Origin of the sequence: Enterobacter sp. DC4 (genome assembly GCF_000568095.1) — a bacterium.
Classification (GTDB): Bacteria; Pseudomonadota; Gammaproteobacteria; order Enterobacterales; family Enterobacteriaceae; genus Enterobacter; species Enterobacter pseudoroggenkampii.
The window spans coordinates 461,373-553,993 of the sequence record NZ_AZUB01000004.1 but is presented as its reverse complement, the minus strand read 5'-3'; the positions used below and the strand labels follow the sequence as shown (position 1 = coordinate 553,993).

The following is a 92,621-nucleotide window of genomic DNA, read 5'->3' as shown; positions in this document are numbered from 1 at the left end:
ACGACGTTGATAGGTCGGGTGTGTAAGCGCAGCGATGCGTTGAGCTAACCGATACTAATGAACCGTGAGGCTTAACCTTACAACGCCGAAGGTGTTTTGGCGAAGAGACAGACACGATTTTCAGCCTGATACAGATTAACAGAATTTGCCTGGCGGCTTTAGCGCGGTGGTCCCACCTGACCCCATGCCGAACTCAGAAGTGAAACGCCGTAGCGCCGATGGTAGTGTGGGGTCTCCCCATGTGAGAGTAGGGAACTGCCAGGCATCAATTAAGAAGAACCCCGTACCGTAAGGTGCGGGGTTTTTTGCTTTGTGCTTTCCCACTCTGGCCTTTCTCCTAATCCCTTATCCTGCTAATGGAATGTGTGATCTCTGTCTCAATGTAATTTATAACAAAATTATAACATTTCATTTACGAGGTTGTTGAGTCTTCTGGCTCAATACGCCGCAGTTTATGGCAGGAGCATAATCACAATGACAGAAAGCATGACATCAAACGGGACGCTGGCTCACAGTGATACCCGAAGAAGGGTATGGGCAATCATCAGCGCCTCTTCAGGGAATCTGGTTGAATGGTTCGACTTTTACGTCTACTCATTCTGTTCACTCTACTTCGCACATATTTTCTTCCCATCCGGCAACACCACAACGCAACTGCTGCAAACGGCAGGAGTTTTCGCCGCAGGCTTCTTAATGCGGCCTATCGGGGGCTGGCTGTTCGGCCGCATAGCGGATCGTCGCGGACGAAAGGCCTCCATGCTGATCTCGGTCTGTATGATGTGCTTTGGCTCGCTGGTGATCGCCTGCTTACCGGGATATGAATCAATTGGTACCTGGGCACCGGCGCTACTTTTACTGGCCCGCTTGTTCCAGGGATTATCGGTGGGTGGTGAATACGGTACCAGTGCGACCTACATGAGTGAGATTGCACTGGAAGGCCGTAAAGGTTTTTACGCCTCATTCCAGTATGTCACGCTGATTGGTGGTCAGCTGCTGGCCATTCTTGTGGTGGTGATCCTGCAGCAGATTCTGACGGACGAACAACTTCATGCCTGGGGATGGCGAATTCCTTTCGCGATGGGCGCTGTACTGGCGGTCGTTGCACTTTGGCTACGCCGTCAGCTAGATGAAACCTCTCAGAAAGAGGTCAGGATGCTGAAGGAGGCGGGAACATTCAAAGGGTTATGGCGTAACCGCAAAGCTTTCCTTATGGTGCTCGGCTTTACGGCGGGCGGCTCTCTCAGTTTCTACACGTTCACCACCTATATGCAGAAGTACCTGGTGAACACTACCGGCATGCACGCAAATGTCGCCAGCGTAGTCATGACCGTTGCGCTGTTTGTCTTTATGCTCATACAACCCGTTATCGGTGCGCTCTCGGATAAAATCGGTCGACGTACGTCGATGCTGATTTTTGGCGGGCTGTCGGCATTATGTACCGTACCTATTCTGTCTGCCCTTCAGCATGTGACTTCGCCCTATGCCGCGTTTGCACTGGTGATGCTGGCGATGGTGATAGTCAGTTTCTATACCTCTATCAGCGGGATACTGAAAGCTGAAATGTTCCCGGCGCAGGTACGTGCTTTAGGGGTAGGGCTCTCTTATGCGGTGGCTAATGCGCTATTTGGCGGATCGGCGGAGTACGTTGCGTTGTCGCTTAAATCATGGGGAAGTGAAACGACATTCTTCTGGTACGTAACGATAATGGGTGCACTGGCCTTTGTTGTTTCCCTGATGCTGCATCGCAAAGGGAAAGGTATTCGACTTTAATAGCGCGCCATCTGCCACACGGCATAGCCGGTCGTTGCGCCGGCGACATCCCAGGCGAAATCTTTCCAGCTCCAGCCGCTCCCTGCGGGGCGGCTATCCCACAGTTCTTTTGATGCCCCAAGACCCACTGAGAACATCAGCCCTATCGCCGCGCTACGATCCCGGCTGTATCCCTGATGCTGCGCATATTCATTACCGGCTGCGGACAACATCGCAGAAGCGAGGAAATGCTGTGCTTTATCCTGTCCGGACCAGTTATCGTTGGCCATATGGCTACAGCCACTCAGGAAGAAGACGCTCAGTAACAGAGGAATACGCATCAACGGGCCCCATAAAAAAGCCCTGCGGGTGGCAGGGCCTGGATATTACAGAATACGACTGATAAGTCGGTCGATACGGATACGACGTAAGCGGCGGATAAGCTTGCGGACTTTCACCGGGTAATCGGCAATGCTCTGCAGTTCTCGGTAATGATTAACCACTGTCGTGTGGGTGCGAATCAGCTCCAGCTCACGTTCACGTTTTGCGGCTAACTCATGCTGCGGGTCATGGATCAGGATAGCGTTTTCCAGATCCAGTCGCCACGCGCGTGGGTTCAGGTTATTACCGGTCAGCAGCATCCACTCATCGTCGACCCACATTCCTTTCAGATGGTATGTGTTGTCTTCATCTTTCCAGAGACGCACAACCAGCTGGTCAGTATTGACGTAATACTGTAAACGGCTCAGGAAACGGCGCAGGTTAATCTCATAGAGATAAGGCAGCGCACCGATGATTTTGAACGGCTGATCTTCAGGAATGAAGAAGTCGTTTGCCGTTTTATCACCCACGATGATTTCCACTTTTTTACCGTCGCGCAGCAACTGAATGATATTACGCACCAGCACGGCAGGAAGGTTGAAGTACGGCGTACAGATGGTGAGTTTCTGTTCTGCGCACGGCATCAGATGGAAAATCGTTTTGTTCAGCAGGCTTGATTTGCCGAGCCCTACCAGCGGGGTAACGGATAACTCTTCGTTGTTCGCATCACCCTGGAAATGATAGACCGCATCACGCAGCTCCTGGCGGAAGGCGCGAACATCGTTTTTGATTTCCGGGCTTTTAGGACGCTCGGGATCGTCAAGGCGATTAACGCCGCGGCCATGGACCAGATTTTTATCAACCCAGTTGAACATGATATCGGCCATCTGCGGATTACGGATCAGATGGTAGCGGTCGTAGCGATATTTATCGAGCTGATGAAGGTAAACATCATTCAGACTTGCGCCGCTGTAAAGCACGCTGTCATCAATGATGAACCCCTTAAAATGAAGAACGCCGAGTGCTTCACGGGTATTCACCGGGACGCCATAAACAGGCACATCAACGCCAGGATTTTCCTGCGCCGTGCGGCAATACCAGTCGGCATTGGTGTTTGACGCGGCAGCGCCAATACGGCCACGCTGAGCGCGATGCCAGTCTACCAGTACGCGAATATCAAGTTCCGGCCGCTGACGTTTGGCTTCATAGAGCGCGTTCAGGATCGCGCGCCCGCCTTCATCCTGTTCAAGATAAAGCGCCACAATGCAAATGCGTCGCGTGGCGCTGGCAATCTTTTCCAGAAGCGTCTCCCGAAAATGAGCGGGAGCGTAAAAGAACTCTACATCATCAACTGACTGAGAAATCTTCGGTAGTTGAGCAAGGTGTTGTTGATGTTTATTACGCTTAAATTTTGACAACATCACAGTGCGTTTCTTCTCTGTTCATTGAAGGGTTGTCTGTACCATGCAAACAACATAAGCGGACAATGATACCACCAGTCCCGTCCAAAGTGGGTAACATTTCCAGTAGCTTACTCGCGTTTGTCTGCTGATGTCAGACTGAGGGACAAAGCCACAATACCTTCGTCCAGCTGAATATCAACGTCAAACCCAAGTTTTCGCGCCAGGGTCACCATACCGCGATTGTTAGGCATAGTAATGCCATTGAGGCGTAACAATCCGTGATCTCGCGTATAACTGATGAGTTTTTCCAGCAGCCGTCTTCCCAGACCCAGGCCTTTAAGATCGGAGCGCACCAGCACCGCAAACTCCGCATCGACGTTATCCGGGTCAGAAATCGCACGCGTGACGCCGAGGATCTCATCTCCCTTTTCGGAGCGGCGAACGGCAACAAACGCCATTTCTCGATCGTAGTCGATCTGGGTCATATTGGCTAAATCATCGTGGGTAAATTCGTTGATTTCGCTAAAATAGCGATAGTAAAGATCCTCTTTCGTGACCTGAGAGATAAAAGCCCGCAGCTGGGGCTCATCTTCCGGTAGGATAGGGCGGAACAAGGCGCGTTCCCCATTCTTCATCTCAACCCACTCCTCCAGCTGCAGGGGATACGGGCGGATCGCCAGACGGCTCTCTCTGTCTCCTTCGAAGGGTGCGATATCCAGGGTTACGTCCAGCGCCGTAAACTCATTGCCGGAGGCGAGCAGCGGATGAATGTCCAGCCGCTGGATCTCGGCACAATCCACAATCAGGTTAGAGACCTGCACCAGGAACTGACTTAGCCCGGCAATATCAAGCGGACGCAGCGCGCTCCGGCCACGGATCTTTTTACTTTTAATCGCCTGGATGATCAGATAACGCGCCAGGTTCATGTTCAGCGGCGGTAATGCGACCACGGCCTGCTCCTCCGGACGCCACTCCACGCCACCTTCTCCCAGCATGATGAGCGGGCCGAAGACGGGATCGTGTTCGACCACCACCCGTAATTCCTGAGCCCCAGCTCGGTTGGCCATGCTTTGCACCAGCAATCCGTGGATCCTTGCCTGCGGCCAGGCCATTTTGACCCGATCGAAAATGGCATCGGCGGCCTGCTGCACCTCAGTCGCCGTTCGCAGGTACAACATCACCCCCTGCACATCAGACTTATGCGGGATATCCGGAGAGCGCAGCTTCAGGGCAACCGGATAGCCAATTTGCTCGGCAATATGCACGGCCTCAGCGCTGTCGCTGGCGATCCAGGTCGGCAGGGTTTGCATCCCGTAGCTGCCCAGAATGGGCTGGACCTCATGCGTATCCAGCGACGTCGCGCCTTCTTCAATGGCTTGCTGCAAAAGCCGGTGAACGTCGACGGTGTTCGCCGTCAGATTCCCGGGCAAAGCCGGCGTCTCACGCAGCTGTTTCTGGTTGCGGCGATATTCCACCATATGCATAAAGGCGGTGATGGTGCCTTCCGGCGTGCGGTAGGTTGGCAGCCCGGCCTCGCTGAACAAGCGCCGAGCCTCCTGCGAAGAAAACTCACCGCACCAGTTGGTCAGCAGGGTGACATATTTGCCTCGTGGATGATTGTGCACGGCGTCAATGAGCGCGCGCGCGCTTTCGCTGCCAGGCGCGACCGCGCTGGGGGAGTGGATAATCATCAGCGCATCGAAATCCTGGCTATCCAGCAAAATGGAAATTGCCTTGATATAGCGCTCGCTGCTGGCATCATCGCGCAAATCAAGCGGATTGCCGGGCGTCACGCTGGTCGGAAGCGCGTCTTTCAGGCGCTGCAGCGTCTCTTCACTCAGCGTTGCCAGCTTGCCGAAGCGCCGCCACAGCTCATCCAGGGCGAGTGCCGCAGGGGCTGCACCGTTACTGACAATCATTAACTTCTCGCCGCGCAACGGGCGCATATGGCTTAAGGTCTCAACGGCGGAAAAAAGCTCGTGCGTATCCTGTACCCGCAGCAACCCCGCGCGCTGGATGGCGGCGTCCCAGGCGGGATCCATGCCGGAATGCGAATGCAGCAGACGCTGTGCCGCAGGGCTGCGTCCGCTTTTGATCACCAGGATCGGCTTATTGCGCGACGCGCTTCGCGAAGCCGAGACAAAACGACGCGCGTCGCTGAGGTGCTCAAGATAAAGCAGGATCGCACTGGTTTTACCGTCGCGCGCCAGAAAATCCAGGAGCTCATCAACGTCGATATCCAGACTGTCGCCAAGGGCAATGAAGTAGGAAAATCCCATTTCGCGCTGCTGCGCCCAGTCAAGGATGGTGTTCGATACCGCAGCCGACTGCGAGATAAACGCGAGTTTGCCTTTGCGGATCGGAACCGGAGAGAAACTGGCGTTCAGCCCCTGCCAGGGGGCGAGCAGGCCAAGACTGTTTGGCCCAAGAATGCGCATTTGATAGCGGCTGGCGCAGGCCAGAAGCTCGGCTTTCTGTTCAGGCGGAGACGAGAGAATAATGCAGGTTTTACAGCCTTTCTTGCCGAGCGATTCCAGCAGTTCCGGATTACGCTTCGCGTTTGTACAGAGTACGGCAAGATCCGGTACGAAAGGCAGGCTCTGTACATCGGGCCATGCAAGCACTCCCTGAACCGCCTTATACGCCGGCGTGACGGGCATGACGGGGCCATTAAACCCCCCGGCCAGCAGGTTACGCATCATCAGATAGCCAGCACGATCCGGTTTCATTGATGCGCCGATGACGGCAATGGATTTAGGACGAAGTAGCGCTTCTAACCCTCGCTGGCTCATGCAGGCCTCCTGTGAATGCAAGCGACCTGATGATTTTAAACGCTTTCCGTCTCGGCTGCTGTGACGCTGCCCTTATGAACGGTTTTTCCCGCCAGATAGCGCTCCCGGAAGCATGAGAAATGGTTGCCAAGAGCCCCAGCCGCAGCGGTATCTCCCGCTAAATCCAGAAGCGCAATGGCTACTTCAGCGGTGCAGTATTGCCCGTCAGCATGCGCTTCACGCAGGCGGTAGGCGGAGACGCGGGAAAGATCGACAGAAATCACCGGCAGTGCGTCGAGATACGGGCTTTTGCGAAACATTTTTCGCGCTTCGGTCCAGGTGCCGTCCAGCATAATAAACAGCGGTGGTTTACCGGATGGCGGCACTGAAAGCACCTGGCGATCCGCACCTGCGTACGACGCGGGGAAAACGACCATCGGCTGATAGTCCTTGCTTGCCACTAAATCGAGCAGGGCCTGAGGCGGCTCCGTGCGGGACCACTGAAACGCGGCGGTATCCGGCAGAATATCGGCGATAAGACGCCCCGTATTGCTGGGTTTCATCGGCTCGGTATCGAACATTACCAGACAAAAACGACTCTCCGCCGTACTCGGGGCCAGCGTCTCGCACAGACAAACCTTCAGCGGCAGCAGGCAGCGCTGACAGCGGCGAATACGGTTGCCTCGGGCGAGGAACGGTCGGGTAGCGCGCGCAAGGCGTTCGGCGCGTAATTGAAGAACAGCGTTATCAGTCATGGGCGAAATGCAGGAAAAACACTATTTTCGCAGAGGCGGGAGCGGGGCACAAGATGTGCCCCGTGAATGTTAAAGCGACTCGTTTAACCAGCTTTCAAAAGGTGCTTTTGGAACCGCACCGTTAAGCATATCGATCACTTCACCATTTTTGAAAATCATGATGGTCGGGATGCTGCGAATACGAAAACGGGCGCTCAGTTCGGGTTCGGCTTCGGTATTGACCTTCACGAAGCGTATTTTTCCGCTGCGCTCTTCGGCCACGTCTTCGAAGATTGGCGCGAAGCTACGGCATGGGCCGCACCATGGCGCCCAGAAATCGATCACGACAGGAAGATCGTCCTTGAGGAGTTTGTCCAGCGTAGCACCCGTCGCGTTAATGACCTCGCCATCAAATAATTCATGGCCACAACGTCCGCATTTCGCACCATCTTCCATCCGATCGTCCGGAATGCGGTTAAGAGCCTGACAGTTGGCACATACGGTATTCATAACTAACCTCTGATAGAGCCGTGGGACAGCGGCAGAACGCCGATAATGTTTCTAATATGTTACATATTATCAATGAGCCTGTTTGAAACAACAATGCGTTTTATTCAATGAGAACAATAGTCACAGGCTTTTGTACGAAATTATGGCTATGCGCTGGCACATCGGGTAATCTGCGCGCTTCGCGCAGCGCTGGTGGAGAAAAGCATGAACGACGAAATGAAAAACAAAAGCGGCAAGGTCAAAGTGATGTATGTCCGCAGTGATGATGACTCTGATAAACGCACCCAAAATCCGCGTACCGGAAAAGGTGGCGGGCGTCCGGCGTCTTCTCGTGCAGACGGTGGCCGTCGCCCCGCCCGCGATGACAGAAATTCCCGCGGTGATGACCGCAAACGTGACGATCGCAAACGCGATGACCGTCCGCGTTCCGACCGCCCACGTAGTGACCGTCCACGCGACGATCGTCCGCGTGATGACTTCTCACGCGATAACGGCTCCCCGTGGCGCACCGTTTCTCGCGCCCCTGGCGATGAGACGCCGGAAAAAGCCGATCACGGCGGTATCAGCGGTAAAAGCTTTATCGATCCGGAAGTGCTGCGCCGTCAGCGTGCGGAAGAGACCCGCGTGTACGGCGAGAATGCTTGCCAGGCGCTGTTCCAGAGCCGTCCTGAGTGTATCGTCCGCGCCTGGTTCATCCAGAGCGTGACTCCGCGCTTTAAAGAAGCGCTGCGCTGGATGGCCGCGAACCGTAAAGCCTACCACGTTGTGGATGATGCCGAGCTGACCAAAGCCTCCGGTACTGAACACCACGGCGGCGTCTGCTTCCTGATCAAAAAACGTAACGGCACGACCGTACAGCAGTGGGTCAGCCAGGCGGATGCCGATGACTGCGTGCTGGCGCTGGAAGATGTGGGTAACCCGCACAACCTGGGCGCAATGATGCGCAGCTGCGCGCACTTTGGCGTGAAAGGCGTGCTGTTGCAGGATGCCGCGCTGCTGGAGTCCGGCGCCGCGATCCGTACTGCGGAAGGCGGAGCCGAGCACGTACAGCCGATCACCGGCGACAGCGTGCTGGATGCTCTTGAGCAGTTCCGTAAAGCGGGTTATTCCATCGTGACCACCTCGAGCCATGCCGGTACGCCGCTGTTTAAAGCGACGCTGCCGCGTAAAATGGTGCTGGTATTAGGTCAGGAACGTGATGGTCTGTCTGACGCGGCGCTCTCGAGTGCGGATTTGAGCGTCTCTATCGACGGAACAGGCAACGTGGAAAGTCTGAACGTATCCGTTGCGACCGGCGTGCTGCTGGCCGAGTGGTGGCGTCAGAACAAAGCGTAAGCCTCTTATTGTGCCGGGTCTGACCCGGCACATTCAAATACTACTCGCTCTCTGCCGGTAACACAGGCATCCAGTCAATCGGCGTTTCGCCACGTTTTTCCAGCCATTCATTCGCCAGAACAAAATGATTACTGCCAAAGAAACCGCGATGTGCAGACAGCGGTGACGGGTGCGGTGCTTTCAACACGTGATGACGCTGACGGTCAATAATCGCCCCTTTCTTCTGCGCATGCGATCCCCAGAGTAAAAACACAACCCCTTCACGATGCTCGTTGATAAGGCTGATGACTTTATCGGTAAAGGTCTCCCACCCAAGGCTGGCGTGCGAGTGCGCCTGGCCCGCCCGTACGGTAAGCACCGTATTCAGTAACAGCACGCCCTGACGCGCCCAGCTTTCCAGGTAGCCGTGGTTTGGCCGGGTAAAACCGGGCACGGTTCCCTCAAGCTCTTTATACATGTTGAGCAGAGAAGGGGGGATAGCCACGCCCGGACGGACGGAAAACGCCAGCCCATGCGCCTGGCCCGGGCCGTGATAGGGATCCTGGCCCAGAATGACCACTTTCACATCGCTCAGTTCGGTGTAGCGAAAGGCGTTGAACACATCTTTCTGCGGCGGGTAAATCGTCTGTCCGGACTGACGCTCAGCGGCAACGGTGCTGAGCGTATTGATAAAATAAGGCTGCTGTTTTTCTTCTGCCAGCACGTCATGCCAGGTTAAAGGTGTTGTCATCTCGCTCTCCTGCGAATCTCAATCTGTGACTAGCTTACCTGTTTAACCCCGGTGAGCAAAATTACACGCTGAAATGTGCGCTAAGTGGCTAAATTTATTTTGAAAAGATGCAGTACAAGTTGAATTGGTAAGGTTGTGAAATTGATCTAAAACAATAAATTTAAACCACACTCTTTATATGGTTGGTGTTTTTGTTGATTTAAATCAATAAATCACCGGAGTGTGAATGATATATATACACACAAGAAACAATGGTTTTACCAATTGGCCGCGAGAGGCCGACATCAGTTAATGTAGCCTAGGGAGGCAACACATGATTACAGGTATCCAGATTACTAAAGCTGCAAATGACGATCTGCTCAATTCTTTCTGGCTGCTGGACAGCGAGAAAAACGAAGCGCGCTGTGTCGTTGCGAAAGCGGGTTTTGCTGAAGATGAAATCGTGCCGGTGAGCAAACTGGGCGAAATCGAGTACCGTGAAATTCCAATGGAAGTGAAACCGGAAGTGCGCGTCGAAGGTGGTCAGCACCTGAACGTAAACGTACTGCGCCGCGAAACGCTGATGGATGCGGTTGAGCACCCTGAAAAATACCCACAGCTGACTATCCGCGTGTCCGGCTATGCGGTTCGCTTTAACTCACTGACTCCAGAACAGCAGCGCGACGTTATCGCCCGTACCTTTACTGAAAGCCTGTAACGGCTTCAGCAGGGGGGAATAAAAAAGCCGGGGATTTCCCCGGCTTTTTTTACTCTTCAGTTTTCGTCTCTGGTGCGGCAGAGCTTGGCTTACGGCGCTTACCAATATTTTTGGTATCGCGGTGGCGCTGCTTCACGCGCGGTTTCTCTTTTTCTTTCTCTTTTCTCTCAGCGCGTTTCGCGAGCGCTTTCTTGGACGGTTTACCCGTCATTTTTTCACTCGGCGCACGTGTGGTTGGGCGCAAGCCGTCAATAACGCGCGCTTTCAGCGGCTCGTCAACATAGCGGCCAATTTTCTGCAGCAGCAGGTAGTCATGTGCTTCAACCAGTGAGATAGCAATACCTTTGCGGCCCGCGCGGCCGGTACGCCCAATACGGTGCAGGTAGGTATCGCCGCTGCGCGGCATATCGAAGTTAATGACGTGGCTGACGTCCGGGATGTCGATCCCGCGAGCGGCAACGTCTGTGGCAACCAGCACGTTAACGCGGCCATCGGTCAGGCGCTTGATGCCTTCGGTACGCTTGATCTGCGCCATCTCGCCTTCAAGATAGCAGTTGTTGATCCCGGCGTTACGCAGCATTTCAGCCAGCTCGTGCACGCGCTCGCGCTTACGCACAAATACGATTGTGCGCAGCGCATCTTCCTGCTTCAGCAGGTGTTTCAGCAATTCGACCTTGTGTTCAAGGTTGTCCGCGCGGTAGTACCACTGGTGGATCTTCTTACGCTCACGGGTGGACGGCGTAGCCGACACTTCCACCGGATCTTCCAGCAGACGCTCTGCGAAGTCTTTGATTGCTTCCCCTTCGAGGGTGGCAGAGAACAGCATCGTCTGGTTACGCCAGCGTGTTTCCCCGGCAATGTGCTCGATATCCTGTGCGAAGCCCATGTCCAGCATGCGGTCGGCTTCGTCGAGGATCAGCGTTTCAACCGCGCGGCAGTCGAAGTTCTCTTCTTTAATGTACTGCAGCAGGCGGCCCGTCGTCGCAACGACGATGTCCTGGTTTTCGCTGAACACTTCGGCGTGGTTCATGTACGCGACGCCGCCGGTAATGGTGGCGATATCCAGATGGGTATTTGCCGCAAGTTCACGCGCGTGATCGGCAACCTGCATGGCCAGTTCGCGCGTAGGCGTCAGGATTAAAATACGCGGCGGGCCAGATTTTTTACGTGGAAAGTCGAGCAGATGCTGCAACACAGGCAGCAAATAGGCTGCTGTCTTCCCCGTGCCGGTTGGCGCAGAACCGAGTACATCGCGGCCCTCAAGCGCAGGCGGAATGGCCGCTGCCTGAATGGCGGTCGGGCGTGTAAAGCCTTTGCTCTCAAGTGCATTGAGCAGGCTTTCATCGAGTTCAAGTTCGGAAAAAGTCGTTACAGTCATGTTCTACCTCTGTGTGGGGCGCTGATTATAGACGTTACGGCTGTAATCTTCATCTGTTTGTATGGATATCGCTTTTCGGCCACTTCGCTTTCCCCTATGCTACTCCAGTTTCACTTAGAAGGTTGCCCTGACATGTCTCAACTCAAAGCGCAGCTGCGCCGCGATGGTTTTACGTTTAAACAATTTTTTGTCGCTCACGATCGCTGTGCCATGAAGGTCGGTACAGACGGTATTTTACTGGGAGCGTGGGCGCCTGTCGCAGGTGTTAAGCGTATTCTTGATATCGGTACCGGCAGCGGGCTGGTGGCGTTGATGCTGGCGCAGCGTACGGAAGAACATGTCACCATCGATGCCGTCGAACTGGATGCTCAGGCCGCAGAGCAGGCGAGTGACAATATGGCCGAATCTCCCTGGGCAGCCCGAATGAAGGTGGAATGCGCAGATGTGCTGGCCTGGGCACCTGAACAAACCGCGCGTTACGATCTGATCGTCAGTAACCCTCCCTACTACGAGCCCGGCGTTGAGTGCGGGACACCCGAGCGTGAACAGGCGCGTTATACCGGCTCCCTCGATCATAAAGCGCTGCTCATCAGTGCGGCGGAACTCATCTCCGAAGAAGGTTTTTTCTGCGTGGTCCTGCCTGAGAGTACCGGCAACACGTTCATCGGTATCGCGCAGGAGATCGGCTGGACGTTACGGCTGCGTACCGATATTTCGGATACGGAAGGACGACTGCCGCACCGCGTGCTGCTGGCGCTCTCGCCAAAAGAGGGTGAATGCTTTAATGACCGAATGGTGATCCGTGGGCCAGACCAGCGTTATTCCGAAGATTACACTGCTCTGACCCAGGCGTTTTATCTGTTTATGTAAACCTGAGGGGCGAGGATCGAGGGGCCGGATTCAGCAAGCTGATCCGGGTAGTCCAGCGTAAAGTGCAGTCCACGGCTCTCTTTACGCATCATCGCGCAGCGAACGATCAGCTCGGCAACCTGCACCAGATTGCGCAGCTCCAGCAGGTTATTGGATACGCGGAAATTGGCATAATACTCATCAATTTCCTGCTGCAGCATGGTGATGCGGCGCAAGGCGCGCTCCAGGCGTTTCGTGGTGCGCACAATCCCCACGTAGTCCCACATAAACAGCCGTAGCTCATGCCAGTTGTGCTGGATCACGACCAGCTCGTCCGGATTATCCACGCGGCTTTCATCCCAGGCAGGCAGATGCTCTGTTTCACGGGCATAAGGCATGCGCTTCGCGATGTCTTCCGCTGCTGACCAGCCGTACACCAGGCACTCAAGCAGTGAGTTAGAGGCCATACGGTTCGCGCCGTGAAGCCCGGTATAGCTGACCTCACCGATAGCATATAGACCATCGACATCGGTACGCCCATGATCGTCAACCATTACGCCACCGCAGGTATAGTGGGCGGCTGGCACAATCGGCACCGGATCGCGCGTTAAATCAATGCCAAGATTTAGTAGCTTTTCGTAGATCATCGGGAAATGCTGACGAATGAACGCTGCTGGCTTATGGCTGATATCGAGATACATGCAGTCCACGCCAAGACGCTTCATTTCATGATCGATGGCGCGGGCAACGATATCGCGCGGGGCCAGTTCACCCCGGGCGTCAAAGTCCGGCATAAAGCGGGAGCCGTCAGGGCGTTTCAGATAAGCACCTTCACCGCGCAGGGCTTCCGTCAGCAGGAAGTTGCGCGCCTGAGGGTGGAACAGGGCGGTTGGGTGAAACTGATTAAACTCGAGGTTCGCCACTCGGCAGCCGGCGCGCCAGGCCATCGCGATACCGTCTCCGGAGGCAATGTCCGGGTTCGTGGTGTACTGATACACTTTAGAGGCGCCGCCCGTGGCCAGCACCACAGCCTTCGCCTGGCAGGTTTCCACCTTCTCTTTATTGCGGTTCCAGACCCAGGCGCCCACCACGCGACGCGTGCCCGGTAGGCCAATCTTGTCTGAGATAATCAGATCAACGGCGTTACTTCGCTCGAGCACCCGAATATTAGGATGGTTCAGCGCTTTACTGACCAGCGTCGTTTCCACTTCTTTACCGGTGGCATCCGCTGCGTGCAGGATGCGGCGGTGGCTATGGCCGCCTTCGCGCGTCAGGTGGTAGCTCTCTTCACCATTGGGTTGAACCTGCGTATCGAACAATACGCCCTGGTCGATGAGCCACTGCACGCAGTGGCGGGCATTGCTGGCGACAAACTCTGCGGCATGCGCATCCACGATCCCGGCCCCGGCAATCAGCGTATCGTCGACGTGGGAAGCAATGCTGTCTGTCTCATCAAACACGGCGGCAATGCCACCCTGGGCATAAAACGTGGAACCTTCACTTATCGGTCCTTTACTCAGAACGATAACGTTTTGATGCTCGGCCAGGCGCAGCGCCAGAGAGAGACCGGCAGCGCCGCTGCCGATGATCAGTACATCACAATGGAGTTCAGGTGTTGTGTTCATGATTGTTGTTTAATTTACTAAACAGTGTTGGGTCAGAATAGCACTCGAATGCGATATATCGCACGTTTTTTTTAGAGGCTGTTGCAATGGCTAAACGCGTAAGCGGAGGTAAACGGAGGGTAAATGAGTGAAATTATTTTGCGAAGCAGATCGTTAGCGTCAGATTTTGTGATGAAATAAAGCCTGTGTTGCGTTACTCTTCTGGCGGGAAAAAGATGTTTCTTGTCAGAAAGTGGTGCGTATCGTGAACAGACTTATAATGAGAGAAAATGAACAGTCTGCGGCGCGATGAACAAAAACAAAGGCGTTACGGAACTTATTGAAGATCAGACACTCTAATTCGGTGCTTGCTCAAAGTGCGGTATTTTTAGAGTGGCGTTTCGATAACGCGTGGAATTTAGGTTTGGGGAGACATTACCTCGGATGAGCGAGCAGTTAACGGACCAGGTCCTGGTTGAACGGGTCCAGAAGGGAGATCAGAAAGCCTTTAACTTACTGGTGGTGCGCTACCAGCATAAGGTGGCGAGCCTGGTTTCCCGCTATGTACCGTCAGGCGATGTGCCTGATGTGGTGCAAGAGTCTTTTATTAAGGCCTATCGCGCGCTGGATTCTTTCCGGGGAGATAGTGCTTTTTATACCTGGCTGTACCGTATTGCGGTCAATACGGCAAAGAATTATCTGGTCGCTCAGGGCCGTCGTCCGCCTTCAAGTGATGTGGACGCAATCGACGCCGAAAACTTCGAAAGTGGCGGCGCATTGAAAGAAATTTCGAACCCTGAGAACTTAATGTTGTCAGAAGAACTGAGACAAATCGTTTTTCGCACAATCGAGTCGCTCCCGGAAGATTTACGCATGGCAATTACGTTACGGGAGCTTGATGGTCTGAGCTATGAAGAGATAGCCGCTATCATGGATTGTCCGGTCGGCACGGTACGTTCACGAATTTTCCGTGCGCGAGAAGCTATTGATAATAAAGTTCAACCGCTTATCAGGCGTTGACGATAGCGGGATACTGGAAAAGGTATTAGGCATGCAGAAAGAAAAACTTTCCGCTTTAATGGATGGTGAAACGGTTGATAGTGAGCTGCTCAACGAGCTGTCTCATTCTCCCGAAATGCAAGAGACCTGGGAGAGTTACCATCTCATCCGTGACACCCTTCGCGGTGACACCGGCGAGGTTCTCCATTTCGATATCTCAGCCCGCGTCATGGCGGCGATTGAGAATGAGCCTGTTCATCAGACCACTCCGCTGATTCCTGAAGCTCAACCCGCACCTCACCAGTGGCAGAAAATGCCGTTCTGGCAAAAGGTGCGTCCGTGGGCCAGCCAGCTTACCCAAATGGGTGTGGCTGCATGCGTATCGCTTGCAGTTATCGTTGGCGTCCAGCACTATAATACTCAGTCTGAAACTAATCAGCAGCCAGAAGCGCCAGTGTTTAACACACTGCCGATGATGGGCAAAGCCAGCCCGGTAAGCCTGGGCGTACCGGCTGATGCTTCCGCCAGCGGCGGCCAGCAACAGCAGGTTCAGGAGCAGCGCCGTCGCATTAATGCGATGTTGCAGGATTACGAGTTGCAGCGTCGTCTGCACTCTGAACAGCTTCAGTTTGAGCAGGCCCAGACACAGCAAGCTGCTGTGCAGGTGCCCGGAAACCAAACTTTAGGAACGCAATCGCAGTAATGAAGCAACTTTGGTTCGCCATGTCTCTGATGGCGGGTAGCCTGTTCTTCTCTGCCAACGCCTCGGCTGATGTATCATCCGGGGCGTTGTTGCAGCAAATGAATCTGGCCAGCCAGTCACTCAATTACGAGTTGGCATTTATCAGTATCAATAAGCAGGGCGTCGAGTCGTTACGCTATCGTCATGCCCGTCTTGATAACCAGCCGCTCGCCCAGCTTTTACAGATGGATGGCCCGCGTCGGGAAGTTGTCCAGCGTGGTAATGAAATCAGCTATTTCGAGCCAGGCCTGGAACCTTTCACGCTGAATGGCGATTATATCGTTGATTCTCTGCCGTCACTCATTTACACCGATTTCAAACGGCTTGCCCCTTACTACGATTTTATTTCGGTAGGGCGTACCCGTATCGCGGACAGACTGTGCGAGGTGATTCGCGTTGTTGCCCGGGACGGAACGCGTTACAGCTATATCGTCTGGATTGATGCGGAAACCAAACTCCCCATGCGTGTTGACCTCCTCGACCGTGACGGTGAAACGCTGGAACAGTTCCGGGTGATCTCCTTCAGCGTGAACAATCAGGTTGGTAACAGCATGCAGAACCTGGCTAAGGCCAGCCTGCCGCCGCTGCTTTCTGTTCCGGCAGGAGATTCCGTTAATTTCAACTGGGTACCTGCCTGGATCCCGCAAGGGTTTAGCGAAGTGTCCAGCAGCCGTCGTCAGCTGCCAACGATTGAAACGCCGGTGGAATCGCGCCTCTATTCCGATGGTTTGTTCAGTTTCTCGGTGAATATCAATCGCGCAACGGCAAACAGCGCCGAACAAATGCTGCGTACCGGGCGCCGTACGGTGAGTACAACGGTACGCGATAACGCAGAGATCACCATTGTGGGTGAACTTCCTCCGCAAACGGCGAAGCGCATCTCCGACAGCATTAAATTCAGGGCCGCACAATGATCAAAGAGTGGGCGACGGTTGTCTCGTGGCAGAACGGCATTGCGCTGGTGAGCTGCGATGTAAAAGCCTCATGTAATAGCTGTGCATCCCGCACCGGCTGCGGTAGCCGCGTGCTGAATAAGCTCGGGCCGCAGACATCGCACACGATTTCTGTGCCAAGTGAACAGCCGCTGATGGCGGGGCAAAAGGTAGAGCTGGGCATCGCGGAAGGCAGTCTGCTCAGCTCCGCCATGCTGGTCTATCTCTCTCCGCTGATCGGGCTGTTTATTATGGGCGGCGTTTTCCAGATGCTGTTTGGCACCGACGGAGCCGCCATGTGCGGTGCCGCATTAGGTGGTCTGGGGGGATTCTGGCTCGCCAAAGGCCTCTCACCGACGCTCGCCGCACGCGAGGAGTGGCAGCCTGTCATTCTCAGTGTTGGGCTGGCGCCAGACCAGCTTCGTGTTGAAACACTCTCTTCTGAGGCCCGGTGATCCATCGGGCTTTATCATTTTTTACGTTCCAAAACAGAAAACGTCCTTTCTTCACGCTATAGCTGCCTCTAAGTGCATTTCCAGGTAGCGTGGATGTAGTGTAGAATGCTGCGTTTTCGCACTGAAAAACGTCAGGCTAAGAACAGCGGCCTCCAGGAATTCGTAAGGCATAATTATTTAACTATATGAAGAACATACGTAACTTTTCGATCATTGCTCACATTGACCACGGTAAGTCGACGCTGTCTGACCGTATTATCCAGATTTGCGGTGGCCTGTCTGATCGTGAAATGGAAGCCCAGGTTCTGGACTCCATGGACCTGGAACGCGAACGCGGTATCACCATCAAAGCGCAGAGCGTTACGCTTGATTATAAAGCGGCTGATGGTGAAACCTATCAACTGAACTTTATCGACACCCCAGGCCACGTTGACTTCTCCTATGAGGTTTCACGTTCGCTCGCGGCCTGTGAAGGCGCGCTGCTGGTAGTGGATGCCGGGCAGGGCGTAGAAGCCCAGACCCTGGCAAACTGCTACACCGCGATGGAAATGGATCTCGAAGTTGTGCCGGTTTTGAACAAGATCGACCTGCCAGCCGCCGATCCTGAGCGCGTTGCGGAAGAGATTGAAGATATTGTCGGCATTGACGCGACCGATGCCGTGCGCTGCTCCGCGAAAACCGGTGTGGGCGTGACCGACGTGCTGGAACGCCTGGTGCGTGACATTCCGGCCCCGGAAGGCGATCCGGATGCGCCGCTGCAGGCGCTGATTATCGACTCCTGGTTCGATAACTATCTGGGTGTTGTCTCCCTGGTGCGTATTAAAAACGGCACCATGCGCAAAGGCGACAAAATCAAGGTCATGAGTACCGGACAGGTCTACAACGCCGACCGTCTGGGCATCTTCACGCCAAAACAGGTTGACCGTACCGAGCTGACATGCGGCGAGGTAGGCTGGCTGGTATGCGCCATCAAAGACATCCTCGGTGCGCCAGTGGGCGATACCCTGACCGGTGCGCGTAACCCGGCAGATAAAGCACTGCCAGGCTTTAAAAAGGTAAAACCGCAGGTTTACGCGGGTCTGTTCCCGGTTAGCTCTGACGACTACGAAAACTTCCGTGATGCGCTCGGTAAACTGAGCCTGAACGATGCGTCCCTGTTCTACGAGCCAGAAAGCTCAACGGCGCTGGGCTTCGGCTTCCGCTGTGGCTTCCTCGGTCTGCTGCACATGGAGATCATTCAGGAGCGTCTGGAGCGTGAATACGATCTGGACCTGATCACCACGGCACCGACCGTAGTCTATGAAGTTGAAACCACCTCGAAAGAAGTGATCTACGTCGATAGCCCGTCCAAGCTGCCGCCGCTGAACAACATTCAGGAACTGCGTGAGCCTATTGCAGAGTGTCACATGCTGCTGCCGCAGGAATTCCTGGGTAACGTTATTACGCTGTGTATTGAGAAGCGTGGCGTGCAGACCAACATGGTTTACCACGGTAACCAGGTGGCGCTGACCTATGAGATCCCGATGGCGGAAGTGGTACTCGACTTCTTCGATCGTCTGAAGTCCACCTCCCGTGGCTATGCGTCGCTGGATTACAACTTCAAACGCTTCCAGGCCTCCAACATGGTGCGTGTGGACGTGCTGATCAACGGCGAGCGTGTGGATGCGCTGGCGCTGATCACCCACAACGACAATGCGCCGTACCGTGGCCGCGAGCTGGTTGAGAAGATGAAAGATCTGATCCCGCGTCAGCAGTTCGATATCGCGATTCAGGCGGCCATTGGCAACCATATTATCGCGCGTTCCACCGTGAAACAGCTGCGTAAAAACGTTCTGGCGAAGTGCTATGGCGGTGACGTCAGCCGTAAGAAAAAGCTGCTGCAGAAGCAGAAAGAAGGTAAGAAGCGTATGAAGCAGGTCGGTAACGTCGAGCTGCCGCAGGAAGCATTCCTTGCCATCCTTCATGTTGGTAAAGACGGCAAATAACCCTAAGGAGTTGGCATGGCGAACATGTTTGCCCTGATCCTGGTCATTGCTACCCTGGTGACAGGTCTGCTGTGGTGTCTGGATAAGTTTATCTTCGCCCCAAAACGTCGTGAACGTCAGGCTGCCGCACAGGCAGCCACTGGCGATGGGATTGACGCGAAAACCCTGAAGAAAGTCGGCCCGAAACCGGGCTGGCTGGAAACGGGTGCCTCGGTATTTCCGGTGCTGGCGATTGTGCTGGTGGTACGTTCGTTTATTTACGAGCCGTTCCAGATCCCATCAGGTTCAATGATGCCAACGCTGCTGATTGGTGATTTTATTCTGGTAGAGAAGTTTGCCTACGGCATTAAAGACCCGATCTACCAGAAAACGCTGATCGAAACCGGTCATCCGAAACGTGGCGACATCGTGGTGTTCAAATATCCGGAAGATCCTCGCCTGGACTACATCAAGCGCGCAGTAGGTCTGCCGGGTGATAAAGTGACTTACGATCCGGTTGCGAAAGAAGTTACCGTTCAGCCGGGCTGCAGCTCCGGTACCGCATGTGAAAACGCGCTGCCAATCACCTACTCAAACGTTGAGCCAAGTGATTTTGTGCAGACCTTCGCCCGTCGTAACGGCGGCGAAGCGACCAGCGGATTCTTCCAGGTACCGAAAGGTGAAACCAAAGAGGACGGCATCCGTCTGGTTGAGCGCAAAGAGACGCTGGGCGATGTGACGCACCGGATCCTCACCGTGCCAATCGCGCAGGATCAGCTGGGTATGTACTATCGCCAGCCGGGCCAGCAGCTGGCGAGCTGGATTGTACCGCCAGGACATTACTTCATGATGGGTGACAACCGCGATAACTCTGCGGACAGCCGTTACTGGGGCTTTGTGCCGGAAGCGAATCTGGTCGGTAAAGCCACCGCGATCTGGATGAGTTTTGAGAAGCAGGAAGGCGAATGGCCGACCGGTGTTCGCCTGAGTCGTATCGGCGGAATCCATTAATTCTCACTAAATGAACGTGTAGCCGCTAATTAAAGCGGCTACACGAATTATTTCACCGATAAATCTCTTCGAACTAACGACATCCCCTGTCGTTGTGTATAGAATATTCCCCCGAAGTTTAAGGTTGGCCCTGCAAGGGTGCCACGGCACACGAAACCGCGTTGGTTTTCTCAGGTCGGTTTCGTGTGCTGCATTTTTGACGCATTCATTTATTGGTATCGCATGAACCCCATCGTAATTAATCGGCTTCAACGGAAGCTGGGCTACACTTTTCATCATCAGGAGTTGTTGCAACAGGCATTAACCCACCGCAGTGCCAGCAGCAAACATAATGAGCGTCTCGAGTTTTTAGGCGACTCTATTTTAAGTTTCGTGATTGCGAATGCGCTTTATCATCGTTTCCCGCGTGTGGATGAAGGTGATATGAGCCGCATGCGTGCCACGCTGGTTCGGGGTAATACCCTTGCGGAAATCGCGCGCGAATTTGAACTGGGCGAATGTCTGCGTCTTGGACCGGGTGAACTGAAAAGCGGCGGCTTCCGTCGTGAATCTATTCTTGCCGATACGGTCGAAGCATTAATTGGTGGTGTGTTCCTGGACAGCGATATCCAGACCGTAGAAAAGCTGATCCTGAACTGGTATCAGACCCGTCTGGACGAAATCAGCCCGGGCGATAAACAAAAAGATCCGAAAACGCGTCTGCAGGAATATTTGCAGGGTCGTCATCTGCCGCTGCCATCTTATCTGGTGGTGCAGGTTCGTGGCGAAGCGCACGATCAGGAATTTACCATCCATTGCCAGGTCAGTGGCCTGAGTGAACCGGTGGTAGGCACAGGTTCAAGCCGTCGTAAGGCTGAACAGGCTGCCGCCGAACAGGCGTTAAAAATGCTGGAGCTGGAATGAGCGAAGAAAAGACCTATTGCGGATTTATTGCCATCGTCGGGCGCCCGAACGTCGGCAAATCCACCCTGCTGAATAATCTGCTTGGGCAGAAGATTTCCATCACCTCGCGTAAGGCGCAGACCACGCGTCACCGCATCGTCGGCATCCATACTGAAGGCGCGTATCAGGCGATCTACGTCGATACCCCTGGCCTGCACATGGAAGAGAAGCGTGCCATCAACCGCCTGATGAACAAGGCGGCGAGCAGCTCGATTGGCGACGTGGAGCTGGTGATTTTCGTTGTGGAAGGCACCCGCTGGACGCCGGACGACGAGATGGTGCTGAACAAGCTGCGTGACGGCAAAACGCCGGTCATCCTCGCGGTCAACAAAGTTGATAACGTGCAGGAAAAGGCCGACCTGCTGCCGCATCTGCAGTGGCTCGGTAGCCAGATGAACTTCCTCGACATCGTTCCGCTGTCCGCTGAGACCGGCCTGAACGTGGATACCATCGCGGGCATCGTTCGTAAGCATCTGCCGGAAGCGATTCATCACTTCCCGGAAGACTACATCACCGATCGCTCTCAGCGCTTTATGGCGTCTGAAATCATCCGTGAAAAGCTGATGCGTTTCCTGGGCGCTGAACTGCCGTACTCTGTGACGGTGGAGATCGAGCGTTTCCAGAGCAACGAGCGCGGTGGCTACGACATCAACGGCCTGATCCTCGTTGAGCGCGAAGGGCAGAAGAAGATGGTGATCGGCAACAAAGGCGCCAAGATCAAAACCATCGGTATCGAAGCCCGTAAGGACATGCAGGAGATGTTCGAAGCGCCGGTTCACCTCGAACTGTGGGTGAAAGTGAAATCTGGCTGGGCCGATGATGAGCGTGCTCTGCGCAGCCTCGGTTACGGCGAAGACCAGTAACTTAAGACGACGAGCATATGGATGGATGGCAGCGCGCTTTCGTCCTGCATAGTCGCCCCTGGAGCGAAACCAGCCTGATGCTGGACGTCTTCACGGAAGAGTCGGGTCGCGTGCGCCTGGTTGCGAAAGGCGCACGTTCCAAACGTTCTAATCTGAAAGGTGCCCTACAGCCTTTCACACCTCTGCTGGTTCGCTTTGGCGGGCGAGGGGAAGTCAAAACCCTGCGCAGTGCCGAAGCCGTCTCTCTGGCGCTTCCTCTTTCTGGTATCACGCTCTACAGCGGCCTGTATATCAACGAACTCATCTCACGGGTTCTTGAGCATGAGACTCGCTTCTCTGAACTTTTCTTCGATTATCTGCACTGTATCCAGGCGCTGGCTGGCGCAACCGGCACGCCCGAACCCGCCTTGCGTCGTTTTGAACTGGCGCTACTGGGCCATCTTGGGTACGGGGTCGATTTTTTGCACTGTGCGGGCAGCGGTGACGAAGTGGAAGACACCATGACCTACCGCTACCGCGAAGAAAAGGGCTTCATTGCCAGTATCGTGATAGACAACAGCACCTTTACCGGGCGCCAGCTCCGGGCGCTGTATGAGCGCGAGTTTCCCGATCAGGATACCCTGCGCGCAGCAAAACGCTTTACCCGGATTGCCCTCAAGCCGTATCTTGGCGGCAAGCCCTTAAAGAGCCGCGAATTATTCAGGCAGTTTGTACCGAAACGTTAGACCACAGAATCGAAAAGAAAACCGAGGATTGTCATGGCTGAATTACTGTTAGGCGTCAATATCGATCACATCGCCACGCTGCGTAATGCGCGCGGCACGGCGTATCCCGATCCGGTTCAGGCGGCGTTTATCGCTGAACAGGCTGGCGCCGACGGCATTACCGTTCACCTGCGTGAAGACCGTCGCCACATTACTGACCGCGACGTGCGCATTCTGCGTCAGACGCTGGACACCCGTATGAATCTGGAGATGGCGGTCACCGAAGAGATGCTGGCGATTGCCTGTGAGACTCAGCCGCACTTCTGCTGCCTGGTGCCGGAAAAACGCCAGGAAGTGACGACCGAAGGCGGTCTGGATGTGGCCGGTCAGCTCGACAAAATGCGCGATGCCTGCAAGCGCCTGGCGGATGCCGGTATCCTGGTTTCGCTGTTTATTGACGCCGATTTCACCCAGATTAAAGCGGCAGCCGACGTGGGCGCACCGTATATCGAAATCCACACCGGCTGCTATGCCGATGCCAAAAATGATGCCGAGCAGGCCAAAGAGCTGGAGCGTATTGCTAAAGCGGCTACGTATGCCTCAAGCCTGGGTCTGAAGGTTAACGCCGGTCACGGCCTGACCTACCACAACGTGAAAGCCATTGCCGCCCTGCCTGAAATGCACGAGCTGAACATCGGCCACGCCATCATTGGCCGCGCGGTGATGAGCGGCCTGAAAGAGGCGGTCTCAGAAATGAAACGCCTGATGCAGGAAGCGCGTCAGTAATGGCCATTCTGGGCTTAGGCACCGATATCGTTGAAATAGCCCGCATAGAAGCGGTGATCGCCCGTAGCGGCGATCGCCTGGCGAGACGCGTGCTGAGCGATAACGAATGGGCCATCTGGGAAGCGCATCAGCAGCCGGTGCGCTTTCTGGCAAAGCGCTTTGCGGTAAAAGAGGCGGCCGCTAAAGCCTTCGGAACCGGCATTCGTAACGGTCTGGCGTTCAACCAGTTTGAAGTGTTTAACGATGAGCTGGGTAAGCCAAGCCTGCGCTTATGGGGTGAGGCGCAAAAGCTGGCAGAAAAGCTGGGGGTGAATCACGTGCACGTGACGATCGCCGATGAGCGCCACTATGCCAGCGCGACGGTGATCATCGAAAGTTAAAGCTTGTCCGCGTGGTGCATCAGGACAAACTTATCCCACAGCTGCTCTTCGCTCTCGACGTGTGCCGGATCCTTCAGGATGGTATTCGGGATCGGGCACACTTTTTGACAGGTCGGCGTTTCATAGTGGCCGATGCATTCCGTGCAGCGGTCGCTGTTAATCTCATAAATGCTGTCGCCCATCGAAATCGCCTGGTTCGGGCATTCGGGCTCGCACATATCGCAATTAATGCATTTTTTGGTAATTAACAGCGCCATCAGGAAATTCTCAGAAACAACACAAACTGGGCGGGCATTATACGCGTCAAACCAGTTTCTTTACCAGTTCTTCGCTGTGACGAATGCGTTCGGGCGCACGCTCCAGATCCTGCTGCACCAGCGCCATAAACAGCAGGTCCGTCAGCATCATCTGTGCGCTGGTGGACGAGATAGCCGCGCTGCGCGTGGCCTGCTCCTCGGCAATGGTATATAAACAGCGCGTGGCCCGCTGCTGCAGGGCATTCGGCGTAAAACCGGTGATCGCCAGAATTTTACCGCCGACGCGCAGCGCTTCATCGGTGGCCATGTTGATCTCGCGGCGCTCGCCGGAATAGGAGATCGCCAGCAGCAGATCGTCAGGATCCATCGCCTGTACGGTCGCCAGCAGGGCGTGCATATCCTGCTCGACGATGGCGTTAAGCCCAATTTTTGTCAGCTTCCAGCCAAAGTTACGCGCCACAAGCCCGGACGCGCCGATGCCGGTCAGAATGATCCGCCGCGCGCCGCGCAGCATCGCCACGCTCTCCAGCAGCTTCTCTTCCGTATTCACATCCAGCGTCGCATGCATGGCCGCCACGTTCTCTTTGATCAGCTTTTCGCCGACCAGCCGCATCGGATCGTCTCCGCGGATCTGATTATGCACCGGCATGGACTGCGGGTTGGGGTTACTGACCAGCGCTTCACTGATCGCCAGCTTGAGGGCGGGGAACCCTTTAAAGCCAATCTTCTGCGCAAATTTCACTACGCTGGACTGGCTCACGCCGGCCTCACTCGCCAGCTGCTGCGAGCTGAGATGGCGTGCGCGATCGGGTTGAGAAAGCAGAAAATCCGCCAGCTTCTTGTCGCTTTGGGCAAAGCCTGCGTAGCGCTGGCGAATGCGAATTAAACAGTTCATACGGTCTCCTGGCGAAAATGTGATTATCTGCGCAAATACGGATTTTGCTCGCCTGAATGAATTTTATATTCCATTATAGTGTGATTATTATGAATTAAAAATTCTTGAGGTACAAAAATGAATCTTGGCTCACTTGTTTCTGAAACGCGTAACCCGCAAACCATGGATCTGGATGCGCTCTCCACCCTGGAGCTGGTTCACCGCTTTAATCAACAGGATACGCTGGTCGCGCAGGCTGTGAAAGAGACATTACCCGAGGTGGCGAAAGCGGTCGATGCGGCGGCGAAATCCCTCAAGGCCGGTGGACGCATTATTTACATGGGCGCGGGCACCAGCGGGCGTCTTGGGGTCCTGGACGCGTCAGAATGCCCGCCAACCTTTGGGGTGCCGCATGGTCTGGTAGTTGGGCTGATTGCCGGTGGACCCGGTGCGCTGCTGAAAGCCGTTGAAGGGGCGGAAGATAACAAACAGCTCGGTGAAGATGATCTCAAAGCGCTGAACCTAACCGCGCAGGATCTGGTGGTTGGGCTGGCAGCATCCGGGCGCACGCCGTACGTCATTGGCGGGCTGGAATACGCTAACCAGACCGGCTGCACGACGGTCGCCATCTCCTGTAACCCAGGATCACCGATTGCACAGGTGGCCGCTATCGCTATCTCTCCGGTGGTTGGGCCGGAAGCGCTCACCGGCTCCACGCGCCTGAAATCCGGGACCGCGCAAAAGCTGGTGCTCAATATGATCTCCACCGGCGCGATGGTGAAGTTTGGGAAGGTGTATCAGAACCTGATGGTGGATATGCAGGCCACCAACGTCAAGCTGGTGGACAGAGCCTGCCGCATGGTGATGGAGGCAACGGGCGCAGGACGTGAAGAGGCAGAAGTCGTACTCAAGCAGACCGATCACGATGTTAAACCGGCCATTCTGATGATCTTAAGCGGGCTGGATGCGGCAAGCGCCAGAGCCAAACTCGATGCGCATAACGGCTTCTTACGGGCGGCATTAGAAAACTAACAGAGGCGTGTATGGACAAAACAGCAGCGCTCGCCAGCGATATCCTGCAGGGGATCGGTGGGGAACAAAATATTCAGCGTCTCGAAAACTGCATGACGCGCGTGCGCGTCGAGGTGCATAACGACGACCAGCTTGACGTGCCGCGCCTGAAGCAACTGTCCGGCGTCAGCGGCTACGTGAAACAGGGCCAGCAGCATCAGCTGATCGTCGGGCCGGGGAAAGCGGCGCAGGTTGTCGATGCCATGCGGGCGCTGATGGGCGTTAGCGCGAGCGTGTCGATTGACGATGCGGAGCGCACCAAAGCGCAGGCGAAGGCCAAATACAAAGCCCCGATGAGCGATGCGCTGCGTCAGCTGGCAAACGTCTTCATTCCGCTGATCCCGGCGTTTATTGCCTCAGGCCTGATCACCGGGATCATCAATATTCTCAAGCGGCCGGATATTGTGGGGGATTTCGCCACGCAGTATCCAAACCTGCTGGGGATTCTGGGGATCTTCGGTAGCGCTGTTTTCGCCATCATGAACATTCTCGTCGGGGTCAATACCGCGAAGGTGTTTGGCGGATCGCTGGCCATGGGCGGCGTGATGGCGGGCATCTTGTCCAGCCCGCAGCTGGCGCAGATCACGCTGTTTGGTGAGGCGCTCCAGCCGGGCCGCGGTGGGGTGATCGCCGTGCTGCTGGTGGTCATCCTGATGTGCTGGATCGAGAAAAGGCTGCGCGCGGTTCTGCCCGGCTCGATTGAGCTTATCCTCAACCCGCTGCTGACTACGCTGATTACCGGTAGCGTAGCGATTGTGGCCCTCCAGCCGTTAGGCGGTTGGATCTCTGAAGCCATCGCCCACGGCGCGTCGCTGGCGATTGATCGCGGCGGCCTGTTAGTGGGCGCGGTGCTGTCGGGTACCTTCCTGCCCCTGGTGCTGACCGGCCTGCACCAGGGGCTGGTGCCGATCCACGTCGAGCTGGTGCAGTCGCACGGCTATAACGCGCTGCTGCCTATCCTGTCGATGGCGGGCGTGGGGCAGGTGGGCGCGGCGATTGCCGTACTGATGAAAACCCGCAACGCGCGACTGAAGAAAGTGATCAAAGGCGCACTCCCGGTCGGATTGCTCGGCATTGGCGAGCCGCTGATTTTCGGCGTTACCCTGCCGTTGGGTAAACCGTTCCTCGCCGCCTGTCTGGGCGGCGCGGTAGGCGGGGCGCTCATTAGCTACTGGAAGGTCGCCACCGTGATCACCTTTGGGCTTTCCGGTTTACCGCTGGCATTAACCATCGTGACCGGAAAAGTGATGCTCTATCTGTTAGGCTATTTAGTAGCGGTGATAGCCGGGTTCCTGTTTACCTGGCTGTTAGGTTTCAACGATCCAGAGGAGTAAGGTTTGGCAAATCACGCGCGTCGCGTTGTCTTTTTCGACCTGGATGGAACGCTGCATCAGCAGGATATGTTTGGTACGTTTATGCGTTACCTGCTGCGGCGTCAGCCCCTGAATGCGTTGCTCGTGCTACCGCTCTTACCGGTTATCGGTATCGCGCTGCTGGTGAAAGGCCGGGCGGCGCGATGGCCGATGAGTCTGCTGCTGTGGGGATGTACCTTTGGGCACAGCGAAGCGCGCCTCAAACAGCTCGAAAAGGATTTTGCGCACTGGTTCCGTGGCCACGTCGCCGCCTTTCCGGTGGTGCAGGCGCGCCTGACCGGCTACCTCGACGCGAACGATGCCGACATCTGGCTGATTACCGGCTCCCCGCAGACGCTGGTGGAGCAGGTCTATTTTGATACCCCCTGGCTTCCGCGCGTGAATCTTATTGCCACGCAAGTTGCCCGCGGTTACGGCGGTTGGGTGCTGACCCTGCGCTGCCTGGGGCATGAAAAAGTGGTCCAGCTGGAGAAACGCATCGGTACGCCGCTGCGCCTGTACAGCGGCTACAGCGACAGTAAACAGGACAACCCGCTGCTCTATTTTTGCCAGCATCGCTGGCGCGTCACGCCATCAGGTGAACTCCAGCAACTCGAATAGTCTTATCCATAATGGGCGTGTATAATGCCGCCCGCTTTTCGACTGGAGTATCAACCGTTGTCCAACCCTGAACTCGACCATGAATACTGGATGCGCCATGCGCTGACGCTGGCTCAGCGTGCCTGGGACGAGGGCGAAGTGCCCGTAGGCGCCGTGCTGGTCCACAATAACCAGGTGATTGGTGAAGGGTGGAACCGTCCGATTGGCCGCCACGATCCTACTGCACATGCCGAAATCATGGCGCTTCGCCAGGGCGGTCTGGTGCTGCAAAATTATCGCCTGCTTGATACTACGTTGTATGTGACGCTGGAGCCGTGCGTGATGTGCTCCGGCGCGATGGTGCACAGCCGGATCGGGACTCTGGTCTTCGGTGCGCGGGATGAAAAAACCGGTGCGGCCGGTTCGCTGATGGACGTGCTGGGTCACCCGGGGATGAACCACCAGGTGAAGACTATCGGCGGGGTGCTTGCACCAGAGTGTTCGGGGCTATTAAGCGATTTCTTTCGAATGCGCCGTCAGCAGAAAAAGCAGCAAAAGGCAGAATTGAAGCTGTCGGACGATTAAGCTCGTCCGGCGCCACGACCGGGTAACTTTGGGCCAGCTGTTTGGCCTCCGTTGCCTCTTTCTCTTTCTCCAGCAGATACCCGACCAGGCTAATTTGATATTTACGGATATTTTCCACGTAGGCGTAGGCTTCATGTCCGCGCGCGTAGCCGTATGTCAGCTTGTTATACCATGGCTTCTGGCTCAGCAGCGGCAGGCGCTGCTTAACGTCTGACCAGCTGTCCGGGTTACCTTTCGTTTTGGCCGTCAGCGCTCTCGCATCCAGCATATGCGCATAGCCCATATTGTAGGCCGCCAGCGCGAACCAGATCCGCTCCTCTTCCGGCACCGTTTCCGGGACTTTGGCCATCATATCCTGCAGGTAGCGCGCGCCGCCGCTGATGCTCTGTTCCGCATCGGTACGGTCATTGACGCCCAGGCTCAGCGCGGTATTTTTGGTTAACATCATCAAACCACGTACGCCCGTGGGAGACGTGGCCTGGGTATCCCAGTGGGATTCCTGATACGAAATAGCCGCCAGCAATTTCCAGTCAATCTCCTGGGCGTATTTTTCGAACAGCGGCTGCAGATCTGGCAGGACGCTGTCTACCGCGCGCAGGAAGCTGCGGGTGTCAACGTAGTCAAAGTCGTCACCGTGACCGAGGTACTTCTCCTCCAGGCGCGCCAGGGTACCGTCTTCATTGATGGTGTTGAAGAAATCAAGCATCGCGGCAGAGAAGGTCTGATCGTCATCAAGCTGGCTAAACCAGGTCACAGGCTGCTCGTCGGTGACGTCCAGCGCCACGGCGATTTCAGGATGCACCCGCTGGAACAGGCTGATCGCGACCGAATCGGCGATGGTGTAGGGCACTTTCTGGTCTTTTACCTGCTCCAGCAGCTCCGTCGTGCCGAGTTTCGGATCCACCGTCCAGCTCAGGTCGGGATATTTCTTCTCCTTGAGCTCACGCAGATCGTCAATCACCACGTGGCCAGGCGCAATCGTCAACTGCCGATCGTCAATCGAGGCCAGCGAACGCGGGCGCAGGCCCCCGACGCGGTAAACCAGCTGCTGCGAAACGGAGTAGTAGGTCGGGCCTGGCTGGTAGTTTTTGCTGCGCTCGCTGTTATACACCAGCCCGGCGGCAAGCATATCGGCATCGTCGTTATCGAGGTCGTCAAACAGCTGGTTGATATTCTGGCGGACGGTGATTTTAAGCTTCACGCCAAGATAATCGGCGAACTGTTGTGCCAGCTCGTAATCCAGACCAATGATTTTACCGTTGATGTCGCTGTAAATCAGCGGAGAGTTGAGGGTACTGACGCGCAATTCCCCCCGCTCCTGAATGGCGGCGATACGGTTTTCGGCTTTGCCGAACCAGGGGATGGAAGGCCAGAGGGCCACTGCCAGCAGCAACGTTACAATGCCGATGAGCAGATAATTAATCTTTAATTTTTTCAATTAGTTAATTCTCTGCGACGCCGGTTGCCTCAGTCTGCTGTAGCCATGTTAATCATAAGGTTTGCCATTGAATGAGCGGCATTTTGCGTAAACTTGCGCCACTTGGCAACCAATTAGAGAGACTGGTCACATCTATTGTTAAATCTCTGTGCAAATTTTATTTCGACGCAAACGGTTTCGTCGGCGCTCAGGATTCTCTATAATGACGCCCGTTTTCCCCCCTTGCGCACACTGTAAGCGCCCCGGCGCTTCGAAGACGAGAGACTTATGATGGAAATTCTGCGTGGTTCGCCTGCACTGTCTGCCTTCCGTATCACTAAACTGCTGGCACGTTTTCAGGCGGCCGACCTTCCGGTAAGCAATATTTACGCTGAGTATGTCCATTTTGCTGACCTGAATGCCCCCCTGAATGCAGAGGAGCGCGTACAGCTGGAACGCCTGCTCAAGTATGGCCCAAGCCTGAGCAGCCATACGCCAACCGGCAAACTGATCCTTGCGACGCCTCGTCCGGGCACCATCTCCCCCTGGTCTTCCAAAGCCACCGACATCGCCCACAACTGTGGCCTGAGCCAGATTAACCGTCTGGAACGCGGCGTGGCGTACTACGTGGAAGCCTCTACCCTGAGCGAAGCACAGTGGCAGGCGGTTGCGGCTGAACTGCACGACCGCATGATGGAGAGCGTATTTGCCTCTCTCGATGACGCGCAGAAGCTTTTCTCTCACCATCAGCCTGCGCCGGTACAGAGCGTAGACCTGCTGGGGCAGGGCCGTCAGGCGCTGATTGACGCCAACCTGCGTCTTGGCCTGGCGCTGGCAGAAGACGAAATCGACTACCTGCAGGATGCGTTCGTTAAGCTCAACCGTAACCCGAACGACATCGAACTCTATATGTTCGCGCAGGCAAACTCTGAGCACTGCCGCCACAAGATTTTCAACGCCGACTGGATTATTGACGGCGAACAGCAGCCAAAGTCGCTGTTCAAAATGATCAAAAACACCATGGAGCAAACTCCTGACCACGTGCTGTCTGCCTATAAAGACAACGCCGCGGTGATGGAAGGTTCCGAGGTGGGCCGCTTCTTCGCCGATCGCGAAGCAGGGCGCTATGACTTCCATCAGGAGCCCGCGCATATCCTGATGAAGGTTGAAACCCACAACCACCCGACCGCGATCTCCCCGTGGCCGGGTGCGGCGACCGGCTCCGGCGGTGAAATCCGTGATGAAGGTGCGACCGGTCGTGGTGCAAAACCAAAAGCGGGTCTGGTCGGTTTCTCCGTTTCCAACCTGCGTATCCCGGGCTTTGAACAGCCGTGGGAAGAAGATTTCGGCAAGCCAGAGCGCATTGTGACCGCGCTGGATATCATGACCGAAGGCCCGCTGGGCGGCGCGGCGTTTAACAACGAATTTGGTCGTCCGGCGCTGAACGGTTACTTCCGTACCTATGAAGAGAAAGTGGACAGCCACAACGGCGAAGAGCTGCGCGGCTACCACAAACCGATCATGCTGGCGGGCGGGATCGGCAACATCCGTGCCGATCACGTGCAGAAAGGCGAGATCGTCGTCGGCGCGAAGCTGATCGTGCTCGGCGGCCCGGCGATGAACATCGGTCTGGGCGGCGGAGCGGCCTCTTCTATGGCCTCCGGCCAGTCTGACGCGGATCTCGATTTCGCCTCCGTGCAGCGTGACAACCCTGAGATGGAGCGTCGCTGCCAGGAAGTGATCGACCGCTGCTGGCAGCTGGGCGACGCTAACCCGATCCTCTTCATCCACGACGTGGGCGCGGGCGGTCTGTCTAACGCCATGCCGGAGCTGGTGAGCGACGGCGGCCGCGGTGGTCGTTTCAACCTGCGCGATATCCTGAGCGATGAGCCGGGCATGAGCCCACTGGAAATCTGGTGTAACGAATCCCAGGAGCGCTACGTGCTGGCGGTTGCGGCGGATCAGCTACCGCTGTTTGACGAGCTGTGCCGCCGCGAGCGCGCGCCGTATGCCGTCATCGGTGAAGCGACCGAAGAGCAGCACCTGACTCTGAGCGACACCCATTTCGACAACCAGCCGATCGATCTGCCGCTCGACGTTCTGCTCGGTAAAACGCCGAAGATGACCCGCGACGTAACAACCCGTAAAGCGGCGGGCAAAGCGCTGGATCGCCAGGGCATTACCGTAGCTGAAGCAGTTAATCGCGTGCTGCACCTGCCGGCTGTTGCTGAGAAAACCTTCCTGGTGACCATCGGCGACCGTACCGTGACCGGTATGGTATCGCGCGATCAGATGGTTGGCCCGTGGCAGATCCCGGTGGCGAACTGCGCCGTGACCACCGCGAGCCTCGACAGCTACTACGGCGAAGCGATGGCCCTGGGCGAACGCACCCCGGTGGCGCTGCTGGACTTCGCGGCCTCTGCCCGTCTGGCGGTCGGTGAAGCGCTGACCAACATCGCCGCAACGCAGATTGGCGATATCAAACGTATCAAGCTTTCCGCAAACTGGATGGCCGCTGCCGGTCACCCTGGCGAAGACGCAGGCCTGTATGAAGCCGTGAAGGCGGTGGGCGAGGAACTGTGTCCTGCTCTCGGCCTGACCATTCCGGTGGGTAAAGACTCCATGTCGATGAAAACCCGCTGGCAGGAAGGTAACGAGCAGCGCGAGATGACCTCTCCGCTGTCGCTGGTGATTACCGCGTTTGCCCGCGTGGAAGACGTGCGTCATACCGTTACGCCGCAGCTTTCCACCGAAGACAACGCCCTGCTGCTGATTGACCTGGGTAAAGGCAACAGCGCGCTGGGTGCCACCGCACTGGCGCAGGTTTACCGTCAGCTCGGCGACAAGCCAGCCGACGTGCGCGACGTGGCGCAGCTGAAAGGCTTCTACGACGCGATTCAGGCGCTGGTAGCGCAGCGTAAGCTGCTGGCCTACCACGACCGTTCCGACGGCGGCCTGCTGGTGACGCTGGCAGAGATGGCCTTCACCGGCCACTGTGGGGTTGAAGCCAACATTGCAACGCTGGGCGAAGACCGTCTGGCGGCGCTGTTTAACGAAGAGCTGGGCGCCGTGATTCAGGTGCGCGCGGCAGATCGCGACGCGGTTGAAGCGATTCTGGCGAAGCACGGTCTGGCAGACTGCGTGCACTATCTGGGTAAAGCCGTTCAGGGTGACCGCTTCGTCATTGAAGCAGACGGTCACGCCGTGTTCAGCGAAAGCCGCACCACGCTGCGTATGTGGTGGGCGGAAACCACCTGGCAGATGCAGCGCCTGCGTGATAACCCGGAATGTGCCGATCAGGAGCACAACGCGAAGGCCAATGACCAGGATCCAGGCCTGAACGTGAAGCTCTCCTTCGACATCAACGAAGACATTGCTGCACCGTACATTGCGACCGGCGCGCGTCCGAAAGTGGCCGTGCTGCGCGAGCAGGGCGTTAACTCCCACGTTGAGATGGCGGCTGCCTTCCACCGTGCGGGCTTTGACGCTATCGACGTTCACATGAGCGACCTGCTGGCCGGGCGTACCGGTCTGGAAGATTTCCAGGCGCTGGTGGCGTGCGGCGGCTTCTCCTACGGCGACGTGCTGGGCGCGGGCGAAGGCTGGGCGAAGTCCATCCTGTTCAACAGCCGCGTGCGCGACGAGTTCGAAACCTTCTTCCACCGTCCGCAAACGCTGGCGCTGGGCGTGTGTAACGGCTGCCAGATGATGTCTAACCTGCGCGAGCTGATCCCGGGCAGCGAAGCCTGGCCGCGCTTTGTGCGTAACCAGTCTGACCGCTTCGAAGCGCGCTTCAGCCTGGTGGAAGTGACCCAAAGCCCGTCTCTGCTGCTGCAGGGAATGGTCGGTTCACAGATGCCAATCGCGGTCTCCCACGGCGAAGGTCAGGTAGAAGTGCGTGATGCCGCGCATCTGGCTCAGCTGGAGAGCAAAGGTCTGGTGGCGCTGCGCTTTGTCGATAACTTCGGCAAGGTCACGGAAACCTACCCGGCCAACCCGAACGGCTCCGCCAACGGTATTACGGCAGTGACCAGCGAAAGCGGTCGTGCGACCATCATGATGCCGCACCCGGAACGTGTGTTCCGCACCGTGAGCAACTCCTGGCACCCTGAAAACTGGGGCGAGGACAGCCCGTGGATGCGTATCTTCCGCAACGCGCGTAAACAGCTGGGTTAAGTTTTAGGCAACACCTGCAGGCCCGGTAAGCGTGAGCGCTACCGGGCTTTTTTGTCTCTGTCGCAAAATCGCGACAACCCTCTGGTTTGAGTGTCTCCAAAAGGAGACATTTAACTTATTGATTTATATATGGCAGTAAAGGTTCCCGTTAAGGTGTTGCTTAATAGCGACACTTAGCCTGGAAATCATTCAACCGATAATTAACCGGTTAAACGAGTAAAAATTATATATTTCAATGTGTTAATATTTTGTTTTGCGTTCTGGCACGGGTGTTGCATAATATTAACCAGTGGCTCATTCACCTTCTTATGTCAGCCCCTTCGGGACGCGCTACATAAACTTCGAATGACGCACAAAAAGGTGCCTGCCGTCCAACTACTGATCATAGCGATGCTTTATCAGGCCAGGGCGAAACGTCGAGTTAGGCACCGCCTCATTCCATGACAAAGCCGGGTTTTTACCCGGCTTTGTTGTATCTGAAGGGCAGACTCAGTTACGCTCTGCGTAAACCCCCATTAAGAGAGTAATGCGTTGAAACGCTGGCCCGTTTTTCCCCGCTCCCTGCGACAGCTTGTCATGATGGCCTTCCTGCTGATCCTGCTGCCGCTGCTGATCCTTGCCTGGCAGGCGTGGCAAAGTCTGAACGCGCTGAGCGCGCAGGCGGCTTTGACCAACCGCACGACGCTCATCGACGCCAGACGCAGTGAAGCGATGACCAACGCCGCGCTGGAGATGGAACGTAGCTATCGTCAGTATTGCGTGCTTGACGATCGGACGCTGGAAAAGGTGTATCAGAGTCAGCGCAAGCGCTATAGCGAAATGCTGGACGCCCACGCCGGCGTATTGCCTGACGACAAGCTCTATCAGGCGTTACGTCAGGATTTAAACGATCTTGCGCAGCTACAGTGCAGTAACAGCGGCCCGGATGCCGCCGCCGCTGCGCGTCTTGAAGCTTTTGCCAGCGCCAACACCGAGATGGTGCAGTCAACGCGCACGGTGATTTTCTCTCGCGGCCAGCAGCTCCAGCAGGAGATTGCCGAGCGCGGCCAGTTCTTCGGCTGGCAGGCGCTGGTGCTGTTCCTCGTGAGCCTCGGGCTGGTTCTGCTCTTTACCCGCATGATCATCGGCCCGGTGAAGGGCATTCAGCGGATGATCAACCGCCTGGGTGAGGGGAAATCGCTCGGAGATACGGTCGCCTTTAAAGGTCCGCGCGAGCTGCGATCCGTAGGCCAGCGCATTATCTGGCTGTCCGAGCGCCTGGCGTGGCTTGAATCTCAGCGCCATCAGTTTCTGCGCCATATCTCTCATGAGCTTAAAACTCCGCTGGCCAGCATGCGCGAAGGGACGGAGCTGCTGGCGGACGAAGTGGCAGGCCCCCTTACGGCAGAACAGAAAGAAATTGTCGAGATCCTGGATAACAGCAGCCGCAATCTGCAAAAGCTGATTGAGCAACTGCTGGATTACAACCGCAAGCTGGCTGACGGGGCGGTCGTACTGGAAAACGTTGAGATTGAGCCTCTGGTGGATATGGTGATATCCGCCCATAGCTTGCCAGCAAGAGCTAAAATGATGCATACCGGTGTAGAACTGAATGCGCCGACCTGTCTCGCTGAACCCATGCTCTTAATGAGCGTGCTGGATAATCTTTATTCCAATGCGGTGCACTATGGTACTGAATCCGGTAACATTTATATCCGAAGTTATACGAAGGGTTCCCGGGTGTTTATAGACGTCGCTAACACCGGCACCCCGATCCCCGATGACGAAAAAACCATGATCTTCGAGCCCTTTTTCCAGGGGAGTCATCAGCGGAAAGGTGCGGTGAAAGGCAGTGGTCTGGGCTTGAGCATCGCCCGGGACTGCATACGACGCATGCAGGGTGAGCTAAACATTGCCACGGACGAACGTTCGGATGTTTGCTTCCGTATTGAACTGCCCCTGAGCCGGAAAAATCAATAAAATGAATCTATGTCTGGTGAGTATGTCACACGTCTTTTCCCGCGCCGTACGCGCGGTGTTTTCCCGCAACACGCTTCGCCTGAGCCTTCCCTGTTTATTTCTGGCAGGGTGTGTTTCCCATGCGCCACAAAGTGCAATTAGCGATAAACAAGAAGATAAATGGCCTGATAACCAGCTGGCCGATTTCCTCTCAACCCGCTGTGACGATATCTGGAACCTGTCAGGTCATGACGTTGAAAGCAACCCGCTGTTCTGGCTGCGTGGAATAGATTGCGCCCAGCGTCTGGCCCCGGTAGACGCTCGCTCGAAGGCGGCGATGCTGGATGACGACACCTGGCAGGACGCTTTCAAGCGCGGCATTTTGCTGGCTGATGCGAAAATCACCCCCGTCGAACGGCGCACCAACGTGACCCGACTGGACACGTTCGTGGTCAATCTTCCCGTGCAGGTACGCCCGGTATACCAGCTCTGGCGCGATGGGCAGACATTACAGCTTCAGCTGTCTGAAGAGCGCTCCCGCTACAGCAAGCTGCAACAGTCAACCGACAGCGAGCTTGATACGCTGCGTCAGCAGCAGCAACATTTACGTACGCAGCTCGATACCACTACGCGTAAGCTGGAAAACCTGACCGATATCGAAAGGCAGCTCTCGTCGCGCAAATATCAGCCGGGGAGTTCATCTGCGGCACCGGACAGCGATACGCCGAAACAAGAGGATGTGAAGCATGACGAGCCGTAAACCTGCCCATCTGTTACTGGTGGATGACGATCCCGGGCTGTTAAAGCTGCTGGGCATGCGTCTGGTGAGTGAAGGTTACAGCGTCGTGACCGCGGAAAGCGGGCTCGAGGGGCTGAAAATTCTCAGCCGCGAGAAGATCGATCTGGTGATAAGCGACCTGCGGATGGACGAAATGGACGGTCTGCAGCTGTTCGCGGAGATCCAGAAGCAGCAGCCGGGTATGCCGGTGATTATCCTGACCGCGCACGGGTCGATCCCGGATGCGGTTGCCGCGACGCAGCAGGGAGTATTCAGCTTCCTGACCAAGCCGGTGGACAAAGACGCGCTGTATAAGGCAATCGACAGCGCGCTGGAACACGCCGCCCCGGCGGGGGATGAAGCGTGGCGGGAGTCCATCGTCACCCGCAGCCCCGTGATGCTGCGTCTGCTTGAACAGGCCCGGATGGTGGCGCAGTCCGACGTCAGCGTGCTCATCAACGGCCAGAGCGGTACCGGGAAAGAGATCCTGGCCCAGGCGATCCATAACGCCAGCCCGCGCAGCAAGAACGCCTTTATTGCGATTAACTGCGGCGCGCTCCCGGAGCAGCTGCTTGAATCTGAACTGTTTGGTCACGCCCGCGGGGCATTCACCGGGGCGGTAAGCAGCCGGGAAGGGCTGTTCCAAGCCGCGGAAGGCGGCACGCTGTTCCTGGACGAGATTGGCGATATGCCCGCGCCGCTGCAGGTCAAGCTGCTGCGCGTGTTGCAGGAGCGCAAAGTTCGCCCGCTGGGCAGCAACCGCGACATTGATATTAATGTGCGAATTATTTCCGCCACCCACCGCGATCTGCCGAAAGTGATGGCCCGCAACGAGTTTCGTGAAGATCTCTACTACCGCCTGAACGTGGTGAACCTGAAGATCCCGGCGCTGGCGGAACGGGCGGAAGACATTCCGCTGCTGGCGAACCACCTTTTACGCCAGGCGGCCGATCGCCATAAACCATTCGTGCGCGCGTTTTCCACCGATGCAATGAAGCGGCTGATGGCCGCAAGCTGGCCGGGCAACGTGCGTCAGCTGGTCAACGTGATTGAGCAGTGCGTGGCGTTGACCTCTTCACCGGTCATCAGCGACGCGCTGGTGGAGCAGGCGCTGGAAGGGGAAAACACGGCGCTGCCGACGTTTGCCGAAGCGCGGAATCAGTTTGAGCTCAACTATCTGCGCAAGCTATTGCAGATCACCAAAGGCAATGTGACCCACGCCGCGCGCATGGCCGGACGCAACCGCACCGAGTTCTACAAGCTGCTGTCGCGCCACGAGCTGGAAGCAAACGATTTTAAAGAGTAATGCCGTATGGTACTGTGAGCAATCGATTACGAGGCAGCTTACAGGCAAGAGTTTAAGGACCCACCATGAAAAAGATTGATGCGATTATTAAACCTTTCAAACTGGATGATGTGCGTGAAGCGCTGGCGGAAGTCGGCATCACCGGGATGACCGTGACGGAAGTGAAAGGTTTTGGTCGTCAGAAGGGCCACACCGAGCTTTACCGTGGCGCAGAGTACATGGTCGACTTTCTGCCGAAAGTAAAAATTGAAATCGTGGTCAGCGACGATATCGTCGATACCTGCGTGGATACCATCATCCGCACCGCGCAGACGGGCAAAATTGGCGACGGTAAAATCTTCGTCTTTGACGTGGCGCGCGTGATCCGTATCCGTACCGGCGAAGAAGACGACGCCGCGATTTAACGTTCTTGCCGGGTGGCGCTGCGCTTACCCGGCCTACAAAACTCTTCGTAGGCCCGCGCAAGCGAAGCGCCGCCGGGCGATTACAGCACCTTATGCGGGCCGAAGCACTCGTAATGAATGCTGTCTTTGTTCACGCCCAGCTCAACCAGCTGCTGAGCGGCATACTGCATAAACGCCACCGGCCCACAGACGTAGAACTGCATGTCCGGCGCGCTAAACGCCCCTTCCATCTGGCTTAAATTCATCAGACCTTCGCTGTCAAAGCGGGCATCTGCGCGGTCTGCCTCCGTCGGCAGGCGATACCAGGTGTGCGCGGTGAAGCGCGGCAGGGACGCCCCGAGCGTTTTCACCTCCTCCGCAAAGGCGTGTACGTCGCCGTTTTCGGCGGCATGGAACCAGTTAACCTGCGCGCCGTGGCGAGATTTTGCCAGCGTATCGAGCATCGCCAGCATTGGCGTTTGGCCGACGCCCGCAGAGATCAGCGTGACCGGTGTATTAGTGTCAACGGCCATAAAGAAGTCGCCCGCCGGCGCGGCCAGATGGACCACGTCGCCCACGTTCGCTTCGTTGTGCAGCCAGTTGGAAACCTGACCGCCGTCCTCACGCTTCACCGCAATGCGGTAGCCTTTGCCGTTTGGCTTGCGGGTAAGAGAATACTGGCGGATCTCCTGATGCGGGAAGCCTTCTGGCTTCAGCCACACGCCCAGATACTGCCCTGGCTGGTAATCGGCCACCGGCTGTCCGTCCACCGGCTCAAACTCAAAGCTGGTAATCAATGCGCTGCGCGGGGTTTTCTCGACGATGCGGAACGCCCGCGTGCCTTCCCAGCCGCCGTTCTTGCTGGCGTTTTCGCTGTAGATCTGTGCTTCACGGTTGATAAACACGTTTGCCAGCACGCCGTAGGCTTTACCCCACGCGTCCAGCACCTCCTGGCCCGGGCTGAACATCTCGTCCAGCGTCGCCAGCAGGTGGCCACCCACAATGTTGTACTGCTCGGGTTGGATCTGGAAACTGGTATGTTTCTGCGCAATCTTTTCTACCGCAGGCAGCAGTGCAGCCAGGTTTTCAATATTGCTGGCATAGGCCGCGATGGCGTTGAACAGCGCTTCACGCTGATCGCCGTTACGCTGGTTGCTCATGTTGAATATCTCTTTGAGCTCCGGGTTGTGCGTGAACATGCGATCGTAGAAATGGGCGGTGAGTTTAGGGCCGGTTTCCACCAGCAGAGGAATGGTGGCTTTTACGGTAGCGATGGTTTGAGCGTCGAGCATGAGCGCGTCCTTCTGATGTCACTTTAATGATGTATTTTAAATGCATCTTATAAAAAATACCCCTGCGTTGTAAATGGTTCTTTGCAAGATGAAAAATATGCATCACAAACCTGAAAAGAAATCCGCTGGAAAGGGCGAGAGCTTTATTCCTCAAACCCTTGCGTGGCGGGTAGGAAAACGTTTGCGTAAAATCGTTTGTCAAGACCTGTTATCACAGAACTAATCAGTTATACTGTTGCCCGTCGTCCAACAGGACTGCCTTTTCAGGCCAAAATTTACTTGTTAGCTGAGTCAGGAGATGCGGATGTTAAAGCGTGAAATGAACATTGCCGATTATGATGCCGAACTGTGGCAGGCTATGGAGCAGGAAAAAGTACGTCAGGAAGAGCACATCGAACTGATCGCCTCCGAAAACTACACCAGCCCGCGCGTTATGCAGGCGCAGGGTTCTCAGCTGACCAACAAATATGCTGAAGGTTACCCTGGCAAACGCTATTACGGCGGTTGCGAGTACGTTGATATCGTTGAGCAGCTGGCTATCGACCGTGCGAAAGAACTCTTTGGCGCTGACTACGCGAACGTGCAGCCGCACTCTGGCTCTCAGGCTAACTTCGCGGTCTATACCGCGCTGCTGCAGCCGGGCGATACCGTTCTGGGTATGAACCTGGCGCAGGGCGGCCACCTGACTCACGGCTCCCCGGTTAACTTCTCCGGCAAACTGTACAACATCATCCCTTACGGTATTGATGAGTCCGGTAAAATTGACTACGAAGACATGGCGAAGCAGGCTAAAGAGCACAAACCGAAGATGATCATCGGTGGCTTCTCCGCTTACTCCGGTATCGTTGACTGGGCAAAAATGCGTGAAATCGCAGACAGCATCGGTGCTTACCTGTTCGTTGATATGGCGCACGTTGCGGGTCTGATCGCCGCAGGCGTTTATCCGAACCCGGTTCCGCACGCTCACGTTGTGACCACCACCACCCACAAAACCCTGGCGGGTCCACGCGGTGGCCTGATCCTGGCGAAAGGCGGTGACGAAGAGCTGTACAAAAAACTGAACTCCGCGGTGTTCCCAAGCGCGCAGGGCGGCCCACTGATGCACGTTATCGCGGCAAAAGCGGTAGCGCTGAAAGAAGCGATGGAGCCAGAGTTCAAGGTTTACCAGCAGCAGGTTGCTAAGAACGCCAAAGCGATGGTGGAAGTGTTCCTGAACCGTGGCTACAAAGTGGTATCCGGCGGTACTGAAAACCACCTGTTCCTGCTGGATCTGGTTGATAAGAACCTGACCGGTAAAGAAGCTGACGCTGCCCTGGGCCGCGCCAACATCACCGTGAACAAAAACAGCGTGCCAAACGATCCGAAGAGCCCGTTCGTGACCTCCGGTATCCGTATCGGTTCTCCGGCCGTGACTCGCCGCGGCTTCAAAGAAGCGGAAGTGAAAGAGCTGGCTGGCTGGATGTGTGACGTTCTGGACAACATCAATGACGAAGCGGTTATCGAGCGCGTCAAAGGCAAAGTTCTGGATATCTGCGCACGCTTCCCGGTATACGCATAATTCCTCTGCTTTGCAGAAATAAAAAAGGCCGCGCTTGCGGCCTTTTTTTATGGCTTAACGCCGGTCAAGGGAAATCGCGCCGGGACCAACAATCGCCAGCAAAATAAAGGCGCCAGCAATACTGATATTCTTGTAGAAGTTAATCATATTCGGTACGACCGCATCACCGGTCATATCCCAGTAGTGATGCCCAATCACCGCCGTTCCGAGGGTGTAGAACACAAACAGTACCGCGAGAGGACGGGTGAAAAAGCCCAGTACGATCAGAATGGCGGCAGGTACTTCCATCACCACCGCAATAATGGCCGCCAGCATGGGCATCGGCGTCCCCAGCGAGGTCATGTATTGTACGGTGCCGCTAAATCCCGTCAGTTTTGGATAACCAAAGATAATAAACAGCACGACAAGTGCGATGCGGCCGATCAACAGCAGCAGGTGACGCGACTGACCGAAATCGAGATAACGTAGTGAGTTCATGGCAGAAAACCTCTGCAAGTGGAGTAATTTAAACGTAATACATATTTCCATTCCCTGCCATAAGCCAGGCGACTGCACAAGATGTTAATTTTTCGTTAATTTATAGCAGGCTATCTACTTGCTTAATTTTTATATTCTCGCCAGACTATGGCCTCGATTTCGGGAGGGATTCATGGTCTTGCATTCCACGCGCTGGCTGGCGCTCAGTTATTTCACCTATTTCTTTAGCTACGGCATTTTTCTGCCCTTCTGGAGCGTCTGGCTCAAGGGTATCGGCCTGACGCCCGAGACCATCGGCGTCCTGCTGGGGGCCGGGCTGGTGGCGCGTTTCCTCGGCAGCCTGCTGATTGCCCCGCGCGTCAGCGATCCCTCCTTACTGATCAAGGCCGTGCGCATTCTTGCTCTGCTGACCCTGGTCTTTGTGGCCTGCTTCTGGGTCAGCCACCAGTTTGCCTGGCTGATGGTGGTGATGGTCGGCTTTAACCTGTTCTTCTCACCGCTGGTGCCGCTGACGGATGCCCTGGCGAACACCTGGCAAAAGCAGATCACCATGGACTATGGTCGCGTGCGCCTGTGGGGCTCTATCGCCTTTGTGATTGGCTCGGCGCTGGTGGGCAAACTGGTCAGCCTTTACGATTATCGCGCCATTCTTGCCCTGCTGAGCATCGGTATTGCCTCGATGCTGCTGGGCATGCTGCTGCGACCGTCGGTGATGCCACAAGGGGAAAGCCGCCATCAGGAGAGCGCCGGCTGGCCCGCATGGCGGAGCCTGGTCGCACAGAGCTGGCGTTTTCTGGCGTGCGTGTGCCTCCTTCAGGGGGCGCATGCGGCGTATTATGGCTTCAGCGCCATCTACTGGCAGGGGGCAGGGTATTCCGCTTCCGCCGTGGGATATCTGTGGTCGCTGGGCGTGGTGGCCGAAGTCATTATCTTTGCCCTGAGCAAAAAACTGTTCCGTCGCTTTGGCGCGCGTGACCTGCTGCTGCTTTCCGCCGTGTGTGGGGTGGCGCGCTGGGGGATTATGGGCTGGACGACCGATCTACCGTGGCTGATTGTTGCGCAAATTCTTCACTGCGGCACCTTTACCGTGTGCCATCTGGCGGCGATGCGCTATATCGCAGCGCGCGAGGGCGGGGACGTGATTCGTCTGCAGGCCGTCTATTCGGCAGTGGCGATGGGGGGCAGTATCGCGATCATGACGGTGTTTGCGGGGTTCCTCTATCAGCATCTGGGGCACGGCGTCTTCTGGGTGATGGCGCTGGTCGCCTTGCCCGCCATCGTTGTTCGCCCTAAAGTGGCTCCCCGCGCGTCGCTATGATTCCAGCATGGCGCGAATATGTTCTTGCTGCTGCGCGTTCAATGTCTCAACGGCATGAATCAACGGCGGCGAGAACAGCGGCAGGGCCGTAGGGTAGGGGGTGATAACCAGCGCGGCTTCGCGCGGCGCCCCCTCTTTCTGAAAAGCCTGCAGCGTCAGGTAGCGAATGTTGAGCGGCAGCAGCGTCAGCTCGCGAAGCTGCTGTTCGATCTGCTCCTCACTGGCTTTATCGTCTCCCGTCAGCAGGATCACCTGTTTTTCATGCAGGTCAGTCTCCTGCATCAGCCAGGCACCAAAAATCACCGCCACGAGGCTCATCTCTTCATCGGAAAAACGCAGGCCAAATTCCGCCTCCAGCTCAAACAGCGCCTCTTTCGTGGTGCGTAACAGTCGGGGATAAAGGCGGTGGATCTCCTCCGGCAGGTTATTGTCGATGCCGATCTCAAACAGCGAACGGTCCAGCGCCTGAGCCAGATGGATATACAGCTGATCGGTCAGCCCCTGCTCATCGCTGAAGTTCATCCCGGTCTGGGAACGAAAGCGGGCCACCATGCGCACGATGGCCCGACGTAGACGCTGATCCTGCTGGTGCTTATCAAGCACCGGATCGGGCGTGCGGAGCATCATAAACAGCAGCGCCAGAAACAGCTGTTCATCCCCGTGGGCGCCCTGCGGGACGCGCCGTCTCCAGTGGCGCACGATCTCCTGGGCCGTAAAATACTCCCCTCTCGACTGGGTCCAGCTGCGCTGAACGTGGGAAAACTGCGGCGTATTCCCGAGCTGGTGCTGAATAAGGCAGTATTGCAGATAAAGCTGTAAAAACTGGACGTCGCGGCATTCAAACTGGCGCTGGAGCTTGCGTGAGCAGAAGCCGATCAGCGCCCGCAGGTTCGCATCGTCGTAAAGCGGACGCGCGATGCCGTGTTGTTTAAGCGCGGTTTTTAATGCGGGAGTAAACTGGTGCGAGACGAACTGCGGGCAAAGCCGCAGCGCCCGGCGCAGCCAGTGCAGCAGGCATAAACGCTGATTCAGGGCTGTGCCTTCAATCCGGTAGCAGCCGTCGTGGTGCGTAACGATATCCAGCCGGTGATAGCGCTGGATTTCATCGCGCGTCTCGGCTATATCTTGCCGTGCCATCGCGTCGTCCACGCCGTTGGCAGCGATTATGCTCTGTGCGGTGACGGCAGCATCGGGCAGGTAAAGCATTAAAAGCACCTGGCAGCGGCGCTGCGAACTGGAAAGCACAGATGGAATTTCAAGCGTCGTCATCATCTGTCGGGTATCCAGTGTGAATGTTTGATAAGAATAGCTAAAGGATGAGCGCTGAAAAGCGCGCCGGCAGGCCTTTCACTCAGGATTGCTGGGGAACATCACAGAATTTTTGACGTGAGGAATTGATGCAAACAGTTAAACAATGTGCGATGGCGTTATTTTTGGCGGTTATCAGCTTAACCGCCAGCGCACACCCTCACAGCTTTATCGACCTCAAAACCGAGCTGGTCATCGACGGCACGCAATTGAGCGGCCTGAAAATGCGCTGGACGATGGATGAAATCACCTCGGCCGATCTGCTCTATGATGCGGGAAATGCGAAGCCCGGCGATGAAATCTGGAAAAAGCTGGCGGCGGAAGTAATGGCCAACGTGCTCGGTCAGCACTACTTCACCGAGTTCTGGCACAACGGGCAAAAGGTCAAATTTCTGAACCGACCCACGGAATACGGGATGACGCGTGACGGGCACCAGGCGGTGCTGACGTTTGTGCTTCCGCTGGCGCATCCGCAGCCGCTGGCGGGGCAAACGTACCGCTTTTCCACCTTTGACCCTACCTACTATGTTGACATGCGCTATGACAAAGACAGCGACGTACGGCTGCCGGACGCGCTGCAAAAAAGCTGCAAAATTGGCGTACACACCCCGAAACCGAGCGAAGAGACGCTGAACTTTGCGGTCTCGCTTGATAAAGAAGATGCCCCACCCGAGGATATGGAATTGGGTAAACAGTTTGCGCAGGAGGTGACGTTACAATGTCAGTGATCTCCTCTCCGGTTCGGAAACCGCGCCGCTGGCTGCACCTCTGGCCGCTGGCGCTCTTTTTACTGTTAGCAACTGGCGGTGCGCTGTGGCTGTGGCAGGCCTGGCCGCAGGTCATGATGAAAAGCATTATCTGGCAGCGTGAGGTCAACCAGCAGATGAGCGGTCTGCTGAAGGCGGTGGCGGAGAACCCGACCAAAGCGGGTGGTTCCCTGCTGGCGTTCAGTTTTGTCTATGGCGTTCTGCACGCCCTGGGGCCGGGGCACGGCAAAATCGTCATTACCACCTGGCTTGCTACCCATCCGTCAAAGCTGAAATCGAGTATCGGCCTGACGCTGGCCTCCTCGCTGCTGCAGGGCGGCGTGGCGATTGCGCTGGTCGTTGTTGTGCTTTCACTTTTGCAGCTTCCGGCGCGCCAGCTGCACATGAGCAGCTTCTGGCTTGAAAAAGGGAGCTATGCGCTGGTGGGCCTGCTGGGGCTGATCCTCTGCTGGCGGGCGCTCAAAAAGCTGCGCGTGCTGCTGCAAAAGCCGAAATTCAAAACCTTTACGCCGCACCACGTTCATGATGAAAACTGCGGCTGCGGACATCAGCATTTGCCCACGCAGGAACAATTACAGAACGGTGACGACTGGCGCGCGCGGCTGGTGATTGTTCTCTCTATGGGCATGCGCCCGTGTTCGGGTGCCATCATGGTGCTGCTGTTCAGTAAGGTGATAGGCGTGTTCGGCTGGGGCATGCTGTCCGCGCTGGCGATGGCGGCAGGAACCTCTCTCACCATTTCGTCTTTAGCGCTGCTGGTACACAGCTTCCGTCAGCTGGCGGTCAAACTCAGCGGCAATAAAACGCCGGTGCTGTGGCGGCAGGTTGGCTGGACCACGCTTGCGCTGGCGGGTGGGGTGATTCTGCTGGTAGCGGCGGTAACGATGTGGATGAGTGCGGTGCCGGTGGGAAGGGGATTGCGGCCTTTTTAGTTTCAATTCCCTCTCCCACAGGGAGAGGGAATTACCGGGATTAACGCTTCAGCGCATCGCTCAGTTCATCACGCATGTTTGCCAGCATGGCTTTAACAACGCGTGGGTTACCCGCAACGATGTTGCCGGTAGACAGATAGTTATGGCCGCCGGTGAAGTCGCAAACAATGGCGCCTGCTTCACGCGCGATCAGCTCGCCCGCTGCAAAATCCCATGGCTTCAGTGAGAGTTCGAAGTAACCGTCAACGCGGCCGGTGGCAACATAGGCCAGATCCAGCGCAGCAGAACCGGTGCGACGGAAGTCCGCGCATTCGGTGAACAGTTTGCCCAGGATATTCATATAGGTGGTCGCGTGCTGTTTTGCCTTGAACGGGAAACCGGTCGCCAGGATGGTGCCGTCCAGATCGCGTGCGTTGCTGCAGCGCAGACGGTAGCCGTTCAGCTGTGCGCCCTGACCGCGGGTCGCGGTGAACAGTTCGTTACGCATTGGATCGTACACAACGGCGACTTCAGTACGGCCTTTAATGCGTACTGCGATAGACACAGAGAAGTGTGGCAGGCGTTTGACGAAGTTGGTGGTGCCATCCAGTGGATCGATAACCCATTGAACATCCTGATCGGTACCTTCATGTTCACCGCTTTCTTCGGTGATGATGGTGTGCTGTGGGTAAGATTTGCGGATCGTTTCGATAATAATCGCTTCTGCGGCTTTATCGACGTTCGTCACGAAATCATTGCTGCCTTTCTGGCTGGTTTCTACGGAGTCTGGCGTTTCGTAGTGTTTGGCAATTACATTACCCGCCTTGCGCGCTGCGCGCACGGCGATGGTCAGCATCGGATGCATCGGTCTCTCTCACTGGATGTTAAAGAACAGGAAAATCGGCGCAGAGTATAGCAGCGGGATCGGATTATGTCTCCCGTTTATGATAATATGCCCGAATATTCTTCAGACGCTGAATTCAGACATTAAAAATTATGCTGCAAAACATTCGAATCGTGCTGGTCGAAACATCGCACACCGGCAACATGGGCTCCGTTGCCCGCGCTATGAAAACCATGGGCTTAACGAACCTGTGGCTGGTTAACCCGCTGGTGAAACCCGACTCGCAGGCTATCGCGCTGGCGGCCGGGGCCAGCGACGTGATCGGCAATGCCCAGATCGTCGACACCCTTGACGAAGCGCTGGCCGGCTGCAGCCTCGTTGTGGGTACCAGCGCGCGTTCGCGCACGCTGCCGTGGCCAATGCTCGATCCGCGTGAATGCGGCCTGAAAAGTGTCACGGAGGCAGAACAGGCGCCGGTTGCGCTGGTGTTTGGCCGCGAGCGCGTTGGCCTGACCAACGACGAGCTGCAGAAGTGTCATTATCACGTCGCGATTGCGGCAAACCCGGAGTACAGCTCGCTGAACCTGGCGATGGCGGTGCAGGTTATCGCTTACGAAGTCCGTATGGCGTGGCTGGCAACGCAGGAAAAAGAGGTCGAGCCGAAAGAAGAGACGGCTTACCCGCTGGTGGACGACCTTGAGCGTTTCTACGGTCACCTGGAGCAGACGCTGCTCTCAACCGGCTTTATCCGTGAAGGCCACCCGGGCCAGGTGATGAACAAGCTGCGCCGTATGTTTACCCGCGCGCGTCCGGAAAGCCAGGAGCTGAACATCCTGCGCGGAATTCTGGCGTCGATTGAGCAGAAGAATAAAGAGTAGTGCCGGTTTGTTTTCTCCCTCTCCCTGTGGGAGAGGGGCGGGGTGAGGGCATCAGGCCGCACCTGTATTATGAAGGCACAGAAGGTTAAATACCTGACTAAAACAGTCAAGTAAATAGTTGACCATTTTAGTCAGGAATGTCAGACTTGGCCCTGCTATGCAATACCCCATTTTACTATAAAAAACCCCGGGCAGGGGCGAGTTTGAGGTTAAGTAAGACATGAGACTGACATCTAAAGGGCGTTATGCCGTGACCGCGATGCTGGACGTTGCGCTCAACTCCGAAGCGGGCCCGGTTCCGTTGGCTGATATTTCTGAACGACAAGGGATCTCCCTCTCTTATCTGGAACAGCTGTTCTCCAGACTGCGTAAAAATGGACTGGTTTCCAGCGTTCGTGGCCCAGGCGGCGGTTATCTGCTGGGTAAAGACGCGGGCAGTATTGCAGTTGGTGAAGTGATTAGCGCAGTTGACGAATCCGTTGACGCAACCCGTTGCCAGGGTAAAGGCGGCTGCCAGGGCGGCGATAAGTGCCTGACCCACGCGCTGTGGCGCGACCTGAGCGACCGTCTCACCGGCTTCCTGAACAACATCACCCTGGGTGAACTGGTCAATAACCAGGAAGTTCTGGATGTCTCTGGTCGTCAGCACAGTCAGGATTCTCAACGCAGCACCCGCGCGCAGGACGCTATCGACGTCAAACTGCGCGCGTAATAAAACGATAAGTATTTCAGAATCAGGCCGGGGCGAAGACTCGCCCCGTGTACTCGGTCGTACATCCAGCCGGTTGCCTGATTCCTTGCATTGAAGCGATGTACGGAGTTTAAAGAGCAATGAAATTACCGATTTATCTCGATTACTCCGCAACCACGCCGGTGGACCCGCGTGTTGCCGAGAAAATGATGCAGTGTCTGACCCTGGACGGAAACTTTGGTAACCCAGCTTCCCGTTCACACCGTTTTGGCTGGCATGCTGAAGAGGCGGTTGATATCGCCCGTAATCAGATTGCTGACCTGGTGGGTGCCGACCCGCGTGAGATTGTTTTCACCTCTGGTGCGACCGAATCCGACAACCTGGCGATCAAAGGTGCAGCCAACTTTTATCAGAAAAAAGGCAAGCACATCATCACCAGCAAAACCGAACACAAAGCCGTGCTGGACACCTGCCGTCAGCTGGAGCGTGAAGGGTATGAAGTCACCTATCTGGCGCCACAGAGCAACGGCATCATCGATCTGAAAGAGCTCGAAGCGGCTATGCGTGATGACACCATTCTGGTCTCCATCATGCACGTCAACAACGAAATCGGCGTGGTGCAGGACATCGCGACCATCGGCGAAATGTGCCGCGCGCGCGGTATCATCTACCACGTGGACGCGACCCAGAGCGTGGGCAAACTGCCTATCGACCTGAGCCAGCTGAAAGTGGACCTGATGTCCTTCTCCGGCCACAAAATCTATGGCCCGAAAGGGATTGGCGCGCTGTACGTGCGTCGTAAACCACGTATCCGCATCGAAGCACAGATGCACGGTGGCGGTCACGAGCGCGGCATGCGTTCCGGTACGCTACCTGTTCACCAGATCGTGGGCATGGGCGAAGCCTACCGCATTGCAAAAGAAGAGATGGAAACCGAGATGGCACGCCTGCGCACGCTGCGTAACCGTCTGTGGGATGGCGTGAAAGATATGGAAGAAGTGTATCTGAACGGCGATCTCGAGCAGGGCGCTCCGAACATCCTCAACGTCAGCTTCAACTATGTTGAAGGCGAATCGCTGATCATGGCGCTGAAAGACCTGGCCGTTTCTTCCGGTTCTGCCTGTACTTCTGCAAGCCTTGAGCCATCCTACGTGCTGCGTGCGCTGGGTATGACTGACGAGCTGGCACACAGCTCTATCCGTTTCTCTTTAGGTCGTTTCACTACCGAAGAAGAGATTGACTACACCATCAAGCTGGTTCGCAACTCCATTGGCCGTCTGCGCGACCTTTCTCCACTATGGGAAATGTTCAAGCAGGGCGTGGATCTGAACAGCATTGAATGGTCACATCACTAATCGGTACATAAGGAGAATTCAATCATGGCATACAGCGAAAAAGTCATCGATCATTACGAAAACCCACGCAACGTTGGCTCTTTTGACAACAGCGATGAATCTGTTGGTAGCGGCATGGTCGGTGCGCCGGCGTGTGGCGACGTGATGAAGTTGCAGATTAAAGTCAACAATGAAGGTATCATTGAAGACGCGCGCTTCAAGACCTACGGCTGCGGTTCTGCTATCGCGTCCAGCTCCCTGGTCACCGAATGGGTGAAGGGCAAGTCTCTGGACGAAGCACAGGCAATCAAGAACACGGATATTGCTGAAGAACTCGAACTGCCACCGGTGAAAATTCACTGCTCAATTCTGGCAGAAGACGCGATCAAAGCCGCCATTGCGGATTACAAAAGCAAACGTGAAGCAAAATAATTGAGGTTTGAGTATGTCGATTACCCTTAGCGACAGCGCTGCCGCGCGAGTAAGCTCTTTTCTGGCGAACCGTGGTAAAGGCTTTGGCCTGCGACTGGGCGTACGTACCTCCGGCTGTTCTGGTATGGCTTACGTACTGGAGTTTGTTGACGAACCGGCGTCTGACGACACCGTGTTTGAAGACAAGGGCGTGAAGGTGGTGGTCGATGGCAAAAGCCTGCAATTCCTCAACGGCACTCAGCTGGACTTCGTTAAAGAAGGCCTGAACGAAGGGTTTAAATTCACGAACCCGAACGTCAAAGACGAGTGTGGTTGCGGCGAAAGCTTCCACGTTTAACCGCGCGTCATCCGAAACCCCACCGTGGCGTACCCGCTGCGCGTGGGGTTTGTTATAACAGGCTACCCCTGAGATTGTTATGGATTACTTCACTCTCTTCGGACTTCCCGCTCAATACCCGATTGATCTCCAGGCGCTGACGATCCGCTTTCAGGATCTTCAGCGTCAGTACCATCCGGACAAATTCGCGAGCGGCACTCAGGCAGAGCAGCTGGCTGCGGTATCGCACTCTGCGACCATCAACCAGGCCTGGCAGACGCTGCGCCATCCGCTGACGCGCGCTGAGTATCTGCTCTCGCTCCACGGTTTTGATCTGGCGAGCGAACAGCACACCGTGCGCGACACGGCATTTCTGATGGAGCAGCTGGAGCTTCGTGAAGAGCTCGATGAGATTGAACAGGCCAAAGACGAAGCGCGTCTGGAAAGCTTTATTACGCGCGTGAAGGGCATGTTCGATACCCGCCATCAGCAGATGGTGGAGCAACTGAACAACGAGAGCTGGGACGTGGCGGCAGATACTGTGCGCAAACTCCGTTTTCTCGATAAACTGCGAAGCAGTGCTGAACAACTCGAAGAAAAGCTGCTCGATTTTTAATTTCGGAAGCAATTATGGCCTTATTACAAATTAGTGAGCCTGGCTTAAGTGCCGCACCGCACCAGCGTCGTCTGGCGGTGGGTATTGACCTGGGCACCACCAATTCCCTCGTGGCGACCGTGCGTAGCGGCCAGGCGGAAACGCTGGCTGACGAGCAGGGCCGCCATCTGCTGCCTTCCGTGGTCCACTACCAGCAGCAGGGTCACGCGGTCGGCTATGACGCCCGCGCCAACGCCGCGCGCGATCCGGCCAACACCATCAGCTCCGTCAAGCGCATGATGGGCCGCTCGCTGGCCGATATTCAGACCCGCTACCCGCATCTGCCATATCAGCTGCAGGCCAGTGAAAACGGCCTGCCGATGATCGCGACCGCGGCCGGTCTGCTGAACCCGATTCGTGTTTCTGCTGATATCCTCAAGGCACTGGCAGAGCGCGCAACGGCAACGCTCGGTGGCGATCTGGACGGCGTGGTGATCACCGTTCCTGCCTACTTTGACGATGCACAGCGTCAGGGCACCAAAGACGCCGCGCGTCTGGCGGGCCTGCACGTGCTGCGTCTGCTGAACGAACCGACGGCGGCGGCGATTGCCTACGGCCTCGACTCCGGTCAGGAAGGGGTCATTGCGGTTTACGATCTCGGCGGCGGTACCTTTGATATCTCAATCCTGCGCTTAAGCCGTGGGGTATTTGAAGTGCTGGCAACCGGCGGGGATTCCGCGCTGGGCGGCGATGACTTCGACCATCTGCTGGCGGACTACATTCGCGAGCAGGCGGGCATCAGCGATCGCAGCGATGCGCGCGTACAGCGCGAGCTGCTGGATGCGGCTATTGACGCCAAAATCGCCCTGAGCGATGCGCAGACGGTTACCGTAAACGTTGCGGGCTGGCAGGGTGACATCACCCGCGACCAGTTCAGCGATCTGATTGCCCCGCTGGTGAAACGCACCCTGCTGGCCTGCCGTCGCGCATTGAAAGATGCGGGCGTTGAGGCGAACGAGGTGCTGGAAGTGGTCATGGTGGGCGGTTCGACCCGCGTGCCGCTGGTGCGCGAGCGCGTGGGCGAGTTCTTTGGCCGCACGCCGCTGACTTCCATCGACCCGGACAAAGTGGTTGCCGTGGGCGCCGCAATCCAGGCCGATATTCTGGTCGGCAACAAGCCGGACAGCGAAATGCTGCTGCTGGACGTCATCCCGCTGTCGCTGGGGTTAGAAACCATGGGCGGCCTTGTGGAGAAAGTGATCCCGCGTAACACCACCATTCCGGTGGCGCGCGCGCAGGAGTTCACCACCTTCAAAGACGGCCAGACCGCGATGTCCATCCACGTGATGCAGGGCGAACGCGAGCTGGTGCAGGACTGCCGCTCTCTGGCGCGCTTTGCGCTGCGCGGAATTCCGGCGCTACCTGCGGGCGGGGCGCATATTCGCGTCACCTTCCAGGTGGATGCTGACGGCCTGCTGAGCGTCACGGCGATGGAAAAATCCACCGGCGTGGAATCGTCCATCCAGGTGAAGCCGTCCTACGGCCTGACCGATGGCGAAATCGCCTCCATGATTCAGGACTCAATGAGCTACGCCGAGCAGGATGTGAAGGCGCGTATGCTGGCGGAGCAGAAAGTGGAAGCCGCCCGCGTGCTGGAAAGCCTGAACGGCGCGCTTGCTGCCGATGCCGCGCTGCTCAGCGCCGCTGAGCGTCAGGTGATTGACGAAGCCGCCTCGCGCTTAAGCGTGGTCGCTGAAGGCAATGACGCTGACGCAATAGAAGAAGCCATTAAAAACGTTGATAAACAAACCCAGGACTTTGCTGCTCGCCGCATGGACAAATCTGTCCGCGTCGCGCTGAAAGGCCAGTCCGTGGACGAGGTTTAATATGCCAAAGATTGTAATTTTGCCTCATGCGGACCTCTGTCCGGATGGCGCTGTTCTGGAAGCGAAGACCGGTGAAACCATTCTCGATGTTGCCCTGCGTGCAGGTATCGAAGTGGAACACGCCTGTGAGAAATCCTGTGCCTGCACCACCTGCCACTGCATCGTGCGTGAAGGTTTTGACTCTCTCGCCGAGAGCACCGAAGACGAAGACGACATGCTGGATAAAGCATGGGGTCTGGAGCCAGACAGCCGCCTGAGCTGCCAGGCTGCGGTGACCGATGAAGATCTGGTCGTGGAATTCCCACGCTACACCATCAACCACGCACGCGAGCATTGATATGGGACTGAAGTGGACAGACAGCCGTGAAATCGGCGAAGCGCTCTACGACGCGAACCCGGATCTTGATCCGAAGACCGTACGATTCACCGACATGCACCAGTGGATCTGCGATTTAGAGGATTTCGACGACGATCCAAACGCATCCAATGAAAAAATTCTGGAGGCGATTCTGTTAGTCTGGTTAGATGAAGCAGAATAAATAACAAAACGGGCTGCCTTCAGGCGGCCCGTTTGCTAGTTGCTAATAAGGAAAAATAAAATGACCGAAGCGATGAAGATTACGCTCTCTACGCAGCCCGCCGACGCGCGCTGGGGCGAGAAAGCCAGCTACAGCATCAACAACGACGGTATTACCCTGCACCTGACGGGCAACGATGATTTGGGCCTGATCCAGCGCGCCGCGCGTAAAATTGATGGTCTGGGCATTAAGCATGTCTCCCTGGAAGGCGAAGGCTGGGACACCGACCGCAGCTGGGCATTCTGGGTAGGCTACAAAGGCCCGAAAGGCACCCGCAAAATTGAGTGGGCAAACCTCGACGAAGCCGGTCAGAAAGAGCTGGAAAGCCGCCTGCAAATTATCGACTGGGTGCGCGACACCATCAACGCCCCGGCGGAAGAGTTAGGCCCTGAGCAGCTGGCGCAGCGCGCGGTTGACCTGCTGTGCGGCGTGGCGGGCGACAAGATGTCCTACCGCATCACCAAGGGTGAAGACCTGCGCGAGCAGAACTACATGGGTATTCATACCGTGGGCCGTGGTTCTGAGCGTCCACCGGTGCTGCTGGCGCTGGACTACAACCCAACCGGCAATAAAGACGCTCCTGTCTTTGCCTGCCTGGTCGGTAAAGGTATCACCTTCGACACCGGCGGCTACAGCCTGAAGCAGAGCGCGTTCATGGACTCCATGAAGTCCGACATGGGCGGCGCAGCCACCATCACCGGCGCGCTGGCGTTTGCGATTACCCGCGGTCTGAACAAGCGGGTGAAGCTGTACCTGTGCTGCGCGGACAACATGGTGAGCGGTAATGCCTTCAAGCTGGGCGACATCATTCGCTATCGCAACGGCAAAAACGTCGAAGTGATGAACACCGACGCCGAAGGCCGTCTGGTGCTGGCTGATGGCCTGATCGACGCGTCTGCCCAGAAGCCAGAGCTGATTATCGATATGGCGACCCTGACCGGCGCGGCGAAAACCGCGCTGGGTAACGACTACCATGCGCTGTTCAGCTTCGACGACAAGCTGGCCGCTCGCCTGCTGGCAAGCGCCGCTGCTGAAAATGAACCGTTCTGGCGTCTGCCGCTGGCCGAGTTCCACCGCAGCCAGCTGCCGTCCAACTTTGCCGAGCTGAACAATACCGCCAGCGCGGCGTACCCTGCGGGCGCAAGCACCGCGGCAGGCTTCCTGTCTCACTTCGTTGAGAATTATCATGAAGGCTGGCTGCACATCGACTGCTCCGCAACGTACCGTAAAGCCGCGGTTGAGCAGTGGTCTGCGGGCGCAACCGGTCTGGGTGTGCGTACCGTGGCGAACCTGCTGACGGCTGAGTAATCTTTTTAGCCGGGTGGCGCTACGCTTACGCGCGCCTTCGGAGTCATCATATTGCCCGGCGGCGCTGCGCTTGCACGGGCCTACGGTTTTGTAGGCCGGGTAAGCGAAGCGCCATCCGGCGTTTTTTGAAGTAGCCAAACTATGTCAGATACCAAAAACGAATTAGAAACCCTGCTGGAGCAGGCGGCGACCGAGCCCGCCCACCGTCCGGCTTTTTTCCGCACGCTGCTGGAATCCACCGTCTGGGTGCCGGGCACCGCGGCGGAAGGTGAGCAGGTTGTCGAAGACAGCGCGCTGGATCTGTTGCACTGGGAGAAAGATGACGGCACGTCGGTGATCCCGTTCTTTACTTCGCTGGAAGCCCTGCAGGAAGCGGTAGAAGACGAACAGGCGTTCGTGGTAATGCCGGTGCGTACCCTGTTTGAAATGACGCTGGGCCAGACGCTGTTCCTCAACGCTAAATTGCCGACCGGGAAAGAGTTCACGCCGCGTGAAATCAGCCACCTGATAGGTGAAGAGGGCAACCCGCTCAGCACCCAGGAAGTGCTTGAAGGGGGTGAAACGCTGCTGCTGTCTGAGGTGGCCGAGCCGCCCGCGCAGATGATTGATTCCCTGACGACGCTGTTCAAAACGCTCAAGCCCGTCAGGCGCGCGTTTCTCTGCTCCATCAAAGAGCGCGCGGACGAAAAGCCGGTGCTGTTGATCGGTATTGAGGCCGATGGCGATTTCGACGAGATCGTTCAGGCTGCGGGCAGCGTGGCGACCGACACGCTACCGGGCGATGAGCCGATTGATATTTGTCAGGTGAAAAACGGTGAGAAGGGTATCAGCCACTTTATTACCGAGCACATCACCCCGTTCTACGAGCGTCGCTGGGGCGGCTTCCTGCGCGATCTCAAAACCAACCGCATCATCTGATTTCAGCGGGGTGAATGTCACCCCGTTGCTTCCAGCAGCAGTAAATCCATCAGCAGCACCAGATTCGACTCAAACGACGTCACCCCTGCGGCTTCGGCGGCGTAGTGTACCGCTTCGTCATAGAGCGCAAAGTGAACGTCGGCCATCTCTGCCAGCGTGTTGGCCGAGGCGCGGGTAAACGCGACGATGGTCATGCCGACGTTTTTGGCAATCCGCGCTTTATCCAGCACCTGCTCCGTTTCGCCGCTGCGCGAGACGGCAATAAACACCTGATAGCGCGCGGCGTTGCTGAGGAAAATATTCCGGCTGTCTCCCGGCCCGGAGATAAACGCCGTTTTGCCCAGCACCTGCAGCTTCTTGGTCAGGTACTCCGCAAAGAGATAGGAAAACCCAGCCCCGTAGAGAAAGAAACTCTCTTTCTGGCGCAGCAGGTCGGCAAACTGCTGTCGCTTCTCCTGCGTGACCCACTGAAAGGTGTGCTGATAGTTGGCGATAAACTGATTAAACAGCACCGGGAGTTCAGGACGCGATTGCCCCTGAACGGCAATGTGCGGCGTGTCGGAGAGCAGCTGCTTGCAGTGCCAGATAAACTCGCTAAAGCCGCTGAACCCCAGCTTCTGGCACAGCCGCATGATGGTGGCGGTAGAAACAAACGTCGCCTGAGCAAGCTCTCGCACCGTGATGTTGCCCACCAGCAGCGGATGCTCCGTAAGGTGGGCGAGGACGCGATACTCCGCGCGAGTCAGCGATGCCCCGCGCGTTAACAGCGTGGCCAGGCGGTTATCCATTATTTCGCGGGTTCGACAGGCAGATCGTCTCGCGCACCCCATTCGCTCCAGGCGCCGTCGTAGAGCGTGACGTCGTTCGTGCCGAGCGTGTCGAGCGCCAGGATCACTACGCAGGCCGTAACACCGGAGCCACAGCTGGCAATAATCGGACGATGTAAATCCACGCCAGCACGGTCAAAAATGGCGCGCAGCTCGTCGGTAGTTTTCAGCTCGCCCTCAAACACCAGGTCGCCCCACGGCACGTTCAGCGCGCCCGGAATATGTCCACGCTTCAGCCCCGGACGCGGTTCATCCGCTTGGGCATTGAAGCGTGGAGCAGGACGGGCATCGACGATTTGCGCCGTTTTTTCATGGCTCACGATCAGCACGTCGGTCAGGCGTTTTACCACGTGGGTGTCAAAGGTCGCGTCGAATTCACCTTCCGGCAGCGTCACGTCGCCCTGCTGAAGCGGCAGCTCGTCGCGCTTCCAGCCCGCCAGCCCGCCGGCAAGAATCGAGACTTTTTCCACGCCGAAGTTTTTCAGCATCCACCACGCGCGCGGCGCGGAGAAGAGGTTGCCTTCATCATAGACAACGAGGTGTTTGTCTTTGCTGATCCCCAGCTCGCGCATCGCCACGGAAAACGCTTCCGGGCGCGGCAGCATGTGCGGCAGGGGAGAGGTGTGATCGGAGAGGGCTTCAATATCAAAAAATACCGCACCCGGCAGATGCCCGGCACGGTATTCACCGGGCACGTCACGATGCTCTTGTCCCGGAGGGGCCATACGCGCGTCGATAATCTGAACTTCCGGATCGTCGCCGTGCTCAATCAGCCAGTCGGCGGCGACAAAATATGAGGTGGACATGGGTTGCCTCCATTCTTTTCCGTAAAAAAGGATTGTCGGTGTTTTTTCTGACACCGACAAGCAAACCACGTTCAACTCGCGAGCAAGCCCCTATTTTTTCACCGTTTCGCCGTCCTGCCAGGCTTTTTGCAGCGCAGGCCAGTAGTCGCGGTTGGCCGCGATCATTTCATCCAGAATCGCTTTTGCATGTTCCATGGTCGGCACGGTGCGGTTGAGGGTGAATGCCTGCAGGGCTTTCTCATAGCTGCCTTCTATGGTCGCCTCCACCAGCAGCTGTTCAGAGGCGAGCTGCTGTTGCAAAAGGGTCTGATGGAACAGCGGCACCTGACCGACGCGAATCGGTTCCGGGCCTTCGGAGGTGATATAAGCGGGTACTTCCACCACGGCATCGTAAGGCAGGTTGGTAATCGCGCCGTGGTTTTCCACCATCACCAGATGGCGGCTTCGCAGGTTAAAGGCCAGCGAGCGGGCGACATCGACGATAAACTCGCCGTGCACGCCCACGTGGAAGGCATCCGGCAGGATCCCGGTGCGCTTATACTCTTCGGCGGCGGCGAACAGCTTTTTCTCGCGCCCGTCCATCACTTCATTGGCGCGGGTATAGTCCGGGTTCTGGTGCGCCACAATCTGGTTCGGCATCAGGTAATACTGCAGATACGGGTTCGGCAGATACTCCGGGAAGTTGTCCATAATCGGCTTAATGTTGCGCCAGGTCTTCACCCAGGAGGGATCGGAATGCTGCGGATCGGTTTTGGCCGCATCTTCCGTCAGCAGGCCAAACTTCGCGATATGCTTACGCAGCTCGGGCAGCTTGTCTTCGCCATCCACCAGCACGCGGGTGAACCAGCCGAAGTGGTTCAGGCCGAAGTAGTCGACTTCGAGCTTGTGGCGATCGACGCCCAGAATCGCCCCCATATTGCGCATCGCGGCTACCGGCATATCGCAGATGTTCAGCACCCGCGCGTTCGGGCGCAGGCGGCGTACGCCCTCCGCGACGATCGCCGCTGGGTTGGAGTAGTTCACGATCCAGGCCTTCTCGTGCGCGTAGCGATCCACCAGATCGATAAGCTCCACCATCGGCAGGATCGTGCGCAGTCCGTACGCCAGCCCCCCGGGTCCGCACGTTTCCTGGCCGACCACGCCGTGACGCAGCGGGATCTTCTCATCCTGCTCGCGCATTTTATACTGGCCGACGCGCATCTGGGCGAAGACGAAATGCGCGCCGCTGAAGGCCACTTCTGGGTCGCTGGTGACGGTAAATTTGATACTCTGGCTGTGGTCGCGAATGACCTTCTCGACGACGGGCGCAATGGTGTTCTGACGTGCCTCGTCGATGTCATAAAGGCGGATTTCGGCCAGCGGAAAATCCTGCAGGCGCACCATCAGGCTTTTCACAATACCCGGCGTGTAGGTGCTGCCGCCGCCGGCAATCGACAGGATAAATGGGGGTGTAAACATCTTTAGCTCCTTTCAGAGAAACGTCTCAACGGCTTCTCGCATTTTTTTGACGTGCAGCCCGTAGACCACCTGAACGTTGTTACCTTGTTTGATAATCCCTTTCGCGCCGGTCGCCTTCAGCCGCGGCTCGTCGATGATGGCGACGTCCTTCACCGTGACGCGTAAGCGGGTGTAGCAGTTATCCACCACTTCAATGTTTTCCCGACCGCCCAGACCCACCACGATGGACTCGCCCAGCCCGTCGTTATTGCCTTTAGCCTGGTACTCCTGCTTGCTGTAGAGGCGCGTCTCCTGGTCCTCATCTTCACGGCCCGGCGTTTTCATGTTGAAGCGCAGGATCAGGAAGCGGAACACCACGAAGTAGAGAGCAAACATGATCAGCCCGACCACGATGTACATCGGCCAGTTGGACTTCTCCGTGCCGAGCGGCAGGTTGTAGAGGATGAAGTCGATAATCCCGTTGGCACCGATGGCGTGAACGCCCAGCAGCGAGAACAGCATCATGCCGATGCCGGTCAGCACCGCGTGCACCACGAACAGCAGCGGGGCGACGAACAGGAAGGAGAACTCAATCGGCTCGGTCACGCCGACCAGCAGCGAGGTCAGCGCCGCCGGGATCAGAATGGCTTTCGCAACGGCTTTACGTTCCGGCTTTGCGGTCATATACATCGCCAGCGCGGCGGCAGGCAGGCCGAACATCTTGCTGATGCCGCGCGCATCCCACACCACGGTGCTGCTGAGCTGCTTCACGTCCGGACAGGCCATCTCGGCGAAGTAGATATTGCGCGCGCCCTGATAGGTTGCTCCGCATACCTCCTGCGTGCCGCCCAGCTCGGTATAGAGGAACGGCGTATAAACCAGATGATGCAGGCCGGTGGGGACCAGAATGCGTTCCAGGAAACCGTAGATTGCCACGCCGAACGGCCCGGAGCCTTTGATGGCCAGCGCCAGGGCGCTAATGCCGTGCTGGGCAAACGGCCACAGTTCGCTCATCACCACGCCGAGCATCATGGAGACGGGGAGCATGACGATAGCGACAAAACAGTGGCCGGAGTAAATCGCCATCGCGCCGTTAAACTGTACGCCGGAGTATTTGTTGTACAGATAGCCGGAGAGCGCACCGGTCAGGATCCCGGCAAAAACGCCCATCTCCAGCACCTGCACGCCCAGCACCATGGTTTGTCCGGCCGCTTTCATCTGAGCAGCTGGCGCCAGCGCGTCCTGCAGCTGCAGCGTGACGTTCATGGCGTTGATGAATACGACAAAGGTCACCAGACCAATCAGCGCGGCATAGCCTTTATCACGCGTCGCCAGACCAATCGGTATCCCTACGGCAAACACCAGCGCCAGGTTCACCAGCACCGACACGGCAGATTTCGCGATAAGCTGACCAATATGCTGAATCAGGGGATGGCCAAGAAACGGCAGATACTCCGCGAGATTACCGTTACCCAGCACGTTACCAAAGGCAATGAACAGACCGACGATCGGTAAGATAAGTACCGGTCCGTACAATGATTTTCCGAAATTTTGTAGGGCGTTCACGGCTCGTTTCATGGCTTTCTCTCTTATTGAACCGCGCACTCGGGGTGCGTCATGGTCATAAAACTAGCAGTCTTCAGGCGCGCTTATCCAGCTATCTTCTTGTTTTAAAAACAAATGACGTAAAAGGTTACATGTGACGTTATGTGCTGTGATCGCGGTTCCATCACGGCGTAACGGCGTGATGCCATTCTGCGAGGCGCTTTCCAGATTCTAAAATTGGACTTTTTGAATTAATGAAACTTGCGGATAATACTTATCCGGACGACGACCAACAGGCTCCATGGGCCAGGGACAAAGGATGAAACCGTTTCGCTTAGCCGCGCTCTCTCTTGCGCTGCTTACCACGTTTACGCTTGTCGGCTGTGATAACAGCGACGATAAATCTCAGGCTGCGGCTCTCGCGGCATCCACCGCATCCACACCGAAAGCCGCGGAAAAGCCCACTGCTGAAACGCTGGCTAAGCTGGCCGCCCAGAGTCAGGGAAAAGCGCTGACCTTGCTGGATACCTCAGAAGTCCAGCTCGACGGTGCCGCCACGCTGGTGCTGACCTTTTCTGTTCCGCTGAATCTCGATCAGGATTTCGCGAAAACCGTGCACGTCGTGGATAAAAAAAGCGGCAAGGTTGACGGGGCGTGGGAACTTGCGCCTAACCTGAAAGAACTTCGCCTGCGCCATCTTGAGCCCAACCGCAACCTGGTCGTCACCCTTGAACGGGGCCTGCAGGCGCTGAACAAGGCGACGTTCGGCATTGATTATGAGAAAGCCCTGACCACCCGGGACGTTGAACCCACCGTTGGTTTTGCCAGCCGCGGCTCGCTGCTGCCGGGGAAGGTGGTGGAAGGTCTGCCGGTGATGGCGCTCAACGTCAACAATGTTGACGTCAACTTTTACCGCGTGAAGCCTGAATCGCTGGCCTCTCTTGTCAGCCAGTGGGAGTACCGTAACTCGCTGACCAACTGGGAGTCCGATAACCTGCTGAAGATGGCGGAGCTGGTTTACACCGGTCGATTCGATCTTAATCCGGCGCGCAATACGCGCGAAAAATTGCTGCTGCCCCTGAAGGATATTAAACCGCTTCAGCAGTCTGGCGTTTATATCGCGGTCATGAACCAGGCCGGGCACTACAACTACAGCAACGCCGCGACGCTCTTTACCCTGAGCGATATCGGCTTGTCCGCTCACCGTTATCACAACCGCCTGGACATCTTCACCCAGAGCCTGGAAAACGGTGCGGCGCAGTCCGGCGTCACCGTCACCCTGTTGAACGATAAAGGGCAGACGCTTGCCGAAGCGAAAAGCGACGGCGATGGCCACGCAAAGCTTGAGACCGACAAAGAGGCCGCGCTGATCCTGGCCAGTAAAGATGGTCAGACCACGTTGCTCGATCTCAAGCTGCCGGCTCTTGATCTGGCGGAGTTTGATATCGCAGGGAGCCCGGGCTACAGCAAGCAGTTCTTTATGTTTGGCCCACGCGATCTCTACCGCCCGGGTGAAACGGTGATCCTCAACGGTCTGCTGCGCGACAGTGACGGTAAGCCACTTCCGGATCAGCCTGTGAAGCTCGACGTGCTGCGTCCGGATGGACAGGTCGCCCGTACGATTGTCGTCAAGCCAGAGAACGGTCTCTATCGCTTTAACTATCCGCTGGACAGCGGGGCGCAGACCGGTATGTGGCATATCCGCGCCAACACCGGCGATAACCTGCAGCGCCTGTGGGACTTCCACGTCGAAGACTTCATGCCAGAGCGCATGGCGCTCAACCTGAGCGGACAAAAAACGCCGGTTTCACCGCAGGATAACGTGGACTTTAACGTGGTGGGCTATTACCTGTATGGCGCTCCGGCCAACGGTAATTCTCTGCAGGGCCAGCTCTTCCTGCGTCCGCTGCGTGACGCGGTGGCAGCGCTGCCGGGCTTCCAGTTTGGCGATATCGCCGAGGAGAACCTGAGCCGCAGCCTGGATGAGGTGCAGCTTACGCTGGATGAGCAGGGGCGTGGACAGGTTTCTACCGAAAGCCAGTGGAAAGAGGTGCACTCTCCGCTGCAGCTGATCCTGCAGGCCAGCCTGCTGGAGTCCGGCGGCCGCCCGGTAACGCGTCGCGCTGAGCAGGCCATTTGGCCAGCGGCTGAGCTGCCGGGTATTCGCCCTCAGTTTGCCAGCAAGGCCGTTTACGACTACCGCACCGATACCACCGTCAACCAGCCGATTGTTGACGAGAACGGCAACGCCAGCTTCGATATCGTTTATGCCGATGCCAGCGGCGCGAAAAAAGCGGTGTCCGGTTTGCAGGTTCGCCTGATCCGCGAGCGCCGTGACTACTTCTGGAACTGGTCTGAGAGCGAAGGCTGGCAGTCTCAGTTCGATCAGAAAGACCTGGTTGAAGGCGAGCAGGAGCTGACCCTCAAGGTCGACGAAACGGGTAAAGTCACCTTCCCGGTGGAGTGGGGTTCATACCGTCTGGAGGTGAAAGCGCCTGATGAGATGGTCAGCAGCGTGCGCTTCTGGGCAGGGTATAGCTGGCAGGATAACAGCGACGGCACCGGGGCTGCGCGCCCTGACCGCGTGACGCTGAAGCTGGATAAGCCAGCCTATCAGCCGGGTGACACCATCAACCTGCACATTGCCGCGCCAGCCGCAGGCAAGGGCTATGCGATGATCGAGTCCAGCGAAGGGCCGCTGTGGTGGAAGGAGATCGACGTACCGGCAAACGGGCTGGATCTCGCTATCCCGGTCGACAAGGCCTGGAAACGTCACGATCTCTACCTGAGTACGCTGGTGGTACGGCCTGGGGATAAATCCAAATCCGCCACGCCGAAGCGCGCGGTTGGCCTGCTTCATCTGCCGATGGGCGACGAAAATCGCCGCCTGAATATTGCGCTTGATAACCCGCAGAAGATGCGTCCAAACCAGACGCTCTCGGTGAAAGTGAAAGCCAGCGTGAAAGAGGGGGCCGTGCCGCAGAAGGTGAACGTTCTGGTCTCGGCGGTGGACAGCGGCGTGCTGAACATTACCGATTACGTCACGCCGGATCCGTGGCAGGCTTTCTTCGGTCAGAAGCGCTACGGCGCGGATATTTACGATATCTACGGCCAGGTCATTGAAGGGCAGGGCCGTCTGGCCGCGCTGCGCTTTGGTGGCGATGGGGATGAACTGAAGCGTGGCGGCAAACCGCCGGTGAACCACGTCACCATTATTGCCCAGCAGGCGCAGCCGGTCACGCTGGATGCCAACGGGGAAGGCACGATTACGCTGCCGATTGGTGATTTCAACGGCGAGCTGCGTCTGATGGCGCAGGCCTGGACGGAAGACGATTTCGGCAGCAGTGAAAGCAAGGTTATTGTGGCCGCGCCGGTCATTACCGAGCTGAATACCCCGCGCTTCCTGGCAAGCGGAGATACCTCGCGGCTGACGCTGGATATCACCAACCTGACCGACAAGCCGCAAACGCTGAACGTTGCCCTGACCTCTACCGGCAAACTGGTGCTGGAAGGCGCGCAGCCGCAGCCGGTTCAGTTGCCGCCAGGTGCGCGCAGCACGCTGTTTATTCCCGTGCGCGCACTGGACGGTTATGGTGACGGTGAAGTGACCGCGCAGGTGACCGGCCTGCAGCTTCCGGGCGAGACTTTCGCACCGCAGCAAAAGAGCTGGAAAATCGGCGTGCGCCCGGCGTTCCCTGCGCAGACGGTAAATACCGGTGCCATGCTGAACCCCGGTGAGTCCTGGACCGCACCGGCGCAGCACAGCAAAGGTTTCTCCCCTGCCACCCTGCAGGGACAACTGTTGCTGAGCGGCAAACCACCGCTCAACCTGGCGCGCTATATTCACGAACTGCAGGCCTACCCGTACGGATGCCTGGAACAAACCACCAGCGGCCTGTTCCCGTCGCTCTACACCAACGCGGCGCAGCTTACTGCACTTGGCATCAAGGGCGACACCGATGACAAGCGCCGTGCAGCGATTGATATTGGCATCTCCCGTCTGCTGCAGATGCAGCGTGAAGACGGCGGGTTCGCCTTGTGGGATAAAAACGGTCCGGAAGAGTACTGGCTGACGGCCTACGTGACCGACTTCCTGGTGCGCGCGGGCGAGCAGGGTTACAGCGTGCCTGTCGATGCAGTGAATAACGCCAATAGCCGCCTGCTGCGCTATCTGCAGGACCCGGGCATGATGTCTATTCGCTACAGCGACGATACTCAGGCCAGCAAGTTCGCCGTGCAGGCCTATGCCGCGCTGGTGCTGGCACGTCAGCAAAAAGCGCCGCTGGGCGCGCTGCGTGAAATTTGGGATCGTCACGGACAGGCGGCTTCCGGTCTGCCGCTGATGCAGCTGGGCATGGCGCTCAAACTGATGGGCGATGCGCCGCGCAGCCAGCAGGCGCTGGACCTGGCACTTAAAACGCCGCGTAACGACAGCAAAAACTGGATGGCCGATTATGGCAGCCAGCTTCGCGATAACGCGCTGATGCTCTCTCTTCTCGAGGAGTACAAGCTGCTGCCGGATGCGCAAAATACGCTGCTGAATGCCCTGTCTGAACAGGCCTTCAGCCAGCGCTGGCTGTCAACGCAGGAGAGCAATGCGCTGTTCCTGGCAGGACGTTCGTTGCAAACCTTGTCCGGTACATGGCAGGCGAAAACCTCTCTGTCTGAGACCGCATCAGGCGGCGATAAGTCACTGGTGCAAAACGTGAACGGCGACCAGCTTGGCGCGCTGCAGGTTACCAATACCGGAACGACACCGCTGTGGGTGCGTCTGGACAGCACCGGTTACCCTGACTATGCCCCTCAACCGAGCTCGAACGTGCTGCAGGTTGAACGTCATATCCTGGCAACCGATGGCAGCAGTAAATCGCTCTCTTCCCTGAAGAGCGGCGAACTGGTGCTGGTGTGGCTGGAAGTTAAAGCCAGCCAGAACGTGCCGGATGCGCTGGTGGTGGATCTCCTCCCTGCGGGTCTGGAGCTGGAAAACCAGAACCTGGCAAGCAGCAGCGCCAGCCTGCAGGACAGCGGTAGCGAAGTGCAGAACCTGCTCAGCCAGATGCAGCAGGCGGATATTCAGCATATGGAATTCCGCGATGACCGCTTTGTGGCTGCCGTGCCGGTAAACGAAGGTCAGCCGGTCACGCTGGTCTATCTGGCCCGTGCCGTGACGGCAGGAACCTACCAGGTGCCGGTTCCGATGGTCGAGTCTATGTATGTGCCGCAGTGGCGGGCAACGGGGGCGGCCAGTGGCCCGCTGATTGTTGTTCCGTAATATGCGAATGGCACGTTTGACACGCTCCCGCTGGCTGTGGCTGGCGGGAGCGCTTCTCGTTTTATGGGGGCTGATTGTCGCCGCCGACCGCCTGTGGCCGTTACCGCTGAAAGAGGTTAACCCCGCCCGGGTGGTGGTGGATGAGAAGGGCACGCCGCTGTGGCGCTTTGCGGACAGCGACGGGATCTGGCGCTACCCGGTTACGATCGAAGAGGTCTCTCCCCGTTATCTTGAGGCGCTGATCCAGTACGAAGATCGCTGGTTCTGGGATCACCCCGGCGTAAACCCGCTCTCTGTCCTGCGCGCCGCCTGGCAGGATCTCAGTTCTGGCAAAGTCGTCTCTGGCGGCAGTACGCTGACCATGCAGGTGGCACGCCTGCTGGACCCGCATCCGCGTACTTTTGGCGGCAAAATTCGCCAGCTCTGGCGGGCGATGCAGCTGGAGTGGCACCTCTCTAAACGCGACATCCTGACGCTCTATCTCAACCGCGCGCCGTTTGGCGGTACGCTGCAGGGCGTGGGTGCGGCAAGCTGGACGTATCTGGGCAAGCCGCCGTCGCAGCTCAGCTATTCCGACGCGGCGCTGCTGGCGGTGCTGCCGCAGGCACCGAGTCGTTTACGCCCGGATCGCTGGCCTGAACGGGCCGAAGCGGCGCGCAATAAAGTGCTCGACCGCATGGCGACGCAGGGCGTCTGGTCCGCGAAGCAGGTCAAAGAGTCCCGTGAAGAATCGGTATGGCTGGCGCCCCGACAGATGCCGCAGCTGGCGCCGCTCTTTGCGCGCATGATGCTCGGCAAAAGCCGCGACACGAAAATAGTCACCACGCTGGATGCCGGGCTACAGCGGCAGCTGGAAGAGCTGGCGATGAACTGGAAATCCCGCCTGCCGGCACGCAGCTCGCTGGCGATGATCGTCGTGGATCATACCGATATGAAAGTGCGAGGCTGGGTCGGATCGGTGGATATTAACGATGACAGTCGTTTTAGCCACGTGGATATGGTCAATGCGATCCGATCCCCGGGATCGGTGTTGAAGCCCTTTATCTACGGTATGGCGCTGGACGATGGCCTGATCCATCCCGCCTCGCTGCTCCAGGACGTTCCCAGAAAAACCAGTGATTATCGCCCCGGGAATTTTGACAGCGGGTTCCACGGACCGGTCAGCATGAGTGAGGCGCTGGTACGCTCCCTCAACCTGCCCGCGGTTCAGGTGCTGGAAGCCTACGGACCAAAACGATTTGCCGGTATGCTCAGTAACGCAGGTTTGCCGCTGATCCTGCCCGCGGGGGCACAGCCGAATCTCTCCCTGATCCTCGGTGGAGCAGGCGCGCGCCTGGCAGATATCGCCGCTGCTTACAGTGCCTTTGCCCGACACGGTAAGGCGGGAAGGCTGCGCCTGCAGCCGGGCGATCCGCTGACAGAACGTCCGCTGTTATCACCAGGCTCGGCGTGGATTATTCGCCGTATTCTGGCCAATGAAGCGCAGCCGCTGCCGGATAATGCGCTACCGCAGGTTGCGCCGCTGGCATGGAAAACCGGCACCAGCTACGGCTACCGTGATGCCTGGGCCATCGGTTTGAATGCCCGCTACGTGATTGGCATCTGGACCGGACGACCGGACGGCACGCCGGTGGCGGGGCAGTTTGGGTTTGCCAGCGCGGTTCCGCTATTAAACCAGGTCAATAACCTGCTTCAGTCGCGCTCAACGGTAGACGAAGCCCGCCTGCCTCGCGACCCGCGTCCGGAGAGCGTCGGGCGGGGCGTGATCTGCTGGCCGGGTGGCCAGCCGCTGCCGGAAGGGAGTGAAAACTGTCGGCGTCGCCTGTCGACCTGGCTTCTGGAAGGCAGTGAACCGCCCACGCTGCTGTTGCCGGAGCAGGAAGGCATACGCGGCATTCGTTTCCCGGTCTGGCTGGATAAAACGGGTAAACGTGTGGCGGCAGATTGCCCTGATGCAACTGAAAAAGTCCTGGATGTCTGGCCGCTGCCGCTGGAACCGTGGCTGCCCGCAACCGAGCGTCGCGCGGTACGGATCCCGCCTTCATCAACAACCTGTCCTCCGCTGTCGCAGGACTCACCTGCGCCACTCATCCTGACAGGCGTACGCGAAGGGGCCGTTATCAAACGTCTGCCGGGTGAATCCCGCGTTTCGCTACCGCTTCAGGCGACCGGCAACAGCGGTGAGCGCTGGTGGTTTTTGAACGGTGAACCGCTGAGTGTGAAGGGAAGGGTTTACACATTACAGCTTGATAAGTCGGGCGATTATCAGTTACTCGTTATGGATGAGACCGGGCAGGTCGCGACGGTGAATTTTACGCTTCAGTGACCTGAAAACAGCTTTCTGATGTGAGCTGTTGCTAAAACTCGTCTTATTTTAAAAAAATGTTACCTGAATCCATAGGCAATGGCGCCATTGCTCATTATAATCCGCGCCACACCATACTCAGGTATGCAAAACAACAGAACATTGACAGAGGTTATCATGGCTATTGAACGTACTTTTTCCATCATCAAACCAAACGCGGTGGCAAAAAACGTTATTGGCAGCATCTTCGCTCGCTTTGAATCTGCAGGGTTCAAAATTGTTGGCACCAAAATGCTGCACCTGACCGTTGAGCAGGCGCGCGGCTTCTACGCTGAGCACGAAGGTCGCCCATTCTTTGACGGCCTGGTGGAGTTCATGACCTCCGGTCCAATCGTGGTATCCGTGCTGGAAGGCGAAAACGCCGTACAGCGTCACCGCGACCTGCTGGGCGCAACCAACCCGGACAACGCGCTGGCCGGTACTCTGCGCGCTGACTATGCGGACAGCTTCACCGAGAACGGCACCCACGGTTCTGACTCTGTTGAATCTGCTGCACGCGAAATCGCTTTCTTCTTCGCAGAAGGCGAAGTGTGTCCACGTACCCGTTAATTTAACGGTTTCGTTTACACATTATTTTCGTAAATGCCGCGTCCAGACGTGGCATCCCTGCGCCAGACTTTGTACAATGCAACGCCCCGGACGAGCAGACCGCTTTCCGGGGCGTTTCTATTCAACCCTCCATGGGCCATAACGTGTAACAACGAGGCCGGAAAATATTATGTCTGAACTAGTGAATACCTCCGAAGTCGCCATTCCTGCGGTTCCCAATAAAAATGGAAAAATCAACCTGCTGGATCTGAACCGTCAGCAGATGCGCGAGTTCTTTAAAGAGATGGGCGAAAAGCCGTTTCGTGCCGATCAGGTCATGAAGTGGATGTACCATTACTGCAGCGACAATTTTGATGACATGACTGACATCAACAAGGTCCTGCGCAACAAGCTCAAAGAAGTGGCTGAAATCCGCGCACCGGAAGTGGTGGAAGAGCAGCGCTCCGCAGATGGCACCATCAAATGGGCGATTGCGGTCGGCGATCAGCGCGTTGAAACTGTCTACATCCCGGAAGAAGACCGCGCCACGCTGTGCGTCTCCTCTCAGGTTGGCTGTGCGCTGGAGTGCAAATTCTGCTCAACCGCGCAGCAAGGCTTTAACCGTAACTTGCGCGTGTCAGAAATTATCGGCCAGGTCTGGCGTGCCGCGAAAATCGTGGGCGCGGCAAAAGTGACCGGCACGCGTCCTATCACCAACGTGGTGATGATGGGGATGGGTGAGCCGCTGCTGAACCTGACCAACGTCGTTCCGGCGATGGAAATCATGCTGGATGACTTTGGCTTTGGTCTGTCCAAGCGTCGCGTCACGCTGTCTACCTCAGGCGTTGTGCCTGCGCTGGACAAGCTTGGCGACATGATTGACGTTGCGCTGGCGATCTCCCTGCACGCGCCAAACGATGAAATTCGTGACGAAATTGTGCCGATCAACAAAAAGTACAATATCGAAACCTTCCTCGCTGCCGTACGTCGCTACCTGGAGAAATCCAACGCCAACCAGGGCCGCGTGACCATCGAGTACGTGATGCTGGATCACGTCAACGACGGCACCGAACATGCGCATCAGCTGGCTGAACTGCTGAAAGATACGCCGTGCAAAATCAACCTGATCCCATGGAACCCGTTCCCGGGCGCGCCGTATGGCCGTAGCTCGAACAGCCGTATCGACCGTTTCTCCAAGGTGCTGATGGAGTATGGTTTCACCACCATCGTGCGTAAAACCCGTGGTGATGACATTGATGCCGCATGCGGACAGCTGGCAGGTGATGTCATTGACCGTACTAAACGTACCCTGCGTAAACGCATGCAGGGCGAGACGATCACGGTTAAAGCTGTTTGATTATTATGCACTCGCGGCGCATTATCTGCGCCGTGAAGCATAACCTTACTGAATAATCAGTCAGATTCGTGATGACTGATCAATAATTACGGTGCGTTTCATTCGACTTTCGGGCAGTATGTAACGACGTAACAACAGTTTAGCCGTACGGGCAGGGCTGTACTGTCATCTCCGGGCTGACAGTCTTATACTCTCTGTTCAAGGTTAACTGACCAGAAGTTTCGCGGTGCGGGTGGCATTGTGACTCACCGGCGCCTGAACCCTTATTTTTCACGTACCAGTAGTTGTAGCGAATGAATACTGAAGCCACTCACGACCAACATGAAGCACTCTCCACTGGCGTTCGTCTTCGCAACGCCCGTGAACAACTCGGACTCAGCCAGCAAGCCGTTGCGGAACGCTTGTGCCTGAAGGTTTCCACGGTTCGCGATATTGAAGAAGATAAGGCGCCTGCCGATCTGGCTTCAACGTTTTTGCGCGGTTATATCCGCTCTTACGCAAAACTGGTGCACATCCCCGAAAACGAATTACTGCCAATGATGGAGAAGCAGGCGCCGGTCCGTGCAGCAAAAGTTGCGCCGATGCAGACCTTCTCCCTGGGGAAACGTCGTAAAAAACGTGATGGCTGGCTGATGAGCTTTACCTGGCTGGTGCTGTTTGTGGTCATCGGTCTGACCGGTGCATGGTGGTGGCAAAACCACAAGGCGCAGCAGGAAGAGATCACCACCATGGCCGATCAATCCTCGGCAGAACTCAACCAGGCCGGAAGTGAGAACGGCCAGAGCGTGCCGCTGAATACCGACGGCGCAGCGTCCTCCAGCGAGCCACAGACCGCAGCGCCAGACGCGTCGGCGACCGGTGCAGCACAGGCCCCGGCAGCAACGGCTAACACCGCTGCGCCGCAGGCTCAGGATCAAAACGCGGTTGTTGCCCCTTCTCAGGCGAATGTTGATACGGCGGCGAACGCGCCTGCGGCTACTCAGCCTGCAGACAATAGCGCAGCGACTCTGCCAACCAGCCCGGCGGGTACGGCGACAGCAGCCGATCCCAACGCGCTGGTGATGAACTTCAGCGCCGACTGCTGGCTGGAAGTAACTGACGCGACAGGTAAAAAACTGTTCAGCGGCCTGCAGCGTAAAGATGGCACGTTAAACCTAACCGGCCAGGCTCCTTATAAACTTAAAATCGGCGCTCCGGCAGCGGTACAGATCCAGTATCAAGGAAAACCTGTCGACCTGAGCCGCTTTATCAGAACTAACCAGGTTGCACGTCTTACCGTTAATGCCGAACAATCAGCAGCACAGTAACAGACGGGCAACGCGGGAGATTTTTCATGCATAACCAGGCTCCGATTCAACGTAGAAAATCGAAACGGATTTACGTTGGGAATGTGCCAATCGGCGATGGGGCACCTATCGCCGTTCAGTCGATGACCAACACGCGCACCACCGATGTGGAAGCGACGGTCAATCAAATCAAAGCATTAGAACGTGTAGGCGCGGACATTGTTCGCGTCTCCGTCCCAACCATGGATGCCGCTGAGGCGTTCAAACTGATCAAACAGCAGGTCAGCGTTCCGCTGGTGGCTGATATCCACTTCGACTACCGCATCGCACTGAAAGTGGCCGAATACGGCGTCGATTGCCTGCGTATTAACCCGGGCAACATCGGTAACGAAGAGCGTATCCGCATGGTTGTGGACTGCGCCCGCGATAAAAATATTCCTATCCGTATTGGCGTTAACGCCGGTTCCCTGGAAAAAGATCTGCAGGAAAAATACGGTGAGCCTACGCCGCAGGCGCTGCTCGAATCCGCGATGCGCCACGTCGATCATCTCGATCGTCTCAACTTCGATCAGTTCAAGGTCAGCGTAAAAGCGTCCGACGTGTTCCTTGCCGTAGAATCTTACCGCCTGCTGGCAAAGCAGATCGACCAGCCTCTGCACCTCGGGATCACCGAAGCGGGCGGCCTGCGCAGCGGCTCTGTAAAATCCGCGATCGGTCTGGGGCTGCTGCTCTCTGAAGGGATCGGTGACACCCTGCGCGTCTCGCTGGCGGCCGATCCGGTCGAAGAGATCAAAGTCGGTTTCGATATTCTGAAATCACTGCGTATTCGCGCGCGCGGGATCAACTTCATCGCCTGCCCAACCTGCTCACGTCAGGAGTTTGATGTGATCGGTACGGTGAATGCCCTGGAGCAACGTCTGGAAGACATTATTACCCCGATGGACGTTTCCATCATCGGCTGTGTGGTAAACGGTCCGGGTGAAGCGCTGGTGTCAACCCTGGGCGTAACCGGCGGTAACAAGAAAAGTGGTCTCTATGAAGATGGTGTTCGTAAAGATCGTCTGGATAATAGCGACATGATCGACCAGCTTGAAGCCCGCATACGCGCCAAAGCCGCCATGATGGACGAAACACAGCGTATCAGCGTTCAGCAGGTTGAAAAATAACGTGATGGGAAGCGTGCCGCTTCCCATGTATGATTGAACCCATTCTTTGGGTTTTTTTTGTATATAGAAAGAGAATAAACGTGGCAAAAAACATTCAAGCCATCCGCGGCATGAACGATTATCTGCCTGGCGAAACCGCCATCTGGCAGCGCATTGAAGGCACACTGAAGCAGGTGCTCGGCAGCTACGGTTACAGCGAAATCCGTTTGCCGATTGTAGAGCAGACCCCGTTATTCAAACGCGCGATTGGTGAAGTCACCGACGTGGTTGAAAAAGAGATGTACACCTTTGAGGACCGCAACGGCGACAGCCTGACCCTGCGTCCGGAAGGTACGGCGGGCTGCGTACGCGCCGGCATCGAACATGGTCTTCTGTACAATCAGGAGCAGCGCCTGTGGTATATCGGCCCGATGTTCCGCCACGAACGTCCTCAGAAAGGTCGTTATCGCCAGTTCAATCAGCTGGGTGTGGAAGTCTTTGGTCTGCAGGGCCCGGACATCGACGCCGAACTGATTATGCTGACCGCCCGCTGGTGGCGTGCGCTCGGTATCGCCGATCACGTTTCCCTTGAGCTGAACTCTATCGGTTCTCTGGAAGCTCGCGCTAACTACCGCGATGCGCTGGTTGCGTTCCTGGAACAGCATAAAGAGAAGCTGGACGAAGACTGCAAACGTCGCATGTACAGCAACCCGCTGCGCGTTCTGGATTCCAAAAACGCGGATGTTCAGGCACTGCTGAACGATGCGCCTGCGCTGGGAGACTACCTGGATGAAGAATCTCGCGAACACTTCGCGGGCCTGTGCAAGCTGCTTGAAGCGGCAGGCATCGCCTATACCGTGAATCAGCGCCTGGTGCGCGGTCTGGACTACTACAACCGTACCGTGTTTGAGTGGGTGACCAGCAGCCTCGGCTCTCAGGGCACCGTATGCGCGGGCGGCCGTTATGACGGTCTGGTTGAGCAACTTGGTGGTCGCGCAGCGCCTGCTGTGGGCTTCGCGATGGGCCTTGAACGACTTGTTTTGCTCGTTCAGGCAGTTAATCCGGAATTTAAAGCAGAATCCGTTGTCGATATATACCTGGTGGCCTCAGGCGCGGAAACGCAGTCTGCGGCGATGCAGCTTGCCGAACGCGTGCGCGATGCGCTGCCGGGCGTTAAGCTGATGACCAACCATGGCGGCGGCAACTTCAAAAAACAGTTTGCTCGTGCCGATAAGTGGGGCGCAAGTATTGCACTGGTGCTGGGCGAGTCCGAAGTGGCTAACGGCGAAGTGGTGGTGAAGGACCTGCGCTCTGGTGAGCAGACAACGGTAACGCAGGACGGCGTTGCGGCGCACTTGCGCACTCTATTGGGCTAAGGAGAAGGACTGCGTGGAAATTTACGAGAACGAACACGATCAGGTCGACGCGATTAAACGCTTCTTTGTTGAAAACGGCAAAGCGCTGGTTGTTGGGGTTATTTTAGGTGTCGGTGCGCTGGTGGGCTGGCGTTACTGGAACAATCATCAGGCAGATTCCGCGCGCGGCGCGTCCCTGTCCTATGAAAATACCGTTAGCGCAATTCGTGCCGATCAGCCGCAAACGCTGACGGCGGCAGAGAAATTTGCGGCTGACAACAAAAACACCTACGGTGCACTGGCTGCGCTGGAAGTGGCTCAGCAGTACGTTGATAAGAACGAACTGGATAAAGCCGCTGCTCAGCTCTCTCAGAGCCTTGCTGCGGCCAGCGATGATAACCTGAAAGCGGTGATCAATCTGCGCCTGGCACGTATTCAGGTTCAGCAGAAGAAAGCTGACGATGCGCTGAAAACGCTCGATACCATCAAAGGCGAAGGCTTTGCTGCCATCGTTGCCGATCTGCGCGGTGAAGCACTGCTGAGCAAAGGTGACAAAGCGGGCGCGCGTAAAGCGTGGCAAGCTGGCGTAGAGAGCAATGCTTCACCTGCGCTGAGCGAAATGATGCAGATGAAAATAAATAATTTGTCCGTCTGAGAGGGACCCGATGCAATTGCGTAAATTACTTCTGCCAGGACTGCTTTCTGTTACGTTATTGAGTGGTTGTTCACTGTTCAGTGGCGAAGAAGACGTTGTGAAAATGTCCCCACTGCCGACGGTTGAAAACCAGTTTACCCCATCCACCGCGTGGGATGTTTCCGTGGGCAGTGGGATTGGTGATTTCTATTCCAACCTTCATCCGGCCTATGCAGACAGCGTTGTCTATGCCGCTGACCGCAAAGGTACCGTGAAAGCGGTGAACGCCGATGACGGGAAAGAAGTCTGGTCCGTTAACCTGGCGGAAAAAGACGGCTGGTTCTCGCGTAAACCTGCACTGCTGTCTGGCGGCCTGACTGTTGCCGGTGGCCACGTCTACGTTGGCAGCGAAAAAGCGCAGGTTTATGCGCTGAACAGCAGCGACGGCTCCATTGCCTGGCAAACAACCGTGGCGGGTGAATCCCTGTCGCGTCCGGTGGTGAGCGACGGCCTTGTGCTGATTCATACCAGCAACGGCCAGCTGCAGGCGCTGAACGAAGCGGACGGCCTGGTGAAATGGACTGTTAACCTGGATATGCCAGCGCTCTCTCTGCGCGGCGAATCCGCTCCGGCTACCGCATTTGGCGCTGCCATTGTGGGCGGTGACAATGGTCGCGTGAGCGCAGTGCTGATGCAGCAGGGCCAGATGATCTGGCAGCAGCGTATCTCTCAGGCCACCGGCTCAACGGAAATTGACCGTCTGAGCGACGTAGACACAACGCCGGTCATCGTTAACGGTGTGGTTTACGCGCTGGCCTATAACGGTAACCTTACCGCGCTGGATCTGCGCAGCGGCCAGATCATGTGGAAACGTGAGCTGGGCTCTGTGAACGATTTCATCGTTGAGGGTAACCGTATCTATATGGTTGACCAGAACGACCGTCTGCTGGCTCTGAGCACCGAAGGCGGCGTAACGCTGTGGACGCAAAGCGACCTGCTGCACCGTCTGCTGACCTCGCCAGCGCTGTACAACGGTAGCCTGGTTGTGGGCGACAGCGAAGGGTATATGCACTGGATCGATCCGGATAACGGCCGCTTTGTTGCACAGCAAAAAGTCGACAGCTCTGGTTTCCTGACCGATCCGGTTGTGGCCGATGGCAAGCTGCTGATTCAGGCAAAAGACGGCACGCTGTACGCGATCACGCGTTAATTACCCGGCGGTTGTAGTATACTAAACGGCTCCTGTTCACTCAGGAGCCGTTTTGACATTTTTAAAAACGCCGCGAAAGCGACGTTATTTTGAATTTTATGAGGCTTCAAACATGGTACCTGTGGTCGCGCTTGTCGGGCGCCCTAACGTTGGAAAATCCACTCTTTTTAACCGTTTAACACGCACCCGTGATGCGCTGGTTGCGGATTTCCCGGGGCTGACGCGTGACCGTAAGTACGGTCGTGCAGAGGTGGAAGGACGCGAGTTCATCTGTATTGATACCGGTGGTATTGACGGCACAGAAGACGGCGTTGAAACCCGCATGGCGGAACAGTCGCTGCTGGCGATTGAAGAAGCGGATGTGGTGCTGTTCATGGTGGATGCTCGCGCTGGCCTGATGCCGGCGGACTCCGCTATCGCTAAGCACCTGCGTTCACGCGAAAAACCGACCTTCCTGGTGGCGAACAAAACCGACGGCATCGATGCCGATCAGGCCATCGCGGATTTCTGGTCTCTGGGCCTGGGTGAAATCTACCCTATCGCTGCATCGCATGGCCGTGGCGTTACCAGCCTGCTGGAAACCGTTCTGCTGCCGTGGGTTGACGAAGTGAACCCACCGGAAGAGGTGGACGAAGACGCTGAATACTGGGCGCAGTTTGAAGACGGAGAAGAGGGCGAAGAAGAAGAGCCTGAAGACGACTTCAACCCGCAGGATCTGCCGATCAAGCTGGCAATCGTGGGCCGTCCAAACGTAGGTAAGTCTACACTTACTAACCGTATTCTGGGTGAAGAGCGCGTGGTCGTTTACGACATGCCGGGCACCACCCGCGACAGTATCTACATTCCTATGCAGCGCGATGAGCGTGAGTATGTCCTCATCGACACCGCCGGGGTACGTAAGCGCGGAAAAATCACCGATGTGGTGGAAAAATTCTCCGTTATCAAAACCCTGCAGGCGATCGAAGATGCTAACGTCGTGCTGCTGGTCATCGACGCACGCGAAGGGATCTCCGATCAGGACCTCTCTCTGCTCGGCTTTATCCTCAATAGTGGGCGCTCACTGGTTATCGTGGTCAACAAATGGGATGGCCTGAGCAACGAGGTTCGTGAGCAGGTGAAAGAGACCCTCGACTTCCGTCTGGGCTTTATCGACTTTGCCCGCGTGCACTTCATCTCTGCGCTGCACGGTAGCGGCGTCGGTAACCTGTTCGAATCCGTGCGTGAAGCGTATGACAGCTCCACCCGTCGTCAGAGCACCGCGATGCTGACGCGCATCATGAACATGGCTGCAGAAGACCATCAGCCGCCGCTGGTGCGCGGCCGTCGCGTGAAGCTGAAATACGCCCACGCCGGTGGTTATAACCCGCCAATCGTGGTGATCCACGGCAACCAGGTGAAAGACCTGCCGGATTCCTACAAGCGCTATCTGATGAACTACTTCCGTAAATCGCTGGACGTGATGGGCACGCCTATCCGTATCCAGTTCAAGGAAGGGGAAAACCCGTTCGCCAACAAGCGCAACACCCTGACACCAAACCAGATGCGTAAGCGTAAGCGCTTGATTAAACACATTAAGAAAAGCAAATGACGATTCAGTAAAAATCAGCTGCTTTTAGAAAACCCCAAAGCCCGCATTATGCCGGGCTTTTTTGTTATCAGGTGCGATCATAACGAAGCATCAAAACTCACTATTGTCATGTACCCAAGGGTGTACTCAGTGATTTGACACGAAGCTAACTGATATGCAGATGCAGCGGGCCTGACTGCCTGCAGGGCGGCCGCTCTTTATCGGTAGGGGACGTTATAATCCTGTTGAGACATGTGGTAAAGACTACCTTTTGGCCACAACCCGCATCTCCACAAGGGCATTTTCCGGGATGAATGCCGATACGCCTATGGCAGACCATGCCGGGTAGGGCGCCTTGATATACGCATCTTTTACCTGAGAAAAAACGTCAATATGTGTTTTAAGGTCAATATGAAACGTGGTCATCTCAAGAATATTGTCATAGCCTAAGCCTGCGGCAGTCAGGTACACACCCAGCTTGTAAAACGCATCGTGAAACTGTTCTTCAGGATCCTTGCTGATGGGTTTGTCCTTCCGGGCTGCCGTAACGCCCGAAAGATACACGGTGCCATCGGCATCGATGACAGGAGAGAAGTGCCAGTCATCGTAATAATGCTGAAAGGCTTCTGGAACGATCGATTTTTTCATATTTTTTTCTCAAATGGATGAGCACGGGAAAAAGGCAACGGCCACATCTCATACCCGGGGAAGCACATGAGCCATGTCGTGCAGACCACGTCGGCCAGCCGCCCGTTACGTTACTTGATGGAAAGGCGGGCCGCAGCAGAAATTATTCCGGAGGCGCGCCGGATAAGCCGGATACTCAGTCCGGCACCAGCCGCGAGGCATACCGCCATTGTCAGCAGCGAGACAATAAAGGCATGCGTGATCGTTGCGCCGCTTTTATCGCCCCCCAGCATGCTGTAAAAAATGCCGCCGATGACGGCGACGCTCAGCGCAGTGCTGATTTGCAGCGTCGAGCTGGTCACGCCGGCAATCATGCCTGAAAAAGCGGGCGCTACGCGGCCGGTCACCATCCTCACCAGCGTTGGCATCGCCAGCCCCTGACCCAGACCGGTGATAAAAAGGAGTGCCGCGAGCGGCAGCGTAGCCGGAGGAGTGCCCGTCAGCGTGCTGGCAATCAGCCCGGCAAGGCCCGCCAGACCCGCCGTCTCACATCCCATTCCGATTGCGCTCAGGTAATTTCCGGCAAACCGCCTGAAGTAGGGTGTCAGCAACGGCCCAACCAGGAAGCCGATGCCAAAGGGCAGAAAAATCAGGCCTGCGGTCAGGGCGTTTAAATGCAACGCATCCTGAAGATAAACAGAAAACAACAGAAAAAAGGCACCGATGGAATAAAACAGCAGTACGATCGCCAGACCCTGACCCAGTCCCGGCGCGCGTAAGACGGTCGGATCGAGCAGCGGCGAACCACCGTTCTGGCTGAGGCGACGTTCATAACGCCATAGCCCCAGCACCAGCAGCGGGAACGCAAGAAATGATCCCCATGTCCACCAGGGCCATCCCGCTTCACGGCCTTCAATTAATGGCACAATCAGCGCGCTAAGGGTGACGGTGGCCAGCAGCATGCCGCCGGGATCCAGTCGCTGTGCCGACTGCGCCCGCGTCTCTTTCAGCAGCGGCAGACCGAAGAGAATGACCAGCAGCGCCATTGGCAGGTTAACGATAAAAATCGCACGCCAGCCCAGATGAAACAGATCCGCAGAAATCAGAATACCACCCAGTATCTGCCCGATAACGGAGGCCAGACCAAAGACGGCGCCATAGAGGCTCAGCGCCAGCGGTTTTTCCGCTTCCGGAAAAATCGCCTGTACGGAGGCCAGTGCCTGGGGTGCCATAATGGCTGCGGTGGCACCCTGTAACACGCGCCCGGCAATCAGCACCCACGGTGACCAGGCCACGCCGCACAACAGCGATGCTGCAGCAAAACCGATAAGTCCAAGAAAGAACATCTTCCCCCGGCCGTAAATATCACCCAGTCGACCGCCGGTGATTAACGTGACCGCGTAGACGGCAGCATAGGATGAAATGACAAGCTGTTGCGCGGAGGAAGAGGCACCCAGCTCGCCCTGAATGGCAGGCAGCGCCACATTAACGATAAAAAAATCGAGCGGGGGCAAAAACGCGCCCACCAGCAGGATGATAAACATCGCCCAGCGACGGGGCTCGGCGCGCGTGTGATGTTGTGTCGACATAGAACACTCCAGATAACGGTTCTGTCCCGGGTAAGGAACGTATTCGGTCAGTTTGGGCAGAGGGGCATGCAGAGAATGTCAGCGCATGCCGCCAGCGGCCACAATCACCTCACCGGTGATCCACCCCGCGTCCTCGGAGGCGAGAAAGGCAACGATCGGCGCAACATCCTGCACCTGCCCGATGCGGCCGAGTGGCGTCTGCTTTTCATTCCATGTCTGGAAGTCCGAGTTCATCGCGCCCGCACTGTGACTCCCTTCCGTTTCGATTAGGCCCGGGTTGACGGCGTTAACGCGAATGCCCCGGGGCCCGAGCTCGCGCGCGAGCACGCCGGTGATGGCGTCCATCGCGCCTTTGGTGCCGCTGTAGATGGCGCTCTCGGGGATAAAGACGCGGGTGACGAACGAACTGATGTTAATGATGCTGCTGCCTTTGGTCAGATGCGGCGCGGCGGCGCCAGCCACCAGCAGTGGGCCCAGGACATTGATGTCAAACTGCCTGCGGTAGCGCGCTTCGGTGCTTTCTTCTATCGGGGCGAACTCGTAGATACCGGCGTTGTTCACCACAATGTCCAGGTGTCCGTAGTGGTCGATGGCAAAGGCGATCAGTTCCCTGACGTCCGCCTGGCGAGTGACATCCGCCGCAAACGCCACGGCATGCCCGCCAGCGGCCTCTATGTCGGCGACAACCTTACCGGCACGGCTATTGCCGGAGGTGTAATTGACAATGACTTTTGCGCCGTCAGCCGCCAGCTGTCGGGCAATGGCGGCTCCGATACCGCTGGATCCACCGGTTACGATGGCAACTTTGTCGCGTAATTTTTTCATGGCGTAGGCCTCCTGAAATCCCCGCCGGGGGCGGATTGGGTTGAGAACGCTATAGTGAAGACGACAAAGTTGTTTGGGAACTGACACTTTTGTATATTGGATGTTCATTTTTGTACGGCGAGGCGACAGCATGGAATGGGGCGACGTGCGGGTATTTCTGGCAGTGATGCGTAAGGGGTCTTTCGGGGAGGCGGCCCGCAGTCTCGGCGTGAGCCATCCGACGGTCGGACGCCGGATAAAGGCGCTGGAGGATGAGGCGCAGCAAGCCCTGTTTCGCCGGACAAAGGAGGGGCTGGTGCTCACCGACGCTGGCGACAGGGTGCTGAAGCTGGCAGAGGCCGTGGAAAACTCCGCACTGGCGATGGAGCGTCGTCTGGCCGGGAATCACGACCGCCTTGAAGGGTTATTGCGGATCTCTTCCGCAGAGTGGTTTGCTAACTACGTTCTGGCGCCTGTTCTGAGCGAACTGACGCGACGTCATCCCGCGATTGTACCGGAAATCATCGCGAGCTACCGCTTGCTCAATCTGTCGCGCCGCGATGCCGATATCGCGTTTCGTATTGTTCCTTTTACCGAACCGGATATTGTTCAGCGTCGTCTGATGCGCATTCCCTATGCGCTGTACGGCGTACCGGAAATCGCCGATGTCGCGCAGCGCGACCCGGCCGCCGTGGGGCTGATTCTGATGAACACGGCGCAGTCCCACTTTTCTGACGTCGCCTGGCTGCTCGACAGGTTTCCGCAGTCACGACGGGTGTTCACCAGCACCAGCCGCGCCGTCCAGGCGCAAATGTGTCAGCGGGGCATGGGCATTGCCGTTCTGCCACGCCCGCTTGGCGATGCTATCGCCGGATTGCAGCCCATCAGCATGCCGGAACCCCCACCGTCCAAAGATATCTGGGTGGGGTATCACTCCGACCTCCGGCACATGGACAGACTCCGGGTCATGCTGGATATCGCCGATGAGATGTTTGCCGATCCGGCGACGGCCGCGACGTAAATCTATTTTTTGCGGATGCTTGCCATACTGCTGAACACGCCGTCACGCAGCACAAAAGCATGGAGCAGCGCGGCTGCAAGATGAAGCATTACGGTCGCGAACAGCGCCAGCGCAACCCAGGTGTGAAGCGGCCGCAGTACCGCATACCAGTCATTATTCATGCCCATGATAGGGGGCAGGACGATCCCGTAACCCAGTGTGACGGGATACCCGGCAGCTGAGAGCATGGCCCAGCCAGTCAGCGGCTGTGCCAGCATCATCAGATAGAGCGCCCAGTGCGAAAGATGGGCCATCCCGCGCTGCCAGGCCGGTAGTGAGGCGGGTAAAGCGGGGGCCGGTGTGGTGAAGCGTACCCACACGCGAACGACGACCAGGAGCAGGATCATCACCCCCAGTGGCTTGTGGATCGACACCAGCAGGCTGTGCAGGGAGGAAACGGTTGATACCATCGCCACACCGATAAACAACATGATGAAGATCGCGGTGGCCATCAGCCAGTGCAGGACGCGCAGGACCGGATGAAAATAATCGACCTTTTTCATAGATGTTCTCCTGACTGTTGCGCCTGTTCATGGGTGCGCAGATTGTAGGATTTGGCATAAGCCGATGAGCGCGCGTTAAGTATCGGATCATCAGATGCCGCGATGCCGTCGGGCAAAATTAACGGATCGTAATTGATGTCATTGCAGGGCCCCTGCTGCTGAGGGACAGCACTGGTCAGGACTAACGTGCCGGCCGTCATCGTCTTCCGGTCGGCTGGCCAGGCTTTTGAGGCGTCGTTACCGTTATCCGTCGCCTGAGCCAGCGTGAACACCAGATCCCATTTCAGCGGGCCCTGCGCCAGACGACGCTGAAGATCCTGTTGCAGAAAATCCTTGTTCTGTTTATCGGGATCGGTAACAGGCGTAAACGCTGCATGCGGCACCATACTCCACCGTACCAGGTGTGCATTGCCGGCCTTATCAATCAGGCGAAACGCATTCAGACTGTTAAAGCGATCGCTGGCCCAGCTGGAAGAGGGAACGGTTTGTTTGGCCCAGGCAAAAAACGGTTTTATCTCCGGATGCTTCATGACAAAGGCCCCCATTTTCTCCGGATTCGGTTTTCCGGTGGCCGCATCCGGTAGGGTGGCCTTCTGGAGCTCATAGAAACCTTCAACGGAGCTGACGGGGAAAAAGGGCATGGCGTTCATGCCGGTACGCCACTGCTCACCATTAGCCTGCTGAAAGGACAGCGCCATGCTCCGGACGGGAACGGCATAATCCGGCGCCCCCGGGTTACCGCCGGCAATCGCAAATCGGCCTGTTACGGCGGTTTCACCTTTGCTGAACAGTAAAGCTCGCGACAGCGTGCTGGCATTGCCGTTCGAGACAAAGGTGCCCAGCACGCACATGCCCTTCGCGTGATTTCGGCGATAGCCTTCATGAATTCCACCCGACTGTTCCAACACGTTGACGAGCTTATCCGACGTCAGCCGTTCGGGCGTAAGCCAGCCGCCAGTCCACAGAAATAATAAACACAGTATCAGGGGGATCAGGCCTACCAGTGCGAGGCGCACCAGCGTCTTTCTGTTTATCTGCGATGTGATTTTCATTGTGTGAGCTCATTTTGTTTTCGAACCGTTAGCGACGCGGCGGACAGACAATAATAGACGGCACCAAACGCCGCATAGCCCGCAATAGTGTTTACCGACGGGGGTTCCGATAGCCGGGACTGAACGAGGAAGAAGGCGCCTGCCAGTGCAGACTGCGCGCCGCTTAAAATCATGCTCCACTGCGCACCATAATGTTTCCAGCGCTGTACCGCCGCCCCCAGCTGCAGCAGACCGGACAGGATTGCCCAGCCACCAAATATACGGATCACCTCATACATGCTGTCTATGTTCACCATTACGGCCAGTGTGGTGAGGGCACTGACGATAATATTGACGGTCTGCATCCGGCTGCGGCCGAATCCACTGCTTTTAAGGGCATCCATATAATTAGCCATTGCATCCCAGGCGGGGTAAAGGATGAGCAGTACCGACGTCCAGACAAGTGAAGACTGGCCCGCGGAAAACACGGCAACCGCCCATAAAACGGAGAAGGCGGTGCGGATAAAATAATAGTGCTGGAGCCAGTGCTGCTGGTGCACATGGTAATGATTATCGGACATGTTAACCCTCTCAACCCGGCAGGCTGAACAAACGAAGCATCGGCGTGAGCTTCTCTCTGTCAGAAAACCTACTAGTAGGTAGGTAAAAGATCAACCTGTTTTTGTGCGAGGCTGTGAATTCGTAAAAGGATCGTCCGGGGACGGAAGAGGAGGGGACGAGTTGAAATAAAAGCGGCCCGGCAGGTAAACCGGGCTACCGTCAGGCGACGTTGACCACCTTGTTAATCAGCGGAGAGGCAATCTGATCAAACACCGCCGGATTATTGAACGCGCGTGCGGCCAGCATGGCGCCATGAATGCCCGCCATCAGCATCCGGGCTTCGGCTTCCGCCGTTTCATTTAGCAGGAAAATGCCGCGGGCTTCGCCGGCCCTCAGTAAGGTGGCGAGCCAGTCAGAGAGATCGCTGAAATGGCCGGTGACTTCGGCGGCTATTTCAGCAGGCAAGGTGGGAAGCTCAACGGCAAGCATTACACAGATGCAAAATGGCGAAGTGCCATCCTTAATACACGCTGACCAGAAGTCGGCATATCCTTTCACTTTGGCCAGGGGATCGTCGATTTGCCGATCCATGGCCGCCATACCCGCCAGGGCTTCTGCGCGGTACTCCTGCACAACCGCCTTCACTAAATCTTCCTTGCCGGGAAAATGGTGGTGGATACTGGCTTTGCGGATACCGACACGCTCAGCAAGATCGGCATAGCTGAAGCTTTTATACCCTCCGACTGTCAGCAGTTGCCGGGTGTTTGCCATAATTTCCCGCGCTTTCGGCGAACGTTCGCTCATTTCAGTCTCCAGTCTTTAACCCTGTGAAACAGGGGGGCAGTGTCTGATAGCATCCTGCCGGGATGGCCTGCAGACAGGACGCTAGATGGTCAAATCACAGGCCCGGAGGACGACGACCCCGATATAGGCGGCTGGCAGGATTGACACGTACCCATCCTACTACTAGGATGGGTGAAATTCAAAGTCTATTCCTGCATGGAGAGTGTGCATGGCGGTGATTCCGTTTCCTGGCAGGGTTAAGCCGGCGGTACCAGAGGACAACAGCCAAACGCTTCCCGGCTTACGGGATTCACATCAAGACTACAGCCGCACACCGTGCAGCAAAAACAACGATGCCGTTCGCCATTTTGCATTAAGGGTCGCCGGGAAGCTTTTAAGCGATCCGGAGCTGAATCAGGCGATGCCTTTTCTGGTGGACAAAATCGTCAGAGTGCTGATGACTGAATCCAGAGACAGCTGATGTCGGGTCGGGCGGGCAGCTAAGAAAAAGAAGGTGGTTCTCGTTTGCCCTCGTCCTATTCCGTTCATCCGTCAGAACCCGTTCCGTACGGGTTCGGATTCAACCCGCTGATCGTGGGACCTGAAGTTTGCGTTCCGGAACGTCTCAAACAGGAACAGAACGTCTTCAACATCGTTTAGATTGCTGGAGTGCACATGTCCGCTCTGTGCCAGAAGTGGACGTTGCTGCATCACAATGTGTTAATCAGCCGCAAGCAGCTCAGTCAGGCGATGAAGGGAGTGAGTTATCAAAAGTTGTCGCCCTCCATCATCACCAGCGAGGATGCTTGACTGTACGCCCTCTCAGTTACAATGTGTTCAGTCTGCAGTCTGCAGTCTGTAATGTAAAAGCTAGATAATTTCGTTGATTGAAGTCCTTCTTATATAACCTAACGGTTTCTTTGTTTCTCGAAAATATGGTTTTGCAAGAGGAACGGGCTACTTTAGTATTGAGCATGTGTACTTCATCGTAACTTAGATGATTGCTCGAAAAATATTTCACTCCACTGGTATTTATTAATAGCGCCTTACCGGGGGATAATGGGTAATAATAATCAACAAATTCACCTTCACTTCCTTCTGGATTCAGATTTATTACTGGCTGATCAGATGTAATGAAGTCAATACTGGATTCGTTCTCAAGCAGAATGACTTTTCTGCTGCTGTTCAAGGACATGTCATAAGAAAGGTTTGTTGCCATAAATGAACACATAAACCACCAGTTTCTATTGTAAAAATCCCTTAAACGATCCCGGATGTGTGTTTGGCCAGGAATCTTATCTAGTGACAGAATTAATAATTGCTTCATTTTCTGTGTCCTGGAAAATTGATGCCCTAAGAAATAACAAAACCCATAGTAAGTGCCTTTATCATCCAAGGGAAGCAAGTTTCCTGTTTTTAATTCACTTAAAATTTTTATGGCACTCGATTCTTGCTCAGACAAATAATTTTCGAAAGCATTGCTCTGTATAATATCTTGTAAGTTTATTCCAAGTTTTGCATTAAGAGTAGGTGATAATAAGGAGACCATTTTCTGTGTTTCGAATATCATATTCACAAAATTCCAATGAAGTTCTTTCACTGTCTCATTGCATTTGTTTGTGAAGAGAGCTATGAGTTCTTTGTCACTTTCCTTCAATATACCCATTTTGTAGAAATCTTTTTCAAGTCCCAGACCTCTGACACTGTCAGATGCAATGTTAGATTTCTTTGTGATGTAGTAAATGTTGGTTCCATCAACTGTCCAATCCTGAAGGTAATGAGCCCATACATAATGATGTTTGGTTTTCTTCTCAAGAATTTTCATTGGATTCCTTTCGATGATAACGATAGTGAGTGATTTATAAACCATGTTACTGCTTTTGTCTTCGGTAACTTAGAGGTCTACTGGATTAACTTTTGTTTCCAATCACTGAGCCACTCGCAGTATGACCCCATACCCTAGGGGGGAAGTCTCCCGCTTATCCCAACCATTCCCTTTTAGAGATCCTCTGTGGTATGGCTGAGGGCGAACTTCCGCTCCTCGCTCATAGCGGATCTTCATCTCAGTAGGCTTATCAGTTCCGCTCTGCGCTTTAGTGTGACCCTATCGAAGCAGTTTAAGGGGGCACAGAATGACGTTCGCCACTATTGATGATGTCAGAAACCGGATCGAACCGTTAGACAGAGAACTGCTCATCGGATAACGGAAATGCAAGCTGTCGTTTTTACCCGTTCTGGTAGCTGTTAAGGGTGACCGGTTATGAGAAAATAACCCACGCAAACGGTTTCGTTGGTTTTAACCGTTTTCGACACATTATCTATCGCTGTGATGGCGTTGTTGTTTAGCATTTTATTCTTTACGTCTCCTCCCCTGGGGAGACGTCTTTTTCCCACGCACTCTTCACAATGTCTGCAACCCCAAACGCCACTGAAAAATCGCCTTTGATAAGGGATTGGATGTACATCTATGATAGTTTGGCCATCAGAAGAAAGGGTTTGAGCTCTGGATGGAAGTCAGTTGCAGCCATGTTCCGTATTCGCTGCAGGGGAACCTGCTCTGAGTTTGTTTAACCTTTCCACGGCAATAACGTCTCTTTCGCACGGAACGGGAGGCGCGTAAAAATAACCCTGTATCTCTGCACACCTTCCTCAAGGATACGATCAAATTGCTCCTGAGTTTCAATACCTTCAGCGACAGCGGCACAGTCCGGCCGAACGACGGCATCTTTAACAAAACTGCCGTCAATTTTGATTTTGTCAAACGTGTACATGCGCGGATCATGTCTATGCGTTATGGTATACCGCCCGATCACCATATTTCACAGGCGTTTCCCCAGATAAAAAATTATCTGTAAAAGCATCGAAAACGCCTCTTATCGAAGGGTATTTTAACGTCAGTTTTTATGGCCGGTAACTGACCAGAATGCGGCCTGAACGTTTTCTGGTGAAGTCTTTCCGTTTGCAAGCAGAAGCTGAGTAAGGATCCGTGCTTTTGCCGGATTCAGCCCCGACGAAACAACAAAGCCGGCTTTGTTATCATCGACCTCCACGTTACGTTTTACTGCTCCTGTATAGGAGCGCGATGCGCGGACCACGACAAGTCCATGCTCCCGGGCCGCTTTGAGCGCGGCTAACGCTGAGGCGGATGTATTTCCGTCTCCCACGCCGGCGAGAATAATTCCTTTTGCACCATCACGCACCGCATTGTTGATTTGGACATCGTCCATATTACTGTGGGCATAAATGATCTCAACCCGCGGAAGTTTATGGGATGCAGGTAATTGTAGAGACAGACGAGATTCTGCCGGCACCGGGGTAATATAATGAACTTCTGCCGCATCGACATAACCCAGTGGGCCGGCGTAAGGTGACTGAAAAGTAGCCACTCCGGTTGTATCCGATTTCGTGGACCAAATCGGTGACTGGATAGTGTCATTCATCACAATCATTACTCCCCGTCCCTTCGATTGTTTGTCCACAGCAGCATTCACAGATTCAAGCAAATTAGCAGGGCCATCTGCACCAGTTGCTGTCGCCGGTCGCATGGCTCCAGTAATAATAACAGGCTGGGGGTGATGTATTACCAGACTGAGGAAAAAAGCTGTCTCTTCAAGAGTATCTGTGCCATGGGTAATAATAATAGCGTCAGCGGCACCTGTACTGAACAGATCGTCGATCTTCTGGGCAAGATCAAACCAGATTTTATCATTCATGTCCTGAGAACCAATGGATGCGACCTGGACACTACTAAGCTGGGCTTTTTTATCCAATCCTGGAACGGCTGCAAGCAATACTCTTGGGCTGATGGCGCCGGATGTGTATCCGATAGAGCTGGAGTCTTCACCAGTGCTCTGTCCTGCAATGGTACCGCCGGTAGCAAGGATCATCAATTTAGGCAGAGCTTTAGTCGCTTTTTGGCTATATGTCGTTAATGACGGCGAGGCCGTTGCAGCCTGAGAACCATGAGTAAATAGCGAGGCATATACTAGTGTTAGCGCAAACGCGACAGGATGTTTTATAGGCTTGAACATGACTTATTCCTTAGATAAAAGGCAGATGCCTTAACTTTTGTCGCCGATACATTGGCTGGAGCATCATGGGGCATGACAATCGTAGCCGACATACCGGGTAATTTTGCAGACAGAGTGGTAGCCTGAACATAATTGCCGGATGAAAAGGCCAGAGTACCGACTGATCGCCGGCGTTATAATTACTCATCTATCAATTTTTCAGCAGATACAACTGCATCACCATAAGCAAGTAGTGTTATATAAAGAATATCTCATTTATACACACCTTGTCCTTTCACTTCCAGTTCTCACTCTGGAAGACAAGCTTATATTGCGACACATCTCAAAGAAAAAATCCCTGGTACATAAATGGGGTTATTTAATCTATGTAATTTATTCCATACAAAATTTGATACAGAACCCACTAATGAGTCAAAAGTTGTCCTGGTGATGGTTTTAACAGAGTTGATGTTATCAAAATATAAAAAATAGAACTAACGCATGCACAATGTTAACATTATGAAAACATTTTCAAGTCAACGCGTTAGCAAATTGCTAAGTCTGCATTGCATTCACCGGAGAGGTACTATGCAGACGATTAGATTACCTCTGCCAGTCACGGAAAACCTCCAAATGAGGCCCGGTCGAGGGCTGTTGACTGGCTATTTCAGCTTCTGTCTCAGATCGATATAGACATTAGTCAGCGTTGCGACATTGGCTTCATCCATGGAGAGCTCTGAGAAGTCCACAAACCAGTTTCCAGTACTGTGCTTATTGATAACAAATAGCTTTTTACCGTTCACGAATCGATACTCAACATCGTAGTCTTTATGGGTCCACGAAAGATTATCCAGAATAGTGAATTTTGTCGGCTGCGCTGGATTTTGCGGATCCCATTTTAAAAAGTCAGTGTACATGGTTATCCAACTTTCGAGACTGTCCTTGGTGACATATCCGAAGTGACTCGACATATCCCCACCGTTGTATATAGCCATTACTGCGTATTTGCCTTTATCGTCAAGGCGAAGAATTCCATCAAAACCATCTTTGTACTGCGGTTCATTGACCAGCATCACTTCAACACCGGTTTTGTACTGTGTCCAGGTATAATAGAAAGCTGGTTTTCCAGGCGTTGAACACCCTGCCGTAAGTAACAAAAATATAAGCCCTAGAACTCTAATCATCATTATTCCCTATTTAATAAAAACTATGTCTTTATCACAGTCAATAAAGAAACATACTTAACTTCAGTACATAAACATCCATGTTATATCGGCAAAAAAAAGACTTTCATGAGCGGTTATTTGAGCTACATATGACGCCTCACCAGATTGTGGTTCAATCAGTAGAGAACCGTCCGTTTCTCGCTCTTAACGGACTGACGGTGTCATCGGTCAACTAGACCTCTAAAAGTTATCGATGGTCCTTTTTTGTGTACCCAAGGGTGTACACACACATGTGATAAGAATTTAAAAATGCATTAAAAACAATATCTTGTTGTTTTAATGGTTTTTCACATTAAGAAAAGCAAATAAGCTTTGCCGCTCTCACGAAGGCCCGCGATTATCGCGGGCTTTTTTTTGCCCAGTCATACCGCCGGTTTTCTCTGTGTGAAGTCAATCACTATTCACTTTTAACCATGTTTAAATCTAAGAAAGTAGACAATCGTCGAATTTTCATCTTAAAGTCCAGGGTCCGGTACTAGACAAAACTAGCGCCTGGTTATCAAATGGTTAACTAACTTTTCGCCGCATGTAAAAAATCGGCCAGATACGTAACTGGCCGGCGTACCTGCTGGTGTTTACAAGCACGACGACATACCTTTCGGGAGAATTATGCAATCCACTGTTAATCAAAAAGAGAGCCGAACGTTCTTCGGCCATCCGTATCCGCTCGGTTCCCTGTTCTTCACCGAGATGTGGGAGCGTTTCTCGTTTTACGGCATTCGTCCGTTACTGATCCTGTTTATGGCCGCCACCGTCTATGACGGCGGGATGGGCCTGGCGCGTGAAAACGCCTCGGCGATTGTCGGTATCTTTGCCGGTACCATGTACCTGGCCGCGCTGCCGGGCGGCTGGCTGGCGGATAACTGGCTCGGTCAGCAGAGAGCCGTCTGGTACGGTTCGATTCTGATTGCGCTCGGTCACCTGTCGATTGCGCTCTCGGCGGTGATGGGGAACAACCTGTTCTTTATCGGCCTGATGTTCATCGTGCTCGGCTCCGGGCTGTTCAAGACCTGTATTTCGGTGATGGTCGGCACCCTGTATAAAAAAGGCGACGCGCGTCGTGACGGCGGTTTCTCGCTGTTCTATATGGGTATCAACATGGGCTCGTTCATCGCGCCGCTGATTTCCGGCTGGCTGATTAAAACCCACGGCTGGCACTGGGGCTTTGGCATTGGCGGTATCGGGATGCTGGTGGCGCTGATTATCTTCCGCGTGTTTGCCGTTCCGGCAATGAAACGCTATGACGGCGAAGTCGGCCTCGACTCTACCTGGAACAGCCCGGTGGTGAAGCGTAACGGCGTGGGCGTTTGGCTGCTGGCGCTGGCGGCTGGCGTGGCAACGATCGTAACGCTGATTGCGCAGGGCGTGATTGTGATTAACCCGGTCGCGGTGGCCAGCGTGCTGGTCTACGTGATCGCGGCGTCCGTTGCCCTCTACTTCATTTATCTGTTTGTTTTTGCGGGCCTGAACCGTAAAGAGCGCGCCAGACTGCTGGTCTGCTTTATTCTGCTGATCTCCGCGGCGTTCTTCTGGTCCGCGTTCGAACAGAAACCAACCTCGTTCAACCTGTTTGCCAACGACTACACTAACCGCATGATCGGCGATTTTGAAATCCCGGCGGTGTGGTTCCAGTCAATCAACGCCCTGTTCATCATCCTGCTGGCACCGGTGTTCAGCTGGGCGTGGCCGAAGCTGGCGAGCATGAACATTCGCCCGAGCAGCATCACCAAGTTTGTTATCGGTATTTTGTGTGCCGCAGCGGGCTTTGGCCTGATGATGCTGGCGGCACAAAACGTGCTGAGCAACGGTGGGGCGGGCGTGTCGCCGTTCTGGCTGGTGGGCAGCATCCTGATGCTGACGCTCGGCGAACTGTGTCTGAGCCCGATTGGTCTGGCGACCATGACGCTGCTGGCGCCGGAGAGAATGCGCGGTCAGATGATGGGGCTGTGGTTCTGTGCGAGCGCGCTGGGTAACCTGGCGGCGGGCCTGATTGGCGGCCACGTGAAGGCCGACCAGCTGGATATGCTGCCGGATCTCTTTGCGCGCTGCTCCATCGCGCTGCTGATTTGTGCCGCGGTACTGATCGTCCTCATTGTTCCGGTACGCCGCATGCTGGAAAATGCGCAGACTAAACCGGCAGCTAACGCCTCATAAACCTCGAGCTTGCCGGGGCGGCGTTATGCCCCGGCAATTTACTCAACGAGGTAAGAATATGCTGTTAGGGTTTGTGGGTCTTGGCGCAGTCGTTGAAACAGCTTACCTGCCCGCAATACGAAAATGCTTTGATAATCTCCCTCACTGTTTAGGCTTTGATATCCAGCCCGTAAAACAGCCGGAGGGGGTAACGCGTTGTGCCACACTGGCTGAACTCCTCTCCCAGCCGCTTGATACCCTGTTTATTACCACGGCGTCGCTGCACCATCTTGAGGTGCTTGAACACGCTCTCGCCTCATCAGTTTCCCGCATCGTGGTTGAAAAACCGATTGTCGCCACGCTGTTCCAAATCGAAACGCTCAACGCGCTGCTGGCAAACCCTGACGTCGCATCCCGCGTGCTGGCGCTCGATCACTGGATGGCGCGCATCGAAACGGTGAAGCGGTCGCTGCTTGGCAATATCTCTGACATCGTTAAGATTGACGGCTTTTTGCAGGAGCCGAGCGGAGTTAACGCCGCTGGGGAACCCATCGCGCTTAACTTTGCCACCGGCGAGCCGGACACCCGAACGCTTCGCCACCCGGACGGCGTGATTCTGGATATCGGCACGCACGTGCTGGCGATGCTGCGCGAAACGGTGCGTTATCTGGGCGGGAATGATGAGATGACGTTACAGGTGGTGACGGCTAAAGACCGACTGGGCCGCGATATCGCAAAAGGCGACCTGACCACGGCGGAGGGCGAGGCGCATCTGCAGGGCCGCATCAGCGGCGTGCCGGTGGATATCTGGCTTAATAAATATGCGGGACCCGCTGGCGGGCAAAAAGGCTTACGGCTCTGGTTGCGTGACGGGCGGACCATCAGTTACGACCGGCGCGGCGCTGAAGATGTACTGGAGATGATCGATGGCGACACGCGCCAATGCTGGACAA

General features: G+C 56.0%; 85 protein-coding genes, 2 rRNA genes and 1 pseudogene (1 of these 88 only partly in view). 57 read left to right on the top strand and 31 right to left on the bottom strand.

Annotated elements, in window-relative coordinates; all coding sequences use genetic code 11:
* The 3 genes from P349_RS0124450 to P349_RS09555 form a co-directional block, all read left to right on the top strand.
* Positions 1-79 (top strand): 23S ribosomal RNA (locus P349_RS0124450); the annotation flags it as partial.
* Between the two features lie 69 nt (positions 80-148).
* Positions 149-264 (top strand): 5S ribosomal RNA (gene rrf, locus P349_RS09550).
* Between the two features lie 210 nt (positions 265-474).
* Entirely contained in the window at positions 475-1,770 is a 1,296-nt protein-coding gene (locus P349_RS09555; protein WP_024908610.1) for an MFS transporter, read from the top strand.
* Here P349_RS09555 and P349_RS09560 read toward each other — a convergent pair.
* From P349_RS09560 to trxC, 5 genes are all read right to left on the bottom strand, one after another.
* A complete protein-coding gene (locus tag P349_RS09560; protein WP_024908611.1) occupies positions 1,767-2,090 on the bottom strand; it encodes a YfiM family lipoprotein in 324 nt (107 codons plus the stop codon). The two genes, P349_RS09555 and P349_RS09560, sit on opposite strands and share 4 nt — an antisense overlap.
* A gap of 45 nt (positions 2,091-2,135) precedes the next feature.
* Positions 2,136-3,491 carry a CDP-diacylglycerol--serine O-phosphatidyltransferase gene (gene pssA / locus P349_RS09565; protein WP_032648650.1) on the bottom strand — a complete coding sequence of 452 codons (1,356 nt, stop codon included), beginning with the start codon at positions 3,489-3,491 and terminating at the stop codon, positions 2,136-2,138.
* Between the two features lie 110 nt (positions 3,492-3,601).
* Positions 3,602-6,265 (bottom strand): bifunctional acetate--CoA ligase family protein/GNAT family N-acetyltransferase, encoded by a 2,664-nt coding sequence (locus P349_RS09570; protein WP_032648652.1) that lies wholly within the window; start codon positions 6,263-6,265, stop codon positions 3,602-3,604.
* 35 nt (positions 6,266-6,300) lie between these two features.
* Positions 6,301-6,999 carry a tRNA-uridine aminocarboxypropyltransferase gene (locus P349_RS09575; protein ID WP_032648653.1) on the bottom strand — a complete coding sequence of 233 codons (699 nt, stop codon included), beginning with the start codon at positions 6,997-6,999 and terminating at the stop codon, positions 6,301-6,303.
* Positions 7,000-7,068: 69 nt separating this feature from the next.
* Entirely contained in the window at positions 7,069-7,488 is a 420-nt protein-coding gene (gene trxC, locus P349_RS09580; RefSeq protein WP_024908614.1) for a thioredoxin TrxC, read from the bottom strand.
* A 204-nt stretch (positions 7,489-7,692) separates the two neighbouring features.
* Here trxC and P349_RS09585 point away from each other — a divergent pair, with 204 nt between their 5' ends.
* Entirely contained in the window at positions 7,693-8,823 is a 1,131-nt protein-coding gene (locus P349_RS09585) for a tRNA/rRNA methyltransferase (RefSeq protein WP_032648656.1), read from the top strand.
* Between the two features lie 40 nt (positions 8,824-8,863).
* Here the strand turns inward: P349_RS09585 and ung are convergent, their stop codons facing one another.
* On the bottom strand, positions 8,864-9,553 hold the full coding sequence (gene ung, locus P349_RS09590; RefSeq protein WP_023333064.1) for a uracil-DNA glycosylase: 690 nt from the start codon (positions 9,551-9,553) through the stop codon (positions 8,864-8,866).
* Positions 9,554-9,866: 313 nt separating this feature from the next.
* Here ung and grcA point away from each other — a divergent pair, with 313 nt between their 5' ends.
* Positions 9,867-10,250, top strand: a complete 384-nt coding sequence (grcA, locus tag P349_RS09595; RefSeq protein ID WP_008502190.1) for an autonomous glycyl radical cofactor GrcA — start codon at positions 9,867-9,869, stop codon at positions 10,248-10,250.
* Positions 10,251-10,299: 49 nt separating this feature from the next.
* On the opposite strand, the gene srmB is transcribed toward grcA, so the two are convergent.
* Positions 10,300-11,628 (bottom strand): ATP-dependent RNA helicase SrmB, encoded by a 1,329-nt coding sequence (gene srmB / locus P349_RS09600; RefSeq protein ID WP_023344704.1) that lies wholly within the window; start codon positions 11,626-11,628, stop codon positions 10,300-10,302.
* Between the two features lie 132 nt (positions 11,629-11,760).
* Between srmB and trmN the strand changes: the two genes are divergently transcribed.
* Positions 11,761-12,498 (top strand): tRNA(1)(Val) (adenine(37)-N(6))-methyltransferase TrmN, encoded by a 738-nt coding sequence (trmN, locus tag P349_RS09605; RefSeq protein ID WP_032640235.1) that lies wholly within the window; start codon positions 11,761-11,763, stop codon positions 12,496-12,498.
* Here trmN and nadB read toward each other — a convergent pair.
* Positions 12,483-14,102, bottom strand: coding sequence for an L-aspartate oxidase (gene nadB, locus P349_RS09610; RefSeq protein ID WP_032648658.1), 1,620 nt, complete (start codon positions 14,100-14,102; stop codon positions 12,483-12,485). The genes trmN and nadB overlap by 16 nt on opposite strands.
* 343 nt (positions 14,103-14,445) lie before the next feature.
* Between nadB and rseD the strand changes: the two genes are divergently transcribed.
* The 12 genes from rseD to acpS all read left to right on the top strand — a co-directional run bounded on the left by rseD (position 14,446) and on the right by acpS (position 23,859).
* Positions 14,446-14,529 carry a rpoE leader peptide RseD gene (rseD, locus tag P349_RS27050; protein ID WP_223605340.1) on the top strand — a complete coding sequence of 28 codons (84 nt, stop codon included), beginning with the start codon at positions 14,446-14,448 and terminating at the stop codon, positions 14,527-14,529.
* Positions 14,526-15,101: an RNA polymerase sigma factor RpoE gene (gene rpoE / locus P349_RS09615; protein WP_006176728.1), complete on the top strand. Its 576-nt coding sequence runs from the start codon at positions 14,526-14,528 to the stop codon at positions 15,099-15,101. The genes rseD and rpoE overlap by 4 nt, the downstream gene beginning before the upstream one ends.
* Positions 15,102-15,132: 31 nt before the next feature.
* A complete protein-coding gene (rseA, locus tag P349_RS09620) occupies positions 15,133-15,783 on the top strand; it encodes an anti-sigma-E factor RseA (protein WP_008502186.1) in 651 nt (216 codons plus the stop codon).
* Complete coding sequence (gene rseB / locus P349_RS09625) at positions 15,783-16,736, top strand: sigma-E factor regulatory protein RseB (protein WP_023308851.1); 954 nt, start codon at positions 15,783-15,785, stop codon at positions 16,734-16,736. Before rseA ends, rseB begins: the two co-directional genes overlap by 1 nt.
* The gene (gene rseC / locus P349_RS09630; RefSeq protein WP_032648660.1) at positions 16,733-17,209 is read left to right on the top strand and encodes a SoxR-reducing system protein RseC; all 477 of its coding nucleotides are present in this window, start codon (positions 16,733-16,735) and stop codon (positions 17,207-17,209) included. The genes rseB and rseC overlap by 4 nt, the downstream gene beginning before the upstream one ends.
* A gap of 185 nt (positions 17,210-17,394) precedes the next feature.
* Positions 17,395-19,194 (top strand): translation elongation factor 4, encoded by a 1,800-nt coding sequence (gene lepA, locus P349_RS09635; protein ID WP_024908619.1) that lies wholly within the window; start codon positions 17,395-17,397, stop codon positions 19,192-19,194.
* Between the two features lie 15 nt (positions 19,195-19,209).
* Positions 19,210-20,184 (top strand): signal peptidase I, encoded by a 975-nt coding sequence (lepB, locus tag P349_RS09640; protein WP_024908620.1) that lies wholly within the window; start codon positions 19,210-19,212, stop codon positions 20,182-20,184.
* Between the two features lie 222 nt (positions 20,185-20,406).
* Complete coding sequence (gene rnc, locus P349_RS09645) at positions 20,407-21,087, top strand: ribonuclease III (protein WP_003860711.1); 681 nt, start codon at positions 20,407-20,409, stop codon at positions 21,085-21,087.
* Complete coding sequence (gene era, locus P349_RS09650) at positions 21,084-21,989, top strand: GTPase Era (RefSeq protein ID WP_028014097.1); 906 nt, start codon at positions 21,084-21,086, stop codon at positions 21,987-21,989. The genes rnc and era overlap by 4 nt, the downstream gene beginning before the upstream one ends.
* A gap of 17 nt (positions 21,990-22,006) precedes the next feature.
* The gene (gene recO, locus P349_RS09655) at positions 22,007-22,714 is read left to right on the top strand and encodes a DNA repair protein RecO (protein ID WP_024908622.1); all 708 of its coding nucleotides are present in this window, start codon (positions 22,007-22,009) and stop codon (positions 22,712-22,714) included.
* A gap of 33 nt (positions 22,715-22,747) precedes the next feature.
* A complete protein-coding gene (pdxJ, locus tag P349_RS09660; RefSeq protein WP_032648663.1) occupies positions 22,748-23,479 on the top strand; it encodes a pyridoxine 5'-phosphate synthase in 732 nt (243 codons plus the stop codon).
* The gene (gene acpS / locus P349_RS09665; protein WP_008502178.1) at positions 23,479-23,859 is read left to right on the top strand and encodes a holo-ACP synthase; all 381 of its coding nucleotides are present in this window, start codon (positions 23,479-23,481) and stop codon (positions 23,857-23,859) included. The genes pdxJ and acpS overlap by 1 nt, the downstream gene beginning before the upstream one ends.
* Here the strand turns inward: acpS and P349_RS09670 are convergent.
* Together P349_RS09670 and P349_RS09675 are read right to left on the bottom strand one after the other, a co-directional pair.
* Positions 23,856-24,116: a YfhL family 4Fe-4S dicluster ferredoxin gene (locus tag P349_RS09670; protein ID WP_008502177.1), complete on the bottom strand. Its 261-nt coding sequence runs from the start codon at positions 24,114-24,116 to the stop codon at positions 23,856-23,858. The two genes, acpS and P349_RS09670, sit on opposite strands and share 4 nt — an antisense overlap.
* 46 nt (positions 24,117-24,162) lie before the next feature.
* Positions 24,163-25,011, bottom strand: coding sequence for a MurR/RpiR family transcriptional regulator (locus tag P349_RS09675; RefSeq protein ID WP_023333056.1), 849 nt, complete (start codon positions 25,009-25,011; stop codon positions 24,163-24,165).
* Between the two features lie 117 nt (positions 25,012-25,128).
* On the opposite strand from P349_RS09675, the gene murQ reads away from it, so the two are divergent.
* From murQ to tadA, 4 genes are read left to right on the top strand one after another with little or no spacing between them, the layout of a single operon-like run.
* Positions 25,129-26,022, top strand: a complete 894-nt coding sequence (murQ, locus tag P349_RS09680) for an N-acetylmuramic acid 6-phosphate etherase (protein WP_032648666.1) — start codon at positions 25,129-25,131, stop codon at positions 26,020-26,022.
* A gap of 11 nt (positions 26,023-26,033) precedes the next feature.
* A complete protein-coding gene (locus P349_RS09685) occupies positions 26,034-27,395 on the top strand; it encodes a PTS transporter subunit EIIC (RefSeq protein WP_032648668.1) in 1,362 nt (453 codons plus the stop codon).
* A 3-nt stretch (positions 27,396-27,398) separates the two neighbouring features.
* Positions 27,399-28,034: a phosphatidylglycerophosphatase C gene (gene yfhb / locus P349_RS09690; RefSeq protein WP_024908626.1), complete on the top strand. Its 636-nt coding sequence runs from the start codon at positions 27,399-27,401 to the stop codon at positions 28,032-28,034.
* A 24-nt stretch (positions 28,035-28,058) separates the two neighbouring features.
* Positions 28,059-28,598 carry a tRNA adenosine(34) deaminase TadA gene (tadA, locus tag P349_RS09695; protein WP_032645359.1) on the top strand — a complete coding sequence of 180 codons (540 nt, stop codon included), beginning with the start codon at positions 28,059-28,061 and terminating at the stop codon, positions 28,596-28,598.
* On the opposite strand, the gene mltF is transcribed toward tadA, so the two are convergent.
* Entirely contained in the window at positions 28,486-30,036 is a 1,551-nt protein-coding gene (gene mltF / locus P349_RS09700) for a membrane-bound lytic murein transglycosylase MltF (protein ID WP_032648672.1), read from the bottom strand. The genes tadA and mltF overlap by 113 nt on opposite strands.
* Before the next feature lie 267 nt (positions 30,037-30,303).
* Between mltF and purL the strand changes: the two genes are divergently transcribed.
* The 5 genes from purL to glnB all read left to right on the top strand — a co-directional run bounded on the left by purL (position 30,304) and on the right by glnB (position 38,617).
* Positions 30,304-34,191, top strand: coding sequence for a phosphoribosylformylglycinamidine synthase (purL, locus tag P349_RS09705; protein WP_032648673.1), 3,888 nt, complete (start codon positions 30,304-30,306; stop codon positions 34,189-34,191).
* A gap of 531 nt (positions 34,192-34,722) precedes the next feature.
* Positions 34,723-36,150: a two component system sensor histidine kinase QseE/GlrK gene (gene qseE / locus P349_RS09710; RefSeq protein WP_032648676.1), complete on the top strand. Its 1,428-nt coding sequence runs from the start codon at positions 34,723-34,725 to the stop codon at positions 36,148-36,150.
* A 1-nt stretch (position 36,151) separates the two neighbouring features.
* Complete coding sequence (gene qseG, locus P349_RS09715; RefSeq protein ID WP_032648678.1) at positions 36,152-36,889, top strand: two-component system QseEF-associated lipoprotein QseG; 738 nt, start codon at positions 36,152-36,154, stop codon at positions 36,887-36,889.
* Positions 36,876-38,213 carry a two-component system response regulator GlrR gene (gene glrR / locus P349_RS09720; protein WP_021241871.1) on the top strand — a complete coding sequence of 446 codons (1,338 nt, stop codon included), beginning with the start codon at positions 36,876-36,878 and terminating at the stop codon, positions 38,211-38,213. Before qseG ends, glrR begins: the two co-directional genes overlap by 14 nt.
* Before the next feature lie 65 nt (positions 38,214-38,278).
* Positions 38,279-38,617, top strand: a complete 339-nt coding sequence (glnB, locus tag P349_RS09725) for a nitrogen regulatory protein P-II (protein ID WP_003860685.1) — start codon at positions 38,279-38,281, stop codon at positions 38,615-38,617.
* Positions 38,618-38,697: 80 nt separating this feature from the next.
* Here glnB and hmpA read toward each other — a convergent pair whose 3' ends face one another.
* Positions 38,698-39,888: an NO-inducible flavohemoprotein gene (hmpA, locus tag P349_RS09730; protein ID WP_032648680.1), complete on the bottom strand. Its 1,191-nt coding sequence runs from the start codon at positions 39,886-39,888 to the stop codon at positions 38,698-38,700.
* 304 nt (positions 39,889-40,192) lie between these two features.
* On the opposite strand from hmpA, the gene glyA reads away from it, so the two are divergent.
* Positions 40,193-41,446, top strand: coding sequence for a serine hydroxymethyltransferase (glyA, locus tag P349_RS09735; RefSeq protein ID WP_008502165.1), 1,254 nt, complete (start codon positions 40,193-40,195; stop codon positions 41,444-41,446).
* Between the two features lie 54 nt (positions 41,447-41,500).
* Here glyA and P349_RS09740 read toward each other — a convergent pair whose 3' ends face one another.
* The gene (locus tag P349_RS09740) at positions 41,501-41,923 is read right to left on the bottom strand and encodes a DoxX family protein (protein WP_024908634.1); all 423 of its coding nucleotides are present in this window, start codon (positions 41,921-41,923) and stop codon (positions 41,501-41,503) included.
* A 172-nt stretch (positions 41,924-42,095) separates the two neighbouring features.
* On the opposite strand from P349_RS09740, the gene P349_RS09745 reads away from it, so the two are divergent.
* Positions 42,096-43,241, top strand: a complete 1,146-nt coding sequence (locus P349_RS09745) for a 3-phenylpropionate MFS transporter (protein ID WP_024908635.1) — start codon at positions 42,096-42,098, stop codon at positions 43,239-43,241.
* Here P349_RS09745 and csiE read toward each other — a convergent pair.
* Positions 43,236-44,513, bottom strand: a complete 1,278-nt coding sequence (gene csiE, locus P349_RS09750) for a stationary phase inducible protein CsiE (protein WP_032648681.1) — start codon at positions 44,511-44,513, stop codon at positions 43,236-43,238. The genes P349_RS09745 and csiE overlap by 6 nt on opposite strands.
* A 125-nt stretch (positions 44,514-44,638) precedes the next feature.
* On the opposite strand from csiE, the gene P349_RS09755 reads away from it, so the two are divergent.
* Positions 44,639-45,277, top strand: a complete 639-nt coding sequence (locus P349_RS09755; RefSeq protein ID WP_032648683.1) for a DUF1007 family protein — start codon at positions 44,639-44,641, stop codon at positions 45,275-45,277.
* Positions 45,268-46,248 carry a nickel/cobalt transporter gene (locus tag P349_RS09760; protein WP_032648684.1) on the top strand — a complete coding sequence of 327 codons (981 nt, stop codon included), beginning with the start codon at positions 45,268-45,270 and terminating at the stop codon, positions 46,246-46,248. The genes P349_RS09755 and P349_RS09760 overlap by 10 nt, the downstream gene beginning before the upstream one ends.
* Before the next feature lie 40 nt (positions 46,249-46,288).
* Here the strand turns inward: P349_RS09760 and suhB are convergent, their stop codons facing one another.
* Positions 46,289-47,092: an inositol-1-monophosphatase gene (gene suhB / locus P349_RS09765; RefSeq protein ID WP_024908639.1), complete on the bottom strand. Its 804-nt coding sequence runs from the start codon at positions 47,090-47,092 to the stop codon at positions 46,289-46,291.
* A gap of 131 nt (positions 47,093-47,223) precedes the next feature.
* Between suhB and trmJ the strand changes: the two genes are divergently transcribed.
* The 11 genes from trmJ to sseB all read left to right on the top strand — a co-directional run bounded on the left by trmJ (position 47,224) and on the right by sseB (position 56,007).
* Complete coding sequence (gene trmJ / locus P349_RS09770; RefSeq protein WP_032648686.1) at positions 47,224-47,949, top strand: tRNA (cytosine(32)/uridine(32)-2'-O)-methyltransferase TrmJ; 726 nt, start codon at positions 47,224-47,226, stop codon at positions 47,947-47,949.
* A gap of 220 nt (positions 47,950-48,169) precedes the next feature.
* Complete coding sequence (iscR, locus tag P349_RS09775; protein WP_024908641.1) at positions 48,170-48,661, top strand: Fe-S cluster assembly transcriptional regulator IscR; 492 nt, start codon at positions 48,170-48,172, stop codon at positions 48,659-48,661.
* A gap of 119 nt (positions 48,662-48,780) precedes the next feature.
* Complete coding sequence (iscS, locus tag P349_RS09780; protein ID WP_008502157.1) at positions 48,781-49,995, top strand: cysteine desulfurase; 1,215 nt, start codon at positions 48,781-48,783, stop codon at positions 49,993-49,995.
* A gap of 24 nt (positions 49,996-50,019) precedes the next feature.
* The gene (iscU, locus tag P349_RS09785; RefSeq protein WP_003860661.1) at positions 50,020-50,406 is read left to right on the top strand and encodes a Fe-S cluster assembly scaffold IscU; all 387 of its coding nucleotides are present in this window, start codon (positions 50,020-50,022) and stop codon (positions 50,404-50,406) included.
* A 13-nt stretch (positions 50,407-50,419) separates the two neighbouring features.
* Complete coding sequence (iscA, locus tag P349_RS09790) at positions 50,420-50,743, top strand: iron-sulfur cluster assembly protein IscA (protein ID WP_003860659.1); 324 nt, start codon at positions 50,420-50,422, stop codon at positions 50,741-50,743.
* Between the two features lie 79 nt (positions 50,744-50,822).
* Positions 50,823-51,338 carry a co-chaperone HscB gene (gene hscB, locus P349_RS09795; RefSeq protein WP_032648688.1) on the top strand — a complete coding sequence of 172 codons (516 nt, stop codon included), beginning with the start codon at positions 50,823-50,825 and terminating at the stop codon, positions 51,336-51,338.
* Positions 51,339-51,352: 14 nt separating this feature from the next.
* Positions 51,353-53,203: a Fe-S protein assembly chaperone HscA gene (hscA, locus tag P349_RS09800; RefSeq protein WP_032648689.1), complete on the top strand. Its 1,851-nt coding sequence runs from the start codon at positions 51,353-51,355 to the stop codon at positions 53,201-53,203.
* A gap of 1 nt (position 53,204) precedes the next feature.
* Positions 53,205-53,540: an ISC system 2Fe-2S type ferredoxin gene (gene fdx / locus P349_RS09805; RefSeq protein ID WP_003860652.1), complete on the top strand. Its 336-nt coding sequence runs from the start codon at positions 53,205-53,207 to the stop codon at positions 53,538-53,540.
* Between the two features lies 1 nt (position 53,541).
* Positions 53,542-53,742, top strand: coding sequence for a Fe-S cluster assembly protein IscX (gene iscX / locus P349_RS09810; protein WP_003860650.1), 201 nt, complete (start codon positions 53,542-53,544; stop codon positions 53,740-53,742).
* 60 nt (positions 53,743-53,802) lie between these two features.
* Positions 53,803-55,089: an aminopeptidase PepB gene (pepB, locus tag P349_RS09815; RefSeq protein ID WP_032648691.1), complete on the top strand. Its 1,287-nt coding sequence runs from the start codon at positions 53,803-53,805 to the stop codon at positions 55,087-55,089.
* Between the two features lie 141 nt (positions 55,090-55,230).
* Positions 55,231-56,007 (top strand): enhanced serine sensitivity protein SseB, encoded by a 777-nt coding sequence (gene sseB, locus P349_RS09820; protein ID WP_032648693.1) that lies wholly within the window; start codon positions 55,231-55,233, stop codon positions 56,005-56,007.
* 17 nt (positions 56,008-56,024) lie between these two features.
* Here sseB and P349_RS09825 read toward each other — a convergent pair whose 3' ends face one another.
* The 4 genes from P349_RS09825 to P349_RS09840 form a co-directional block, all read right to left on the bottom strand.
* On the bottom strand, positions 56,025-56,795 hold the full coding sequence (locus P349_RS09825; RefSeq protein WP_032648695.1) for a MurR/RpiR family transcriptional regulator: 771 nt from the start codon (positions 56,793-56,795) through the stop codon (positions 56,025-56,027).
* Positions 56,795-57,640: a 3-mercaptopyruvate sulfurtransferase gene (gene sseA, locus P349_RS09830; protein WP_032648696.1), complete on the bottom strand. Its 846-nt coding sequence runs from the start codon at positions 57,638-57,640 to the stop codon at positions 56,795-56,797. Before sseA ends, P349_RS09825 begins: the two co-directional genes overlap by 1 nt.
* A gap of 90 nt (positions 57,641-57,730) precedes the next feature.
* Positions 57,731-59,098: a 6-phospho-alpha-glucosidase gene (locus P349_RS09835; RefSeq protein ID WP_032648698.1), complete on the bottom strand. Its 1,368-nt coding sequence runs from the start codon at positions 59,096-59,098 to the stop codon at positions 57,731-57,733.
* A 12-nt stretch (positions 59,099-59,110) separates the two neighbouring features.
* Complete coding sequence (locus P349_RS09840; RefSeq protein WP_032648701.1) at positions 59,111-60,655, bottom strand: PTS transporter subunit EIIC; 1,545 nt, start codon at positions 60,653-60,655, stop codon at positions 59,111-59,113.
* A 286-nt stretch (positions 60,656-60,941) separates the two neighbouring features.
* Between P349_RS09840 and P349_RS09845 the strand changes: the two genes are divergently transcribed.
* From P349_RS09845 to der, 10 genes are all read left to right on the top strand, one after another.
* A complete protein-coding gene (locus P349_RS09845) occupies positions 60,942-65,894 on the top strand; it encodes an alpha-2-macroglobulin family protein (RefSeq protein ID WP_032648703.1) in 4,953 nt (1,650 codons plus the stop codon).
* Between the two features lies 1 nt (position 65,895).
* On the top strand, positions 65,896-68,220 hold the full coding sequence (gene pbpC, locus P349_RS09850; RefSeq protein WP_032648705.1) for a peptidoglycan glycosyltransferase PbpC: 2,325 nt from the start codon (positions 65,896-65,898) through the stop codon (positions 68,218-68,220).
* 156 nt (positions 68,221-68,376) lie between these two features.
* Positions 68,377-68,808, top strand: coding sequence for a nucleoside-diphosphate kinase (gene ndk / locus P349_RS09855; protein ID WP_003860625.1), 432 nt, complete (start codon positions 68,377-68,379; stop codon positions 68,806-68,808).
* 169 nt (positions 68,809-68,977) lie between these two features.
* On the top strand, positions 68,978-70,144 hold the full coding sequence (locus P349_RS09860) for a bifunctional tRNA (adenosine(37)-C2)-methyltransferase TrmG/ribosomal RNA large subunit methyltransferase RlmN (RefSeq protein ID WP_032648707.1): 1,167 nt from the start codon (positions 68,978-68,980) through the stop codon (positions 70,142-70,144).
* A gap of 293 nt (positions 70,145-70,437) precedes the next feature.
* Positions 70,438-71,451, top strand: coding sequence for a cytoskeleton protein RodZ (rodZ, locus tag P349_RS09865; RefSeq protein ID WP_024908652.1), 1,014 nt, complete (start codon positions 70,438-70,440; stop codon positions 71,449-71,451).
* Between the two features lie 26 nt (positions 71,452-71,477).
* A complete protein-coding gene (gene ispG / locus P349_RS09870; protein ID WP_023308814.1) occupies positions 71,478-72,596 on the top strand; it encodes a flavodoxin-dependent (E)-4-hydroxy-3-methylbut-2-enyl-diphosphate synthase in 1,119 nt (372 codons plus the stop codon).
* An 80-nt stretch (positions 72,597-72,676) separates the two neighbouring features.
* On the top strand, positions 72,677-73,951 hold the full coding sequence (hisS, locus tag P349_RS09875) for a histidine--tRNA ligase (RefSeq protein ID WP_023333028.1): 1,275 nt from the start codon (positions 72,677-72,679) through the stop codon (positions 73,949-73,951).
* Positions 73,952-73,964: 13 nt separating this feature from the next.
* Positions 73,965-74,585 (top strand): YfgM family protein, encoded by a 621-nt coding sequence (locus P349_RS09880; protein ID WP_024908653.1) that lies wholly within the window; start codon positions 73,965-73,967, stop codon positions 74,583-74,585.
* 10 nt (positions 74,586-74,595) lie between these two features.
* Entirely contained in the window at positions 74,596-75,774 is a 1,179-nt protein-coding gene (bamB, locus tag P349_RS09885) for an outer membrane protein assembly factor BamB (RefSeq protein WP_024908654.1), read from the top strand.
* Positions 75,775-75,886: 112 nt separating this feature from the next.
* A complete protein-coding gene (gene der, locus P349_RS09890) occupies positions 75,887-77,362 on the top strand; it encodes a ribosome biogenesis GTPase Der (protein WP_024908655.1) in 1,476 nt (491 codons plus the stop codon).
* Positions 77,363-77,605: 243 nt separating this feature from the next.
* Here the strand turns inward: der and P349_RS09895 are convergent, their stop codons facing one another.
* From P349_RS09895 to P349_RS09905, 3 genes are all read right to left on the bottom strand, one after another.
* The gene (locus P349_RS09895) at positions 77,606-77,989 is read right to left on the bottom strand and encodes a Rid family hydrolase (protein ID WP_032648709.1); all 384 of its coding nucleotides are present in this window, start codon (positions 77,987-77,989) and stop codon (positions 77,606-77,608) included.
* 110 nt (positions 77,990-78,099) lie between these two features.
* Positions 78,100-79,557: an MFS transporter gene (locus tag P349_RS09900; RefSeq protein WP_032648712.1), complete on the bottom strand. Its 1,458-nt coding sequence runs from the start codon at positions 79,555-79,557 to the stop codon at positions 78,100-78,102.
* 78 nt (positions 79,558-79,635) lie between these two features.
* Positions 79,636-80,382: an SDR family NAD(P)-dependent oxidoreductase gene (locus tag P349_RS09905; protein ID WP_032648714.1), complete on the bottom strand. Its 747-nt coding sequence runs from the start codon at positions 80,380-80,382 to the stop codon at positions 79,636-79,638.
* 130 nt (positions 80,383-80,512) lie between these two features.
* On the opposite strand from P349_RS09905, the gene P349_RS09910 reads away from it, so the two are divergent.
* The gene (locus tag P349_RS09910) at positions 80,513-81,382 is read left to right on the top strand and encodes a LysR family transcriptional regulator (RefSeq protein ID WP_032648716.1); all 870 of its coding nucleotides are present in this window, start codon (positions 80,513-80,515) and stop codon (positions 81,380-81,382) included.
* Positions 81,383-81,384: 2 nt separating this feature from the next.
* Here the strand turns inward: P349_RS09910 and P349_RS09915 are convergent, their stop codons facing one another.
* The 4 genes from P349_RS09915 to P349_RS09930 form a co-directional block, all read right to left on the bottom strand.
* Positions 81,385-81,924, bottom strand: a complete 540-nt coding sequence (locus tag P349_RS09915; RefSeq protein WP_032648719.1) for a cytochrome b — start codon at positions 81,922-81,924, stop codon at positions 81,385-81,387.
* The gene (locus tag P349_RS09920) at positions 81,921-82,976 is read right to left on the bottom strand and encodes a catalase family peroxidase (RefSeq protein WP_032648720.1); all 1,056 of its coding nucleotides are present in this window, start codon (positions 82,974-82,976) and stop codon (positions 81,921-81,923) included. Before P349_RS09920 ends, P349_RS09915 begins: the two co-directional genes overlap by 4 nt.
* Positions 82,973-83,536 carry a DUF308 domain-containing protein gene (locus P349_RS09925; protein ID WP_032648722.1) on the bottom strand — a complete coding sequence of 188 codons (564 nt, stop codon included), beginning with the start codon at positions 83,534-83,536 and terminating at the stop codon, positions 82,973-82,975. Before P349_RS09925 ends, P349_RS09920 begins: the two co-directional genes overlap by 4 nt.
* Positions 83,537-83,735: 199 nt before the next feature.
* Positions 83,736-84,320 (bottom strand): TetR/AcrR family transcriptional regulator, encoded by a 585-nt coding sequence (locus tag P349_RS09930; RefSeq protein ID WP_032648724.1) that lies wholly within the window; start codon positions 84,318-84,320, stop codon positions 83,736-83,738.
* A 208-nt stretch (positions 84,321-84,528) separates the two neighbouring features.
* On the opposite strand from P349_RS09930, the gene P349_RS09935 reads away from it, so the two are divergent.
* Both P349_RS09935 and P349_RS26950 read left to right on the top strand, forming a co-directional pair.
* Complete coding sequence (locus P349_RS09935; protein WP_032648727.1) at positions 84,529-84,780, top strand: hypothetical protein; 252 nt, start codon at positions 84,529-84,531, stop codon at positions 84,778-84,780.
* Between the two features lie 194 nt (positions 84,781-84,974).
* Positions 84,975-85,109 carry a hypothetical protein gene (locus P349_RS26950; RefSeq protein ID WP_274518291.1) on the top strand — a complete coding sequence of 45 codons (135 nt, stop codon included), beginning with the start codon at positions 84,975-84,977 and terminating at the stop codon, positions 85,107-85,109.
* Positions 85,110-85,125: 16 nt separating this feature from the next.
* Here P349_RS26950 and P349_RS09940 read toward each other — a convergent pair whose 3' ends face one another.
* From P349_RS09940 to P349_RS09955, 5 genes and pseudogenes are all read right to left on the bottom strand, one after another.
* On the bottom strand, positions 85,126-86,124 hold the full coding sequence (locus P349_RS09940) for a DUF4238 domain-containing protein (protein ID WP_032648729.1): 999 nt from the start codon (positions 86,122-86,124) through the stop codon (positions 85,126-85,128).
* 742 nt (positions 86,125-86,866) lie between these two features.
* A complete protein-coding gene (locus tag P349_RS09945) occupies positions 86,867-87,070 on the bottom strand; it encodes a hypothetical protein (RefSeq protein ID WP_032648731.1) in 204 nt (67 codons plus the stop codon).
* 123 nt (positions 87,071-87,193) lie between these two features.
* On the bottom strand, positions 87,194-88,330 hold the full coding sequence (locus P349_RS09950; RefSeq protein ID WP_032648732.1) for an asparaginase: 1,137 nt from the start codon (positions 88,328-88,330) through the stop codon (positions 87,194-87,196).
* A 35-nt stretch (positions 88,331-88,365) separates the two neighbouring features.
* Positions 88,366-88,482, bottom strand: a pseudogene (locus P349_RS26830) (serine dehydratase); the annotation flags it as partial.
* A gap of 489 nt (positions 88,483-88,971) precedes the next feature.
* On the bottom strand, positions 88,972-89,496 hold the full coding sequence (locus P349_RS09955) for a hypothetical protein (protein WP_238550739.1): 525 nt from the start codon (positions 89,494-89,496) through the stop codon (positions 88,972-88,974).
* 648 nt (positions 89,497-90,144) lie between these two features.
* On the opposite strand from P349_RS09955, the gene P349_RS09960 reads away from it, so the two are divergent.
* Both P349_RS09960 and P349_RS09965 read left to right on the top strand, forming a co-directional pair.
* Positions 90,145-91,689 (top strand): peptide MFS transporter, encoded by a 1,545-nt coding sequence (locus P349_RS09960; RefSeq protein ID WP_032648735.1) that lies wholly within the window; start codon positions 90,145-90,147, stop codon positions 91,687-91,689.
* A gap of 58 nt (positions 91,690-91,747) precedes the next feature.
* On the top strand, positions 91,748-92,621 hold the 5' portion of the coding sequence (locus P349_RS09965) for an oxidoreductase (protein WP_032648737.1). It continues 161 nt past the right edge of the window; 874 of the gene's 1,035 nt are visible here — the first part of the coding sequence; it begins with the start codon at positions 91,748-91,750; its stop codon lies beyond the right edge, outside the window.

Excerpts from the sequence above, each read along its gene's own strand:
- iscU (WP_003860661.1), top strand. The coding sequence starts at position 50,020 with ATGGCATACAGCGAAAAAGTCATCGATCATTACGAAAACCCACGCAAC.
- P349_RS09940 (WP_032648729.1), bottom strand. The coding sequence starts at position 86,124 with ATGAAAATTCTTGAGAAGAAAACCAAACATCATTATGTATGGGCTCAT.
- rseC (WP_032648660.1), top strand. The coding sequence starts at position 16,733 with ATGATCAAAGAGTGGGCGACGGTTGTCTCGTGGCAGAACGGCATTGCG.
- P349_RS09745 (WP_024908635.1), top strand. The coding sequence starts at position 42,096 with ATGGTCTTGCATTCCACGCGCTGGCTGGCGCTCAGTTATTTCACCTAT.
- P349_RS09915 (WP_032648719.1), bottom strand. The coding sequence starts at position 81,924 with ATGAAAAAGGTCGATTATTTTCATCCGGTCCTGCGCGTCCTGCACTGG.
- rseA (WP_008502186.1), top strand. The coding sequence starts at position 15,133 with ATGCAGAAAGAAAAACTTTCCGCTTTAATGGATGGTGAAACGGTTGAT.
- pdxJ (WP_032648663.1), top strand. The coding sequence starts at position 22,748 with ATGGCTGAATTACTGTTAGGCGTCAATATCGATCACATCGCCACGCTG.
- P349_RS09930 (WP_032648724.1), bottom strand. The coding sequence starts at position 84,320 with ATGAGCGAACGTTCGCCGAAAGCGCGGGAAATTATGGCAAACACCCGG.
- P349_RS09670 (WP_008502177.1), bottom strand. The coding sequence starts at position 24,116 with ATGGCGCTGTTAATTACCAAAAAATGCATTAATTGCGATATGTGCGAG.
- P349_RS09740 (WP_024908634.1), bottom strand. The coding sequence starts at position 41,923 with ATGAACTCACTACGTTATCTCGATTTCGGTCAGTCGCGTCACCTGCTG.
- P349_RS09960 (WP_032648735.1), top strand. The coding sequence starts at position 90,145 with ATGCAATCCACTGTTAATCAAAAAGAGAGCCGAACGTTCTTCGGCCAT.
- tadA (WP_032645359.1), top strand. The coding sequence starts at position 28,059 with ATGCCGCCCGCTTTTCGACTGGAGTATCAACCGTTGTCCAACCCTGAA.
- P349_RS09895 (WP_032648709.1), bottom strand. The coding sequence starts at position 77,989 with ATGAAAAAATCGATCGTTCCAGAAGCCTTTCAGCATTATTACGATGAC.
- P349_RS09685 (WP_032648668.1), top strand. The coding sequence starts at position 26,034 with ATGGACAAAACAGCAGCGCTCGCCAGCGATATCCTGCAGGGGATCGGT.
- P349_RS09910 (WP_032648716.1), top strand. The coding sequence starts at position 80,513 with ATGGAATGGGGCGACGTGCGGGTATTTCTGGCAGTGATGCGTAAGGGG.
- P349_RS26950 (WP_274518291.1), top strand. The coding sequence starts at position 84,975 with ATGTCCGCTCTGTGCCAGAAGTGGACGTTGCTGCATCACAATGTGTTA.
- rnc (WP_003860711.1), top strand. The coding sequence starts at position 20,407 with ATGAACCCCATCGTAATTAATCGGCTTCAACGGAAGCTGGGCTACACT.
- P349_RS09920 (WP_032648720.1), bottom strand. The coding sequence starts at position 82,976 with ATGAAAATCACATCGCAGATAAACAGAAAGACGCTGGTGCGCCTCGCA.
- ung (WP_023333064.1), bottom strand. The coding sequence starts at position 9,553 with ATGACAACACCTTTAACCTGGCATGACGTGCTGGCAGAAGAAAAACAG.
- trmN (WP_032640235.1), top strand. The coding sequence starts at position 11,761 with ATGTCTCAACTCAAAGCGCAGCTGCGCCGCGATGGTTTTACGTTTAAA.
- hscA (WP_032648689.1), top strand. The coding sequence starts at position 51,353 with ATGGCCTTATTACAAATTAGTGAGCCTGGCTTAAGTGCCGCACCGCAC.
- trxC (WP_024908614.1), bottom strand. The coding sequence starts at position 7,488 with ATGAATACCGTATGTGCCAACTGTCAGGCTCTTAACCGCATTCCGGAC.
- sseA (WP_032648696.1), bottom strand. The coding sequence starts at position 57,640 with ATGTCCACCTCATATTTTGTCGCCGCCGACTGGCTGATTGAGCACGGC.
- recO (WP_024908622.1), top strand. The coding sequence starts at position 22,007 with ATGGATGGATGGCAGCGCGCTTTCGTCCTGCATAGTCGCCCCTGGAGC.
- lepB (WP_024908620.1), top strand. The coding sequence starts at position 19,210 with ATGGCGAACATGTTTGCCCTGATCCTGGTCATTGCTACCCTGGTGACA.
- murQ (WP_032648666.1), top strand. The coding sequence starts at position 25,129 with ATGAATCTTGGCTCACTTGTTTCTGAAACGCGTAACCCGCAAACCATG.
- rseB (WP_023308851.1), top strand. The coding sequence starts at position 15,783 with ATGAAGCAACTTTGGTTCGCCATGTCTCTGATGGCGGGTAGCCTGTTC.
- P349_RS09560 (WP_024908611.1), bottom strand. The coding sequence starts at position 2,090 with ATGCGTATTCCTCTGTTACTGAGCGTCTTCTTCCTGAGTGGCTGTAGC.
- pepB (WP_032648691.1), top strand. The coding sequence starts at position 53,803 with ATGACCGAAGCGATGAAGATTACGCTCTCTACGCAGCCCGCCGACGCG.
- P349_RS09825 (WP_032648695.1), bottom strand. The coding sequence starts at position 56,795 with ATGGATAACCGCCTGGCCACGCTGTTAACGCGCGGGGCATCGCTGACT.
- purL (WP_032648673.1), top strand. The coding sequence starts at position 30,304 with ATGATGGAAATTCTGCGTGGTTCGCCTGCACTGTCTGCCTTCCGTATC.
- glnB (WP_003860685.1), top strand. The coding sequence starts at position 38,279 with ATGAAAAAGATTGATGCGATTATTAAACCTTTCAAACTGGATGATGTG.
- P349_RS09760 (WP_032648684.1), top strand. The coding sequence starts at position 45,268 with ATGTCAGTGATCTCCTCTCCGGTTCGGAAACCGCGCCGCTGGCTGCAC.
- fdx (WP_003860652.1), top strand. The coding sequence starts at position 53,205 with ATGCCAAAGATTGTAATTTTGCCTCATGCGGACCTCTGTCCGGATGGC.
- pbpC (WP_032648705.1), top strand. The coding sequence starts at position 65,896 with ATGCGAATGGCACGTTTGACACGCTCCCGCTGGCTGTGGCTGGCGGGA.
- grcA (WP_008502190.1), top strand. The coding sequence starts at position 9,867 with ATGATTACAGGTATCCAGATTACTAAAGCTGCAAATGACGATCTGCTC.
- glrR (WP_021241871.1), top strand. The coding sequence starts at position 36,876 with ATGACGAGCCGTAAACCTGCCCATCTGTTACTGGTGGATGACGATCCC.
- P349_RS09840 (WP_032648701.1), bottom strand. The coding sequence starts at position 60,655 with ATGAAACGAGCCGTGAACGCCCTACAAAATTTCGGAAAATCATTGTAC.
- P349_RS09555 (WP_024908610.1), top strand. The coding sequence starts at position 475 with ATGACAGAAAGCATGACATCAAACGGGACGCTGGCTCACAGTGATACC.
- csiE (WP_032648681.1), bottom strand. The coding sequence starts at position 44,513 with ATGATGACGACGCTTGAAATTCCATCTGTGCTTTCCAGTTCGCAGCGC.
- P349_RS09575 (WP_032648653.1), bottom strand. The coding sequence starts at position 6,999 with ATGACTGATAACGCTGTTCTTCAATTACGCGCCGAACGCCTTGCGCGC.
- nadB (WP_032648658.1), bottom strand. The coding sequence starts at position 14,102 with ATGAACACAACACCTGAACTCCATTGTGATGTACTGATCATCGGCAGC.
- era (WP_028014097.1), top strand. The coding sequence starts at position 21,084 with ATGAGCGAAGAAAAGACCTATTGCGGATTTATTGCCATCGTCGGGCGC.
- iscS (WP_008502157.1), top strand. The coding sequence starts at position 48,781 with ATGAAATTACCGATTTATCTCGATTACTCCGCAACCACGCCGGTGGAC.
- P349_RS09675 (WP_023333056.1), bottom strand. The coding sequence starts at position 25,011 with ATGAACTGTTTAATTCGCATTCGCCAGCGCTACGCAGGCTTTGCCCAA.
- trmJ (WP_032648686.1), top strand. The coding sequence starts at position 47,224 with ATGCTGCAAAACATTCGAATCGTGCTGGTCGAAACATCGCACACCGGC.
- hscB (WP_032648688.1), top strand. The coding sequence starts at position 50,823 with ATGGATTACTTCACTCTCTTCGGACTTCCCGCTCAATACCCGATTGAT.
- srmB (WP_023344704.1), bottom strand. The coding sequence starts at position 11,628 with ATGACTGTAACGACTTTTTCCGAACTTGAACTCGATGAAAGCCTGCTC.
- iscA (WP_003860659.1), top strand. The coding sequence starts at position 50,420 with ATGTCGATTACCCTTAGCGACAGCGCTGCCGCGCGAGTAAGCTCTTTT.
- P349_RS09945 (WP_032648731.1), bottom strand. The coding sequence starts at position 87,070 with ATGTACACGTTTGACAAAATCAAAATTGACGGCAGTTTTGTTAAAGAT.
- P349_RS09585 (WP_032648656.1), top strand. The coding sequence starts at position 7,693 with ATGAACGACGAAATGAAAAACAAAAGCGGCAAGGTCAAAGTGATGTAT.
- P349_RS09570 (WP_032648652.1), bottom strand. The coding sequence starts at position 6,265 with ATGAGCCAGCGAGGGTTAGAAGCGCTACTTCGTCCTAAATCCATTGCC.
- P349_RS09955 (WP_238550739.1), bottom strand. The coding sequence starts at position 89,496 with ATGATGATTAGAGTTCTAGGGCTTATATTTTTGTTACTTACGGCAGGG.
- sseB (WP_032648693.1), top strand. The coding sequence starts at position 55,231 with ATGTCAGATACCAAAAACGAATTAGAAACCCTGCTGGAGCAGGCGGCG.
- iscR (WP_024908641.1), top strand. The coding sequence starts at position 48,170 with ATGAGACTGACATCTAAAGGGCGTTATGCCGTGACCGCGATGCTGGAC.
- glyA (WP_008502165.1), top strand. The coding sequence starts at position 40,193 with ATGTTAAAGCGTGAAATGAACATTGCCGATTATGATGCCGAACTGTGG.
- bamB (WP_024908654.1), top strand. The coding sequence starts at position 74,596 with ATGCAATTGCGTAAATTACTTCTGCCAGGACTGCTTTCTGTTACGTTA.
- rodZ (WP_024908652.1), top strand. The coding sequence starts at position 70,438 with ATGAATACTGAAGCCACTCACGACCAACATGAAGCACTCTCCACTGGC.
- ispG (WP_023308814.1), top strand. The coding sequence starts at position 71,478 with ATGCATAACCAGGCTCCGATTCAACGTAGAAAATCGAAACGGATTTAC.
- hmpA (WP_032648680.1), bottom strand. The coding sequence starts at position 39,888 with ATGCTCGACGCTCAAACCATCGCTACCGTAAAAGCCACCATTCCTCTG.
- P349_RS09950 (WP_032648732.1), bottom strand. The coding sequence starts at position 88,330 with ATGTTCAAGCCTATAAAACATCCTGTCGCGTTTGCGCTAACACTAGTA.
- P349_RS09905 (WP_032648714.1), bottom strand. The coding sequence starts at position 80,382 with ATGAAAAAATTACGCGACAAAGTTGCCATCGTAACCGGTGGATCCAGC.
- iscX (WP_003860650.1), top strand. The coding sequence starts at position 53,542 with ATGGGACTGAAGTGGACAGACAGCCGTGAAATCGGCGAAGCGCTCTAC.
- P349_RS09835 (WP_032648698.1), bottom strand. The coding sequence starts at position 59,098 with ATGTTTACACCCCCATTTATCCTGTCGATTGCCGGCGGCGGCAGCACC.
- lepA (WP_024908619.1), top strand. The coding sequence starts at position 17,395 with ATGAAGAACATACGTAACTTTTCGATCATTGCTCACATTGACCACGGT.
- rpoE (WP_006176728.1), top strand. The coding sequence starts at position 14,526 with ATGAGCGAGCAGTTAACGGACCAGGTCCTGGTTGAACGGGTCCAGAAG.
- P349_RS09935 (WP_032648727.1), top strand. The coding sequence starts at position 84,529 with ATGGCGGTGATTCCGTTTCCTGGCAGGGTTAAGCCGGCGGTACCAGAG.
- P349_RS09845 (WP_032648703.1), top strand. The coding sequence starts at position 60,942 with ATGAAACCGTTTCGCTTAGCCGCGCTCTCTCTTGCGCTGCTTACCACG.
- pssA (WP_032648650.1), bottom strand. The coding sequence starts at position 3,491 with ATGTTGTCAAAATTTAAGCGTAATAAACATCAACAACACCTTGCTCAA.
- qseG (WP_032648678.1), top strand. The coding sequence starts at position 36,152 with ATGAATCTATGTCTGGTGAGTATGTCACACGTCTTTTCCCGCGCCGTA.
- P349_RS09925 (WP_032648722.1), bottom strand. The coding sequence starts at position 83,536 with ATGTCCGATAATCATTACCATGTGCACCAGCAGCACTGGCTCCAGCAC.
- suhB (WP_024908639.1), bottom strand. The coding sequence starts at position 47,092 with ATGCATCCGATGCTGACCATCGCCGTGCGCGCAGCGCGCAAGGCGGGT.
- P349_RS09755 (WP_032648683.1), top strand. The coding sequence starts at position 44,639 with ATGCAAACAGTTAAACAATGTGCGATGGCGTTATTTTTGGCGGTTATC.
- P349_RS09860 (WP_032648707.1), top strand. The coding sequence starts at position 68,978 with ATGTCTGAACTAGTGAATACCTCCGAAGTCGCCATTCCTGCGGTTCCC.
- der (WP_024908655.1), top strand. The coding sequence starts at position 75,887 with ATGGTACCTGTGGTCGCGCTTGTCGGGCGCCCTAACGTTGGAAAATCC.
- acpS (WP_008502178.1), top strand. The coding sequence starts at position 23,479 with ATGGCCATTCTGGGCTTAGGCACCGATATCGTTGAAATAGCCCGCATA.
- P349_RS09900 (WP_032648712.1), bottom strand. The coding sequence starts at position 79,557 with ATGTCGACACAACATCACACGCGCGCCGAGCCCCGTCGCTGGGCGATG.
- ndk (WP_003860625.1), top strand. The coding sequence starts at position 68,377 with ATGGCTATTGAACGTACTTTTTCCATCATCAAACCAAACGCGGTGGCA.